At 46.1% G+C, this 115,343-nt stretch carries 105 protein-coding genes and 1 other annotated feature (2 of these 106 running past the window's edge); of the genes, 65 read left to right on the top strand and 40 right to left on the bottom strand.

Features of this window, described 5'->3' with window-relative positions; all coding sequences use genetic code 11:
• The 3 genes from V7R88_RS10860 to addA form a co-directional block, all read left to right on the top strand.
• Window positions 1–598 carry the 3' portion of a DMT family transporter gene (locus V7R88_RS10860; protein ID WP_057717320.1) on the top strand. 506 nt of this gene lie to the left of the window's left edge, so only the last 598 of its 1,104 coding nucleotides appear in the window; its start codon lies beyond the left edge, outside the window; the stop codon is at window positions 596–598.
• A 397-nt stretch (window positions 599–995) separates the two neighbouring features.
• On the top strand, window positions 996–4,598 hold the full coding sequence (locus V7R88_RS10855) for a PD-(D/E)XK nuclease family protein (RefSeq protein WP_063721321.1): 3,603 nt from the start codon (window positions 996–998) through the stop codon (window positions 4,596–4,598).
• Complete coding sequence (gene addA / locus V7R88_RS10850; protein ID WP_054397730.1) at window positions 4,591–8,340, top strand: helicase-exonuclease AddAB subunit AddA; 3,750 nt, start codon at window positions 4,591–4,593, stop codon at window positions 8,338–8,340. The genes V7R88_RS10855 and addA overlap by 8 nt, the downstream gene beginning before the upstream one ends.
• A 132-nt stretch (window positions 8,341–8,472) precedes the next feature.
• Here addA and V7R88_RS10845 read toward each other — a convergent pair whose 3' ends face one another.
• On the bottom strand, window positions 8,473–8,997 hold the full coding sequence (locus V7R88_RS10845) for a GNAT family N-acetyltransferase (protein WP_053566861.1): 525 nt from the start codon (window positions 8,995–8,997) through the stop codon (window positions 8,473–8,475).
• A gap of 136 nt (window positions 8,998–9,133) precedes the next feature.
• Here V7R88_RS10845 and V7R88_RS10840 point away from each other — a divergent pair, with 136 nt between their 5' ends.
• Window positions 9,134–9,775, top strand: coding sequence for an SDR family oxidoreductase (locus tag V7R88_RS10840; RefSeq protein WP_003642616.1), 642 nt, complete (start codon window positions 9,134–9,136; stop codon window positions 9,773–9,775).
• Between the two features lie 158 nt (window positions 9,776–9,933).
• Here V7R88_RS10840 and V7R88_RS10835 read toward each other — a convergent pair whose 3' ends face one another.
• Window positions 9,934–10,830, bottom strand: a complete 897-nt coding sequence (locus V7R88_RS10835; RefSeq protein WP_054397729.1) for a LysR family transcriptional regulator — start codon at window positions 10,828–10,830, stop codon at window positions 9,934–9,936.
• Window positions 10,831–10,956: 126 nt separating this feature from the next.
• Here V7R88_RS10835 and V7R88_RS10830 point away from each other — a divergent pair, with 126 nt between their 5' ends.
• Complete coding sequence (locus V7R88_RS10830; protein WP_003644715.1) at window positions 10,957–11,730, top strand: sulfite exporter TauE/SafE family protein; 774 nt, start codon at window positions 10,957–10,959, stop codon at window positions 11,728–11,730.
• Between the two features lie 449 nt (window positions 11,731–12,179).
• Here the strand turns inward: V7R88_RS10830 and dapA are convergent, their stop codons facing one another.
• A complete protein-coding gene (gene dapA, locus V7R88_RS10825) occupies window positions 12,180–13,049 on the bottom strand; it encodes a 4-hydroxy-tetrahydrodipicolinate synthase (protein WP_060599240.1) in 870 nt (289 codons plus the stop codon).
• Between the two features lie 4 nt (window positions 13,050–13,053).
• On the bottom strand, window positions 13,054–14,226 hold the full coding sequence (locus tag V7R88_RS10820; protein WP_072535381.1) for an aminotransferase class I/II-fold pyridoxal phosphate-dependent enzyme: 1,173 nt from the start codon (window positions 14,224–14,226) through the stop codon (window positions 13,054–13,056).
• A gap of 97 nt (window positions 14,227–14,323) precedes the next feature.
• On the opposite strand from V7R88_RS10820, the gene V7R88_RS10815 reads away from it, so the two are divergent.
• The gene (locus tag V7R88_RS10815; RefSeq protein ID WP_054397726.1) at window positions 14,324–15,688 is read left to right on the top strand and encodes a PLP-dependent aminotransferase family protein; all 1,365 of its coding nucleotides are present in this window, start codon (window positions 14,324–14,326) and stop codon (window positions 15,686–15,688) included.
• 223 nt (window positions 15,689–15,911) lie between these two features.
• Here V7R88_RS10815 and zwf read toward each other — a convergent pair whose 3' ends face one another.
• The 4 genes from zwf to V7R88_RS10795 all read right to left on the bottom strand — a co-directional run bounded on the left by zwf (window position 15,912) and on the right by V7R88_RS10795 (window position 19,691).
• Window positions 15,912–17,396: a glucose-6-phosphate dehydrogenase gene (gene zwf, locus V7R88_RS10810; protein ID WP_003644713.1), complete on the bottom strand. Its 1,485-nt coding sequence runs from the start codon at window positions 17,394–17,396 to the stop codon at window positions 15,912–15,914.
• 117 nt (window positions 17,397–17,513) lie between these two features.
• Window positions 17,514–17,861 (bottom strand): SdpI family protein, encoded by a 348-nt coding sequence (locus V7R88_RS10805; protein ID WP_054397723.1) that lies wholly within the window; start codon window positions 17,859–17,861, stop codon window positions 17,514–17,516.
• A 422-nt stretch (window positions 17,862–18,283) separates the two neighbouring features.
• On the bottom strand, window positions 18,284–19,228 hold the full coding sequence (locus tag V7R88_RS10800; protein ID WP_003642624.1) for an NADP-dependent oxidoreductase: 945 nt from the start codon (window positions 19,226–19,228) through the stop codon (window positions 18,284–18,286).
• An 85-nt stretch (window positions 19,229–19,313) separates the two neighbouring features.
• Complete coding sequence (locus tag V7R88_RS10795; RefSeq protein ID WP_003642625.1) at window positions 19,314–19,691, bottom strand: MerR family transcriptional regulator; 378 nt, start codon at window positions 19,689–19,691, stop codon at window positions 19,314–19,316.
• A 343-nt stretch (window positions 19,692–20,034) separates the two neighbouring features.
• Here V7R88_RS10795 and V7R88_RS10790 point away from each other — a divergent pair, with 343 nt between their 5' ends.
• Together V7R88_RS10790 and V7R88_RS10785 are read left to right on the top strand one after the other, a co-directional pair.
• Entirely contained in the window at window positions 20,035–21,198 is a 1,164-nt protein-coding gene (locus V7R88_RS10790) for an MDR family MFS transporter (RefSeq protein WP_054397956.1), read from the top strand.
• A 157-nt stretch (window positions 21,199–21,355) separates the two neighbouring features.
• A complete protein-coding gene (locus V7R88_RS10785) occupies window positions 21,356–22,948 on the top strand; it encodes a cation:proton antiporter (protein WP_003642627.1) in 1,593 nt (530 codons plus the stop codon).
• Window positions 22,949–23,055: 107 nt separating this feature from the next.
• Here V7R88_RS10785 and nrdI read toward each other — a convergent pair whose 3' ends face one another.
• Both nrdI and V7R88_RS10775 read right to left on the bottom strand, forming a co-directional pair.
• On the bottom strand, window positions 23,056–23,541 hold the full coding sequence (gene nrdI, locus V7R88_RS10780) for a class Ib ribonucleoside-diphosphate reductase assembly flavoprotein NrdI (RefSeq protein WP_054397954.1): 486 nt from the start codon (window positions 23,539–23,541) through the stop codon (window positions 23,056–23,058).
• Window positions 23,542–23,848: 307 nt separating this feature from the next.
• Window positions 23,849–25,216 (bottom strand): hemolysin family protein, encoded by a 1,368-nt coding sequence (locus V7R88_RS10775; RefSeq protein ID WP_003644710.1) that lies wholly within the window; start codon window positions 25,214–25,216, stop codon window positions 23,849–23,851.
• A 238-nt stretch (window positions 25,217–25,454) separates the two neighbouring features.
• Here V7R88_RS10775 and V7R88_RS10770 point away from each other — a divergent pair, with 238 nt between their 5' ends.
• A complete protein-coding gene (locus V7R88_RS10770) occupies window positions 25,455–25,796 on the top strand; it encodes a hypothetical protein (RefSeq protein ID WP_003642630.1) in 342 nt (113 codons plus the stop codon).
• A 28-nt stretch (window positions 25,797–25,824) separates the two neighbouring features.
• Window positions 25,825–26,244, top strand: a complete 420-nt coding sequence (locus tag V7R88_RS10765; RefSeq protein WP_003642631.1) for an Hsp20/alpha crystallin family protein — start codon at window positions 25,825–25,827, stop codon at window positions 26,242–26,244.
• Window positions 26,245–26,514: 270 nt separating this feature from the next.
• Here V7R88_RS10765 and V7R88_RS10760 read toward each other — a convergent pair whose 3' ends face one another.
• Window positions 26,515–26,877, bottom strand: coding sequence for a hypothetical protein (locus V7R88_RS10760; RefSeq protein WP_057717323.1), 363 nt, complete (start codon window positions 26,875–26,877; stop codon window positions 26,515–26,517).
• Window positions 26,878–27,027: 150 nt separating this feature from the next.
• Here V7R88_RS10760 and V7R88_RS10755 point away from each other — a divergent pair, with 150 nt between their 5' ends.
• The 3 genes from V7R88_RS10755 (at window position 27,028) to V7R88_RS10745 (ending at window position 29,144) form a co-directional block, all read left to right on the top strand.
• Window positions 27,028–27,552, top strand: coding sequence for a DUF1836 domain-containing protein (locus V7R88_RS10755; RefSeq protein ID WP_003642633.1), 525 nt, complete (start codon window positions 27,028–27,030; stop codon window positions 27,550–27,552).
• Window positions 27,553–27,728: 176 nt separating this feature from the next.
• Window positions 27,729–28,478 (top strand): LytR/AlgR family response regulator transcription factor, encoded by a 750-nt coding sequence (locus tag V7R88_RS10750; RefSeq protein WP_003642634.1) that lies wholly within the window; start codon window positions 27,729–27,731, stop codon window positions 28,476–28,478.
• Between the two features lie 9 nt (window positions 28,479–28,487).
• On the top strand, window positions 28,488–29,144 hold the full coding sequence (locus V7R88_RS10745; RefSeq protein WP_054397950.1) for an HD domain-containing protein: 657 nt from the start codon (window positions 28,488–28,490) through the stop codon (window positions 29,142–29,144).
• A gap of 172 nt (window positions 29,145–29,316) precedes the next feature.
• Here the strand turns inward: V7R88_RS10745 and V7R88_RS10740 are convergent, their stop codons facing one another.
• Window positions 29,317–30,096 carry a hypothetical protein gene (locus tag V7R88_RS10740; RefSeq protein WP_021356259.1) on the bottom strand — a complete coding sequence of 260 codons (780 nt, stop codon included), beginning with the start codon at window positions 30,094–30,096 and terminating at the stop codon, window positions 29,317–29,319.
• A 4-nt stretch (window positions 30,097–30,100) separates the two neighbouring features.
• Window positions 30,101–30,604: a Cys-tRNA(Pro) deacylase gene (ybaK, locus tag V7R88_RS10735; RefSeq protein ID WP_011101872.1), complete on the bottom strand. Its 504-nt coding sequence runs from the start codon at window positions 30,602–30,604 to the stop codon at window positions 30,101–30,103.
• Between the two features lie 124 nt (window positions 30,605–30,728).
• Between ybaK and V7R88_RS10730 the strand changes: the two genes are divergently transcribed.
• The 5 genes from V7R88_RS10730 to V7R88_RS10710 all read left to right on the top strand — a co-directional run bounded on the left by V7R88_RS10730 (window position 30,729) and on the right by V7R88_RS10710 (window position 36,935).
• Window positions 30,729–31,454 carry a GntR family transcriptional regulator gene (locus V7R88_RS10730; protein ID WP_003642638.1) on the top strand — a complete coding sequence of 242 codons (726 nt, stop codon included), beginning with the start codon at window positions 30,729–30,731 and terminating at the stop codon, window positions 31,452–31,454.
• A gap of 14 nt (window positions 31,455–31,468) precedes the next feature.
• On the top strand, window positions 31,469–32,317 hold the full coding sequence (locus V7R88_RS10725) for an alpha/beta hydrolase (RefSeq protein ID WP_057717324.1): 849 nt from the start codon (window positions 31,469–31,471) through the stop codon (window positions 32,315–32,317).
• Window positions 32,318–32,546: 229 nt separating this feature from the next.
• Window positions 32,547–34,913 (top strand): phosphoketolase family protein, encoded by a 2,367-nt coding sequence (locus V7R88_RS10720; RefSeq protein WP_057717325.1) that lies wholly within the window; start codon window positions 32,547–32,549, stop codon window positions 34,911–34,913.
• 466 nt (window positions 34,914–35,379) lie between these two features.
• Window positions 35,380–36,528, top strand: coding sequence for a glycosyltransferase (locus V7R88_RS10715; protein ID WP_044432928.1), 1,149 nt, complete (start codon window positions 35,380–35,382; stop codon window positions 36,526–36,528).
• Window positions 36,529–36,737: 209 nt separating this feature from the next.
• Entirely contained in the window at window positions 36,738–36,935 is a 198-nt protein-coding gene (locus V7R88_RS10710) for a DUF2929 family protein (RefSeq protein ID WP_003645904.1), read from the top strand.
• 162 nt (window positions 36,936–37,097) lie between these two features.
• Here the strand turns inward: V7R88_RS10710 and V7R88_RS10705 are convergent, their stop codons facing one another.
• The 3 genes from V7R88_RS10705 to V7R88_RS10695 form a co-directional block, all read right to left on the bottom strand.
• On the bottom strand, window positions 37,098–37,418 hold the full coding sequence (locus tag V7R88_RS10705) for a helix-turn-helix domain-containing protein (RefSeq protein ID WP_057717326.1): 321 nt from the start codon (window positions 37,416–37,418) through the stop codon (window positions 37,098–37,100).
• Window positions 37,419–37,495: 77 nt separating this feature from the next.
• The gene (locus tag V7R88_RS10700; RefSeq protein ID WP_054397940.1) at window positions 37,496–38,398 is read right to left on the bottom strand and encodes an RluA family pseudouridine synthase; all 903 of its coding nucleotides are present in this window, start codon (window positions 38,396–38,398) and stop codon (window positions 37,496–37,498) included.
• An 80-nt stretch (window positions 38,399–38,478) separates the two neighbouring features.
• Complete coding sequence (locus V7R88_RS10695) at window positions 38,479–38,940, bottom strand: universal stress protein (protein ID WP_054397938.1); 462 nt, start codon at window positions 38,938–38,940, stop codon at window positions 38,479–38,481.
• Window positions 38,941–39,441: 501 nt separating this feature from the next.
• Here V7R88_RS10695 and V7R88_RS10690 point away from each other — a divergent pair.
• The 4 genes from V7R88_RS10690 to V7R88_RS10675 all read left to right on the top strand — a co-directional run bounded on the left by V7R88_RS10690 (window position 39,442) and on the right by V7R88_RS10675 (window position 44,186).
• On the top strand, window positions 39,442–41,796 hold the full coding sequence (locus tag V7R88_RS10690) for an SH3 domain-containing protein (protein ID WP_054397936.1): 2,355 nt from the start codon (window positions 39,442–39,444) through the stop codon (window positions 41,794–41,796).
• Between the two features lie 499 nt (window positions 41,797–42,295).
• The gene (locus tag V7R88_RS10685; protein ID WP_054397934.1) at window positions 42,296–43,309 is read left to right on the top strand and encodes a lipoate--protein ligase; all 1,014 of its coding nucleotides are present in this window, start codon (window positions 42,296–42,298) and stop codon (window positions 43,307–43,309) included.
• A gap of 13 nt (window positions 43,310–43,322) precedes the next feature.
• A complete protein-coding gene (locus tag V7R88_RS10680) occupies window positions 43,323–43,703 on the top strand; it encodes a hypothetical protein (RefSeq protein ID WP_054397933.1) in 381 nt (126 codons plus the stop codon).
• A 33-nt stretch (window positions 43,704–43,736) separates the two neighbouring features.
• Entirely contained in the window at window positions 43,737–44,186 is a 450-nt protein-coding gene (locus V7R88_RS10675; RefSeq protein WP_054397931.1) for a hypothetical protein, read from the top strand.
• A gap of 583 nt (window positions 44,187–44,769) precedes the next feature.
• Here the strand turns inward: V7R88_RS10675 and V7R88_RS10670 are convergent.
• Window positions 44,770–45,276: a DUF2798 domain-containing protein gene (locus V7R88_RS10670; RefSeq protein WP_054397930.1), complete on the bottom strand. Its 507-nt coding sequence runs from the start codon at window positions 45,274–45,276 to the stop codon at window positions 44,770–44,772.
• Between the two features lie 427 nt (window positions 45,277–45,703).
• Between V7R88_RS10670 and V7R88_RS10665 the strand changes: the two genes are divergently transcribed.
• The 5 genes from V7R88_RS10665 (at window position 45,704) to V7R88_RS10645 (ending at window position 49,842) form a co-directional block, all read left to right on the top strand.
• Window positions 45,704–46,363, top strand: a complete 660-nt coding sequence (locus V7R88_RS10665; RefSeq protein ID WP_054397927.1) for a hypothetical protein — start codon at window positions 45,704–45,706, stop codon at window positions 46,361–46,363.
• 274 nt (window positions 46,364–46,637) lie between these two features.
• Window positions 46,638–46,937 carry a hypothetical protein gene (locus V7R88_RS10660; RefSeq protein WP_054397925.1) on the top strand — a complete coding sequence of 100 codons (300 nt, stop codon included), beginning with the start codon at window positions 46,638–46,640 and terminating at the stop codon, window positions 46,935–46,937.
• Window positions 46,938–47,379: 442 nt separating this feature from the next.
• Entirely contained in the window at window positions 47,380–48,501 is a 1,122-nt protein-coding gene (locus V7R88_RS10655; RefSeq protein ID WP_057717846.1) for a PLP-dependent transferase, read from the top strand.
• Window positions 48,502–48,572: 71 nt separating this feature from the next.
• A complete protein-coding gene (locus tag V7R88_RS10650; RefSeq protein WP_003642657.1) occupies window positions 48,573–48,893 on the top strand; it encodes a thioredoxin family protein in 321 nt (106 codons plus the stop codon).
• Between the two features lie 163 nt (window positions 48,894–49,056).
• Window positions 49,057–49,842, top strand: a complete 786-nt coding sequence (locus V7R88_RS10645) for an alpha/beta fold hydrolase (RefSeq protein ID WP_054397920.1) — start codon at window positions 49,057–49,059, stop codon at window positions 49,840–49,842.
• Window positions 49,843–49,900: 58 nt separating this feature from the next.
• Here V7R88_RS10645 and V7R88_RS10640 read toward each other — a convergent pair whose 3' ends face one another.
• On the bottom strand, window positions 49,901–50,296 hold the full coding sequence (locus tag V7R88_RS10640; RefSeq protein WP_054397919.1) for a hypothetical protein: 396 nt from the start codon (window positions 50,294–50,296) through the stop codon (window positions 49,901–49,903).
• Between the two features lie 223 nt (window positions 50,297–50,519).
• On the opposite strand from V7R88_RS10640, the gene spxB reads away from it, so the two are divergent.
• The 3 genes from spxB to V7R88_RS10625 all read left to right on the top strand — a co-directional run bounded on the left by spxB (window position 50,520) and on the right by V7R88_RS10625 (window position 53,852).
• Window positions 50,520–52,277 (top strand): pyruvate oxidase, encoded by a 1,758-nt coding sequence (gene spxB / locus V7R88_RS10635; protein WP_003645912.1) that lies wholly within the window; start codon window positions 50,520–50,522, stop codon window positions 52,275–52,277.
• A gap of 889 nt (window positions 52,278–53,166) precedes the next feature.
• The gene (locus V7R88_RS10630) at window positions 53,167–53,481 is read left to right on the top strand and encodes a LasU family protein (RefSeq protein ID WP_054397136.1); all 315 of its coding nucleotides are present in this window, start codon (window positions 53,167–53,169) and stop codon (window positions 53,479–53,481) included.
• 14 nt (window positions 53,482–53,495) lie between these two features.
• Window positions 53,496–53,852, top strand: coding sequence for a DUF6483 family protein (locus tag V7R88_RS10625; protein ID WP_054397134.1), 357 nt, complete (start codon window positions 53,496–53,498; stop codon window positions 53,850–53,852).
• Between the two features lie 127 nt (window positions 53,853–53,979).
• Here V7R88_RS10625 and V7R88_RS10620 read toward each other — a convergent pair whose 3' ends face one another.
• From V7R88_RS10620 to V7R88_RS10610, 3 genes are read right to left on the bottom strand one after another with little or no spacing between them, the layout of a single operon-like run.
• A complete protein-coding gene (locus V7R88_RS10620) occupies window positions 53,980–54,831 on the bottom strand; it encodes a hypothetical protein (protein WP_054397133.1) in 852 nt (283 codons plus the stop codon).
• Between the two features lie 9 nt (window positions 54,832–54,840).
• Window positions 54,841–55,257 carry a helix-turn-helix domain-containing protein gene (locus V7R88_RS10615; RefSeq protein ID WP_003642665.1) on the bottom strand — a complete coding sequence of 139 codons (417 nt, stop codon included), beginning with the start codon at window positions 55,255–55,257 and terminating at the stop codon, window positions 54,841–54,843.
• A 17-nt stretch (window positions 55,258–55,274) separates the two neighbouring features.
• Entirely contained in the window at window positions 55,275–57,074 is a 1,800-nt protein-coding gene (locus V7R88_RS10610) for a M3 family oligoendopeptidase (protein ID WP_338816241.1), read from the bottom strand.
• Between the two features lie 116 nt (window positions 57,075–57,190).
• Here V7R88_RS10610 and V7R88_RS10605 point away from each other — a divergent pair, with 116 nt between their 5' ends.
• Together V7R88_RS10605 and V7R88_RS10600 are read left to right on the top strand one after the other, a co-directional pair.
• Window positions 57,191–58,114 (top strand): alpha/beta hydrolase, encoded by a 924-nt coding sequence (locus V7R88_RS10605; protein ID WP_054397128.1) that lies wholly within the window; start codon window positions 57,191–57,193, stop codon window positions 58,112–58,114.
• Window positions 58,115–58,511: 397 nt separating this feature from the next.
• The gene (locus V7R88_RS10600; protein ID WP_260356009.1) at window positions 58,512–58,637 is read left to right on the top strand and encodes a hypothetical protein; all 126 of its coding nucleotides are present in this window, start codon (window positions 58,512–58,514) and stop codon (window positions 58,635–58,637) included.
• A gap of 436 nt (window positions 58,638–59,073) precedes the next feature.
• On the opposite strand, the gene V7R88_RS10595 is transcribed toward V7R88_RS10600, so the two are convergent.
• Window positions 59,074–59,355, bottom strand: a complete 282-nt coding sequence (locus V7R88_RS10595; protein ID WP_003642670.1) for a bacteriocin immunity protein — start codon at window positions 59,353–59,355, stop codon at window positions 59,074–59,076.
• A 186-nt stretch (window positions 59,356–59,541) separates the two neighbouring features.
• Between V7R88_RS10595 and V7R88_RS10590 the strand changes: the two genes are divergently transcribed.
• Genes V7R88_RS10590 through V7R88_RS10580 form a run of 3 tightly spaced genes read left to right on the top strand, consistent with a single transcriptional unit; the run spans window position 59,542 to window position 61,385 of the window.
• Window positions 59,542–59,931 carry a GntR family transcriptional regulator gene (locus tag V7R88_RS10590; protein WP_054397126.1) on the top strand — a complete coding sequence of 130 codons (390 nt, stop codon included), beginning with the start codon at window positions 59,542–59,544 and terminating at the stop codon, window positions 59,929–59,931.
• Window positions 59,912–60,622, top strand: a complete 711-nt coding sequence (locus V7R88_RS10585) for an ABC transporter ATP-binding protein (protein ID WP_054397124.1) — start codon at window positions 59,912–59,914, stop codon at window positions 60,620–60,622. The genes V7R88_RS10590 and V7R88_RS10585 overlap by 20 nt, the downstream gene beginning before the upstream one ends.
• Window positions 60,612–61,385: a hypothetical protein gene (locus V7R88_RS10580; RefSeq protein ID WP_057717448.1), complete on the top strand. Its 774-nt coding sequence runs from the start codon at window positions 60,612–60,614 to the stop codon at window positions 61,383–61,385. Before V7R88_RS10585 ends, V7R88_RS10580 begins: the two co-directional genes overlap by 11 nt.
• Window positions 61,386–61,444: 59 nt before the next feature.
• Here the strand turns inward: V7R88_RS10580 and V7R88_RS10575 are convergent, their stop codons facing one another.
• The 3 genes from V7R88_RS10575 to V7R88_RS10565 form a co-directional block, all read right to left on the bottom strand.
• Window positions 61,445–61,999: a cysteine hydrolase family protein gene (locus V7R88_RS10575; protein ID WP_054397120.1), complete on the bottom strand. Its 555-nt coding sequence runs from the start codon at window positions 61,997–61,999 to the stop codon at window positions 61,445–61,447.
• 424 nt (window positions 62,000–62,423) lie between these two features.
• A complete protein-coding gene (locus V7R88_RS10570) occupies window positions 62,424–64,175 on the bottom strand; it encodes a 1-deoxy-D-xylulose-5-phosphate synthase (RefSeq protein ID WP_054397118.1) in 1,752 nt (583 codons plus the stop codon).
• Between the two features lie 269 nt (window positions 64,176–64,444).
• Window positions 64,445–66,448: a Na+/H+ antiporter gene (locus tag V7R88_RS10565; protein ID WP_054397115.1), complete on the bottom strand. Its 2,004-nt coding sequence runs from the start codon at window positions 66,446–66,448 to the stop codon at window positions 64,445–64,447.
• A gap of 220 nt (window positions 66,449–66,668) precedes the next feature.
• On the opposite strand from V7R88_RS10565, the gene V7R88_RS10560 reads away from it, so the two are divergent.
• The 3 genes from V7R88_RS10560 to V7R88_RS10550 are packed head-to-tail and all read left to right on the top strand — an operon-like array spanning window position 66,669 to window position 68,891.
• Window positions 66,669–67,688 (top strand): Gfo/Idh/MocA family oxidoreductase, encoded by a 1,020-nt coding sequence (locus V7R88_RS10560; protein WP_054397918.1) that lies wholly within the window; start codon window positions 66,669–66,671, stop codon window positions 67,686–67,688.
• Between the two features lie 37 nt (window positions 67,689–67,725).
• The gene (locus V7R88_RS10555; protein ID WP_154815072.1) at window positions 67,726–67,890 is read left to right on the top strand and encodes a hypothetical protein; all 165 of its coding nucleotides are present in this window, start codon (window positions 67,726–67,728) and stop codon (window positions 67,888–67,890) included.
• 23 nt (window positions 67,891–67,913) lie between these two features.
• The gene (locus V7R88_RS10550) at window positions 67,914–68,891 is read left to right on the top strand and encodes a Gfo/Idh/MocA family protein (protein ID WP_054397916.1); all 978 of its coding nucleotides are present in this window, start codon (window positions 67,914–67,916) and stop codon (window positions 68,889–68,891) included.
• A 76-nt stretch (window positions 68,892–68,967) separates the two neighbouring features.
• Here V7R88_RS10550 and V7R88_RS10545 read toward each other — a convergent pair whose 3' ends face one another.
• Window positions 68,968–69,831, bottom strand: coding sequence for a MurR/RpiR family transcriptional regulator (locus V7R88_RS10545; RefSeq protein ID WP_054397914.1), 864 nt, complete (start codon window positions 69,829–69,831; stop codon window positions 68,968–68,970).
• 160 nt (window positions 69,832–69,991) lie between these two features.
• Here V7R88_RS10545 and V7R88_RS10540 point away from each other — a divergent pair, with 160 nt between their 5' ends.
• Together V7R88_RS10540 and V7R88_RS10535 are read left to right on the top strand one after the other, a co-directional pair.
• Window positions 69,992–70,930 (top strand): LacI family DNA-binding transcriptional regulator, encoded by a 939-nt coding sequence (locus tag V7R88_RS10540; protein WP_054397913.1) that lies wholly within the window; start codon window positions 69,992–69,994, stop codon window positions 70,928–70,930.
• Between the two features lie 18 nt (window positions 70,931–70,948).
• A complete protein-coding gene (locus V7R88_RS10535; protein ID WP_057717449.1) occupies window positions 70,949–71,719 on the top strand; it encodes a Cof-type HAD-IIB family hydrolase in 771 nt (256 codons plus the stop codon).
• Between the two features lie 86 nt (window positions 71,720–71,805).
• On the opposite strand, the gene V7R88_RS10530 is transcribed toward V7R88_RS10535, so the two are convergent.
• Complete coding sequence (locus V7R88_RS10530; protein ID WP_057717450.1) at window positions 71,806–72,702, bottom strand: ribonuclease H family protein; 897 nt, start codon at window positions 72,700–72,702, stop codon at window positions 71,806–71,808.
• A gap of 144 nt (window positions 72,703–72,846) precedes the next feature.
• Window positions 72,847–73,803: a nucleoside hydrolase gene (locus tag V7R88_RS10525; protein ID WP_054397907.1), complete on the bottom strand. Its 957-nt coding sequence runs from the start codon at window positions 73,801–73,803 to the stop codon at window positions 72,847–72,849.
• A gap of 199 nt (window positions 73,804–74,002) precedes the next feature.
• Here V7R88_RS10525 and V7R88_RS10520 point away from each other — a divergent pair, with 199 nt between their 5' ends.
• Together V7R88_RS10520 and V7R88_RS10515 are read left to right on the top strand one after the other, a co-directional pair.
• Window positions 74,003–74,563: a nitroreductase family protein gene (locus tag V7R88_RS10520; RefSeq protein WP_054397905.1), complete on the top strand. Its 561-nt coding sequence runs from the start codon at window positions 74,003–74,005 to the stop codon at window positions 74,561–74,563.
• A gap of 18 nt (window positions 74,564–74,581) precedes the next feature.
• A complete protein-coding gene (locus V7R88_RS10515; protein ID WP_003642687.1) occupies window positions 74,582–75,466 on the top strand; it encodes a polyphosphate kinase 2 family protein in 885 nt (294 codons plus the stop codon).
• Window positions 75,467–75,588: 122 nt separating this feature from the next.
• Here the strand turns inward: V7R88_RS10515 and V7R88_RS10510 are convergent, their stop codons facing one another.
• The gene (locus V7R88_RS10510; protein ID WP_057717451.1) at window positions 75,589–77,349 is read right to left on the bottom strand and encodes an Ig-like domain-containing protein; all 1,761 of its coding nucleotides are present in this window, start codon (window positions 77,347–77,349) and stop codon (window positions 75,589–75,591) included.
• Window positions 77,350–77,621: 272 nt separating this feature from the next.
• On the bottom strand, window positions 77,622–78,383 hold the full coding sequence (locus V7R88_RS10505; protein ID WP_054397902.1) for an alpha/beta hydrolase: 762 nt from the start codon (window positions 78,381–78,383) through the stop codon (window positions 77,622–77,624).
• A 123-nt stretch (window positions 78,384–78,506) separates the two neighbouring features.
• Here V7R88_RS10505 and V7R88_RS10500 point away from each other — a divergent pair, with 123 nt between their 5' ends.
• Window positions 78,507–79,502 (top strand): NAD(P)/FAD-dependent oxidoreductase, encoded by a 996-nt coding sequence (locus tag V7R88_RS10500; protein WP_003642692.1) that lies wholly within the window; start codon window positions 78,507–78,509, stop codon window positions 79,500–79,502.
• Window positions 79,503–80,615: 1,113 nt separating this feature from the next.
• On the opposite strand, the gene V7R88_RS10495 is transcribed toward V7R88_RS10500, so the two are convergent.
• Window positions 80,616–82,409 carry a glycerophosphodiester phosphodiesterase gene (locus V7R88_RS10495; RefSeq protein WP_054397901.1) on the bottom strand — a complete coding sequence of 598 codons (1,794 nt, stop codon included), beginning with the start codon at window positions 82,407–82,409 and terminating at the stop codon, window positions 80,616–80,618.
• Window positions 82,410–82,790: 381 nt separating this feature from the next.
• The gene (locus tag V7R88_RS10490) at window positions 82,791–84,944 is read right to left on the bottom strand and encodes an LTA synthase family protein (RefSeq protein ID WP_054397900.1); all 2,154 of its coding nucleotides are present in this window, start codon (window positions 84,942–84,944) and stop codon (window positions 82,791–82,793) included.
• 188 nt (window positions 84,945–85,132) lie between these two features.
• Here V7R88_RS10490 and V7R88_RS10485 point away from each other — a divergent pair, with 188 nt between their 5' ends.
• Together V7R88_RS10485 and V7R88_RS10480 are read left to right on the top strand one after the other, a co-directional pair.
• Window positions 85,133–85,570, top strand: a complete 438-nt coding sequence (locus V7R88_RS10485) for a GNAT family N-acetyltransferase (protein WP_054397899.1) — start codon at window positions 85,133–85,135, stop codon at window positions 85,568–85,570.
• 345 nt (window positions 85,571–85,915) lie between these two features.
• Window positions 85,916–87,943 (top strand): SpaA isopeptide-forming pilin-related protein, encoded by a 2,028-nt coding sequence (locus tag V7R88_RS10480; RefSeq protein WP_057717764.1) that lies wholly within the window; start codon window positions 85,916–85,918, stop codon window positions 87,941–87,943.
• A gap of 464 nt (window positions 87,944–88,407) precedes the next feature.
• Here the strand turns inward: V7R88_RS10480 and V7R88_RS10475 are convergent, their stop codons facing one another.
• A complete protein-coding gene (locus V7R88_RS10475; RefSeq protein ID WP_054397637.1) occupies window positions 88,408–91,092 on the bottom strand; it encodes an MMPL family transporter in 2,685 nt (894 codons plus the stop codon).
• A gap of 5 nt (window positions 91,093–91,097) precedes the next feature.
• Here V7R88_RS10475 and V7R88_RS10470 point away from each other — a divergent pair, with 5 nt between their 5' ends.
• Together V7R88_RS10470 and V7R88_RS10465 are read left to right on the top strand one after the other, a co-directional pair.
• Window positions 91,098–91,874, top strand: coding sequence for a TMEM175 family protein (locus tag V7R88_RS10470; RefSeq protein WP_173556618.1), 777 nt, complete (start codon window positions 91,098–91,100; stop codon window positions 91,872–91,874).
• Window positions 91,874–92,092: a hypothetical protein gene (locus tag V7R88_RS10465; RefSeq protein WP_003642701.1), complete on the top strand. Its 219-nt coding sequence runs from the start codon at window positions 91,874–91,876 to the stop codon at window positions 92,090–92,092. The genes V7R88_RS10470 and V7R88_RS10465 overlap by 1 nt, the downstream gene beginning before the upstream one ends.
• Window positions 92,093–92,140: 48 nt before the next feature.
• Here V7R88_RS10465 and V7R88_RS10460 read toward each other — a convergent pair whose 3' ends face one another.
• Window positions 92,141–93,094, bottom strand: coding sequence for a linear amide C-N hydrolase (locus tag V7R88_RS10460; protein ID WP_054397641.1), 954 nt, complete (start codon window positions 93,092–93,094; stop codon window positions 92,141–92,143).
• A gap of 231 nt (window positions 93,095–93,325) precedes the next feature.
• On the opposite strand from V7R88_RS10460, the gene V7R88_RS10455 reads away from it, so the two are divergent.
• From V7R88_RS10455 to V7R88_RS10440, 4 genes are all read left to right on the top strand, one after another.
• Entirely contained in the window at window positions 93,326–94,387 is a 1,062-nt protein-coding gene (locus tag V7R88_RS10455) for an aspartate-semialdehyde dehydrogenase (RefSeq protein WP_003642703.1), read from the top strand.
• Between the two features lie 317 nt (window positions 94,388–94,704).
• On the top strand, window positions 94,705–95,220 hold the full coding sequence (locus V7R88_RS10450; protein WP_054397643.1) for a polyketide cyclase: 516 nt from the start codon (window positions 94,705–94,707) through the stop codon (window positions 95,218–95,220).
• Between the two features lie 39 nt (window positions 95,221–95,259).
• Window positions 95,260–96,084, top strand: a complete 825-nt coding sequence (locus tag V7R88_RS10445; RefSeq protein ID WP_054397645.1) for an SDR family oxidoreductase — start codon at window positions 95,260–95,262, stop codon at window positions 96,082–96,084.
• Between the two features lie 48 nt (window positions 96,085–96,132).
• Window positions 96,133–96,642 (top strand): MerR family transcriptional regulator, encoded by a 510-nt coding sequence (locus V7R88_RS10440; RefSeq protein ID WP_003642706.1) that lies wholly within the window; start codon window positions 96,133–96,135, stop codon window positions 96,640–96,642.
• A gap of 150 nt (window positions 96,643–96,792) precedes the next feature.
• Here the strand turns inward: V7R88_RS10440 and V7R88_RS10435 are convergent, their stop codons facing one another.
• The 3 genes from V7R88_RS10435 to V7R88_RS10425 form a co-directional block, all read right to left on the bottom strand.
• The gene (locus V7R88_RS10435; RefSeq protein WP_054397647.1) at window positions 96,793–97,140 is read right to left on the bottom strand and encodes a DUF1801 domain-containing protein; all 348 of its coding nucleotides are present in this window, start codon (window positions 97,138–97,140) and stop codon (window positions 96,793–96,795) included.
• Window positions 97,141–97,154: 14 nt separating this feature from the next.
• Entirely contained in the window at window positions 97,155–98,063 is a 909-nt protein-coding gene (locus V7R88_RS10430) for a magnesium transporter CorA family protein (protein ID WP_054397649.1), read from the bottom strand.
• A gap of 83 nt (window positions 98,064–98,146) precedes the next feature.
• The gene (locus V7R88_RS10425) at window positions 98,147–99,310 is read right to left on the bottom strand and encodes a VanZ family protein (RefSeq protein WP_054397651.1); all 1,164 of its coding nucleotides are present in this window, start codon (window positions 99,308–99,310) and stop codon (window positions 98,147–98,149) included.
• 217 nt (window positions 99,311–99,527) lie between these two features.
• Here V7R88_RS10425 and hisJ point away from each other — a divergent pair, with 217 nt between their 5' ends.
• The 14 genes from hisJ (at window position 99,528) to V7R88_RS10355 (ending at window position 111,081) form a co-directional block, all read left to right on the top strand.
• Window positions 99,528–100,364, top strand: a complete 837-nt coding sequence (gene hisJ, locus V7R88_RS10420) for a histidinol-phosphatase HisJ (RefSeq protein ID WP_054397653.1) — start codon at window positions 99,528–99,530, stop codon at window positions 100,362–100,364.
• A 58-nt stretch (window positions 100,365–100,422) separates the two neighbouring features.
• Window positions 100,423–100,654 (top strand) — a binding site (T-box leader).
• A gap of 175 nt (window positions 100,655–100,829) precedes the next feature.
• Window positions 100,830–101,981: an ATP phosphoribosyltransferase regulatory subunit gene (gene hisZ / locus V7R88_RS10415; RefSeq protein WP_226319768.1), complete on the top strand. Its 1,152-nt coding sequence runs from the start codon at window positions 100,830–100,832 to the stop codon at window positions 101,979–101,981.
• Window positions 101,974–102,630, top strand: coding sequence for an ATP phosphoribosyltransferase (hisG, locus tag V7R88_RS10410; RefSeq protein WP_054397657.1), 657 nt, complete (start codon window positions 101,974–101,976; stop codon window positions 102,628–102,630). Before hisZ ends, hisG begins: the two co-directional genes overlap by 8 nt.
• Window positions 102,630–103,916, top strand: a complete 1,287-nt coding sequence (gene hisD / locus V7R88_RS10405) for a histidinol dehydrogenase (RefSeq protein ID WP_054397659.1) — start codon at window positions 102,630–102,632, stop codon at window positions 103,914–103,916. The genes hisG and hisD overlap by 1 nt, the downstream gene beginning before the upstream one ends.
• A 72-nt stretch (window positions 103,917–103,988) precedes the next feature.
• On the top strand, window positions 103,989–104,573 hold the full coding sequence (gene hisB / locus V7R88_RS10400; RefSeq protein WP_003644682.1) for an imidazoleglycerol-phosphate dehydratase HisB: 585 nt from the start codon (window positions 103,989–103,991) through the stop codon (window positions 104,571–104,573).
• Window positions 104,574–105,200, top strand: a complete 627-nt coding sequence (gene hisH, locus V7R88_RS10395) for an imidazole glycerol phosphate synthase subunit HisH (RefSeq protein WP_054397661.1) — start codon at window positions 104,574–104,576, stop codon at window positions 105,198–105,200.
• Window positions 105,181–105,900 carry a 1-(5-phosphoribosyl)-5-[(5-phosphoribosylamino)methylideneamino]imidazole-4-carboxamide isomerase gene (gene hisA, locus V7R88_RS10390; RefSeq protein ID WP_003642716.1) on the top strand — a complete coding sequence of 240 codons (720 nt, stop codon included), beginning with the start codon at window positions 105,181–105,183 and terminating at the stop codon, window positions 105,898–105,900. The genes hisH and hisA overlap by 20 nt, the downstream gene beginning before the upstream one ends.
• Window positions 105,894–106,652 carry an imidazole glycerol phosphate synthase subunit HisF gene (gene hisF / locus V7R88_RS10385; protein ID WP_054397663.1) on the top strand — a complete coding sequence of 253 codons (759 nt, stop codon included), beginning with the start codon at window positions 105,894–105,896 and terminating at the stop codon, window positions 106,650–106,652. Before hisA ends, hisF begins: the two co-directional genes overlap by 7 nt.
• On the top strand, window positions 106,649–106,972 hold the full coding sequence (gene hisI / locus V7R88_RS10380; RefSeq protein ID WP_054397664.1) for a phosphoribosyl-AMP cyclohydrolase: 324 nt from the start codon (window positions 106,649–106,651) through the stop codon (window positions 106,970–106,972). Before hisF ends, hisI begins: the two co-directional genes overlap by 4 nt.
• Window positions 106,973–107,132: 160 nt before the next feature.
• Entirely contained in the window at window positions 107,133–107,453 is a 321-nt protein-coding gene (hisE, locus tag V7R88_RS10375; RefSeq protein WP_003642719.1) for a phosphoribosyl-ATP diphosphatase, read from the top strand.
• A gap of 11 nt (window positions 107,454–107,464) precedes the next feature.
• Entirely contained in the window at window positions 107,465–108,535 is a 1,071-nt protein-coding gene (gene hisC, locus V7R88_RS10370) for a histidinol-phosphate transaminase (protein WP_054397666.1), read from the top strand.
• Window positions 108,536–108,720: 185 nt separating this feature from the next.
• On the top strand, window positions 108,721–109,275 hold the full coding sequence (locus V7R88_RS10365; protein ID WP_054397668.1) for a sugar O-acetyltransferase: 555 nt from the start codon (window positions 108,721–108,723) through the stop codon (window positions 109,273–109,275).
• A 175-nt stretch (window positions 109,276–109,450) separates the two neighbouring features.
• Window positions 109,451–110,224: a TerC family protein gene (locus V7R88_RS10360; RefSeq protein WP_054397670.1), complete on the top strand. Its 774-nt coding sequence runs from the start codon at window positions 109,451–109,453 to the stop codon at window positions 110,222–110,224.
• Window positions 110,221–111,081 (top strand): NAD(P)-dependent oxidoreductase, encoded by an 861-nt coding sequence (locus V7R88_RS10355; protein WP_057717761.1) that lies wholly within the window; start codon window positions 110,221–110,223, stop codon window positions 111,079–111,081. Before V7R88_RS10360 ends, V7R88_RS10355 begins: the two co-directional genes overlap by 4 nt.
• Before the next feature lie 1,197 nt (window positions 111,082–112,278).
• On the opposite strand, the gene V7R88_RS10350 is transcribed toward V7R88_RS10355, so the two are convergent.
• The 3 genes from V7R88_RS10350 to V7R88_RS10340 form a co-directional block, all read right to left on the bottom strand.
• Window positions 112,279–113,634, bottom strand: a complete 1,356-nt coding sequence (locus V7R88_RS10350) for an FAD-dependent oxidoreductase (RefSeq protein ID WP_054397678.1) — start codon at window positions 113,632–113,634, stop codon at window positions 112,279–112,281.
• A 273-nt stretch (window positions 113,635–113,907) separates the two neighbouring features.
• Complete coding sequence (locus tag V7R88_RS10345) at window positions 113,908–114,690, bottom strand: ABC transporter ATP-binding protein (protein ID WP_057717760.1); 783 nt, start codon at window positions 114,688–114,690, stop codon at window positions 113,908–113,910.
• A protein-coding gene (locus V7R88_RS10340; RefSeq protein ID WP_054397680.1) for an ABC transporter permease crosses the window boundary here: on the bottom strand, window positions 114,677–115,343 show its 3' portion. 242 nt of this gene lie beyond the right edge of the window; 667 of the gene's 909 nt are visible here — the last part of the coding sequence; its start codon lies beyond the right edge, outside the window — the gene reads right to left on this strand; it ends in the stop codon at window positions 114,677–114,679. Before V7R88_RS10340 ends, V7R88_RS10345 begins: the two co-directional genes overlap by 14 nt.

The following is a 115,343-nucleotide window of genomic DNA, read 5'->3' as shown; positions in this document are numbered from 1 at the left end:
AAGTACATTGACGATGACCCGATTTTTGGGTGCAATTTTAGTCTTGGCGGGAGTCATCATCACCGTTGCGGCTCAGGGGTGGCTCGAACAGCGGCATAATCGAATCACTGAAATAGCGGAAAAAGATACAGCTACTGACACTGACCAAAGTGGCCTTGGAATTTGGCGTGCACTAGGTGTGGTTGCTGGAATGCTCAGTGCGATGCAAACTGCGGTCAATGGGCACCTAGGTCGGGTGCTTGGCTCCACAGTGCACGCGGCATTTGTTTCTTTTTTAGTTGGTACTCTGGGGCTGATCGTCATCGTGTTAGTCTTGCGACCTCAATTCAAATTGATTAGGCCAACTAAGACGCCTAATCCTTGGTGGATGTGGATTGGTGGCATGATTGGCGCGCTGTATGTTTTGGGTAATGTTTACTTGGTTCCGGTCGTTGGCACTGGTTTAGCGGTCGTCATTGTTTTAGTCGGACTGATGGCCGGTAGTTTAATGATTGACCAATTTGGCTGGTTTGCTTCAAAAAAGAACCCAATTTCGGGGGTCCAGTTGATGGGCTTGCTCGTCATGATTGTGGGGGTTGTGCTAATTCGCGTCTTTTAAGCACTCTGAGGATTGGCGAGTGTCACCGGGTGATCGGTAAGGTGTTTTGAGGTCGAGACTTGCAGCCGGATGAATAAGCGGCCGTGCGAGTTGACCACATTAAGCCGTGACCACGTTCGTTAAAGCTTCTAAAATTTCAAATCAGGATGACAAAACGGTACTGGATGCCGGGCACGATAAGCCATTATAAATCCGACGCACATCTGGCAGCAGTGGCCGTCAACGTTGAGAATTAAGACGTGCAGCACACGGGTCACCTGGCTGAATAACGTGGTATTTAATGGACGCGATAATAAACATCTAACTTACGGGTTAGGTGTTTTTTTAGCCGGTTAAATATGCGATAATGAGACTAACTTAATGAGAACGTTTGTTCAGTTCAGAGGAGGAATTAGTGGTGAGCTTACAATTTGTATTGGGACCAGCCAAGATGGACCATCGCCGTACCATGGTGGCGCAGTTAGTGGCAACCTTGATGGCTAAGCCACAAGATCAGTTTTTTTATTTGGTACCGAACCATATTAAGTTCGATACTGAAGTTGACGTGTTGAACCGCTTGGCACAGGCATTTGGGCAACCAGATTTGTATGCCCAGACTCAGGTTCAGGTCTTTTCATTTACCCGTCTCGCTTGGTACTTGATGAAGAATGAAGCAGCTTATCAAGTGCCACGACTCTCCGCTGCTGGGATTGACATGCTATTATATCGCATTCTACAACGACATGCCGATGAGCTGCGATTGTTTGGTGGTGAAATCTCGCAAACGGGTTTTGTGACTCAACTAGCTCGTGAAATTAATGAGTTACAGACCGCTAATTTGCAACCAGAAGATGTGGTTCAATTGGCAGCGAATGCTCAGGTGGGTGACTTGCAGGCTAAGCTACATGATCTGGCGATCGTTTACAAAGACTTTGTGGCGGCGACTGCAGATAAGTATCTTAAGCCCGCTGATATTCTCGTTCAATTGAATGCTTACTTACGGCATCAAGACTTGCACGGAACGCACGTTTATGTGGAACTCGCTGGCTTTGCTCAATTACCGGCTCAGGAACAGGGAATCATCACGACTATGCTGGAACAGGGCGCGGACGTGACAATCAGTTTGATGCTCGATCACAAAGTCGTTGACCGGGCGCCAGAAAATGGCACGCTGTTTTATCAATCTGGTCGGCTTTATTATCGGCTTTATCAGTATGCCCGTATTCGCCGGATTCCGGTTAGCCAAGATATTTATGCTGACACGCCGCGCGTGGCTCCCGGCTTAGTGGCTCTCGATGATTTTTGGCGTGGTCAGCCCCAAGCGGCTACCGGTCACGAGGAGCCGAATACGAATGTGCATTTATTCCGGACCGATAGTCGACAGACCGAATTGGCACAAGTTGGCCGCATGATTCGGGCAATGGTCGCGAAAAAACATGCCAATCCCGCCGATGATTATCATTATCGGGACTTCTTGATCATGACACGGCACTTAGATGCCTACCAAACGATGTTAGCGCCGACTTTTCATGAATTAGAAATACCATACTTTGTTGATTTACAGCGTTCAATGGCCGACCATCCGTTAGTTGAGTTGATTAACGCGTTGTTTGATATCGACGCACAGCAGTATCAATATCGTGATGTTATGCGAGTGTTGAAAACCGAGCTGTTGATGCCAAATATCAATGGGCAACCGATGGATCGGCAAGCCTACCGCCAAGCAGTAGATCTGACCGAAAACTTTATCCTTAAAAGTGGTTATCACGGCCAGCGGTGGGTACAAAGGGAAGATTGGCAATACTTTCAATTAACCGAGGGTGATGCCGGGGTCGAGACGGATCAAAATGCTGAAATTTCGCGACAAATCAACTTGATTCATCACTTTGTTGCTGAAACGTTACCACCGTTTTTTAAAAAAATGCGGCAAGCACCGGATGGCAAAGCGGCCGTGACATTGCTGGTCAACTTTTTGACAAGCCAGGGCGTTACGGACCAGCTATTAGCTTGGCGTGATCAAGCCTTGGATCGCCAAGATGTCCGGGCAGCTGCCGAGCCTGAGCAGACCTGGCAAACTTTCTGTGGGATGCTAGATGAATACGTGACGATTTTAGGTGCAGAGCCATTTGAAATTACGGACTTTTTGGCACTATTACAAGCGGGCTTTGAAGGTGCTAGTTACTCGCAAATTCCGTCGACGTTGGACCAGGTGTTAATTTCAGAGAGCGGAATGGTTCAAAGTCAGGACCATAAAGTTGTCTTCATGGTTGGGGCAACCGATTTAGTGATGCCTGACCGGATTATGACGAACAACTTATTGAGTGATGTGGATAAAGAAAATTTGCAACCAACGCTCAGTTCGTTAGATGGTGATCACTATTTAAATGATTCAGCTGTCGTTCAGCTCGGTGATGAAAGTTGTCTGAATTATTTGGCCTTTTTAAGTGCCCGTCGACACTTGTTTTTCAGCGCCCCGTTAAAAGATGATCAAGAAACAGATTTAAATTGGTCCAACTATGTGCGGCGAATTCAACGCCAGTTCAATTTGCGAGAACATACTTATCTTGGGACGCCTGATCCGACTAATGCCGATGCGCGGCCATTTGTTGGGACTAAGCGCCGGACGATTAGTCATGTGATTCAGGTTTACCGCGATGTGTTAACGACGAATACTGACCGTAATCGTGTTGGCGCACCATTACAACCTGCTCCGGTGTGGGTGTGGTTACGGCAACAATTGACGCGTGACCCCAAATTCGGTGAGCTAGCACGTCAATTGATGGCTGGATTAAGCTATCGCAATCAACCTGTCAAGCTGACACCAGCCAGCGTTGAGGCTTTGTATGGGCATCAAATTTATACGTCAATTTCAAAACTAGAAGAATTTTATCGTAATCAGTACGCTTATTTCTTGAAATATGGGCTCAAACTGCGTGAGCGTGATGTGTTCGAGTTATCAGCTGCTAGTACTGGGGAGTTTTTCCACGCTGTCTTAGATGGGCTCATCAAGGCGTTACGGTCTGATCAAATCCCATTGGCCCAAGCCAGTGATCAGCAGTTAGGACAGTATTTAGAGACTGTGACCCGTCAAATCTTAGATCAACCACAGTTTACAATTTTGACGAGTTCTAACCGGATGGCTTACTTGCAACGGCAGTTAATCAACACCGTCCGGCAGATTGCATTTGCGATTCGCAATCAAAGTAAACTGTCAGCCGCTGAACCGAAGCAAACCGAGGTCTTATTTGGTAACGTTGGCAAGGAACACGGATTAAAAGCGCTCGATTTTCAAATTGATGCAACGCATAGTGTGCACGTGCGAGGGAAGATTGACCGTCTCGACCAAATTCAAGTGGCAGATCAAAGTTACCTGGGAATCGTCGATTATAAGTCATCCCAACATAAATTTGATTTTCAAGAGGCGTACTATGGTCTCGCAATGCAAATGTTAACTTATTTGGACGCTGTGCTGCATAACGAGCAAGCTTTAGTCGGTTCTGATCAAGCTGCGGTTAAATTAGCCGGCGCACTTTACATGCACATTCAAAATCCAACTCTGAAACCAAAAGATATTCAGGGCGGTTTTGAAGCAGCGCTCCTAAAGAAGAATAAGTATAAGGGAATTTTGCTCGATGATCCGCAGCTATTGGAACATTTAGATAGCGAACTACAACAAGGTAACGGGGCCTCGAAAGTTTACCCATTCGCACGTAAAAAGGATGGGTCGTATAGTGGGGGGCGTGCAGCTTCACTGGTGACGAATGACCAGTTAGAACGATTATTACAGCATAATAGTCAATTGATTATTGCAGCTGCTGAAGCGATTTTCGCTGGAGAAATTCAACTAAATCCAATTCGGCTGAACGATAAGACAACTGCTTTACAGTATTCGCCGTATCTATCAATTATGCAGTTTGATGCAATGTTGGCAGAAAATGCTTATCGGGATCTACCGCCATTATCAGCCAAACAGGTTCTTGATTTACTAAAGACACAGGAAGGTGGAGAAAACCATGAGTGAGGGCACAAACTATACGCCTAGTCAACAGGCCGTTATCGAGCAGCAGGGAAATAACTTGTTAGTTTCGGCTTCGGCTGGTTCTGGAAAGACGACCGTATTGATCGAACGTATTATGCGCAAGATCTTGGCCGGCACGAATATTGACCAGTTACTCGTGGTGACGTTTACGAATTTAGCCGCTAAGCATATGAAACAAAAACTGGAGTCACAGATCAATAAGCGAATCTCACAGTTAATGACGGACAATCCGGAGCAAACCACGGCGTCACCAGCGATTCGACAACTACGGCAGCAATTAAATCTGCTTGGGGTGGCCAACATTAGTACGCTGGATGCTTTTTGTCTCCGCGTGATTCAGCGCTATTACTACGTTATCGACTTGGACCCGGTCTTCCGCTTATTGACGGACAACACTGAGGGGTTACTCATTCGTGATCAGGTTTGGGACAGTGTTCGTGAACAATTATATGATGAAGATGGTACGTTATTTGACTTATTAACAGCGAATTTTTCTAATGATCGAAGTGATGATGGTCTCAGTCGATTGATTTTTCGGTTATTTGATTTTGCCCAGTCGACCCCGGATCCGGAAGGCTGGCTGAGCAAGTTACCGGAACCTTATCAGGTGGATGAGGAAGCGTTAACGGCCAGTGCCTTTTATCAACAACAATTATTACCATTGCTCATTAATGAAGTCGATGGGATGCAAATGAAATTACGACAGGCACAAAAAGTTGCGACGGATGCTGACTTAGTCCCGAAAACGCTTGAGGTACTCGCTACAGCACAAAAAACGCTGACGACGCTCCGTGAACAATTGGCAACGGCAAGTTGGAATGAGTTACGTACTCAAGTCGCTACTTTCAAGATTGGAGCTCTCAAAAAAACTTATAAGGACGAGCCGGAGAAGACTGCGCGGGCCAAAACTATGGGCACATTTGTGGACGGTGTCAAGAAACAAATGACCACCCTTAGCGAGACCTATTTTGCGGCCGATGAGCAGCAAGTCCTGGATATTATGGTGGGCGCAAAGTCGATTGTGACTGAGTTAGTGCGTGCGACCAAGCGGTTTAGGACGGCCTTTGCGGCTGAAAAGCGGCGGCGACACGTCTTGGACTTTTCGGATTTGGAACACTTAACATTGCAAATCTTAACGAGCGACAATGAAAGTGGTCAGGCTGCTTTGGCACAGTTACGGGCCCAATTTGAAGAAGTTATGGTTGATGAATATCAAGATATTAACTCTTTGCAAGAAAGTATTTTGCAGCTGTTGGCGCGCGACCAGCCAGGAAATATGTTCATGGTGGGAGACGTCAAACAGTCGATTTACCAGTTCCGATTAGCTGATCCGTTATTGTTTTTGCACAAGTATCACGATTTTGAGACGAATCCCGAACACGGGGAACGAATCGTATTAGCTGAAAACTTCCGGTCGGTGGCGAATGTCGATCATTTGACTAACCTAATCTTTAGTCAGCTGATGGACGCGCCGGTCGGGCAAATTGATTATGATGAAGCGGCTTACCTCAAGTATGGGCCCAAGGATTATCCGGCCGATATGCCACAAACGACGAATCTATTACTTTACCAGACGGAAACTGACAAGTCGACAGAAGATGTCTCCACGGATGAAACCAATTTTTCAATTGATGATCCTGCCGTTGGGAGTATCACGATGGTCGCCCAAAAGATTTTGGCACTTAAGGCCCAAGATAAGCCAATCTATGAACGTGCTAATGGGGAATACCGGCCGTTTCGTTACAGCGACGTGGCGTTACTAGTACCAACACGTAATCATAATTTAACAATTATTGATGTTTTCAAACGGTATCACATTCCCGTTGTGGTCAATGATGCCCAGAATTATTTTCAAACCACTGAGATTCGAATCATGATGGCACTACTCAGTATTATCGATAATCCATATCAAGATATTCCGTTAGTGGCGGTTCTACGCTCGCCAATTGTCGGATTAGACGAAAATCAATTAGTTTATTTGCGTATCCAGAATAAAACGAGTGATTATTTTCAAGCCGTCCAGGACTTTTATCATCATTATCCGACTGGTCCGGCGACTGAATATGGTGATCAAGTTTATGCTAAGATCGAGACCTTCTTGACACAATTGACTGAATTTCGAGATCTGGCACGACGTAATCAAATCGTAACCCTGATTTGGCAAATCTATGAACGAACTGGCTTTTTAGACTACGTTGGCGGCATGCCGGCTGGTAAACAGCGTCAGGCTAATCTCCACGCTTTATATGAACGTGCTTATACGTATGAACAGGGCAGTTTTAAGGGCTTATTTCAGTTCGTTCGTTTTATTCGCCGGATGCAGGAAAAGGATCAGGACTTGGCAGCTGCCGTGGCCGAGACTGATGCGGAAGCGGTCAACGTAATGACGATTCATGGTAGCAAGGGGCTTGAATACCCCGTGATTTTTGTGATGGATATGGATAAGCAGTTCAATCAGACTGATACGCGCTCAAGCGCGCTATTGGACCGAGAAGCGGGGATTGGGATTACTTATTTGGACCCAGAAACGCGTGTGAAGTACCCGACCTTGCCACAAGTTGTGACTAAGCAGGTAGTCAGCAAGAAGATGCGCGCTGAAGAGATGCGGAAACTATATGTCGCGATGACGCGAGCTCAGCAACAGCTCTATTTGGTTGGAACAATCAAGGATATTGATACCGCGACCGAAAAATGGCGGCAGGCCTTTGCTAGCGACGGGCGCGTCTTAAGTGCCCAAGCACGGATTGCGGCGACTAATCAATTAGATTGGGTCGGTATGGCCGTGATACGGCATCCGGCCATGAAGGCATATTGGGGAGATGAATGGCCCAATTACGAATTGACGGATGATCCGACCAAGCTAGCCGTTGAATTGGGAGATGCCACCACCGTCCTGGCGGAGCAAAGTGAAGCGGTAACGGATACTCAACCTGATGCGCTTGAACTAGTTGAACAGCAAGTCACCATCGATGTTGATCAAGTAACGCGTGATTATCTGACCACGTTACTGAATTTTCATTATCCACACCAGGCTTCCACGACGACGACGGCATATCAATCGGTATCAGAAGTGAAACGAATCTTTGAAGATCCGGATACTCCGCTGATGAATGCGAACCCGACTGTTAGTCAGCGGCGTTCACGACCGACATCCCGGTTTGTGACAGGGTCACTGGAGTTACCACAATTTTTACAAACTATGCAGGCGCCAACCAGTGCGGAAGTTGGGAGTGCGACCCACTTAGTTTTAGAACAACTTGATTTGACCAAACCGGTCAATGAAACGACGGTTCAAAGTACGATTGATGGGTTAGTGGCTAACCGGGTCTTAACGACCAATGTCGCGAAATTGATTGCAGTTGACACCATCGTGGCTTTTTACCAGAGTGCGCTGGGCAGTCAAATTTTGGATAATCCGGCGAAGGTGCACCGCGAAGTGCCATTCTCGTTACTGATTCCAGCACGTCAGATTTTCGATGTTGATGAACATGAGACGGGAAAAGTCCTGATTCATGGAATTATTGACGGCTATTTAGAAACGGCTGATGGGTTAACCTTGTTTGATTATAAGACGGACCACGTCAAGCGGCCTGAAGAATTGAAGACGCGCTACGCTGGTCAAGTTAAACTATATGCAGCAGCGCTAGCGTCGATGTATCCAGGAAAGGTGACTAAACAGTATTTGTACTCACTGCCACAACAGGTGTTTGTGCCAGTTAATTAAGTTTGGCTGTCAGGTGGTGTTTACAAAATTGGAAAAAGCACGTCAGAATAATCTGGCGTGCTTTTTGTTGAGTTTGGTCTTAATTAAAGCGTTTGTCATGTTTAAAGCCAAATGCCGCGTGGCTGACAAATATTAGGATAGTAGTAACTGATAAGCATTCCGTTGATCGTTGTTGTCATGATTCATGTAGACGATACCACGGTATTTGAAGCCAGCTTTGGTAATAATGTGTTGCATTCGCTTGTTTAACAAGTGCGTATCAATTCGGAGTTGACGAAAGCCGAGTTGGTAACTCATGGTAATGAGATTGCTAAAGTAAAAGTCAGTCAGATGTTGTCCGTGGTAACCATTGGCAATAGCAATACGGTGAATCGAGGCATAGCGGTGGTTCTCAGTAGGCGCCCAGCTGCCATCATAAATAATAGCGTAATTGGGGTCAGGTGTTGTTAGCAGTGCAGCCGTCCCAGCAATCTGATCATCGACAATGAGTACCCAGGCAATTCTAGCATCAATGTCAGCCTGAATATCAGCAGCTAACGGGTAACCATCTTGCCATTGGGGAATCTGATCGGCAGCCAAGGCGTGTTTGCCCTGTTCGATAATAGCCATCATGGCTGGTAAGTCAGCACTAGTAGCTTGACGAATATATTTTGACATGAATTATCACTACTCTCGTTTAGATGCTCATATTATAAGCCAATTTTGTAAACTGGACAAATCAGGAACAGAATGATACTTTTTTGTCCTGGTAAGCTTTATAATGAAACTTAACTAAAGGACAGGAGTGACCCAGATGAAAATCTTTGTGATTGGTGCCCATGGGCAGATTGGTAAGAAAATCGTTTCCAAGTTAGTTGCCCAAGGTGACCAAGTGTACGCGGGTATTCGCCAACCAGAACAGGCTGAGGCTTTCGAGGATGCTGGTGCGCAGCCAGTACAATTCAATTTGATGGCTCAGCCTGAAGATTTAGCGTTGGCTTTTAATGGTATGGATGCCATTGTTTTTGCAGCCGGATCAGGTGGTCAAACGGGTTATGATATGACTTTAATGATTGACTTGGATGGGGCTGTCAAATCAATGGTCGCAGCCAAAATTGCCGGCGTTAAACGCTACGTAATTATTAGTGCTGAATTTACACCGGATCGGAGTCGTTGGCCACGAGCATTACAACCGTACTACGTGGCAAAGTATTATGCTGACGAATGGTTAAAAAACAGAACCCAATTGGATTACACCATTTTACAACCAGGTACGCTGATCAATGATGCCGGTACTGGCAAAGTAACCGTTAACCCTGACGTTGGCGGTGAGATTACGCGTGATGATGTCGCAACTTTTACAGTTCAAACGCTACACACCCCTGCAACGGTCGGTAAAACCATTGCGTTGATCAATGGCGATACCCCAATCTCAAAGGCTGTTCAACAAGCTTAATCTGAGGTTGAGACGGGTTAGCGACCATGATAGGTTACTAAAACTTGTCTGTTTAATGACCTGCATTTGGCGACCTAACTTGACGTACAGTCGTTATAAAATCCACCGTGTGAGCTTATCATATTGATAAACTTACACGGTGGATTTTTAGGTGCTGGTTAGTATGCGTGCCAATCGACGGATTGAAAAGCAGCGGTCAGTCGTTGGATCAGGTCGGCTTGGGTTGGACTAAACGTCATTGAGTGGCGGTACGCAACGCCGACATTGAACGTGGGCGCTTGTGCGTCAGTTAGGGGGAGCCGCTGTAATCCCGCTGGTAATTGGACGGCGTTACTCAATAAGGCAATGCCCACATGCTGACGAACCATGTTTAAGATACTGCCGATTTCGTTGGATTCAAAGACAATCGTTGGCCGAACATGATTTTGATGACTGAGTTGACGAAATGCCTGGCGGTGGACAAAGTTATCTTTGAGCGCCACAAAATGCTGATGACGCAACGATCTGAATTGAAGTTGTGAGTAGGTTGCTAGCGGATCGTCAGTTGGTACAACAATACTGAATGACTGGGTGTCAAACGTCGTGAGTTGAATGGTCGTATCCGTGAATTCATTGAGGTAAGCAAGTACGGCTAAGTCTAATTGTCCGTTTTTTAATCCTTTGAGCGCCGCGAGTGAACCTTGACTGATAGGTTGAATCTGGCTGAATAAAGCTTGTGGTAATTGGCTTGCAATCCGGGGAAAGTAGTTGATTTCAATGATTGGCGGCATCCCGATGACAAGTTGATCGGTTGTGGTGTGGGCAACTTCTTGGCACATCAGTTGGTGCTCTAATAGGATCTGATTGGCGTGTCGTTGGACTTGGATCCCGGTCGTGGTGAGTGCCACGGGTAAGTGGGGATTAGCCCGAATTAGTAATTGTGTTTTCAGTTCGGTCTCCAATCGCCGAATAGCAGCCGAAATGGTCGGTTGACTAACGTGAAATTGGGCTGCAACTAATGAAAAATTTTTCAGCTGAGTTAACGAAACATAATATTGCAAATCTTTAATATTCATCTTAAAGTCCTTATTTAATTGATGCTTAATTGTTAGTATTATGATTTGTTATTATAACATGGTTATTTGACTATGGTAATCGTTGTGGCTATTGTAGGGCTATTAAGAGAGAAGGGAACGTTGTACATGTTTACGTTCGGAGAGTTAATCGTTATTTTAGTCGTTGTTGGGATTGTTGCGGGTATCGTTAGCACTGCAGCGGGGTTAGCGTCGCTGGTTTCGTACCCGGTCCTACTGGCGCTGGGACTGCCGCCCGTTACGGCTAATGTCACTAACACCGTGGGTTTAGTCTTTACTAGCTTTGGAGCCGTGCCGGCCTCACGCCGGGAACTACGGGGGCATGGTCAGGAATTGAAGACGCTCATCCCGCTGACTTTAGTTGGGAGTATTGTTGGGGCAATTCTGTTATTTATTATCCCGGCAGCGACCTTTGCGAAGGTCGTCCCATTTTTTATTTTGATTGCGGGAATTTTAGTGCTGATTCCTCGTCATATTCATATTAAACAGCCCGGTGAAATTGTTGTGACACCTAAATGGATGACGGCTTTAGCTTGGTTGGGCATCTTTTTAGTCGGAGCTTATACGGGGTATTTTGGTGCTGCGGGTGGTGTCTTGATGTTGTCGATCCTGTCTTTCACGAGTGCCGCACCGTTCGTCGTCTATAATGCTCAGAAAAATCTGGCGTTGGGTTTAGCCAATATTGTTTCAGCCGTTGTTTATGGCCTACAAACGCCAATTCAGTGGCGCTATGTATTACCTTTAGGCATTGGTTTTCTAATTGGTGGTAGCTTAGGACCACGAATTGTGCGCCACTTACCTGCCAGATTACTTAAAATTGTGATTGGAATCGGGGCATTGGGACTGGCAGCTAGTTTGTTTAAATCGGCTTATGGATTGTGAGTGAAAATGAAGTTAGTGGGGACAAACTCAATAGCAATGTTAAGGCTGGTAAACTTACTTACGCTACGATCTTGAAATTAAGTCATCGGGTCTAAATCAGTGTTTGGGCTGATACTATCAGGCAAAACTGCAGGTAACCTGAAATGGGGAGGGTTTGACCCGGTTGGCTGATCCCTGATGATGAAACAAAAAAGACTTTCAAGCCGTGCCTTGAAAGTCTTTTTTGATTATCCCAATGAGAACTTTAATCGTGATGGCGTGAACGTGTCCCTAAAAAGTAAGTACCAACGGCTAACAGAATCAGTAAGCTGATAATGCCCAAGCCGCCACCCATCCACATAAAGGGCATACCGCCAGTAAAAGCCCAACCGCACATCATGGTCACCACTTTCCTAATTATTTTAGTTTCAGTATACGCGCTTTTGCCAGGGACTACCAACCGTTCTGCATTATTTTAAGCTGTTGAGTAGTTGACTTTGTTCATTGGTGGTTAACGGTAAAATTGGTAGGCGCGTGCTTCCGACTAACCAGTGTTGGGCGTTCAGCGCCGCTTTGACGGGTGCCGGTGAGGGTTGTGTGAATAGTGCTGCCATCTTCGGCATTAAACGTCGTTGAATTTGCCCTGCTTGGGTGATATCGCCGTGGTTCAAGGCGCGGCGCATCGTCGCCATTTCATTTCCAAATAAATGACTCGCCACTGAAATCGTTCCCTGACCACCCAAGACGAGGGTGGTCAAGCTCTGAGCATCTTCGCCCGTGTAAACGAGAAAATCTTTAGGCGCCTTTTCAACAATTGCGGCCAGTTCTTCATCGGAACCACATTGTTTGATCCCAATAATGTTGGGGTTGTGGGCCAACGTGAGAATCGTCGTGACCGTCATCTTAACGCCTACGCGACCGGGAATATTATAAATTATAATGGGCAAGTCTGATTTTTCGGCAATGGCTGTAAAATGCGCCATCATCCCGGTTTGGTTGGGTTTGTTATAAGGCGGGACAACGACGAGGGCGGCGTCGATGCCCTCGATTTGACTGACAATGTGGGTGAAATGAATTGTGGCGGCAGTGTCATTGGTCCCCGTATTAGCGATGATTGGAACTCGCCCAGCAACGATCCTAGCTGTCTGCGTGTATAAATCTCGTTTCTCAGCGATGCTCAACGTGGGGCCTTCGCCAGTCGTGCCCCCGACTAATAAGCCGTCCGTGCCAGTTGCAAGTAAGTGTTCGATCAGTTGCTCTAAGCGGTGGAAATCAATGTGTTGTTGGTCATCAAATGGGGTGACCATGGCGGTAATCAGGTGTGCGGATGCTAATTTCATGTGGCTAATCCTCCTGTGTGGTAGTTTGGGCGCGCCATAAGGCTAAACGATTTAGCCCTTCGCGTAGTGCCGATTGACTGGCTGCATAACTTATCCGGAACCAACCCTCGCCACTCGTACCAAATGCTGAGCCAGGAACGACAGCAACTTGGGCCTCGTGTGCGAGTCGGGTCGCAAAGTCCCAGCTGGTGCCTTGGAAATCCTGCGGTAGTTGGACAAAGATATAGAAGGCGCCCGTCGGATAAATGTAATTGAATCCAATTTCACTCAGACGTTTGACGACGTAATCGCGGCGTGCTTGATAGATGTCACGCATTTTGGAGCCATCATCTAGACCGTTGGTAAGGGCCTCAATCCCCGCTGCTTGGGTGATCGAACTCGTTGAAGTAACGAGGTACTGGTGGGTCTTCTTCATCTCGGTAATCAAGTTACTTGGGGCCATGATGAATCCCAGTCGCCAACCAGTCATGGCATGCGATTTGGAGAGGCCATTGATTGTGATCGTTTTGCTTGGATATAGTGTGGCAAAAGCAGTATGGGGCTGTTCATAGGTTAGTTCACTGTAAATCTCATCGCTAATAACGTAGATTCCGGCGGTAGCAATGACGGCTTGCAAAGCCCGTAATTCATCATCAGTGTACGTGACGCCGGTGGGGTTGGTCGGGTAGTTTAGAATTAAGGCCTTGACGTGGTCGCGACGGTGATCATCTAGCGCAGCTTGTAACGCACTGGGTGTTAATTTATAACCCGTTGCGGTTGTGTCAATGGGAGCTAATTTTGCGTTTGCGATGTCAACGACGGGTTGATAGCTCGTGTAGGCCGGTGTTGGCAATAAGACGGTATCGCCAGGATTAAGTAAAGTGAGCAGGGTCGTTGCCACGGCCTCACTAGCTCCGACTGTTGCAATGATTTGCTCAGGTGCATAGATGAGTTGGTATTTCTGTTGAAAGTAGTGACTCGCAGCATCTTGCAAAGCGGCAAAGCCCATTAGTGGCGAGTAGTGTGTCCAATCATTATGAATAGCTTGAATTGCCGCTTTTTTTACGTGACTTGGGGTGGGTAAGTCAGGTTCGCCGACCGTTAATCTGATAATATCGGGAATTTGACTGATCGCTTCATCGAAGCGTCGGATGCCAGAGACTTGAATTTGTTGGATCCGAATATTTGTATTCATCATTAGGACCTTCCTCTCAACGTGATTACCGTTTATAATAAACAACAATCGTCCGGTTAGAAATAGACAATTTTGATAAAAATGAAAGGACAGTTGTGTGATGCCATTAAATCGTCAGTCAACGACACCGTTATATATTCAGTTATACCAGCAGATGCGTGATGACTATGATGCTACTCAAGCCAACCACCAGTTATGGTCAATTCGTAAAATGGCACAAAATTTGGGTGTTTCCAAGACCACTGTCGAACAAGCTTACGATCAGTTGCTAGCAGAGGGCTATGTTTATACCGTTCCCGGGAGTGGCTACTTTTATCGCGATCGGACACACTGGCCAGCAGCTAAACAGGCGCTGGAGACTGTGCCACAGCCCACTAAACCCAGGGCGTTCACTTATGATTTTCGGTATGGTGTGACTCAGTTGTTATCGCCAAGTTGGAACGCTTGGAAACGGGCTGTCCGACTAGCGTTGCGTCAGACTGAGCAGCAACCAACGGCCGTTTATCCGGATGCGCAGGGCTTACCGGCTTTACGTGAAAACTTGGTTCGATTTTTGAAAACGACTCGTGGTGTGCGGTGCACAGCGGACCAGATTGTCATCACGAGTGGGGCTAAGGCAGGTCTCAGTATTCTACTTAGTATCTTGCCACGCGGAACGGTCGGGATTGAGAATCCGGGCTACCGCGGTTTATCCGAATTGGCGGCTAGTTATGGACAGATGGCGGTCCCCATCAGAGTGACGGAAGATGGGCTCGATTTGACACAAGTTCGTGAGCGTAATCCTCAGATCATTTATACGACCCCCGGCCATCAATTTCCATTAGGAGTCGTCTTGCCCATCGAGAAACGATTAGCGTTGTTACAATGGGCGGGGACTCAGCATCTCATCATTGAGGATGATTATGATAGTGAATACCGCTACAGTGCGCACCCATTACCCGCGCTACAGTCACTAGCAACGGCCAACCAGGTGGCTTATTTGGGGACATTTTCGCGGGGCATTGATCCGACATTACGGATGGGATATTTGGTCTTACCACCACAACTGGTGGCAACTTATCATCAACAGTATCAATATCGGGCTGAAATGGTGGCCGGCCTGTTACAACAAGCAATGGCTAATTATTTTGAAGATGGGGCGTATTATCGGCACCTTAGTCGAAACCGAGCTGCTAATCGACAAAAGTATCGGGTACTTTGTCAACAGTTAGCGCAAACTAAGCGGATCCGGCCAATTGCAACCGGCGCGGGGGTACACTTAGTTGTTCAGATTCCAGGCATTGCACAGGCTAAATTATTAGAAGCCCTAGAACAGCAACAGGTTCGGATTTATCCGCTTAACTCCAATTGGCGCGACATGCCCACGACGGATTATTACTTGTTAGGGTTTGCCGGGCTGACACTGTCAGAGTTGACGACCGGTGTCAAACGGTTGGTTCAAGTTTGTGAACAACTGGTAGGGTAGGCGTTTATAAGCGGAACGGGTGGTGTTAGGGATTATTGCGGCGCTAGTCAAGCTAATCCGCAGGCGCAATCCCGAAGGTCAAAATAAACGTGTATTGCCGACGGGCAGCAACCCATTCAATTGTTAAAGCGATATAAAAAGGACCAGTTATCAACACGTTGTTAGGCAAGTGTTGGTAACTGGTCCTTTTTATTAAACCATTTAAGTGACTATGTTAGGACGGCTAGTTGCGGTAGACCCAGCGGTGACCATCTTGACGTAATAATTCATCGGCCGCATCTGGTCCCATTGTACCAGGGCGGTAGTTTGGAAATTCGGGTTGATGTTCATCCCAGTATTTTTGAATGACGTCAACAAATTTCCACGAATCGGCAACCTCTTGCCAGTGGGTAAAGTTGGTTGCGTCGCCATTTAAGGCATCGTGAAGCAAACGTTCGTAAGCTTCTGGGCTACCAGCCGTGGCTTCAGCATCGTGTGAATAATTCAACTTGACCGGGGTGGTTGCGAAGCCTTGGCCGATTGCTTTAGCATTCATGCGGAGCTCGAAGCCTTCAGTCGGTTCAACGTTGATTGTCAAGATGTTTGGATCGAGACTGGTTGCTGCGTCGTCATTAGCTCGGACGTCTTCATGATTGAAGATATTGACGACTGGCCGTTTGAACACCACGTCGATTCGCGTGAACTTATCGGCTAAGCGTTTCCCAGTCCGGATGTAAAACGGCACTCCGGACCACCGATAATTATCGATCATGACTTTACCAGCGACGAAAGTATCGGTGTTAGAATCTGATGAAATCTTATCTTCGTCGCGGTAAGCTTTAGCATCATCGCCGGCACCGTATTGACCACGGACAAAGTTGGTTGCGACTTCTTCTGGTTTAAGTGGTCGTAAGCTCCGTAAAGCCTTGACCTTTTCCACGTCGATATCATTTTCAGTGAATTCAACTGGTTGATCCATTGTTAACAGACTCAAAATTTGCAAAATGTGATTTTGGACCATATCCCGCAAGGCACCGCTGTTATCATAGTAAACGGCCCGTTCTTCGACACCCAGTTTTTCACTTAACGTAATTTGGACATTGTCGATGTAACGGTTGTTCCATAATGATTCCCAAATATTATTGCCAAAACGAATGGCCGTGATATTTTGAATCATTTCTTTACCAAGGTAGTGGTCAATTCGATAAATCTGATTTTCGTTAAAAGTAGCCGTTAATTGGTCGTTAAGTTCCTTGGCACTTTCATAATCATGACCAAAAGGCTTTTCGATAATGACGCGGTTAAAACCGTTATCTGTCAGAATATTTTCGGAACGTAAGTGTTGGGCAATCGTACCGAAGAAGTTTGGTGCCATTGCTAAGTAGAAGATCCGGTTGCCTTGTAAACCATATTGGGCGTCCAGCTTTTCTGATAATTTTTTCAAAGTTCGGTAATGTTCAGCATCAGTAACGTCATGCGATTGATAATAAAAATGGCTCGCAAATTGCGTCACCGTTTCCTGATCAGCATTCAGATCAGCTAGGGAGTCACTAATAACTTCATGATAGTGATCATCAGTCCAAGGACGCCGAGCCGTCCCAATAACGGCAAAGTGGTCCTTGAGATAGCCCTTTTGATAGAGCTTAAATAGTGACGGGTACAGTTTACGCTGTGCGAGGTCACCAGTACCGCCAAAGATGGTGAATAAGGCAATTTTTTCGTTACTCATCAATTTCACTTCTTTACTAAGAATATTTTAAACCAAGTACTTGTTCATAAGCATTAATTCAGATTAAACTACCGTATTAATATTAAACCATACGTGGTGATGGTCAATTATAAAGTACTAATGTTGCGGAGATTTTGGGAACTGGTGTTTCAGTTCACGCTCAGTTGCAACGTTTTGCATGATCAAACCAACCGCTAAGGCGATGGCTTGAAAATTAAAGCTTTGCAATAACGGAATCTTGAACAGACCACCAATAATCGCGCCGATTAACAAAATGGAAAAGATTTCGATGCCAAACATTGAATAGAAGCGTTGTGCGAACCGCCATGTTTCCTCATTTTTAATCGCGCGTCGCGACATGTAGCCGGCGAGTGAGCGCATCTTCGGCATTCGTACCCGTTGATAGATCCAGAGTAACAAAATCACTAGGAAGCCTAACGCTAGGCCAAAGCTATTATTCGCCATGTTGTCACCTCAATTGTTGAAAGATTACACCGGTTGGCAGTGTTTAGTTATATTATAACAATCATCGGGGGCGGTAGTCGACAATCAGGTTCAAAAACCAGACATTTCAATATTAATTTTTATGGATTATCGAATTAATTTTGGCAAGCTCGGTCGAGTCGGTCAAAATCGCCGGGGGAGTCGAAACAGTTGTGACTAGTCTTTAAGGAAATCTCGATGGGGACTTTGAAGATATCCAGGGGCTATCGGCTGGGGGTGGCTTGACGACCGCACACTAACCCTGGTTGTCACTGGTTTTTAGTTTAGCGGTCGCACGAAATGCAAATGAGCTTTCAGCATGCGAGCTGCATGCTAAAAGCTCATTTGTACCGCTGGACGAGTCCCCCGAAGATCCGCACATGGTTATCGAGTATCAGGATTGGTTAATCCGTCACGTGAATGACGATTTTACCCGTCGTATGGCGACTTTCGATGGATCGATGACCCTTAATGACATTGGCTACGGAGAACGGTAATGTCGCAACGGTTAGCTTCACTTGACCGCTGACAACTAATTGGGCTAAGTCGGCTAGGTCTTGTGATGAGCCTTGGGTGAACTGAAAGGCAACTTTTTTCTGTTGATCATGTTGCTGCTCGTCCGTCGGTTGGCCGGCAATGGTTGCGAGCTGGCCGTCAGCTTTTAGAACCTTGAGACCAGTATCAATATCACCAACGGTGTCAAAAACGGCATCATAGTCGTGCAAGACGGCGGCAGGATCGGTTTCGTGGTAATCAATGACTTCATCGGCCCCTAGGCGAGTTAACAAGTCACGGTGATTAGCACTAGCGGTGGTCGCGACGTAAGCGCCAAAGGCTTTAGCAATTTGAATTGCAAAGAGGCCAACACCACCAGCTCCACCCTGCACCAGAATCTTCTGTCCGGATTGCAGCTTAAGATTGTGCTTCATGCCGTAATAAGCGGTTAGTCCAGCGATTGGCAAAGCAGCAGCTTGATCAAATGATAAGCCTGCTGGGAGATGGGCTAATTCTTTAGTATTAACAGTAATAAATTCACCATAAGTGCCGTTATTAGCTGCGTGGGCAGGCGCGGCGGAACCAAACACAGCGTCACCGATGTTAAAACCAGTGATGGCCTTGCCCATTTTGGTAATGACACCAGCGAAATCCCAACCTAAGACCAATGGAAAGGCCCATAAGTCAGTAAAGGGTGAGGATAGGGCTCCCATCCGGCCAGCAATATCCATGGGATTGAGACTAAAGGCGTGAATCGCAACTTGAACTTCATCAGCTTGTGGTTCGGTCGTGGGCATGTCGACCATCGTAAATTCATCTGCGGAACCGTATTGGTTAATAGCAATTGTTTTCATAATATCGTAACCTTCTTTGATTAAGTGTGCCGTTAGTATAAACTATGGTGTCCACACGATAGCAAGTAAAAAGTAAAAAAGTTGGTTAATGATTTGGAGAAGCTTCAAAGTAAGCAATCTTATGTGCTAAAAACTGATCAGTTGCCTGTAATTGAGCGATTTGCTTTTTCACAGTAGCACGATATGAGCTCAGTTCTTGGATTCGCTGGGCCCGGTTTGGAATGTGGCCGTCACCGCTGAGTAGTTTTAGATCAAGGCCTAATTGCCGAAAAGTGGCAACGAATTGTAGACGCTCTAAATTTTGACGTGAATACTGTCGGTAGTTGTTGTGGTTGCGTGGTACGGGCCCAATCAACTGTTGTTGTTCATAATAACGGAGGGCGTCCTTGGTCATACCGGTGATGACGACAACCTCTTTGGTACTAAATGCCGTTTGTTCGGCTGGAATGGTGAAAAGTCTCATGTCAATTGCTCCTTTTTGACTTTAGTATACACGTGGTCAGTGCTTCTCGGAACAATACTAAAACGAATGAAACGGCTCCGCCGAGTGGGAGCCGCATTTAGAATGCACCAAATGGTCAAAACACGGGCCTAGGCTGCGACTACAGCGTTGCGATTGTGGACGGGACCACAAACAACATGCAGTGTAAGACTTGATGCTAAGCGCGGCTTAAGTAAAAATGATTTCGTAGACTACTCAGCACCTTTTGCGACCTGATTGGTAGGTAAAAACGGTCGGGCGGCGTATACTATTTAGGGTATTGTTTTCTCAATGAATAAACTTAAATCAGGAATGTGGTGAGGAGATGCAAAAAGAAGTTCGGTTACGGTGGCTGTTTCTAGCCAATTTGCTGAATAATGCGGGTGCCGCTTTTATGTGGCCATTAACAACGGTCTACATGCATAATTATCTCAAACAAAGCTTGACGTTTTCAGGAGTTATTCTTTTTTTAATGTCGTTGGCTATGATTGCTGGTAACTTTATTGGCGGGCGCTTGTTTGATCACTGGCGACCATATTATACAGCGCTACTTGGTGGTGGTATTTCGACCGCAATTTTAACAACGTTGATTTTCTGGCATAGTTTGTGGCCTTACGCGATTGGCTTGATCATTGTCGGCTTTGGTGATGGTATCAGCATGACAGTCGTCAATGCCTATGCCGCAACGGTAACGACTAGATCCAACCGGTATGTTTTTAACATGCTTTATTTAGCACTCAACGTTGGGGTCGTTATTGGGACATTATTGGTCGGTTACTTATTGGAACTAGGTATCAATGTGGTGTTTATGGTGGCAACAGTTTGCTACCTTGGCCTTATGACGATTACGCTAAGCACCTTTAACGTCACACCGACTGTTCGGACAGAGAAAGCTGCGCCGCAGAAGCGGGATGTGACGCCTAAAAATCACCGTCAATTAATCTGGATGATTTGTTTGATGATTTTCACCATTTATTTGAGTTATGCCTTATGGGAAAGTATTCTTTCCGTGCACATGACCAACTTGGGGATTCCGTTCCGCCGGTATAGTGAAGTTTGGACGATTAACGGGTTGTTGATTATTGTGAGTCAGCCGATCGTGGCGTTATTCAACGAACGATTTAAGATTGGCACTCAGATTGGCTTGGGCATTACGCTATTTGCCTTATCATTCTTGGGATTAGTATTTGCCCGGCAATACGTCGATTTTATTATTATCATGGTGGTGTTAACGATCGGGGAGGTCATTGGCTTACCGATTGCCCCCGCCTGGGTCGATGATATGGCGGCTGATGATCAGCGTGGAAAATATCAAGGCCGATACAACATGGCTTTGTCATTGGGGCGAGCCGTGGGGCCGTTGTTCGGTGGCATGATGGTGGCTCAGTTCTCCTACTCGTTATTGTTTATTACGGTGACTATCTTAATGTTAGGTAGTTTGGCGTTAGTCTTGTGGCGCGCCCGGCGAGAACACTTATTAAATGGTTAAGGAGCAGGTGGGCCCCGTGATACTAACAAAGCTTTTAAGGTCAAATGCCTTGAAAGCTTTTTTGATTCTGTGAAAGTGATGATGGAGACGATTGACGATACAATTTGCGCATTATCGGATAGAATAAATGAATTAATTAATAAAATGAGGTGAGTACGTGAATTTGATGGTTTCCAGCTTTATTCTGGTGTTGGCTGCGGTTGTTAGTATTTTTATTTCCCGGGTAATGCCGCAAATATCTGTGAACTACTTGAGTCTGATCGTCGGTATTGGCTTGTTTTTTATTCCAGTTTTGAGCAATCATATTGAAAACTTCAATTCTGAAATCTTTATTGGCCTGATTGTTGCGCCACTCCTGTTTTTTGAAGGACAAGCCACCCGACTGAATGCCGTTGGTAAGGAATTAAAGCACATTATCCAAACGACCGTTGGACTAGTCATTCTTGCCTTAATTGTCGCGGGATTTAGCTTGGCGGGGCTGGGATTAGTCGGCTTGCCGTTAGCTTTTATTCTAGCGGCCATCAGTACACCGACCGACGCCACGGCAATGGAATCGGTGACGAACGGTTTGGAGATGCCATCAACTGAGGGAACTTTTTTAAAAATGGAGTCGTTGTTTAATGATGCTTCTGGCATCATCTTATTGAACATGGCGGTTCTCTGGTATGCTAATGGCTATATTAACTATGGGCAAACGATTATTGATTTTATTATTTCAGCTGTGGGTGGGGTACTCTTTGGTTTTGTCAGTGCCTGGATCATGGTTCTGTTTCGGCAAGTATTGTTACGCTCTTCGTATAATTCGTTGAATGCGTCGCTGTTGATGTACGTGATTACGCCCTTTATTTTGTATTATGCTGCTGAGGCGATTCACGTTTCTGGAATCATTACGGTTGTGGTTGCGGGATTAGTGCATAATGCGGAAGCCCAACGAAGCCGGTTAATTAATGCACAACAAGTTCATTTTGCTTTTGACTTGGTGAGCATGATTACTGAAATCTTTAATAGCATGGTGTTTGTGGTTCTTGGATTCATGTTTATCAAAATTCTTGTTAACGAACAATTCGGGCATGGGTCCTTGAACTTTTTGTTGATTGGGCTTGTTCTGTATATTAGCAATGTGCTGGTGCGTTACAGCTACGGTCGGTTGCGGTTGAGCTTCAAGAATCGGCCCGCATGGATTTTTGCGCTAGGTGGCGTGCACGGTGCGGTAACGCTGGCCTTAGCCTATACGTTAACCGATACTGCGGTCGGACGTGGTGACTTTAACTTGGTTCTAATGGCTGCTAGTACGTTGATTATTCTGAGTATGGTCGTGCCGACGATTATTTTTCGCTGGTTGCTAAAGCCGGCGTTGACTGATGATGAGGCAACTAGTGAGATTGATCAGATTCGGGTGGCGATGGTTCACCACGCGATTGATACAGTTCAGAAAATGTATTTGCCGTCGAATGTGAAAGAATCCGTCATTTTTGATTTGATGACCCAGAAACAACGGACTAGGACTCGTGATTTTGCGCGTGCCTGGGTTGACGTTGTTCGGCGACCGGAATTTACTGGTGCAGAAAAAGAATTAGAGATGCGGGCATTTATGAATGCACTTGAACAAGAACGGCAATATTTGGATATGATTTCACAACGAGAGGTCAAGTATCAGAAGTACGTTTTTAAATTGTACAATGAAACCTTATTAGCGGAATCACTAGTCATCGGCCCCACGATATTTGATAAGGATAAGGCAACGGAATAGCGTGAAATCGTCGTTACTGAGGCGATTGGTCAACTTCGTGCTGTGAACACAATCAAGGTCCAAGTTAGCGAAAACTAACTTGGACCTTGATTGTTTGGTTAATTCGATTAAAAGGTTTGATTGTCTAAATAGGCGGCCAAACGGTCTTTCATCACGTTATAGACGCGTTCAGTATCAACGGCAGTCCCGCGAAGCTCATAATCCGCAATCATGTCCGTGTCAAGTTGTTCAGCATAACGCCGAGCGGTTAGACAGTACTGATCGTTAAAGTTACGGTTACCAGAACCAACAACTCCGAGACAGAACCGTGAGTTTTGATCGTAGTTAAGATATTCACCTAACACGTTGGTCATCAATTCCTTAACCCCATTGTCAATGCCGTTACCACCGTCAAGGTAGGTTGGGACAAAGGCGAAGTAGGGTTCAGTCTCAATGGCAAAGTCTGACTGTTCGGTGATTTCTTTTAAGGTAATTAATGGGTTGTTATCATCAGCTGCATGCTGGGTCTTGGCGTAATCCTGCATACCGGTGACAAATGAGCGGGTATTGCCTTCAATGGAGATATAAATGATATTGATTGTTGATTCACTCACAGCAGTTCCTCATTTCTGTTTTACATTAGTTTTAGTTTACGCTGGGCACTACTTAATTGCAAACGACTACGGCTCCGAATCGTCGCAGTTTGTTGTGATAACGGCCGGCTTAAGATAAACTTAATTTTTAGTAGGCTTTCCCTTAAATCAACCGCATCCAATTTATGTACAACGGGTTAGTGGCAATTCACACGACTTATCATATAAAAGTACCAAAGTTGACCAGTTGAAGTTCGCCGGATACAAAAAAATGGCCTCTAAGAAATCAACTTTCTTAAGGGCCATTTTAAGTAGTGCGTGTAAATATTTAGTCTTGTGTTTGATCGTCATTATGATCGTCAGGTGTGCTATCCGTCTGGGCGCTAACCTCAAACCAATTGATATAAGCATTTTCAAAATCAAGCGCTTTGAAATTGAAGTTACCGATTTGAATCGTATCACCGGCTTGGATTTTAGGAAAATTATCCAAAATATAACCGGTCAAAGTGACAACATCGGAATCTTCAAATTCTTGTAAGTCGGTCTTGAAGTAGCGTTCAAAGTCGTAGATGGTCATCTTACCACTGATGCGGTAAGTGCCATCGGCTTGCTTTTCGATGTATTCGTTAGAAACATTGTCGATTTCGTCATTGACGGTTCCAAAAAGTTCTTCGTAAATATCCTTATCAGTGACGATTCCACTGGTCCCACCATATTCATCAACCACGACGACGATCGGCGTTTGTTTGTCGATCATCTTTTGGAGAATGGCTTGAATCGGTGTAGTTTCAGGAATTGTAATGATATTACGCAATAACTTATTGACCCGAATATCATCGTCAACTTCACCTTGGCGAATTAAGTCATAGTTATAAACGTAACCCAGAATCTTGTCCTTATCATTGTTAGCTACGACGGGTAAGCGGCTAAAGCGTTTCTGTAAATAAACGCGAATGGCTTGCTTGACGGTATCGTTGATATCAATCACAACTAGCTGAGTACGGTCGATCATGATATCCTTAGCAATCTTGTCATTGAACTCAAATGCCCGCTCCATGTAAAGGTAATCGTTACGTTCAAGCTCACCGCCAGTTACGGCATTTCGTGATAGGTTAAGAATTTCGGCTTGTGAATAAACATCGTTATCTTCATTCGCAACTGGGATGCCTAACATTTTGACGACGCCAGCTGATGAGACATTCAACAACCATACGAAGGGGTAGAACATCACGTGGAACCACCGTAATGGTGTCGTAATAACCGCCATTACTTTGAGTGGCATGTCGATTGCGATATTTTTAGGCACGATTTCGGTTAAGACCACTTCTAAGTAGGTCAGTAGGAAAACCCCAATGACGATACTAATACCTCGTAATACCGCGGTTGAGACGGATAGGTTGAAGAGGGATAAGAAATCAAGCACAAAGTGTTCAGTTGTTTGTTCACCAATCCAACCTAAAATGATACCAGCTAACGAGACCCCCACTTGGGTGGTTGAAAGATACTCGTTAAGGTTGCGGACCATGTGCAAAGAAGTTGCGATCCGTTTTGACGGTTTATCACGTTTTTTTTGTTCTTCTTCGAGAGCGCTAGGGCGGGTCTGAACGAGTGCAAACTCACAGGCCACAAAGAAAGCCGCGACGAAGAACGTAATGACAATAATGACTAAATTTAAAATTATCTGGCCACTGTCCAAAGAAACATTCCTCATTTCATAAATATTAGTTACTTTAAGTATAACGCGAAGTAGCTAATATTATAAGGCCTATCACCCGTTTTGTCAGCCCCCGTGACGGTTAATTAATTGGTCTATCGTAGTCAGCGGGCCTACTGGCAATCTTTTAAGCGCCAATAATGCGATCGCGAGAAAGATGGTTAACGTTTCCAATGAATGGTGCTAAACTAAGGGTATACCAAGTAAAGGGAGATCTTTAATGATGCCAGTAGAAACGAAAACTAAGATTCATGAGGATTCGAAGAAATTGGTTTATCAAGATAGTGATGTCAAAAAAGCGATGGATTTAATTCGTGACCGTGGTTACGTGACCCGTGCAGATTTCAATCAGATGGACGATGCGGATTGGGCGGCCGGTTTTGATCAAAAGATTGAAGCCGCTTTCCTAAAAGTTGAAGGCGAAGACCCGTACATCTACTTCGAACAATTTGATTTCAAGGGTGGCGACATTGATTCAATCATCTTTGATATGGATCAAGTTGGCACGCGTGACCATGCCTTAGATTTACTTGCTGAAGCCATTCACCAACAGGCTTACTAAGAATTGATTTGATACGGAGGTTATTGACATGCGCCAGCAATTATTCGGTCATCATCTGGATGATCTACTAAAGCCCACCAAATTATTGAAGCGGGCTCACCGGGAAGCAGAGAACGTCTTAAACGCACACGTTGGGATGAAAACGGACGTGGTTGAACATGACGATGATTACACCGTAACGGCAGAATTACCCGGTTTTGATAAGGACGCTATTACGGTGAAGTATGCTGACGAATGGCTAACTATTCGGGCGCACCGGTCGCAAGACGATCGTAACGATGACGGGCGCGTACTCCATCGCGAACGGATGGACGCGGACTTTACCCGGAAGTTTCATCTAACGAATGTCGTGCGCGAAGAGATTCAAGCGCATTATCAAGCAGGACTGCTGACCGTGACGTTGCCAAAAACCGTTGCGGATAGCGAAGGTAAGATAGAAATACAATAAATAAAAGCATCGTCAGCGAATTCTGACGGTGCTTTTATTCGGTACATACACATTGATGGCAACGGATTTTTTTGCACACTTAGGGGTGTTGTTAGCAAGGTGCTGTCTCAACTAGTTGACAGAGCTAGCAATCAGTCGTGACAACCTAATGAGCACGAATCTGAAAGTCTGTAGCATAACCAGGTACCAATTCAGCGCGGGGTAGTCAGTGAATATCGGTCACCACCTGAGCAGCTTATTAGCAATCATGATGTGATTTAAAGTGCGAGCCTACTTTTGCTCATCAGTCGCATCGCCATTGGTGTCTTCAGCTTTATTAGCATCTGAGATGCTCATTTGAATCGTACGGGGACGGTCTTTGATAATAACAATCGTCCCATGGCCGAGGAAGTCTTTGGGCCCATCATAGGCCATTTCATATTCATTGGCGAATGAGCCGGATTTTTGAAGTGTCATGAAGAAAATTTTATTGTCTTCGTAGTCGTCACTGAACATGATGGCCATCGTGCTATCAATCAATAATTTCTCTTTGCGCATCGCTTTGAGACGGTCCCAAAGTCCGGCAATCACTGGTTGTGGAATCAATTCTTTAACATCATCACCGACACGGGGCTTTTTGGTCATTTCATACATACTGCATAACCTACTTTTCATTTGTATTTGCATTAACCCATAAATGATACCATATTCAGAAATTAATGTGATTTACAATGTCATCTAGTTTACAAGACTAGTTAATCTAGGTATAATTAATGTAACCTATTTATCAGAGGAGGACGCAGCATGGCAGCTAATGAGACTTATGCAGATTGGCAGGCCCGCATGGCAAAGGTGATTCTGCCGAAGTGGATCGAGTTACCGAACTTTGACTTATATATGGATCAGGTCCTATTATTAATTAATGAAACGTTGCAGCCATTAGGTGCTGATCCAGTTACTGCCGCAATGATCAATAATTATGTCAAACATAAAGTGATCTTGTCACCAGTCAAGAAGAAATATCAAATTATGCAATTGGCGGATATTATTGTCATTAGCTTACTAAAACCGAGTTATCCACTGGATAAAATTCGTCAGGGAATCGACCAAGTGACTGCGACTGGCTATCCCAAGCGAGCTTACGACAATTTTATTACGGTATTAACGAATCAACTTCATCATCCCGATGATCCAATTACGATTTCTGATCAGGATCTCAGTCACAGTTTAACAACCGCAGCGGCTCAACTGATTGTTAATAAATTGCGCACGGATGAATTATTGCGACTTAATCAAGTACAGACCAAGCCACAACAAATTGAAAAATAAGCCGAATGCGGTGGACCAAGTAATGTCAGTTATTTGGTCCATACGTGTTTTTTTGGTTGCTGGAATGGCGGGGCTTTAGTATCATATAAAATGATTGTAAGCAATTTAAATTGGGATAGAGTGGATCAACAGTGGTTTGTTTGTTAATCTGCTTTACATTGGGAAGAGTGATTGATATGAAGGTGTTTATCAGTGACGATCAAGAACAACAGCGTCTCTGGTTAAACGACATCATTACGGCACAGCTGGAGGCATTGCACTTTAATTATGAGTTAGTCTCAGTATGGCAGCCGACCGATGTGTTAGCGGCGGTAAAGGATGGCGGCGGACCAAATCTTTATTTTTTAGATATCGTTTTACAACGCGAAATCAATGGCATTCAATTGGCCTCTAAGATTCGTGATTATGATCCTGATGGGTTTATTGTCTATGTGACGGTGCGTGATGACATGATCCCGGATACGTTGAGTGCGATGACAACACCAACCGGGTTTATTTCAAAAACAAATATGTTCGATAAGGCAAAGTTTGTTCCAGAAGTACAAAGAGTCCTACAAGTCGTAAAAAAACGGTTAGGTATGTTACAGCAATCTGCTGAACCGACTTTAACGATTCGAAGTGGTGCGTTATTATTAACGCTGAAGCTTAAAGATATCATCTACTGTGAGAAGGAACATGGGCTGCGGACCACGCGAATCGTGACGACGACCCAGTCCTATGTCGTGCATAAGAATTTAAATACGATTAAGGAACAACTGACAGCGATGCATTTTTTTAATGAGTTTCAAAGTTATGCCCTCAACCTTGACCATGTGATTACGGTTGATTTTAATAAGGGCGTGATTAGTATGGACAATCATGATCACTTGACCTTTAGCCGGGGAACGATCAAGAAGTTACGGGCGTACTACCAGACCCAGGGATAGGATGAGTGTATGATAACTGAAACACAATTAACAGCAATTCAAACGTATGCTTTGCAAAAGCTTGCTCACGATCATAGTGGGCATGGTCGCGATCATTTGCAGCGGGTCAACCGGCTAGCACGCCGGCTGGCAAAAGCCGAAGGGGCGAATTTAAATCTGACTTTAGCGGCAGCTTGGCTTCATGATGTGATCGACGATAAATTGATGGCCGACTCAGCGAAGGCGCATCAAGATTTGATTGATCAATTGAACGCGCAAAATGTTACGGCTGCCGATCAAACGGCTATTTTTGCAATTATTGATCACATGTCATTCAGCAAATCCTTCAACGGCCCTCAAAAATTAAGTCTTGAAGGGCAAGTCGTTCAGGATGCGGATCGGTTAGACGCGATTGGCGCTATCGGGATCGCCCGGGCGTTGTATTATTCAGGTCATGTTGGTGAAAAAATTTATGACCCGGCAATTGCGCCACGTGAACATATGACGCGTGAACAATATCGACACCAGCCCGGCACGGCTATCAATCACTTCTATGAAAAGTTGTTCAAGTTAGCAGCTCTCATGAATACGGATACTGCCAAAGCACTGGCAGCCCACCGGACAGCGGTGATGCACGAGTTTGTTGACCAATTTAAGGCTGAGTGGACGGCGGATGATAAGGCGTAATGGCATCCCTACGTCTAGTTGAATCACTAGTTCTTTGAGCTGATATCATGTTATCAGATGATGCAATTACCATTTATATTGGCTAACGAAAAAGGCCATCACAAGAATGTATCGTGAATTCTTGTGATGGCCTTTTTAGCTCTTATTCTGGTTTTAAGGCTGGCAATCTAAATCAGGCACGGTTGGTCAGAAGATGGGTTACCAACATGACTAGTAGGGACACGAGTAGTGAGTAGCCCAAGATAATGGCGACCATTAGTCCCCAAGTAACTAACGTATGGATCCAACCGGTGATACCGATGAACGTCAGTAAGGTAGTCAGCACGATAATGATGACGATGGTGCTATACAACCCGATCGCACTATTCTGATAGTCAGCGGGACTTAGATCGAAGCCACCAATCACAATGACGAGGGTTAGAAAGAGCAACATTAATAGTTGCCACCAACTCGTTGGCGTACTGGTTAACGCGTGAAAACTTGCAGCCCATTGTGGTTGTTCGGGTGTATCAGCTAATTTGAAGATGGCTTGAAATAGGCCAGGAGCGAGTAGCCAGTCTAGTCCAAGGAGTGCCGCTGTGCATCCGAAGATGGGGGCGACACCAATGAACAGGTTACCAATGACTTGATACCGGCTGTGCCGATTCCAAGTATGGTTAACATAGCCTAGTGCCAGATCATCCGCCGACTCATCTTCAGGATGGAGGTGAGGGCGTTTGAGCAGCCGGACCGATTGGATGCCGTGGCGAAAAATCAGTGCGAGGATTAGATGGCTAAGCTCGTGGATGATGATGCCCAGAAAACCACAGTAGACCTGACTGTTAATACCGTAGTGGTTGACCAGATTTGCTTTGGTTTGTCGGTTGATAATCGTCAGTAACCAAGCGAATAGTCCTGGTAAACCAATGATGACCAGCAAGACGATGCCGTTATTCTTGATCAAGTTATCCACGAGGCTACTCCGTTATTGGACCAAAAGTGCCGTGCACGAGCTTGCGTAGATCATCAGCGTCGATTTCAATTGAACGCCCGATTTTACCCGAAGATACGAGAATCTTACCTTGCTGCTTAGCGGTCTCGTCTAAGTAGATGGGAAACTTCTTAGTTTCCCAAATACCAACTGGTGTGTTGGCGCCGTGTTGGTATCCGGTAGTTCGTTCCAAGTCCTTTAATGGAATCATGCCAACTTTTTTGTTGCCGGATAGCTTAGCCAATTTTTTATAGCTGAGGTGCTCATCTAACGGCAAGACACCGACGACGGGACCAGTCTTGTTACCAATCAGCGCTAAGGTCTTGTAGATATGATGTTCGTCAACACCGAGGTGGTCGACTTGTAATTGTTGAACGTCGCCTTCCGCTTCGGTTGGAAATTCATATTGTTGATAGCTGATATTTGCTTTATCCAAAATCTTTTCAACAAGTGTTTTACCTAATTGATCTTTTTTCTTCTTTTTTGACATTATTGTTAACCTCACATTTATTAAAAATACGGTCCAATTTTATAAATGGACCGGAACAATTCACCCAAACGCCATTAATTCTGCTATACTTGAGGTATGAAATAACCTCAAAGGAGGGATTACAATGGCTGACCTAGTTTATCAACAAGTCATCAATGATCTCAATAAACGGATCATGGCGAATGAATTTGTTGATAAGAAGCTTCCAGATGAACGTAGTCTTAGCGAACAGTATCAGGTAAGTCGTAGCTCGATTAAGCGCGCGCTTAACGTGCTAGCCAATAAGGGCCTGATTTTCAAGAAGCGGGGTTCGGGAACGTTCATTAATCCATTATATCTTAAAAATCAATCTTCGTTTAAGTATGAAGGAACTAACCTAGGAATTACGGACAGTTTAAATACTGAGGGTGCTAAGCCCAGTATTCAATTATTAGACTTTCGCGTCATTCCTGCAAGTCAAGAGTTGCAACAAGACTTATTTTTAACTGCTGACGAGTTTGTTTATGAAATCAAACGGCTGCGATTACTGGATGACCAGCCTTTCATGATTGAAAGTGGCTATATTCCAATCAAGCTTGTGCCCCAGTTGAACCGACAAGTGGTCAGTGGATCGATCTTTAATTACGTGCAAAAGACCTTGCACGCCGCAGTGACCAAATCATTCTTATCGATTGCGGCCGATGCGTCCAATACGACTGATCAAGAGTTGCTACATTTGCAGCCGAATGAACCGGTGGGCCTGATGAGTGGGATCTTCTTTTTAGATGATGGGACACCCTTTGAAGTGTCTAATATGCGATTACATTATCAATATATGAAGTATACAACGTTTGTGTCAACGAATAGTTAGGAGTCTGAGGTGTCATGGCACTGATTCGTATTAATTTTATGGCGGCTAGTTTACACCGGACCGTTCCCCTGATGGTGTGTTTACCAACGGATAAATTGGTCCCAGATGAGCAGGGCGTGCCGCGCCCGATTCAGGGTCCGTTTGCCACCCTGTACTTATTGCACGGTATCTTAGGTAGTGAAGTCGACTGGATTAGTGGCACACGAATCCAGCGCTGGGCCGACGAACGGAACCTGGCTGTCGTGATGCCAGCGGGCGAGAATAGTTTCTATACTGATCATCCTTGGTCTGGGGAGACGTATAGTCAATTTATTGGTCAGGAATTGATTGATTTTACACGCCGGACGTTTCCACTATCACACCAGCGTGACCAAACTTTTATTGGCGGATTATCAATGGGTGGTTACGGGGCGCTGTATAACGGACTAAAATTTCACGATACTTTTGGGGCCATTGTGAGTTTATCAGCCGGACTGAATGTGCGACCCGGAATGGAAAAGTTACCGGCAAAACCTCAGTGGTTTGCGGAAACGGCCGCATATCAGCATGGCGTTTTTGGCCCAGATCTAGCAGCTGCTGGTCATTCGGAATTAAACCCGCAAGTGCTCGTAACTAAATTACTGGCAGCTCACGTCGCTTTACCCGCGATTTTTATGGCGATTGGCGATCAGGACGGCTTAAAGCCAGCGAATGATGAATTTGATCATTTTCTAACGGCCAAAAAAGTTTCGCATGAATATGTAGTCGGTTCTGGAGCGCACGAGTGGGATTTCTGGGACCGCTATCTATTAAAAGCACTGAACTGGTTGCCACTAACTAATCAGGGCGCCGGTGTTAATTCTGGGCATATTAAAGCTAATTGATGGGCTGCTTCAATCATTCTGTGTACAAATTATTAAAAAATATATTAATCTAAAAGCAAGGTGTCCCAAGGGATGAGCCTTGTTTTTTTGTTTTAATTTATAAAATTGGACCGTTCCAATTAACAAAAAGGTTGATTTTTTGAAATGAGTTGTTAAAATAGAACTTGTAAACGAAAACATTTAAACAGTTAGCGTTCAAGTGAAAAGCAAATTAAGGAGTGTTTTTGAAATGACAACAGATTACTCATCACCAGCATATTTGCAAAAAGTTGATAAGTACTGGCGTGCTGCCAACTACTTATCAGTTGGTCAACTTTATTTAAAAGATAATCCACTATTACAACGGCCATTGAAGGCCAGTGACGTTAAGGTTCATCCAATTGGTCACTGGGGGACGATTGCCGGTCAAAACTTTATCTATGCTCATCTTAACCGGGTCATCAACAAGTACGGTTTGAAGATGTTCTACGTTGAAGGTCCAGGTCATGGTGGTCAAGTGATGGTTTCAAACTCTTACCTTGACGGTACTTACACCGATATTTATCCAGAAATTACGCAGGATGTTGAAGGAATGCAAAAGCTCTTCAAGCAATTCTCATTCCCAGGTGGGGTTGCTTCCCATGCGGCACCTGAAACACCCGGTTCAATCCATGAAGGTGGCGAACTTGGTTACTCAATTTCACACGGGGTTGGGGCAATTCTTGACAATCCTGACGAAATCGCCGCGGTTGTTGTTGGTGATGGGGAATCCGAAACGGGTCCATTAGCAACTTCATGGCAATCAACGAAGTTCATTAACCCAATCAACGACGGGGCTGTTTTACCAATCTTGAACTTAAATGGTTTTAAGATTTCTAACCCAACGATTTTTGGTCGGACTTCTGATGCTAAGATTAAGGAATACTTCGAAAGCATGAATTGGGAACCAATCTTCGTTGAAGGTGACGATCCTGAAAAGGTTCACCCAGCCTTAGCTAAGGCCATGGATGAAGCCGTTGAAAAGATCAAGGCAATCCAGAAGCATGCTCGCGAAAATGACGATGCGACATTGCCAGTATGGCCAATGATCGTCTTCCGCGCACCTAAGGGCTGGACTGGTCCGAAGTCATGGGACGGTGATAAGATCGAAGGTTCATTCCGTGCTCATCAAATTCCGATTCCTGTTGATCAAAATGACATGGAACATGCGGATGCTTTAGTTGATTGGCTCGAATCATATCAACCAAAAGAACTCTTCAATGAAGATGGCTCTTTGAAGGATGATATTAAAGAAATTATTCCTACTGGGGACAGTCGGATGGCTGCTAACCCAATCACCAATGGTGGGGTCGATCCGAAAGCCTTGAACTTACCAAACTTCCGTGATTATGCGGTTGATACGTCCAAAGAAGGCGCGAATGTTAAGCAAGATATGATCGTTTGGTCAGACTATTTGCGGGATGTCATCAAGAAGAATCCTGATAACTTCCGGTTGTTCGGACCTGATGAAACCATGTCTAACCGCTTATATGGTGTCTTCGAAACCACTAATCGTCAATGGATGGAAGACATTCATCCAGATAGTGACCAATATGAAGCACCAGCTGGCCGGGTCTTAGATGCTCAGTTATCTGAACACCAAGCTGAAGGTTGGTTAGAAGGTTACGTCTTAACTGGACGTCATGGGTTATTTGCCAGTTATGAAGCCTTCCTACGCGTTGTGGATTCAATGTTGACGCAACACTTCAAGTGGTTACGTAAAGCCAATGAACTTGATTGGCGTAAAAAGTACCCATCACTTAACATTATCGCGGCTTCAACTGTATTCCAACAAGACCATAATGGTTACACCCACCAAGATCCGGGTGCATTAACTCATTTGGCCGAAAAGAAACCAGAATACATTCGTGAATATTTACCAGCCGATGCCAACACGTTATTAGCTGTCGGTGACGTCATTTTCCGGAGCCAAGAAAAGATCAACTACGTGGTTACGTCAAAACACCCACGTCAACAATGGTTCAGCATTGAAGAAGCTAAGCAATTAGTTGACAATGGTCTTGGTATCATTGATTGGGCAAGTACGGACCAAGGTAGCGAACCAGACATTGTCTTTGCAGCTGCTGGGACGGAACCAACACTTGAAACGTTGGCTGCTATCCAATTACTACACGACAGTTTCCCAGAGATGAAGATTCGTTTCGTGAACGTGGTCGACATCTTGAAGTTACGTAGTCCTGAAAAGGATCCACGGGGCTTGTCGGATGCTGAGTTTGACCATTACTTTACTAAGGACAAACCAGTGGTCTTTGCTTTCCACGGTTACGAAGACTTAGTTCGTGACATCTTCTTTGATCGTCACAACCATAACTTATACGTCCACGGTTACCGTGAAAATGGTGATATTACCACACCATTCGACGTACGGGTCATGAACCAGATGGACCGCTTCGACTTAGCTAAGACGGCTATTGCGGCGCAACCAGCAATGGAAAACACTGGTGCGGCCTTCGTTCAATCCATGGATAATATGCTTGCTAAACACAATGCCTATATCCGGGATGCCGGAACTGACTTGCCAGAAGTTAATGATTGGCAATGGAAGGGTTTAAAATAAGCAGTTAAAATCTTAATTTGAAAATAGCGTTGCTACTGGCCTGTGCCTCCAGTAGCAACGCTATTTTTGTGCGCTATTAATTGTGTCGATTGGATACTGTCAACTCAGCATGGGCGACTTATTTCAGATTGCGTGTATATCAAGCAATACTAGTGGTATGTCAACAAGTACTGATTGGTGCTGGAATGTAGCCTATGACGTCTTAATCAGAACCTAGCTAACTGACGTTTAATCAAGAAGCAACTTGCAATGACTAGCATAATGTGAATTGTGAGCATATTTTAATTGGTTTTTAATTATTCCTGTTATAATAACGCTACCTAAGCTGATACTAGTGATGGTGATTAGTTAAGGATGAACGGGTCTGACGCAATCAGCTCAGCCTAACATCGTCGATTCCGGTTCCATGAACCGAGTTTATGTGGAAAGGAGCGACTGGTTGTTTAATCGCCAGTCAACGATGCTAATGAAAATTTTGATAACAGTCGAGAATTTAGTGATGGATGGTGTCAAACGAGCGGCGACGGTCCTCGGTAATGCGTTGACCTCGCAAGCCGAGGTTGCTTTTTACTCCTTGGCCCAACCCCGGTCTTTTTATGAACTGAGCGCACCGCTTATCACGGCGCGCCGGCCTGCAAGTGCGACGGTACTTAATTACTTTGGCGCTGATCCGTTGACCGTTTATGCGCCTCAAATAGATGATTTACTCACGACGATTGGGTCGGGAGCTTACGATGCCGTTATTCTCCCGGGAGGCTTACTGACGAGTTTTGCTCCGGCAATCAAACAGCGTTTTCCACGGGTCAATGTCATTGCGTGGATGCACAATAATGTTGATATCTACCTCAATCAGTATTACGTCCAAATGCAAGATGAACTGGTCGCAGGGCTCTTAGCGGCTGATACGGTCGTGACATTGACCGATTATGATTGGGAAGGCTACTCACGTTTTAACGCCCATACGGTCAAGTTTTATAATCCACCAACCATGCAAGCTCATGGTCAGCAGGCCGACTTGGCGCAACATATCATTGCCTACACTGGTCGTATTGACCTGCAACATAAGGGGCTCGATTATTTGTTGACAGTTGCGCGAGCCTTGCCCGATGATTGGCAAATTGCAGTCGCGGGGACTGGTCCCGAAGACCAATTAGCGACGTTCAATCGGTTGATGGCTGAACTCGATGTTCGTGACCGCATTATTTATCGGGGTGCGCTGAAAGATACTGAGTTACGGGCGCATTATCAACAGGCGAGTGTCTTCATGATGACTTCGCGTTGGGAAGGGATGCCATTAGTTATGGGGGAAGCGATGACGATGGGGTTACCGATCGTCTCAATGTGGAATACTGGCTCAGCCGAGTACTTGCAGGGTGGCCAGTACGGTGTGTTGACTCCGGCCCGCGATGTTAATGCTCTGATTACTGGCTTAATGCCACTGTTAACTGATTTTGACTGTCGCGCTGAATATGCCGCGCGCGCTCGGCAACGCAGTCATGACTTTACCTTGAGCAAGATTGTCCGGCAGTGGCTGGCACTATTGAATCGCCAATATGTTCCGCAAACGGTCGTCGAATCAAATTGGCCTGCGGATTTGAGTAGTGGGGGGCATTAGCCTGTCATAGCGGTCATGATAATCGCTCAGTACTTAGGACCTGAATGGTTGGTGCTGAGCTTTTTTGTCATTGATGGTGGGGATTTTCTTTTGATAGAACTATTATATAAAAGTTATGAATTCTATTAATCAATTTGCAAACGCGTGACGACTTTGATACACTCAATCAAAAGGTCAGCCCTGCCTGACCGCATTGGAGGAGCTTGCTATTGAAGACAACGTGGCTGGCTAGTTTACTAGTCACAATCTTTTGGGGCGCCGTATTGGGGCTCGTTGTAACGTATTTAGGTGGGGCGATGGTCGAGGCTTTGACCGCCACCCCCATCGTTCGTGAACCACTCAAAGCCATGGCGGTGGGTATCATATTGGCAGTGATGAGTGGGTTATTAGTGACAACGCACCATTAAGAACTGTATGCTGGCTTTAAGGGCGCTTAGCCGACCGTTATCAAGCTTGATAAATTAAAAATGATTCGCCTTCTTGTCAGAGGAAGGTGAATCATTTTTTAGTGTAGATGAATCACGGGGTTCAATGGTGAACTAACTGTCCGGAGTGCGTTGCGCAAATGCTCACGATTTGGATAGTCGGAGTAGTTTGAGTAACGTACCGGCAAGTTCTTCACGTTGATGGGCTGGCAGATCACTCAGGTAGTCGAGTAATGCAACAATATTAGGTGATTGGAGAAGCTCGTCGCGAAAGAAGTCCGCTATTTTTAAATTCAGAGTTTCAGCGATTGCGGTCAAACTTTGTAGTTTAATGTTATCGACCTTACCACGTTCGAGTCGAGAAATTAGCGAGATTGAAACATTCGATTGTTCGGCCAATTGCTCGATGGTGATGCCGTGTTGCTGTCGGCGTTGCCGAATGATTTTGCCTATCTCGGTTAACATGGGAATCCTCCTTAATCCATTAAGCGTCTTAGCATTAATTTTAGAGGTTTCGCTATGCTTGAAACAGATTCAAGCAATCAGTAGTTCTCGATTAAATGCGGCTTCTCAAATAAACTTGGCAATGGGGCCGGTACCGTCACCCGTGTGGTGCTAAATGGAAGTTGTAGATCCAACAATTGGGCATGTAACATCAGCCGAGGCGCCGACTCCGCTTGCGAGTCGTAAAGTGGATCACCGATAATCGGGTGGTCACTGGCGGCCAAGTGGACCCGTAGCTGATGGGTACGGCCAGTATGCAGGGTCAGTTTAACTAAACTCTGATGGGCGGTTGTTGCACATACTTCGTAGTCGGTGAGTGCTGGCTGGGCATCGGCCGTGTTGACCCAGCGTTTGCGTTTGTCGGTAGTATCGTGACCGATTGGCGCGTTGAAATACCCAGTTGGCGTGGCAAAGTGACCACGTACCCAGGCATAATAAGTTCGGCGAATTTGCTTGTCACTGATTAAGCGGTCCAGAATCGGGACGACGACCGGGTTCAATGCGACTAGCATCGCACCAGAAGTCATCTGGTCGAGCCGGTGAACCATGTATGGCGCCTGATGAGTTGGCTGGAGTGCGGCTGCTAGGTCATTTAAAATTGATCCGGTTTCACCCGGTTGATTAGGATGCGATTTCACGCCAGCGGGTTTATCAACGACTAACAGATCGCTATTTTGATATAAAATCGTGGCTGGGGCCGTGGCGGCCGCAATATAGTTCGAGGTCGGGGTTCGAAAGTCACTGGGGATAAACGTCAGCGTCAGGCAATCACCAGTATTGACGAGTTGTGCAATCGACGTTGGTGCACCGTTCAGCTGAATCCGCCGCGTTTGGCGTAACTGGCCCTGAATCCGCTTTGGAATCAGCCAAGTCCGAAGGCAAGCCCGAATCGACTGTTGATTCAAACTAGACGGGATAGTGAGTTGATAAGTCCAGGTCATGAATAAAGCTCCTTTATAACGGGGAAGGCGGGGCACACGAAGGCCACTAAAAAAGTCTGGAACGCATCCAGACTTTTTGGTTAGTCTTCTTTTTTAGCGGCCGGCTTAACGATCAAAACGTCACAAATTGCGTTGCGACTGACGTAGGTGGTTACGGAACCGACCATCAAACGTTCAACGGCGGATAAGCCGGTTGAACCAATCATGATTAATTCATTATGGTGGTCAGCAGGGAATTCACGCGCGATAACTGTTTTAGGATTACCAAAGCGAACGTGAATATCAACGTCGGTCACCCCAGCGTCAATCGTTTGTTGCTTAAGTTCTTCCAAGCGCTTCTGGACGTCTTCTGATAGCTTATAGATGACATCGCCACTGACCGCACCGCCATACGTGTCACTGAATTGATTGACTTCCAACACGTTTAAAATGTCGAGATGGGTCTTGTTACGCTTTGCGACTTCGATGCCCCGACGAAGGACTTCGTCGGTAGCCTTGGAGCCATCAACTGGTACCAAGATATTTTGATATTGTTGTAACATAATGGTTACCCCCGTTTGATATGGCTAGTTAATATCTACATTTTAGCATTAATTTTCAGCAATGTAAGCAATTAAAATCGATTGATTTATTTGCTAACTTGAGTTTGTAAGGATAATTATTTTAATGGACTGAAAAATGACTGATTTTTTTCACACGAACTTTGTGATGGAAAAATAATATTCTTTAAGGTCGTTAATCGATCAATCAGGCACATTTAATGTCAATGAGGTTATTCAGTGACACCCTAATTTCGCAAAAGTCCCTGGTCACAACGTTTGGTAGCGATCGTCAATCTAGTCAACGATAACGAATTGTTAACTAATCAATCAGTTAAAATGATAACGGTGTCAATCGACTGATATTAATAAAATAATTCGAAGCAATCTCGATTGAATGTCCCCCTTCGACATGCTACTATTATTCTGTAATAGCAGGTGCTACAGGGGAATTAAATCGGTTGTGTTAACAGCTAACTCACGGAAAGTTTGGGGATTTTAAAATTGAAAATTGGAATGACGAAAAAAGTAGTAACTTCATTATTGCTAAGTACCGCTTTACTGCCAATGTTGAGTGGTAAAGCTGACACGGCAAGTACGGATCAGAAACCAGCGGCTGCGACTAAGGGAAGCAGCGCTGCTTCGGCTGCCAGCCAACAGGTGACCTTAAGTGCTGGCAGTCAAACAGCAACAACGGCGAGCGATGCGGCTGACCAATCCGTTGCTAGCGACGGTGCAAAGACTGACGACCAGGCGAAGTCGGCCGGTACAACGACGTCTGATACCAGTGCGTCCAGCCGGGTGACGGTACGGGCGGCCAGTCAAGCAACTAAAGCTGACAGTACAGCACAGCAAAGCCAGTCATCGACTAGTGAAGCCGCTAAGGACAACGCCGCTGCCAGTGCTACGGCAGATTCCACGACTAGCGCCGTTGATCAGCTTGACAAGACTGCCAAAGCGAGTGCCGCCACGAGTCAAGATAGCCACAGTACGACTGATGAGACGGCTAAGGCCAGTGCAGCTGCCAGCCAGGCTAGTCACGGCACCACGGATCCAGCCGGCGCAACGGTTGCAAGTGAAGCGGCCAAATCAGCCGCATCGTCGGCCGCACCGAAGCAAGCGACCGAACAGGCGGTAGCTGCGAAGATTTCACCGAGAGTTGAAACAGTCGTGGCAGCTGATGCCGTCCAGCCATCAGCGATGATGGCACGCTCAACGCGGGCGATGACTAGTCAGGAAATCTTCCTGAGCCAAATCAAAGCAGGGGCCATCTCTGGTTGGAATAAGTATCAAGTCTTACCATCAGTCACGGCCGCACAGGCGATTCTGGAAAGTGGCTGGGGGCAGTCACAACTGGCAACTGATGGAAATAACTTATTCGGTATCAAGGGAAGTTATCAAGGACAATCAATCTACTTCCCAACTAAGGAATGGAATGGCTCAAACTACATTGTTATTCAAGACGCTTTTCGGAAGTACCCAAATTGGTCGGCCAGTGTTGAAGATCATGGGGCCTTTTTGGTTGTCAATCCGCGTTACAGCAATTTAATTGGGGTTACCGATTATCGGCGCGTTGCCGGTCTCTTGCAACAAGATGGCTATGCGACCGCGCCAACGTACGCGAGTTCACTGATCAGCATCATTGAATATAACAAGCTACATGAGTGGGATCAAGAGGCGCTCAGTGGTCAAGCAACTGGCGGAAATGATAATAACCAAGTTCAACCTGATCAAGACGTCACCCTCACTAGTGGCACACATAAGTTTACTAAGACAACGACAATTCACAACGCGCCGGACGCTGCGAGTGCCGTAGTGGGCACTTACAATACTGGCGAAACCGTCAATTACAATGGTAAGTTAACGGTCGGTAATGCAACTTGGTTACGTTATCAGTCCTATTCTGGCGTATCACGGTATGTGATGATCAGCCAGGCAACGACGAATAACGACAACAATCAGGCGACCGTAACACCGGAAAGTGGCGCTTACAAGTTTACTGCCAAGACCAACATTCGGTCTGCCGCCAGCAAAACAGCCCAAGTCGTCGGTACGTATAATACTGGTGATACGGTTTACTATAATGGCAAGATTACCACGGGTGGGACAACTTGGTTGCGGTATCTGTCCTATTCAGGAGCTCAGCATTACGTGGCCATGAGTGGTGATGAAGTCGCTAGTGTGGCCAAGCCAGATGTCGTCGCAACGAGTGGGGCCTACCGGTTTACGCAAGCAACGGCTATCAAGAATGCACCCGCAGGTAACGCGACCACGGTCGGCACTTATAATGCCGGTGACACGGTCTATTACAATGGTAAGGTGACGACGAATGGGCAAACCTGGTTACGGTACCTTTCTTATTCAGGTGCGCAACACTATGTCGCGATTAGTGGCGAAAGCACGCCAACCAATGTGGATAAGCCACAAGTTACACCACAAAGCGGGAGTTATCGCTTCACACAAACGACGACAATCAAGAATGCACCAGCTGGTAATGCCGGCAGTGTTGGGACCTACTACGCGGGTGATACCGTATACTACAATGCTAAGGTTACTGCTAACGGTCAGACTTGGTTACGGTACCTTTCTTACTCAGGTGCGCAACATTATGTTGCCATCAGTGGCAATGCCGCAACAGGGACGACAGCTAAACCTGTGACGAACACGCAGGGGGCGTTCCGCTTCGTGACGACAACTAATATTCGCACGGCACCAAGTACACACTCAAGCATTGTCGGTGAATATAACCCAGGTGAAACCGTCTATTATAACGGGACGGTCCAGGCTGAGGGGTACACGTGGTTACGTTATCTGAGTCGCTCTGGCGCCACCCACTATGTTGCTAAGCTTGAGGGCTAAGCATATTAGTTGTGCCTACGCTTAACGCGTTTTATACTAACGATAAGGAAATGAAATAGCGATTACGACCGCTATTAATGTTTCGGCAACCTAGTTGGCTTCGGCTGGCTAGGTTGTTTTTTGATCAGTTTGCAATCGCTTACATTATATGCTATATTGGGTTTATCGGAAGAGTCACAGGTCAGTATCAACCGTTACCCAATTGTTGTAACAAACCCGTCAAGTGATAGCTAGTGCAGTATAGCAGCGTTTCCGCTAATTTCGGATAACTGACTGGCCCAACCTCCATCTATTGATGGCACGGTTATGTCCACGGAGAACGGATTGCCGCCAATCAAACGTTCACGGATGTGGATAGTGAATCAGTCATCTTGTGGTGTGAAGAATGCCACGCCAAACTTTTTGTATGATTCTTCCAAAAAATGGGCTCACATTGTGGGTCCTTTTTTCATCTTGCTGTATGATTAAAGTAACCTAAAGCTGAAGGAGATTTTAAAACATGTATTATGTCGCAATGAAAGATCATGAGATTGGCCGCAACTTGGCAACCGAACAATATTTAATGAATAACGTGGATTTTGATGAACCATTAGTTTTGTTCTACTATGAAGAACCGTGCATCATTGTTGGTCGGAACCAGAACACGCTTGAAGAAATTAATGCCGATTATGTCCGTGAACACCACATCACCGTCACTCGGCGTCTCTCTGGCGGTGGGGCCGTATATCAAGATCTTGGCAACCTCTGCTTCAGCTTCGTGGTGGATAGTGACAGTCAGGAGTTTGGCGATTTTAAGACGTTTACCAAGCCAATTATTGACGCACTCCACGATATGGGGGCGACGACAGCGACGGTCAGTGGTCGTAATGACCTGCTCGTCGATGGTAAGAAGTTCTCTGGTAACGCCATGTATTCACGGAATGGTAAGACATTCTCCCATGGCACTTTGATGTTGAATGTTGATTTAAACGTTGTCCCACAGGCGCTAACAGTCCCGACCGACAAGATTGCATCCAAAGGTATTAAGTCCGTTCGGAGTCGGGTCACGAACTTACGGCCTTATTTAGCGCCAGAATATCAGAATATCACGGTGCCAGAATTTCAGGATGCCCTGTTAAAAGAGTTGTTCCATGTTGATTCGTTGGATCAGATTGCGGATAAGGAATATCACGTGACACCTGAACAACAAAAAGCTATTGATAAAATTTACGAAGACTATTATGCTAATTGGGATTGGGTTTACGGTAAATCACCGGAATTCTCGGTCAAGCGGCGTCAACACTTTGATATGGGAACCATTGATGCGCGCATCTCGGTCGATGACGGCTTGATCAATAATATTAAATTTTATGGTGATTTCTTTGGTAGTGGCAACGTTCAAGATATTGAAGCCGCCCTTAAAGGGGTGCGGTATGACCATGAGGCCATCGCTAAAGCGCTGGCAGATATTGATTTAAATCAGTACTTCACGGGAATTGAACGGTCGGCCATTATTGACTTAATTGCCCAGTAATAGGAGTGATTTGTTGAAACTGACTCGCCTAGTTGCATTTGCGTTTGTGTCCTTTTTTTGTTACGGTATCGTCAATTGGATGATGTCGACCAGCCATTTTCACCTGCAAGCAAAACACATTTCGGTAGCGGAAATGTGGCAGGGCCTATTGATTGCCCTAGTCTTATATTTTCTAGGCATTCTGGCGGTGTATATTAATCGTATGCTGGGTTTTTACGTCCTAGGGCTAGTTGTGTTGATTTATAGCTTAGGACTCGTTAGCGCCTTGATGTCGGGCTACCAGAGTACGGCTGGCATGGAAATTAAGCTAGCGTTAGAAGTTATGGGTGTGATCGGGTTAGGAATCAACTTTTATACGTTGGTGTTACTGACTCGCTGGCGACGTGCAAATTAACGAAATTGAATAATGAATGAGGGATAGTGTTTTATGCAACGAAACGTACAAGCTTTTATTGATGATGTTACGGCTGACAAGGTTACGCAGGATAGCTTGACTGGTACCTATACCAAATTAGCGACTAAGGTTAAGCCTTGGCTAGCGAAATTGGTAGTGGCACTCAATGCCGACCAGCTTGCCCAAGTGACACTGACGGCTAAGCATGAGCCAGCTATCAGCTTTCGGTTGGAGACGAGTGTCATTAACCTGCCACTGGCTAATTTGACCGAAATTGGAAAGGTTACGGCGGCAGAGGATACGCTGCCAATCAACGTTTACATGATTGCAGAATCCGATGCGTTACCGTCAGGATTGCGAATTGATGAGCTGGGAAGCGTTGCCGACGTGCTGGCTGATCAAACCAATGCTGAAAAGTTACTAACCGATTGGCTGACAGCCCAGACTGATCGCTTAGACCAGATTACGGCAGCGGAAGCTTAAACGTAATCTTTACGAGTTAATTACTGTATCTTTACATGACTATGGTAAGGTAAGAATTGATATTGGAGCCAAGCCAAAATCAAAATACCAATGGAATTGAGTGTGCCGTTCATTAAATCGAACGGGATACTCAATTTTTTTGATTGCGAAAAGTTAAGTGCTACGGCCGATTTGGGGAGCGGCTGCTGCAAGTTTTGTAGCAGCGTGACTTGCAATTTAACAATGAAGATGATAAGGTAGTCCATGCGATGAGTCGATAGAGTCAGATCGTTAGTAATAACGGTTCCGCGCGAGCGGCTAGTGACTAATATTGATAGCGGGGCACGTTTCTCTGACGTATTTCAGAGTGCTTGGGTCACTGACATTGTGGAGTGTCACTCCCGCTGGTTTTACCAGTGCCGCGATGAACGCGTGTTAACCATTTTCGGATGGCTGACACGCGTTTTTTTGCGTGCCGGCACAAACAATAGGTTTCCATGAGAAGGCCCTTCAGACGTGTTGGTCGACGAAATCGTCGTAAAATAAAACGGCCGGTCATCAGGATAAGATTATCCTGATGACCGGCCGTCAATGGACTGAAAGATTAGTCCTCTTCGTTCATTGCAGCTGCTGACTCGGTGTTAGCAGTTGCCCGTTGCATTTTTCCAAGCACACCGCGGGCGATTGGGCCGACGATGATGAGTTGGAGTGGTAATGCAACAATCAAGTTAAAGATCCAAGTGTGACCGTAAGTCGCTAATACGTGACTCCCGGACAATTCACCTTCCACTGCGATCCCGAAGAGGGACATGCAAGTTACCATGCCAAGGACCATCAAGACGGAGATGGTAATCCCGATCAAGACGACCCGTTTGCGCATGTAATCATTAATGATATATTTGAAAGCTAATCGTTTGGCAATTGGTCCCACGACCAATAAGTCTAAAATGATGGCAACGAATAAACCGAGTGGGTAGCCACTGAGGATTGCCATTACTAACCCGCTACTGAAACCTTGAGCAAGGGTAACGTTATAGGCGGTCATCACAAAGACCATTAGACCAGCCATAATGGCGGTAAAGACAACTTCTTCTTTTAAATTACGTGGCATTCTATTCACACACTCCTAGTTTTTTTGTATCGGTTGATTACTATAGCATGTGAAGGGGGCCTCACATAAGTAACAATTTGATGATAAATTATGAAACGGTTACATTGTTAGCCTATTTTGGGCCGTAGTCGGGGTGTGATTGACGATATCCTGATAGAGCGGCAGTAGGTTGGCGAAGTGAGATTGAAAGAAATAAGGTTGCAGAAATAGTTTCCCGGTTAGCAAAATTCACTTCTGTTATGTTGACGAGGCGTAGTCAAGAAAAGAATGTCACAATGAATCTTAGGTGCCAAAAAAAGGACCAACTGAGCCAAATATAATTTAAAGTTAAATTTCAATCCAGAACAGGTAAACGTTGGTAAAGTGAGACAACATAGCGTATGCTGTAGTTAGTATCAGACAATTAATCTTTGGGGAGTTGATTATCTTGAAAAAAATGTTAGTTAGTTCAGCCGTGATTGCTGGGATCATTGCGCTGGGAGGCGGTTATTACTTAGAAGCCGACCATCAATCTAGCCAGTCGCGGGTTAGTGAAACACAATCAGTTGTGTCAAAGACTAAGGCTAAAAAAGACGCGTCGTCTTCAGCAAAGTCGACGAAGCAATCGACAGCTACCAAATCGTCGTCAATTAAAGCATCGTCAGTTTCGACGACTTCAGCTAATGAGTCACAATCCGAAGCTAGCGCAACGACTAGTCAGGATAGTAAGACAACTACTGCAGCTAGCTCACAGGGACGTTCAAATACCACTGCAACAAGTCAAGCAACTACCGGGCAGTCTGCGCCCGCGACTTCATCAACTAGCGGCCAGCAGACGACCAATCCACAGCAGTTGACGGCTAGTCAGATCAATGATTGGGCTTGGCAACAAGTGGCTAAGGACTATCAACAAACAACGGCCAATAAACAGAATTTTGCGTTTAATCAGTATCAGAGCGGTGGCTTAGTTTACGTGGAAGTTTATGAAAATACCAACGCCGATGTCGCGCACTTAGCGGGGCGTTTTCGGATTAATTCCCAAGGTCAATTGGAACAACAACAGTTGGCTAAGGGAAACGTATGGCAAGTCGTTGCGACACAGCCATAATGGCGTCGTTTAACTAAGTATTATTGAAAATATCGATTACCAAGTGGGTGTTCAGCGGGTGCCAATATTGAACACCCACTTTTTTGTGCCATGACCAGGGTGCCGGTATGCCGGACCTGCAATAACGGGTGAGCGTAGCAGTGCTTACGATTCTAGCGAGTGGCAAGCCACTACTCAGTAAATATTAAAGCTGGAACATTGTAACCGCCTTCTTGCTCATTGTGACCAAATACGGCATACTTAAAGTAGTTCATAAGGATTGGTGGCTGGTTTGATGGCAAAAGAGAAACATGAAATTTATGACGAAAAGGATAAGCGACTGGGCCGCTTGATTCTGAAAGTACTGGGGATCGTCGCGATTGTCAGCGGCTTAGTGGGACCGTTCATTTACTTGTTGAATGCGGACTGGGGCCGTGAGCTAGGAACCTTGGCCGTGATTTGTGGCGGTGTTGCGATTTGTCTGGGCCCTAAAGGTCGAACGGCGGGAGGACAGTGGTTGGCACTCCTGAAGACGCTGGGACTAAGTATTCTGATTTTGGGATACTTTGTGCTTGTATTGAAATTATTAGGCTAGGCAATATATGATGAGTTGCTGTAAAAATGGTGGTCAGGATCATGCTGGCACCATTTTTTTATCGTACTGAAATAAGATTCGGGCTTGCACTCCTATTATTATGAGAGTAAGATGAAAATATCATTAAATAACATGTTGATGAGAAGAGTAGTCAGGTCATACCTTTGACAGGGAGCCGCGGGGAGTGCAAAGCGGCAAGGTGGCGCCTGATGAAGATGAACTCGGAATGCCCAGTTGCGGTCGCAAGGCTGTGCTGGCGGGACTGGCCGATACTCCAGTGAGTCAATAATGACTTGATGAGTTTAACGGGGTGACCCGTAATTGAACTTGGGTGGTAACACGCGACCGGCGTCCCTTGAAGATGGCGGCTTTTTTTGTGGCCATTTCTGAAGGATACTTTTGCCAACTACTCGGTATAACTAGATTGGATGGGATTGAGATTATGACAAAGCAAACTGATAAATTACACATTGAAACACGGTTGGCGCAAGCTGGTAATCGGAGCGATGATGAGAAGACTGGCGCAATTTCGGCGCCTATCTATTTGTCGACAGCGTATCGACATGCTGGTTTGGGACAATCTACCGGATTTGACTATCCGCGTGAGGCCCAACCGACCCGCTGTATTTTGGAACAAGTGTTGGCAGAGATGGAACACGGCATCGCTGCGTATGCGTTGACTTCTGGCATGGCGGCGATTCAGCTCGTTTTCACGTTGTTCAATAGTGGTGACAAGATTATTGTGTCTGATGACTTATATGGTGGATCGTACCGCTTCTTTGACCTCTTACACGACCATTATCATTTGGATTTTGCTGTCTGGGATGGGCAGGATCAAGCGGCCTTGGCAGCACTGGCAGACGATCAAACCGTGGCCCTGTGGTTGGAAACGCCATCGAATCCAACCATGAAGGTCATAGATATTACGGCCACAGCGGCTACCGCACACGCCCATGGCCTCAAGTTAATCGTTGATAATACTTTCTATACGCCGTTGATTCAAAAGCCGCTGGATCTAGGCGCAGACATCGTCGTTCATTCCGCAACCAAGTATTTAGCCGGTCATAATGACGTTTTAGCCGGTGCGGTGGTGGTCAAGTCGCAGGCGGATGCTGATGCGCTTGAATTTAATCTGGTGACGACTGGTGCGGTCCTTGACCCGTTCGACGTTTGGCTACTCTTACGGAGCTTGAAGACTTTGCCATTACGTTTGCATCAGCAGGAGGCTAATGCGCAGGAACTCGTGACGGTCCTTGAGGCAGATGAACACGTTGAACGCGTCTTATATCCAGGACGTGGTGGAATGATTAGTTTTTATCTTGCTACGGGTACCGACGTCGATACCTTTTTACGAGCATTGAACGTAATCTCGTTTGCGGAAAGTCTTGGCGGTGTCGAGAGCCTGTTAACAGTTCCGGCAGTTCAGACGCACGCAGATTTAACAGAAGAACAACGACAGGCAAAGGGGATCACCGCTAACTTGTTGCGGCTATCCGTTGGGATCGAAAATAGTGCCGATTTAGCAGCGGATCTCAAGCAAGCGCTGATCCGAGCGACAAAATAAAGCAAAAGGCTTTACTTACTTTTAGTATGTGGTAAACTATAGTTATTATAAAGATATTGGAGGCATTTTTCATGGCAACTGCAACTTTAAGCGACGAAGAAATTCGCGAACGTATCAAGACGGGTAAACACATGTTATTCTTTACGGCGGACTGGTGCCCGGATTGCGCTTTCATTAAACCAGTAATGCCCCAAATCGAAGCGAAGTACGACCAATATGACTGGATCACGGTTGATCGTGACGCCAACATTGAAATTGCCCAAGACATGGGTGTGATGGGGATTCCTAGTTTCGTTGGGATTGAAGATGGTCAAGAAATCGGTCGTTATGTCGACAAATTCCGTAAGACCCAAAAGCAAGTTGAAGATTTCTTAGATACACTTGAAAAGTAGTTTTGAATGGCACGTCGTTAGCTGATAACTAACCGTGTTAAAACGAGCCAACCCGAGTGCGTCCATGATGGTTAAGCTTTAACCACGATGGGCGCGTTTGGGTTGGTTTTCGTTTGGGCTTCTGCTACACTATTAACTATTAATTTTGGAAACGGTGATAAACATGACAACAAATTTATTTGAAGATGTGGTGGTGCGGACGACCAAGCTTGGTGACTTGCCCGTACTACATGTGTTTGCAGCGAGTCAAGCACAAACTAAATTACCAACGATCATCGACTACCATGGCTGGACAAACCAAACAGCGACCGAACTGAGCGCGGCCTATCAGTTGGTACGTGCAGGTTTTCGGGTCATCCTTCCGACAGCATATTTACATGGCAGTCGAAATGATGGGACTGATCTCGATCGGCATCCCGAACATTTTTGGTCGATTGTTGGCCATTCAGTTGCGGAATTTCCACAATTAGTCGCGGCCCTAGTAGCTGCTGGAATTAGTGATCCTAATAAAATCGGTGTCATGGGAACTTCGATGGGCGGTATTACCGCGGCCGGCATCATGGCAACACAGCCCACGGTCGTTGCTGGTGTCTCGTTGATTGGTTCACCGGAACCAGTGGCCTTTGCAACCGATCAAGTGGCCCAATTACCAGCGGCATTACAAGCTAAGCTCCCCGCAGAACTAATTGAACAAACTTATCAACAACTGGCGAAGTTTGACTTATCTGAACACCCAGAAGCGCTGGCAGGACGACCAATGTTCTTTTTCAATGGGACGGCCGATCAAATGGTACCTTATCAGTATATTCGTGATTTTAAGCACCGTTTTAAAGATGAGCCAGCCCTGAAGGCAACTGTCTTTAAGCGCGCTGAGGGTGGCGTTCACCACGTCCCTCACAAGATTCAAGAAGCTGCTGTCGCCTTCTTGGAGACCAACATTCTTAAATAATGCACACAGCACCCATATTGTTCATAAAACTGAACAGCATGGGTGCTTTTTATTGCCATCAATACCATAACCGTCGAACACTATGATAGCCTAAATCGCCTAAAAGTAGTGGCTCTGACAGTAACATTAGACAGCCGCGTTCCAGTAAGAAAATCGCGAGATTCATCTCATCATCCCACCGGGCAGCCCGCTCATTGAGCCGACAGTCGTACCTTGAGCTCGCCTTTAGAGCAAGTGAATTCATTTTGAGGGGGTTGTGGCGCAAGCCGGGAACCCGGGTGAGGAGCCAGGGGTAGGCCAGCAGGTAGGAACTGATCAGCCAATAAACAGGGAGATTAAAGGTCAGCTGCCACTGTCCGGTCGGTTTCGCGGTAAGCGCATAGTACGTCATTATTAAAACGGGGAGGGCTGACAGTTCGGCAGTCAGAATATTAATTGCTTTATCTTTCATCATTATTTCACCTTGCCGATTGGTTAGATCAAGCCGATGTATAAGCGGTCAATGTTTTCCAGAACAAACACGATTTCGGGCCAATGTCAGGTCATCGAATTTGGTTAGTTAAGCCAATATTTACAAAATAATGATTGTTTACAATTGAATTTTGAACAATTTGGATGTATCCTAATAATCGTAAATGAAAACGTATACAACAATATTAAAAAAGAAGGCATTTACTATGGCAAAGATGATTGAAGCGTCCGTTGCAATGTTAAAGGTTATTGAAGCTTGGGATGTTAAACAGATTTACGGCTATGCTGGTGGGTCGTTTAACTCAACCATGCACGCGTTGGATGTCGAACAGGAACGACTCCAATATGTGCAAGTCCGTCACGAACAAGTGGGGGCCCTCGCCGCAGCTGCGGATGCTAAGTTGACTGGTAAGATCGGGGTCGCCTTTGGTTCAGCCGGCCCTGGTGCCGTTAACTTACTCAACGGGTTATATGATGCTAAGGAAGATCACGTGCCCGTACTTGCCTTGGTGGGCCAAGTTGCTCACACCAATATGAACTATGATTATTTCCAAGAATTTGCTGAAGAACCAATTTTCAGTGACGTTGCCGTCTTTAATCGGACCGTTATGACCCCAGAAAGTCTACCATACGTTGTTGATAAAGCGATTCGGACGGCTTACCGTGAAAACGGGGTTGCGGTGGTGACGATTCCAAATGATTTCGGCTACGTTGAAATTCCTGATCTTAATTACGATTCAGCCAGTGTCCCTGCTAAACTAACTGGCATTCCTACTATCGATGATGAACAAGTTAAGACGGTGTTAACGATGATCAAGAACGCCAAGTACCCCGTCTTCCACGTTGGTCAGGGGACGCGTGGTGCAACCGAGGACATGATGGCGTTAGCAGAACGGTTGCAAGTACCGATTATTATCACAGGGCTAGCCAAGGGTGTTATTCCTGATAGCTTTGATGGCAACATGGGAAGTGCTTATCGGGCCGCTTCGAAAGCGGCGGATGAACTGATGGGCATTACCGATTTGGTCGTCTCAGTCGGCGCAGATTATTCGTTCGCACAGATTATGTACACGACTCACGACTTCAAATATGTGCAAATTGAACTGGATCCTGGCAAGTTTGGTCGGCACCATCATTTGGATTTCGGCGTCAACGGTGATGCTAAGGTCTTCATCAAACGGGCCTTGGCATTAAGTGAACCGGCGTCACCGTCACCATACTACCAAGCAGCTAAAGCAGACATGGCCGACTGGAAACAGTATTTGAAGAAACTGAGTGAACGAACAACTGATCCACTTGAATACGAACAAGTCTACCAAGAAATCAACCGGGTCGCTGCCGATGATGCGGTCTTCTCAATGGATGTTGGTGACAACACGATTAACAGTTTCCGTTTCCTAAAGATGAATCCCAAGCAAAAATTATTGACCTCAGCACTATTTGCCACGATGGGTGCCGGCGTTCCCGGTGCGATTGCGGCGAAGATGAGTTATCCTGACCGTCAAGCCTTCAACATTGCTGGTGATGGCGCCTTCTCAATGGTCATGCAAGACTTATTGACCGAAGTTAAGTATCACTTGCCAATTTTTAATATTGTCACGTCTAACCAAACGTTGAACTTTATTAAATCAGAACAAGAAGATGTGCCGCAACCATACTATGGTATCGACTTGATTGATGCTGATTTTGCTAAGATAGCTGAAGGAATGGGCGTCAAAGGTATCCGTGTTGAACATTTTGATCAACTGCACGCAGCCTTCGAAACTGCGATGACCGAATTAAAGGCCGGCCGTCCGGTCTTAATTGATGCCAAGATTACTGACAAACGGGGGTTACCAGTTGAAATCCTTGATGTTGATCCAGCCAAGACCTCGGATGCTTCTGTCAGTGCCTTCAAAGAAAAATATGACGCAAACGAATTGAAACCACTAACCAGTTATTTCAAGGAGTTCAACGTCGAATAGTCAGTATGAACGAGCCTGCAATCAATCGATTGCAGGCTTTTTTGTCATGAATCATTGTTTAAAAGATTCCAGTTGGCTAAAATCAAAAGCAGCCAGCTTAGGCCCGCTGGAAACAGGTGCGAGTTAGCGTAAACTTTTTTAGTTGGTTCGTCCTACACCGACCTCCAGGCATTTCTGCCAATTGCCGGAACGTGGTGGGCACAGATTTAAGCCGAAGCCCACGTCTTAAATACTGGCCTTTCACTAACCAAGCAAAGAACGCTTGCTAAGTGAAATTTCACCACTGGGCATTGTCAGAAACGCCTTCCAGTCGGGACAGTATTCGAATGGCAGACATGTGCGTACCCAACTTTTCGCGAATTCGTCATTGTTTTTCATAAACCATAATTTTGTCAATCAACTGTCAGACTGAAAATTATATTGAGATAGCTCACCAATCCTGAATTGGTGTAGTAAGATTTAAGCTCTTGACAGAGTGCTTAATACACCTAACGCTTTGTTTAAAGTTCCAGTATCAAAATAGCGAACGACAAATTGTACCGAGTTCGGCGGTCGTTCATCAGCCATTCGAGCGGGTTCCCGACTGGAGGGGCTGGGTGACAATGCTCAGTAGCCAAATTATTCTTAGTCGGAAGTGAATTTCTTCCGGCTTAGAATAAGACTCGTATTTGAGACCGGGCGGGTTGTGCACGGGCTCAAATCGACGTCGGCTTACGTTCCAGCAATTGTCACCCAGCCCCGGAGGTCGGAATAGGACGAGCACTGGCTGACGAACAGCAATCGAGCCAACTGGAACCTTTTAACAATATTTCGTGCGGAAAAGATTTGGTATTATGCGGATATAATTTGGGGGGCATTTTGCTTGGGCTCGGGGGGGTAAAAGCGGATAATGAAGCTAATTCTAGGGGGAGTGATGAGGATGAAGCGACGGTTGATTGCAGCGCCGACGGGTCTTTTATTGGTGGGATGTCTGATTGGCTGGAGGTTGCAAGCAATGCACCAGCCGATGGGGACGGCTTGGACGGCCTACGCGTTTACGTTATTGATCTTATATACAATTTTGGCGACGTTTATCACTAGTATGGCGGATGCCTATCAGGGAAGGCATGGTCGAACAGTACCGGAAAAACAATTTTACTGGTATATGTGTACGTTATCAGTCATTTTGACAATTTTAGCGATTTATTGGATGGCACATAATTAGGGGGATTAATGCTAATGCAAGATGAAAGTGATTGGTTAATGCGGCAGTTACATGCGTTCGCAACGGGGCTAGGGTACACGCTTAGTCGTCATAAGGGAGGCACAACTGAGGTGGTGTTTCCGCAAGATCAAGCTCAGCCGTTGCCACATCAAATCGAATTGGCACAACTGATTGACAAAAAGGCTTATGCTCAAGCCGCTCAGCGGTTGTTAGCGTTGCAGTTCGCAATGACGGAAGCTGAATTCTTAAAACTTGGGATTTGGTTTTACGCGACGCTTAATCAATTTGACGACCAAAGTCTCGCTGCCGGGGGGATTTCACGAGCATCATTGGTGGCGGGATTAGAACAACTGCAACGATTGAAAATGTGATGCGAAGATTTAGGCAAATTACGAATGAATTTGGCAAAAAGGGGTTTCAGCTATGACGAAAAGGTTAAAAGTCGTGCTCGCAGAATTTAATTCTGAAAGCACGACTTTTAATTTAACGCGTGTTCAATTATCGGACCACATAGACTTGGTCGTGAATCAGGTCGAATGGTCGGAAATGAGCATTTAACTTGGTAACGGCCTCGTTCTCTTGATAATTAGCGTGGTCCCAAAATTGTTTGGAACCCGTGGCGCCGTATTTTTCGCCAATGACAATCAATGGGATATCGTAAGGACTTTGCCGCATAGCTTGTAACAAGTCCCAATCAATAGTCAATTTGTCCGGTGACCAGGCCATAATGACGTATTTAATAGTTGCGGCGTACTTATTGAAGGCACTGACGGCATCCAACGCTTCAATCGTCGTGACTGGGTGGCGTCCCGTCTGATTGCCAGTTTCGTGTGTCCAGTCCTTTGAATCCGTGGTATAAATTGGCTGACCAGGATGGAGACGTTTGAGGCCCTTGGAAATATAGCCGTTACCGGCCATGACTTCCAGAACTGGCGCGCTGCCGGTGAAGTCAGCTAGGTCTTTCAGGAATGGTGCACTGATGTAGGCCCACATCCCGTACTGATCTTCGATATAGTCTCGAAAGTTGCGTAGAAGTTGGTCAACTTTTGGGAGAGCGGCTGATAGTTGGTTCCAAGCTGCATCACCAGCAGGATCACCCATGGCATATTGCTGATTGATGCGCTCAAAGAGATGGTCCTGAAAATCATCAGGGACTTCTAAGACTGGCAATTGTTGGGGAGCTAAGCCGGCTGCCAGCAAGCGGTCACTTTCCAAGACATTATTGATCAGTACTAGAATTTGGGGATCATCCTTAAATAAGTCGCGGTACTTCATTAACTGTTGAATATACGGGGCACCGGCTTGCTTTTTGACCCGCTTTTTTAATTGTTTTAACTTCTTGGGATTCATAAAAAACTCCTAGTCATCAAAGTGTAAGTCTAATTCTTCTTGGCCGGTCGCATCCGTTGAAACTCGATGCTGGCGACCATGTAAGTAACCATCCATCAACTGAAACAGTTCATAGCGGTCTTCACTGGATAATTGTTCTTGATTAAACGTCAACGGCTTGCCCGATAAAAAGATGCGACCGAGGTCATACTCTTCTTGGTCTGATTTACCTGACAAGTAATCGGTCGTGACGTTGAAAAATTCGGCTAATTTACGAACTTCTAGGTAGGACGGGGTCCGTAAGTCCCGCTCCCAGTTACCGATTTGAGCCGCGGTATTTTGACGAGTCGTCTTGTCTGCGGTCGGCATTTGATTGAGGGCCGCCGCGAGTTGAGCGAGGGTCATTTTTTGCCCCCGACGTAGTGCTCTTAAACGTTCTGGAAACATGTGCTCACTTCCATTCCTTAGATTAACGGTGCGGATAACGCCATGAATTCATCGATATCCCGCTTGATCAAAGCCACACCAGCTTGCCAGAAGGCCGGCTTGGTCAAATCAACACCGAGGTGCTTGGCAGCTAGGGCTTCGGTCGACATGTTGGCGGTGTCTCGCAATAGGGCAATGTAGCGGTCTTCAAAGTCCGATTGTGTTTTAGCCTGAGCATAGATACCGAGACTGAAAAGATAGCCAAATGTGTATGGGAAGTTATAAAACGGGACGTCGTCAATGTAAAAGTGCAACTTGCTAGCCCAAAACATCGGGTGGTAAGTATTTAAGGCATTACCATAGGCTTCTTTTTGGGCGGTTAGCATCAAGTCTGACAAAGTGTCAGGGGTGACGATCCCGTGCTGACGGGCGGTATAGAAGCGCGTCTCAAACAGGAAGCGAGCTCGAATATCCAGAAACATGGCTAACGGATTTTGCATTTTAGCATCCAATAAAGTTAATTTGGTTTTGGCATCATCGGCCGCTTTGACACTGGCGTCAGCGACAATCAGTTCGGCGAATGTTGAGGCGGTTTCGGCCACGTTCATCGCGTAATCCTGACGCCAAAGTGGTAGATCTTGAATGACGCTGCCATGAAAGGCGTGCCCTAACTCGTGAGCGAGGGTGGCGGTGTCGTTAGGTGAACCCGTAAACATCATGAAAATTCGGGATTCGTGGGTCTCTGGTAGATTTTCCATATAGCCACCAGGCCGCTTATTAGGGCGATTCTCAGCTTCAACCCAACGATGTTCAAGGGCGTGTTGGGCTAAAGCGCCCATCTTTGGACTAAATTGGCGAAAGTTGTTAATGACAAAATCGGCAGCTTGGTCGTAAGTTTGGCTAGGAAGTTGTCCCAAGGTTAGTGGGGCTTCAATATCTTGCCAATCTAGTTGATCTTTACCGAGTAACTGGGCCTTACGCTTCAGGTAACTTAGTAAAATGTCCTTGCTGTCAGCGACAACTTGGTACATTGTGTCTAGTGTCGCTTGACTCATGCGGTTGAGTTCTAGTGGTTTCTGCAGGAAGTTCGTCGTACCATGCGCACGATAATTGGCAAGTCGGAAGCCCGCCAAGTGGTTCAACGTATCAGCAAAGGGAGCGGCGTGAGTTTGCCAAGCGTGCTCCCAGTTGCGCATTAATTCGGCGCGTTGGGCGTTCGGCATGGCGGCTGCTAACATGTTTTGAGCTTGACCCGCGGATAGTTGCTGGGTTATCCCGTTTTCATCGGTATAGGGCACTTGAATTTGGCTAACTAACGTGTCGTAGTGGTCACTCCAACCCTGAAAACCGTCGAGTGCTAAGTCATTGATTAGGGCTTCAGTGTCGTCATCTAGGAGCGCTAAGCCTTGCTGGCGCATTTCGGTTAAGTTAAAGGCGATGGCTTGTAGTGCCGGTTGTTGCACGAGCGAGTCAAAGGTGTCTTGATCTAACTTAACGAGTTGCTTCTTGAAGCGGGTTAATAGATTGCTTAACTGATTGTCAAGTTGATAAATTTGGTTCAGTAGTGGGGCGGCTTTGGTGTCGTCCGCATGTGCGGATTGATAAGCAACCACGAAAACGGTAGCTTGGTCAATACCGGCTTGAATGGCTTGCAGACTGTTGACGAGTTGGGTAAACCAGTCGGCGTCTGGTGTGTCAGCGGCAGCACGCCAGTGAACTAAGGTGTCTGCTGTCGCGGTCAACTGCTGTTTAATCGTGGACATTTTTGCAGTTAGTGCTGGGGAATCAATGCCGCCAGCAAAGATACTGTCCAAATCCCACGTTTCGGAATAGTGCATAAAAAGAAGCCTCCTCAGTCTGGTCTAGTTATCTTTAATTATAACGGTTATTATGAAGTAGTGGCGAAATTTTCCCGCTCAAAACAGATTTTTGTCTCATCAAGGAGTGAATTTTAATGAAAAAATGGTGGATCACACTGGGGGTACTCGTTGTTCTGTTAGCGGGAGCTGTGATTGGTGCTGGTAGTTATTTTTATCACGTCGCAATTGCCCGTGGCGATAAGTCATTTGTTACGCAGAGTACAAAGCTATCGAAAAAAAGTTCGGTTTATCACCAAAAGTATTGGTATTTACATGCACGTAAGCAAACTTGGACTATTGAGTCATCGGATCATTTACGGTTGGTTGCTTGGTATATTCCAGTTAAAAATTCTAAGAAGACCGTTGTTTTGGCACACGGATTTGCTGGGAATAAGGGTTTGATGGGTGCGTGGGCGGGGATGTATCATGAACTCGGCTACAACGTGCTGGTTCCTGATTCCCGAGCAAGTGGTGCGAGCCAGGGAAAAGCGGTTGGCTACGGCTGGCTGGAGCGCCGCGACGACTTGCAGTGGGCTAAAACCGTCGTACATAGAACGGCCACAACTCAAATCGTGATGAGCGGTATCAGTATGGGGGCAGCCGGGATGACGATGGCCAGTGGTGAACGGCAGTTGCCGCAGATCAAAGCATACGTCGTCGATAGTCCGTTTACGAGTGCTGATGCGATTATCAGCTATCAAGCGGGGCAACTCTATCACCTCCCCGCATTTCCGTTGGTCAACGTAACCAGTCTGATTACTAAATTGCGTGCAGGTTATAGTTTCAAAGAGGCGGATGCCGTCGCCCAGATTCGCAAAAACCGCTTGCCAATCATGATTATCAGCGGCACCCGGGATGATTTTGTCCCGACGAGCATGGGCAAGACGCTGTACCGCAACGCCCACCAGCCCAAATCCTTGTGGTTAGTGAAGGGAGCCGGCCACACCACGGCCATCAACCAGAATTACCAACGCTACAAACAGCACGTCGCCGCATTCTTGTCACAATATGTACAGTAACGCCAGCTTGCTTGAACTAGCGCTGATTTGTCATGAATCATGATATTAAGAGGACGTTTGTCTGATCCCTGTTCGTCAGCAATGATCGTCCTATTCCGACCTCCGGGGCTGGGTGACAATTGCTGGAACGTAAGCCGACATCGATTTGAGCTAACGCACAATCCGCGTCATCTCAAATACGAGTCTTATTCTAAGCCGGAAGAAAATCACTTCCGACTAAGAATAATTTGGCTACTGAGCATTGTCACCCAGCCCCTCCAGTCTCTAGAGTGTGAGGGGCCACGGGTTGAAGCTGAGCATTGCTACGCCAACGGATTAATGCGGTCTTGGCATTCGTCCGTTGGCGTAGCAAGCACAGGCTTCAGTGGCACCGAGCACGTTTCGGTAAGCCGCTCGAATGGCAGATGAACGGCCACTTAACTTGGTGCAATTGGTCGTTGGCTATTTTAACACGGGAACTTTAAGTACAATATCAGGATGTATTCTCTACTTTGTCGAAACGTTCAATTATTATGACTGGTGATTCCGAAATAGTGAGCTATCACAATATCACTTTCAGTCTGACAGTTGATTGACAAATTACTGTTTGTAAAAAAATGACAAGTCCACCAAATGTTGAGTACGCACGTGTCTGCCATTCGAATACCATCCCGACTGGAAGGCGTTTCTGACAATGCCCAGTGGTGAAATTTCACTTAGCAAGCGTTTTTTGCTTGGTTAGTGAAAGGCCAGTATTTAAGACGTGGGCTTCGGCTTAAATCTGTGCCCACCACGTTCCGGCAATTGGCAGAAATGCCTGGAAGTCGGCGTAGGACGAACCAAGCAAAAAAGTTTACGCTAACTCGAACCTTTTTCCAGCGGGCCTAAGCTGGCTGCATTTGACCTCGAAGGTTAGCCTCTTAATATCACAAAAGCTCCCAAACCAATTCGATTTGGGAGCTTTTGTGATATTAAGATAATTATGCCCGGTATGGGACCTGGCAAGGTACGTCGACGCCATCTTTGAGTGTGATCAGGTATAACTGGTCAAGCACGGCGGGACCCTGTGAATGGCGAGCTCCCCAAGTGGTTAGCAATTGGTTGAGGCGGCTAGCGACTTGATGGTGGTCGGCAACACAGTCTAGGTCTTGTGCGGCCTTAGCTAAGGCTTGTTGTAATTCGGGAATTGCGCGTACTTCGGGGTCACTATAAGCAACATCGATGGCGCGAATTAACGCAATGGCGTTTTCGTTTTTTAACATGCTACCATCCCTCTCCTGTGATGTGGCAAACTAGGCCACGTCCTAACTCAAGTATAGCGCTCCTGAATTGAGATTCAAGCCACAAATGTAACCGCTGTCATAAGTGACGGTGGGTCAGCATTGTACTTTTGGTATGAGTTGTGTTACATTGTAATAGCGAAATAGGACACTAAGGAGGCCGTTAAATTGAAATTTGATGACAAGGTTCCGATTTATTATCAAATCAAACAGTATATTTATCATAAAATGATTGACGGAACGTTACCACCAGGGACTAAGTTGCCCGCGGTGCGGCAGCTTGCATTGGACTTGACTGTCAATGTCAATACGGTTCAACGAGCACTCAGTGAGATGATTACGGAAGGCACTCTGACGTCCCAACGAGGTAAGGGGAATTTCGTAACGGAAGATCAGGCGCATATTATGCAATTGAGAACTACACTGGTGAACGAGCAGCTAACTTTGACGTATGATCAGTTGCACGCACTAAATTTAAGTGACGCCGAGATCGTGGCGAGCCTGCAACGCTACATTGCCCAACGAGAGGAGCACAATCATGACAGCATTGACGATTAAGGATTTACGATATAAGCATAACCAGCGGTTGATTTTACAAAATGTTCAACTCACCCTGGCACCCGGTAAGATTGTCGGGTTATTAGGTGAAAATGGGGCGGGTAAAACGACCTTGATGCGACTCATTACGGGAAGTGCTAAGGGTCAGGGCAGTATTGTGATCAATGACGCGACAACTGCCGTAGCCCGTAAGCAGCAGGTGAGTTTCACGGATCATTTAGCAGGCTTTAGTGCCGGCATGAAATTGCAACAAATCGCGCAATTCTATCAGTTGGTATATCCTGATTTTGATGCCGAGCGTTATCAAGAATTGGTCGATTTTCTAGAACTCAACCAACAACAAAAGCTGGGCGAGTTGTCTAAAGGGACCCGTGAGAAATTAATCATTGCGTTGACCCTGAGTCGCAAGGTGGCCTTGTACTTATTAGATGAGCCGTTTAGCGGGATCGACAGTATGAGCCGTAAAAAAATTATTAACAGTATTATCAAGTGGACGCCCGCCGAAGCGACATTATTGATTAGTGATCACTATGTCACTGAAATTGCGCCGATTCTTGATGAAATCGTGGTCGTTAAGGACCAAACAATTATTGTTCATCAGGGTGCGGATGAGATTCGCGATGAACACGGCATGGAACTTGAAGATTATTATGAGAGTTTATATATGGGAGGTGTGACGGATGACAAGTAGTTGGTCACTATTTAAGGCCCTCAGTTGGCCACGCTTTAAACAAATGAATTTAGTGATTGGTATCGAAGCTTTAGCGGTGATTGTTACTAGTCTGTGGACGGCTATCAAAGGGAATTTCACGTCTGCGACATTATTCTACAATTTATGTGCGTGGATGGCGTTACCTTTAATCGTTGGGTTTATCTTATTAGCAGTTTCAAATGAAAAATTCTTCCGGGCGGGGACGTTCTGGTTATTGCCAATTAGCGATTGGCGGCGCTATACGATTAATTTAGTTGTTTCGTTGGTCAATATTGTTTATGTCTGGCTGGTTCAAGTTATTTTGTTCAGTTTAACACTGTGGATTGGTTGGAATGAGCTGATGGGGGGCTTGACGTCAGCGTCGATGTTCTTTAGTCAGTTTGATGTGGGTGGTGCCGTGCGATTCGCTCTCGGGACGCTACTGGTCTTAGTTCTTGTGACGGTTCTGATTTGGAGCACGATAACGCTTTGCCATTTTGTTACGAATGCGACCAAGGGCTTTTTACCACGATTTCGGCAACAGTTCGTCAATGTGATTATCACGGTGGTGGTCATTTACGTGGCTTTCCGCTTAGCTAATTTGTTGATTGGCATGGTCAGCTTTCTCTCCAGTCAGCTAGTCAACCAGGGACAAATCGATTCTTTATGGGTCGGTAGTCTCGTCATGTTGGCAGTTATCTTAGTTGAAGGTGTGTTGAATACCTTGATATTGCAAAAATGGGTTGAGCCAACCTTGAATTAATTTAGTAATCCTAAAAAATCACTCATTCGTATTGAATGAGTGATTTTTATTGCGCATTTTTAAATGATAGTTGCGCCTAAACTGTTTTTGAAGTGACGTAACGCCCATTCGTGGCCGGCGGCGTCAAAGCTGGCGACAGCGTCCTGATGAATGACCAGCTGATAACCCAAATTATAGGCGTCAACGGCCGTGTGGAGAACACAAATATCGGTGCAGACCCCGACCAAGTGCAGGGTGTCAACATGGCGTTCACGCAGACGTAAATCCAGATCAGTGCCCGCAAATGAACTGTAACGCGTCTTGTCGAATGCCCAAACATTATCGGCGGCTTGATGATCAGCGTACCAATCCTTCAGCGGCCCATAGAGTTCTCGCCCCCAGGTATCCCGAACGTTATGGGGTGGAAACAACTTGCTTTCGGGATGATAAGGATCGTGGGGGGTGTGAACATCAGTTGGCAATAAGACCCAGTCGCCTGCCGCAGTCATTTGATCGGCGAGTTGGACAATCGTTGGTGCGAGCGCTTGGCCGGGTTGCCCACAAGTGAGTGCCCCGTCGTCAGCGACGAAATCATTCGTGTAGTCAATAATTAGTAAGGCTTGGTGACTTGCCATAATAAAGGCCTCCAATATTAGGTTTAAGATTGATTTTACTGTAAACAACTCTGATGGGACTGTCAATTGTTTAGCTAGCGTCGAACCAACGGAATAATTATATTAATGAGATTTGGGACTGTGATGACAGTCGCTCGCCGCAAGTTACTGTCGCATAATAAAATATTACTAATATTTGGTCACGATGGCACTGTCAGGTGGCATAAAGCATTGGTCCACTAGTAAATTGCGGTCGCTTGGTCACTCGTTGATTCAAGCCGAAGCTGCCCGTTTGGTTTGCTTGGCGAATGTGCTGATAATGAATGGTCGCTTGGATTATTCGTTTATCCAATACCAAAGGACCGGCCAGCATACTGTCGATTAAGACAAGCAGTTGGCCGGTCCTTTTTATGAGTTGATGACAGCTGAAGTGCTGAGTGGCTGGTTATTCTGCCAACTGGTCAGTAATTGCCGTGACAATTTGGTCAGGAGTCAGTTTAAATTCATGCCGTAGTTCATCAGTTGTTTCGCGGTCGTTAAAGCGCTTGGCAGCACCAAAGTTCAGAACGCGCATGGCACTGTTGCCGTAGTAGCGACTGACTTTCTCACCAAAACCACCGCTGAGACTGGCTTCCTCAACCGTGACAACTAACTGATGGTTGGCCTTTAAGTTAGCCAAAGTTGTCGTATCAGGGTCAGAAATGTCCCGAGGGTCAATGAGGGTCGCGTCAATGTGTTGCTCAGTTAATTGGTGTTGCACGGCTGTTGCTAAGGGGAGGAGACTGCCGACACCGAGTAAGGCAACTTGCTGACCAGCGTGTAAAGTGTGCATCTTAGTTGCGTCAAAATCAGACGCTAGCGGTGCTGACTGGACGTCATTACTTGGTACCCGGATGGCCACCGGACCGTTATTTTGATGGAGGGCCCAGTGCATCATGGCCTGAAGTTCTTCCTTGGTCGTTGGTGCTAAGTAAGTTAAGTTAGGAATATTACTGAGCATGGCAACGTCAAAGATACCTTGATGAGTTGGATCGCCTGCGTTAATGCGGCCACCGGCAACCATGATCGTAACGGGCAATTTATTGATGCCAAGATCATGGGATAATTGATCATAGGCCCGTTGCAAGAAGGTACCAGAATGGAAGACGATTGGCCGTAAGCCTTGTTGGGCCTGTCCGGCAGCAAATGTAATCGATTCTTGTTCGGCAATGCCGACATCAAAGTACCGGTCTGGATATTGGCGAGCAAAACGTTTGAGGTCATAAGTTCCTGGAACAGCCGCTGTAATTGCCGTGATAGGCGTCTTGGCTGCTAACTCATCGGCTAGCGTGGCATGAATGACATCCGTATACTTTTCCTTAGTGTTGGGGTGCAACGTCTGACCGGTCGTGAGGTCAAACGGGACGTGCCAGTGGAAAGCTTCTTTATTAGTGATTGCGGGTTGATAACCGTGGCCCTTCTCGGTATGGACGTGTAACACGATCGGGTGGTCGATATCCTTAATTTCCTTAAAAGTCGTGAGCATGGTCTCAAGGTCGTCGCCATTATCAACGTAGCGGTAATCGAGGCCAAAATCTTTGAACAAGTTATGGGAACTCGTGCCGTTAGTTTCACGAAGTTCACGGAGATTTTGGTAAATGCCACCATGGTCTTCTGCAATCGCCATACCATTATCGTTAACCAGAATAATGAGGTTAGACTTTAAGGTGGCCGCGATGTTTAGACCTTCTAAGGCTAAACCACCGGATAATGAGCCGTCACCAATCACTGCCATGACATTGCCGGATTTGCCCTCAAGGTCACGAGCAACGGCCATGCCAGTTGCCAAGGCGATCGAGGTTGAAGTATGACCGATATTGAAATAATCGTGGGGGCTTTCTTCTGGGGCTGTGTAGCCGCTGACATCGTCATAATGGGCGGGATCAAGCCAAGCTTGCTTGCGGCCTGTCAGAATTTTGTGCGTGTAGGATTGGTGTGAAACATCCCATACAACCTTATCAACCGGTGAATTAAAGATGGTATGAAAGGCAATGGTTAATTCGACTACGCCCAAGTTAGGGCCAACGTGACCACCAGTTTGACTAACTTTATTGAGTAAGACGTGGCGTAATTCGCTCGCGAGTTGGGTTAATTCCGGCAAGGATAATTGTTTCAGATCAGCCGGCTGATCAATACGTGCTAAAATCGGTGTTTCCATTATCTATCGCTCACTTTCTCATTCGTGAATACTTTTATAGATTAGCACCTTAGAGCCACTCTAAGACAAGTGTTTTGTTTTAAAAATATCATAAAAAATGACGCCGACAAGTTGTCAGGCGTCATTAGGTTACCATGGTCACGAGATTGGGGGCTAGTTGCGATGCATCGTCGGCAGTTCGACCAATGGTATAGCTTTATTGTAACCGAATTTGGTGTCCAAATGGGGGTAAGGACAGTTGGTCACGTTATTGACATTACTAAACCGCTTTAGTCGGTATTGATCGATTGCAAGTAGACTAACTGGTCCGTTGAAATTTGTTCATAGAGTTGGTTTCCAAGTTCGGAACTGAACGTTTGATTGGCCAATTGTGTTTGTATAAAGTTATATTCCAACTGGAACGCTTCGATCAGAAGCTCATTTTGAGTGTCTTGGAAATCCCGTTCGCCAGATAGACGGCGATGACGCTCATCATAGGCACGGCGGACGATCCCGATAGCTTGCTGATTGTCAGCAGTAATCGTGTCGGCTAAATAGGCTAACACGGCCTCATACGGTTTTTGTTCGATTTGGCGCATTTGTTGCCACATTTGCCGATTACGAGTCAAGAGTTCAGCACGACTCTGACCACCATGGGGCCGGTATTGTCGAAACATTTTGCGGCGGGCGCGAGCTTTTTTGCTGAGCGACCACTTGCTGATTGTGAACCGGAAGATCAATCTAAAGCGTTCGAAAAAGGTTTGTTGGTTCTGCAGACGTGTTTGACTAGCCACCCGCATGTATTTCTCGGCGGCATGGGGCGTGATCTCATTGTCGGCCACCATTTGGTCAATCGTCGCTTGCTCAATTTCAAACGTGTCGTTGAATAGACTTGCCAGTTGCGAACGCTTCGGCCGGCCGTCCAGCACTCGCTGGCCCGAAAGAATGGCAACAACTTTGCTTGTGTTAGCGTTGTTGCCATGACGGGCTTGCATGATGTCAATCGCGTGGGTCACCATGTCAGCTTTGGCGGTAGCCAATTCGTCTTCAGTAACCTTAATGGCTTGTTTAGGTAACATCAGTGGCAGCAAGATGGTCGGTACCAACAAACTTGTGAGAATCACCACCGCGGCAACGAAGATAATGTCATTGCGGTAGGGAAAAGTACTGCCATTGAGTGTTAGTGGTAATGAGAAGGCCATCGCCAATGTAATCGTGCCGTGGACGCCGCTCAAGCCCATGACAAATGCGTTACGGGTCTTTTCATGCTCATCCCACGCGCGAATGCGGGCTAAGTCGAAACGCGTCCAGAGAAAACGCGCGAACGTCATGATGAGGTAGAGTAAGATCCCCAGGCCAATTAATACCGCCACTGACCCCGTATCACGTTGTTGTAAATGATTGATGACGCTTGGCAACGAAACGCCGAGCAATACAAAGACGATTCCGTTCAAAATACTCGCAACAATTGACCAGGTCGTCGTCATGACGATTTGTAAGCGCGACGTGGTCAGGCGTAATTGATTGGATTGGACACCATGGATGAGCCCGGTGGCAACAACGGCTAGAATGCCGGAAACCCCTAATGATTCAGCTAAGAAGTAGACGACGAACGGTGTCAGCAATGTATAAGGAACAATCACAGACGGGGCGTCGACCCGCATGCGAATGAGCATAATCCTGACCGCGACAATGACGTATCCGATAATTAGACCGACGATAATCCCACCAACAAAGACGTATAAAAAGTTGGTGATGCCATGCCAGACTGAAAATTTACCGGTAATAATCGCAGCAATCGCTAAGTTAAAGGCCACGATTCCGGAAGCGTCATTGAACAGTGATTCATTTTCAAGGGTCGTCATGACCTCACCTGGAATCGCAACTTTAGTCGTAATCGATGAGACCGCGACGGCATCGGTCGGCGTAATGATCGCGCCAAGAGCAAAAGCGAGTGCCAGCGAAAACTCGGGAATCAGTAAGTGAGTGACCGTACCAACAATTAGGATGGTCACGATGGCTAACACTACCGCAAGTGACAGGGTCGTGCCAAACTGGTGACTGAGCTTGCGAATATTGGTGTTCTGGCCATCGTTAAACATTAAAATCGAAATAATAACGAATAGGAAAATTTCAGGCTCCAATTCAAAATTTCGATACAACGGAACCAGAGACAGGATTAATCCAGCCCCAATTTGTAAAAAGGCGACTGGAATTTGATTAAAACGTGCGTAGACGGCGTTAGCGAGAACGACTGCCGCCACGAGTAGTAAGACTAAGAAAACGGTTTGCACACCAAATTTCCTCCTAGATTTAGTAAAGTAGTTTAATTTTAACGCAATCATGTGAATAAAAGAATTATCTGCGATGATTAATTTGGGTTGGACCTAATGTTTAAAAATAGACTGATTAGGGGTTAATTATTGAACGTTTTGACCTAAAGTTTGTCATTTGCTTGGCGTGGCATTCTAAGTCAGTATAATGAAATTATCAACTTAACTGGAGGACATCACGATGTTAACAATTGCTTATATCGGCAATGGAAAAAGCGCTAACCGCTACCACTTGCCATTCGCACTGAAGCTTAAAGATCAAATCAAGGTGAAGACTATCTATTCACGCTCAGGACGCCAGAATTGGCAACCAATTGCGGGCGTTCATTATACGACCACGTTAGCAGACATTTATGAGGACCCTGAGATTCAGCTCGTGGTTGTTTCGACGCCTAGCCATACCCACTATTCGGTAGCTAAGGATGTCTTGAATCATGGTAAGAATGTCTTGGTGGAGAAACCATTTACGGAGACCTCGGCAGAAGCCCAAGAACTTTTTGAACTCGCCAAGCAAAAACAGTTGTTTATTCAGTGTTATCAGAATCGGCGCTTTGATTCGGACTATTTGACGACACAAAAGGTCATTGAAAGCGGGGTCCTTGGTGACTTGCTGGAAGTCGAAATGCACTTTGATTATTTCCGGCCAGAGGTGCCAACCAATGTTGATCATTTTTCATTAGATACGAGTTATTTATATGGTCATGCTTGCCATACTTTGGACCAAGTGATTGCATACTTCGGGGAGCCGGATGACGTGCACTATGATGTTCGGCAACTATTGGGAAGTGACCGGATGAATGATTATTTTGATATCGACCTGTATTACGGTGCCTTGAAAGTCTCTGTAAAATCTAGCTATTTCCGCATTAAATCACGGCCAAGCTTCGTGGTTTATGGCAAAAAGGGCATGTTCGTCAAAGCTGACAAGGACCGTCAAGAATACGATCTGAAACATTTTTACATGCCGAATCACGCTGACTTTGGTATTGATCAACCTGAAAACTATGGCACGTTAACTTATATCGACGATGCAGGCCAGTACCATGAAGAAGCCGTCGTCTCGGAAGTCGGTGACTACAGTCGGGTATACGCCGGCGTCTACGACAGTATCATCAATGGACAACCTAAGCTCGTCAAAGATGAAGAAACGTTGCTGCAAGTAAAAATGTTAGAAACTGGCATTCAACAATGCCGCCATTAGTATCGCTTGGGTGTTGCACTAGCCCAGCTACTAGTACGTGTCAGTTTTAAATGGTTGTTCGTCGGCCGGTGCGCGTCTTCGGGGGCGGATGCCAATTGTTGGCGGTCGGCGCAAGCCGACGCTGGCTAAGCATGTTTACGCAAACTTGAGCTTTTTTCAGTGGGCCTTAGCTGGTTTCATTTGGCCGGTATTAATTCGTTAATATAAATTATGAGGAGGATTATGATGCGATTAGGAATTTTAGGAACAGGCAAGATTGTTCAGGACTTCTTGCCAATGGTGAAGCGCATTCCCGCGATTGAATTGGTGGGGTTGCTGTCAACGCCGCGGAGTGTGGCGCGAGCCCGCGAGCTGCAAGCCACGTATCGTATTGGAACGGTCTACACAGATTATGCAGCTTTGCTAGCCGATACGACAATTGATACAGTGTACGTCGCTTTGCCGAATTCGTTACATTATGACTATGCGAAGCGGGCATTGCAAGCGGGGAAGAACGTCATTTGTGAGAAGCCGTTTACGTTAGTGGCATCTCAGTTAACGGAACTAATCGAATTGGCAGGTCGCCAAGACTTAGTGTTAATCGAAGCAATTACGAATCAGTATTTGGAAAACTATCAGGCAATCAAACGTGATTTGACCAAGTTGGGCGACTTGAAAATTATCGAATGCAACTATTCGCAGTATTCATCACGTTATGATCAGTTTAAAGCCGGAACGATCTTACCAGCTTTTAATCCTAAGCTTGGTGGGGGCGCCCTGATGGACTTGAATATTTATAATATTCATTTTGTGGTTGGCTTGTTAGGCGCACCAACGCACGTGCAGTATTTAGCTAATGTTGAACGAAATATTGATACATCAGGCATCTTAGTGTTGACCTATCCGAATGTTAAAGTCGTTTGTATCGGTGCCAAGGATTCGACTTCACCAGTACGTTCCACGATTCAGGGGACGACTGGTTCGATCATTGTCAACGGGCCTACTAATACGGTCGAAAGTATCACTGAAATTGCACATGATGGAACGACAACTGATTTAGCGCTTAATCAAGCTGAGCATCGGATGTATGCTGAGTTTGTGGCGTTTGAACGTCTTATTGCTAATCACGATATGGTAACCGTTAAGCGGCAATTAGATCATTCCCAAGCTGTCATGGAAGTTGTTGACCAAGCGTTAGCGAGCGCGGGATTGCAATTGGGCTAATGCGGCGTTGCTAACGTCGCCACACAACGAAGCAAAAAAAGCGTGTCCTGGAAACTGCAGGACGCGTTTTTTGCGGTTATTTTGTGGTAAGCGGGCCGTCCTGGATTAGGTGCTGTTTTTGTCGCAGGTCTTGTAAATGGTGATGAAAATCATGTGCATACATGACTGCGAAAAGACTGTCTAAGACGTATTCAAACGCCGCTTGGGATGCAAAAGTACCGATTTTGGCAAAATTATATTCACTCTGAACGGTGAGCAAGTGCTGGGTCGCTTGACTGATGAGTGGTGATTGTGGATTACCTGTTAGGACAATCATGGGAATTTGATGAGCGTGAAAATAGGTGGCAACTTGCTGATGGATTTTAGTAGTACCAGCATATGAAATAATCAGAGCACAATCATCAGCTGTTAAGTTGGCTGCGTTCCAGGATTCGTCAGCATATTCTTCGGCGATTATAGCAAAACGATTGATTTTGACGAGTTTATTTTGAAAACTACGGGCCCGTAGTTGTGAGTCACCTTGCGAGAAGATAAAGATTCGTCTTGATCGCGTCAATAAGTCAGCAGCTTGGGCCAATTGGTTCGTATCAAGTTGCTGCTGAGCTGTTTGAATGGCTCGAATATTCAGGGCGGCCATCTTTTGGCTGATTGTGGCGACCGAATCTGTTGCTGAGAACGGGAAATTGGCATCTACAGTGGCGGCTTGATGTGCCTGGGCAATGCTTTCAGCAGTCAATTCCCGTTGAAAATCGCGAAAGCCCCGGTAATTCAATTTTTGGGCCAATCTGATGATTGCTGAATGGGATGTGTACGTCTTAGCGGCTAGGTCCTTGATCAGAATAGTTGGCATTTGATCTAGATGTGCCAGAATATAACTACTGATCCGTTGTTCAGTACTAGTAAAGTCTGACTGTTGTTGCAAGGCAATTAAGATTGACATGTCATCGACCTCCATAGTTATTATCATACGGTTAATATTGGGAAAAAGCGACGATTATCAGAAAACTGAGCAAAATCAGCTTGACCTGGTACCGGTTTCATAAATTATGGTAATTATATGAAACAACGTGGTATCATCAACTGAGAGAGGAAGTTCTGTGATGACGAATATTCATGATATTGCGCGACTATCGGGTTATTCTGTCTCGACAGTCTCGCGGGTAATTAACCATCAGAAGTATGTTGCGGATGACAAACGGGCCAAAGTTGAGGCTATTATGCAAGAACTGGATTACGTGCCTAACCGGGTCGCTCGTGATTTAAGTCGGGGGCGGACGAAGACGATTGGTGTGGTACTACCATATGCGAATCACCCGTATTTTGCACGGGTAGTTGATGGTATCGTCAGTGCAGGCTTTGCGGCGGGTTATAAAATCATGTTGCTACCGACTAATTATGATATGACGATTGAACGCCATTATTTAGAAGACCTGCGAAGTAAAGCCTATGATGCGCTGATTTTCACGTCACGTAGTAGTTCACTGGATACACTGGAACGTTATCGGAAGTATGGTCAAATCGTCTGCTGTGAAGATCCAGGCGATGGCCGGGAATTGGCCGCAGCTTATACCGACCGCATGGCTTCATATGTTACGGCATTACGGTGGGCGAAGCAACAAGGTTATGCGACGATGGGCGTTATTTTGAGCCGTAATAACGTCATTAGTGCGAGTACACGGGTGACGCGGCGAGCCTACCACGAAGTATATGGTCAGTTGGATGACGAGCGACTCTATACCGGTGCTGCCACCTATGAAGACGGTTACCACGCCGGTGAGTACTTTGCCAATCAAGCGTCTCGCGTGGCCGCGATTTTTGCAAATGGCGATGATATTGGGGCGGGCGCCTATCAATATTTTATGGATCACGGGTTAGCCCCCATTCCAGTGATTGGACAGGAGAACTTGCTGACGAGTCGACTCTTGAAGTTTTCGACGATCGACCATCATCTAGAATCATTGGGTCAGTCAGCATTTCGATTGGCAATCGGCAAGACCCGCACCCATGAATTAATTAAATCAGAATTTATACCGCGATAACTTGGAGGAGCAATTAATATGGTAGCAAGATTAGCAGTTTTTGACATTGATGACACACTATTGGCTCGCAATAAGCAGTTATTACCGAGCACTATTGAAAGTATTCAAGCACTTAGAGATAACGGGATTCATGTAGCCATCGCCACGGGTCGCAATTTAGCGATGGCCCGGCCAGTTATTGATGCCTTACAATTACAAGATTATGTACTGTGCAATGGTTCAGCAGCGTTTGCCGGTCGCCAACAAATTCATCAACACACCTTATCTAAAGACAATGTTGGCAAATTGGTTGCGGCGGCGGATGAACAGAATATTGACATTGTGGTCGAATCACTGGATGGGCTACATATCCACACACATCCGTCAACCACGACGCGCCAGGTGTTGAACACGTTTCGGGCACCTGAGTTGGATTATGCCCCTGATTACTATCAGCACCATGATGTGTATCAGGCCATGATGTTTTACCCGGATGTCCAAAATCGATTGTTGCCGCATCCAGATGAGTTTTCCTTTGTTCGTTTTCATGAACGCGGGGTTGATATCATTCCCAAAGCGGGATCTAAGGCGCAAGGAATTGCAAAGCTGGCAGCGGCACTTAATGTCAATTCGAGTAACGTTGCGGCCTTTGGTGATAATGATAATGACCGAGAGATGATTCAGAGCGCCGGTATTGGGGTTGCTATGGGTAACGCGAAAGCTGAGATTAAAGCATTAGCAGACGTTACGACGACCGATTGTGATCACGATGGCATCGCCAATGGACTAAAAAAAATTGGTTGGCTATAAATTTTAATGAAATAAAACTGTGATCCAAACAGCTGACTTGCGGAATTCAGTTCCAGCAATCAGTATGTTGGGGTCACAGCTTTTGATTAGTTATCGCGTAGCAGCTTCTTAATCGCCGCTACTGAACGGGCGACTTGTTCGGGATCAACTGGCTTTTTTTCAGCTGGTGTCGGGCGCACAGTGGCCGACTGATTAGACTTAGTTGGTGTTGGGCTCGACATAGTCGGCTGCGGCACATTAGTTTTAGTTGGCTGTGGACTAATTTTAGCACCAGTCGAGGCTTGAGCCGGCTGACCAGCGTGCATCTGATCCATAGTCTGATTCAACAAATGGTCGACAAAGACATTGCCCTGATTGGTAGCATGGCCCTTAGTCCAGCGGTAATTGAGTGCAGTGAATGCTGGAAGCAACCGGTCGACTTCACGCCATAACTCGGCGTTAACTAACGGACCATTACTGCGTTTCCAGCCGCGTCGTTTCCAACCAGCCAGCCAGCCCTTAGTGACTGCGTTGAGGACATACTGTGAATCAAGTACGAACAGAATCCCAGTCTTAGTTTGACCAAGCTGTTGCAATTGTTCAAGAGCTCGTAAGAAGGCCATGATTTCCATGCGATTATTGGTGGCACCCCATTCGCCGGCAGAGTCAGTGACGAGTTGGTCGGGCATTTCAATCCGATAAGCCCAGGCAGCCTTATCATCTTGGTGCACGTGCTGACCGGCAACGTTTCCGGTATTTCGCGAACCGCCATCAGTATAAACAGTAATGGTTGCGTTGACCGGCGCTTGATTAGATATTGATTTTGAGTGAGCTGGTCGGGTTGGACTGGCCTTACCAGCCATAAAATCCTGAGCGTCTTTCTCGCTTGTGAAGCTCTTGTACTGTGCTTGTGGATAACCGCTAACTTGCTTTTGAGTTTCGGGCCAGGTGCGGTAAATACCAGGTTGGCGTCCCTTACGAACAGCGTAATATTTTTGTGCCATGACGATACCTACTTTCTGAATGGTGATACTGCTAATTTAACATAAATTGCCGTGGGAAAAATGAAAAATTAGCAGACTTGTAAATAATAACAACCGGATCACGGAAGCGAACTTCTGTGATCCGGTTGCCATGATGAAATATAATTAATGGGCTTTAAATAATGTCGTCAGGTAATTCATGAAGGTCTTCAAATAACGATCCTTGTCGACCGTTAACGCAACCGTCACGTTAGTTGGGTCATTGAGTCGTGCAGGGTCACCAATTGTCCGGCCGTAATCTTCACCACTCGCTTGGACGTACATGTTTAGATCCAACGTTGTGACAAAACTTGGATCGAGTGAAACGCCGACTGCCAGTGGATCGTGTAAAGCACAACCGTGTAAGTCAGGACTCGTAATATCGTAAGCCGCAATGTAATAGTCAACAATGTCAGCAAACTTTGCGCCCGCAGTTGTCTTTAAGTCCCGCCATTGTTGTGTTTCAGTCTTGGTTAATAATGTCCGTAACGTTACGTCGAGTCCGACCATCGTAAGAGGCATCGCACTGGTGAAGACGGCGTTGGCCGCTTCGGCATCTTGATTAATATTGGCTTCAGCGTAGTGACTGACATTACCTGGAACAGTCAGTGCACCACCCATTAAGGTCACATTACCAATGGTGCTGGCAATGTCTGGTGCTTTTTCGAGTGCTTCGGCCAAGTTGGTTAAGGGACCGGTTGGCACTAGGGTCAGATCGGCGCCATATTGGTGAACGGCATCAATTAAGAAGTCGACACCGGACTGCTTTTCCACGGCGCGTTTCGGTTCAGGAAGGTTCACGTCGCCGATACCGTTCATGCCATGAATCTGCTGTGAAATCGGCATAACGTCAAAGTGTTCCGTCGTACTGGAGTGGGGTTCACCTAGAAAGACGGGTACGTCAGTGGCACCTAGTAGTTCTAGAATTTGTAAACTGTTAATCGCCGCCTGATCCACTAGGCAGTTCCCATAAGAACTGATAATCCCAATTAAATCAACGTCGGGTGCACCGACTGCGTAGGCAATGGCCATTGCGTCGTCAATCCCGGTGTCTAAGTCTAAAATCATTTTACGTTTTGCCATGTAAAACATCCTCCCTGATTAGGTCTGAAGCGCTATAAAGCTATGTTTTAATTGTAAACGTTTCAGCTGATGCTGACAACGGCTAGCGGCGAATTAAATTGACTTTAGCTAGAAAAATGTTCGGATATATTTTACGATAACGCTTACTGGCGAAATGGCCCGGGCTGTTTTATACTGACAATTAAGGAAGGTGAAGCTGATGACGACGAATAGTCCATTAGAAGCAATCATGAATGCGCGCCATTCGGTTCGGCAATATGACGGCCAAACTAAAATTGGGCGTGAAGAAATGGCCGCGATGTTACAGACCGCATTTTTGGCACCAACCGCGTTGAATCAACAACCGATTCGGGCGTTGGTGATTGAGGATGCAGCCTTGCGACAACGGTTGTGTGCCGCGACTGGTAATACCAGTCAGTTAACTACGGCCAGTGCCGTCGTCTTATTTGTGCTGGATTGTGAAAATCAACACCAAGTGCCAGCGTTTCAGGCCAGTCAGGGGCAACAATTTGATACTGGTGACGAGACCATTGGCGCCCTAGATGCTGGCCTGATTGCGATGCAATTTATGTTAGTGGCTAAAGATCATGGCTTTGATACGAATCCGATGACCGGGTTTGATGCTGCCGGATTCACGTCTATTTTGGAACTGGACGCCCAGCGGTATCGGCCACTATTGCTCGTTTCAATTGGCAAAGCGGCCGTTGCTGGCAAGCCAGCAGATCATCAACCATTAGCGACATTAGTTGACTATCGATAATTGAGGGGAAGCTAGAACGTGAATTTTGAAAAGCACTATCGATATACTGGAAAGCAAAAATTAGGATTAACTAAATTAGCAACGGCGGTTGATCCAGAATTTGAAGATGAAAAGGTCATCAAGGCGCAAATCGCCAAGAATATTAAGCAACTGACTGAGCTGCAAGGTAAGTTATATGCACAAGACCGATTTGGTGTTTTAGTCATTTTTCAGGCGATGGATGCGGCGGGTAAGGACAGTATGATTCGCCATATCATGAGTGGGGTCAACCCCCAAGGCTGTGAAGTCACATCGTTCAAGCAACCAACTACTAAAGAAATTGCGCATGATTATTTATGGCGAATTCATGATCGGGTTCCCAAACGCGGCATGATTGGGATCTTCAATCGGTCGTATTATGAAGACGTACTTGTTAGTCGAGTCCATCCGGAAATTATTGTGAATGAGCATGTTGGTGAGATTAACGATAAGAAACAAGTGGATGATGCTTTTTTTGAACGTCGTTTTAACGATCTTCGGTACTTTGAAGATTACTTGCAACACAATGGCTACTTAGTGCTCAAGTTCTTCTTACACATGTCAAAGGCGGAACAGAAGCAACGTTTTATTCGCCGTATTGAAATTCCAAGTCACAACTGGAAATTCTCAGCTGCCGATATTCAGGAACGGCAGTATTGGGATGATTATCAGCGTGCTTATGATGATGCTATCACCAAGACGGCTACTAAAGCGACACCGTGGTACGTCATTCCGTCGGATAGTAAGTGGTATTCGCGGCTCTGTGTTTCGGAAATCATCAATCAACGCCTGTCGGAATTGCCATTAGCGTACCCCTCACTAGATGCGAGTGCGCAAGCACAATTAAAAACGGCGCTGGAGCAACTAGATCGTGAGACCGACTAACAAAGTATCGCGCAGTGTTACTAGCAGCAAGTTGAAATTATAAAAAATGAGCTACTCACACCGTTGATCGTCAGTTCAACGCGACGTGAGTAGCTCATTTTTTTGACGGTGTGACAAGCTAATTATGAATGCCGATGCTTAGTTCGGCGTGTCAGGACAAAAGCGCTACCGAGTAATCCAATCAATAAAGCGAGACCGATAGCTATTGACCAACTTGCCGAGTGTTCGTTAGTTTGTGGCAACGACTTATTTATCGGTGCTGAGCCTGCAAAAGCTGTAGCCGCCGATGCTGGTAAGGGATTAGTTGCCGGAACCGTTGTGGCGGTCGTGTTAGTCGAATTTGTCGCTGGATTGGCAGGTGCTGACAGATTACCACTGACGCTTGGTGCGGGGGTCGATGGAGACGACTCATTTGGAACGGCTGGAGTGACGGCCGTTGGTTTTTCAGGTGTTACGGTTCCTGGATTGGTGGGCTTAGGACCACTCGGCTGTTCTGGTGAGACGGTACCCGACTTTTCTGGTTCAGTGATTCCGGGTTTCTCCGGTTCAGTGATCCCGGGTTTCTCCGGTTCAGTAGTCCCAGGTTTTTCTGGTTCAGTGATTCCGGGTTTCTCCGGTTCAGTAGTCCCAGGCTTTTCAGGTTCGGTGACTCCGGGTTTCTCCGGTTCAGTAGTTCCAGGTTTTTCAGGTTCGGTGACTCCGGGTTTCTCCGGTTCAGTAACGTTAGGTTCCTCAGGTTCGGTAGTACCCGGTTTTTCTGGTTCAGTGACGTTAGGTTCCTCAGGTTCGGTAGTACCCGGTTTTTCTGGCTCAGTGATTCCGGGTTTCTCGGGTTCAGTAGTCCCAGGTTTTTCTGGTTCAGTGACCCCGGGTTTTTCCGGTTCAGTAGTCCCAGGTTTTTCTGGTTCGGTGATTCCGGGTTTCTCGGGTTCGGTAGTCCCAGGTTTTTCCGGTTCAGTAACTCCTGGCTCTTCATCTTCATCGGGATCTGTTGGTTCCGAAATACCTGGATTTTCGGGAACGTCCGGTTCGGTGACTGGCCGTGAAATCGTGGCTGTCGCGGATCCCTTGTTGCCGTTCTTGTCAGTATAGGTGACATTATTTTCAAAAGTTGCATCGCCAGTGGGTTCGTTAGTCTTAGTTTGGTAGGTCAAAGCTAACTCTGACGTAAACGACCCCGTGGTACTAAACGTCAATTGATTACCATTCACACTCGTATTGACGGAAATAATATTACCTGTCTCATCGCGTAGGACGGCGCTGCCATTGACATACGTTTGGTTCGGACTCAACGTATCAACAAAGGTGGGATCAACGAGCTGATTGTTATTAGGCAAGACACGAATCGTCCAGTTGATCCGCCGTGGATTAGCTTCGTCAGCCCATTCAGCTGATTTCTCTAATAAAATCGGGGCTAAGTTACCAGGATGACTAGGAACGGTTCCGAAGGCGTCCAATTGAACAAACCCTTTCCGATTACGTGGTCTAGTTTGATAGGCCTGATTAAATGTGACGAGACCTGTATGTGCACCAGCAGCAATGAAGAAGGTTCCGATAGTACCTGCAGTGGTTCCTTTCATTGGAAAAGCCTCGTCATGTGGAATACGAACGTTTTCGGGGACTTGGAAAGCCATCGTGTCGCCCGCTTTGATCTTGAGGTTATCAGGGATGCGCCAGTTGTAATTGATCGTGTACGCTTGGTCTTCTGGCAATTGTGCATCGTGAGCCATTACCTTGCCCTTACTATCTTTGATAACCGCACTATTAACATCGTTGCCCGTTGCTTCGATTACGTTGCGGGCCTGACTGACTAAGGGGGGCCCGAACATCAAAAAGAAAATTCCAGTAAGTGCTAATAATAACCATCGCCATTTTTTGCGCATGGTAATCGCCTCCATTAAGATATACCCATACATTACCACCGTTGTACATGGAAATCGCTGACAAAACACCGTTTGCTAGCTTAACTAACGGTATGCGGCCAGATTTAGCAGACTTTTTTGTGATTGCGTTATTAACTGATATGTGATGTTTTAGGATACCAGAAAAGACACCATTTGCCATCCCATCCAAGGGACGTAAGGGTGTCCGAATCCTGTTAAATTAGAAGTGTGGCGTGCTTCAGGTTGATTGGCAGCACACCTCGATGAATTGATCAGTTGCCGTACAAGAACTGGATGATGAGTAAGTCGACCTGTGGATTGATATGCAGCATTGAGTGGCTGGCGGTCAGGGGACTGCCGTGAATGATTTTGGTTTTGGGTGACCAACCAGCTGCCAATAATTGATGGCTGAATTTAAGTACGGCTTGTAAATTGACGCCGCCATCACCACTTGTATGCCAAACATGGCCGGCAATATTCAATATCGGCAAGGACCGTGGTAACCAGCCTAACTGCCGAGTGGTCAAGCCCGGATAGGTCGAGCCAATGGTCACAAACTTATTGATTTGTGCGTGTTGAGGAACTTGCGCTGTCAGATAATCAAAGATGATATTACCTCCAGATGAGTGACCGACAGCATTGTAGTGGGTCACATGGTAGCGTTTTGCGAGCACTTGCATGACAGTAGCAAACTGCCGAGCTTGACGTTTCGCATGATGATTATCGGCAAAGATAACCTGAATCGTTGGGTTGTTTTTTAGTGGTCCGAACTGTTGGACGGTCACGTGGCCGGCGTGACTGACATGGACGACCAATCCTTTTGTCATCAGGTGTGCCGCGGTTAAGCGGTGCACAAAGCCGTCGGTAGAAAATGCGCGCGCGTAATCGCCACCGACGAAGATGGTCGGAATACTCGTTTGGGCGACCCGCGTTTTTCGTAATGGGGTCAAGCGATGTTGCCAATAGGATCCAATCCCTACGACCAGGGTCGCACTAATAATGGCCATGATTTTAATAATTTTAATTCGTCGCATCACTGATCCACCTCGCCTTTGAATCCTATTATAGTCGAATTAGTAAAAATTGCTTTTGCAAACCTTCGCCGAATCCACTAGAATGAGAAGCAATAAGTCTACATAGAAGAGAGCTGGGAAACGATGAGTGCAGAATATGATTTAACAATTATTGGTGGTGGCCCGGTCGGCATGTTTGCAGCCTTCTATGCTGGTATGCGTAATGCGCGGGTTCAGTTATTAGAAAGTCTCCCCGAATTAGGGGGTCAGGTTCAGGCTTTGTATCCTGAGAAGATCATTCATGACGTTGCGGGATATCCGGCAATCAAGGGCCGTGAACTGGTGGCACAACTTGAAAAGCAACTCACACAATTTCCAATTGACATTCAATTGGCGAGCCCGGTGACGGATGTCACGGGAGCGATGGGTGATTTCACGATTACCACGGCGAGTGGACAGCAGTCACATTCCAAAGCGATTATCGTAGCGACTGGGAGTGGGGCTTTTGAACCCCGGCGCTTAGCAGTCGATAATGCGGCTGAATTTGAGAATAAGCAATTATTCTACCACATTCCAAGTGTCAAGCAATTTGCGGATCGAACGGTACTAGTTGCGGGTGGTGGCGACTCAGCCATCGATATGGCCTTGATGCTTGAACCCGTTGCTAAGCACGTTTATATCATGCATCGGCGTGATCGGTTCCGTGGGATGGAACACAATGTGGACTTGTTAAAAGCGTCTTCCGTTGAAATCAAGACGCCATTTTTGATTAAGCAACTTGCAGAGACGGCTACCGGACAGTTACAGCTGACGATGAAAGAGGTTCGCGGCACAACTGAAGAAACATTGGCCGTTGATGATTTGATTGTTAACTATGGCTTTATCGCGGATAATAAAGTCATCCGAAACTGGCACGTGACCCCAACCATGGCCCACCGACTCATCACCGTTGATACGGAGATGAATACCGACGTACCTGGGATTGCGGCTATTGGTGATACGGTGACTTACGCGGGCAAGTTAGGCTTGATTGCCAGTGGCTTCGGGGAAGCTCCTAACGCGGTCAATCAGTTAATGATGACCTTGTATCCCGAACGACGGAGTCCACTGCATAGTACGACCGTGTTTGAAAAAATGTAAGTTTAAAAGAGCTGCGATATAACTGGCGCTATACAAGCAAATAGGACGAGAAACCGAATCTTGGCTTCTCGTCCTATTTGCTTGTTCCTTTAAGAACCCGCTTTATTGGCGGCCTGTTGTACCATGAAGTGGTAGAAAGGCAAATGTTTTTTTAATCTAGATAGCTTTGGTGTGTCTTAAAATAAAAAAACAACCGGTCGCTCCGGCTAAACTTTTACAATGTATAAGTTTGTACAAAAAAATACACAAAATTTACTGAAAATTGATAACGATAAAGAAACGCTGTTGTTAAGATAAATTCGTAACATACTGCCTGTTGTTAACGTAGAATTTGAGAGGATGATTCTGTTTATGGCAAAAGGTTCCATTATTGATGGTGTGTTAGTTTAGATGATTAGATTTTATATGTCACTAAGTGTTGTGAAGCATACGATACTTTATTTGTGTTTTATTTTTCTATTACTGTATTTAAAAAAGCGTTATCCAGACAATGTAATTATCGGTTTTTTTAAAAAATACGGTGGTGTTTTATTAATAGTATGCTTCATTTACATTCTATCGCAATTTGGATTGCCGGTTACCGCAATCGATGTTCCAATAGTTCTTGGAATTTTGGGTATTTCGGTTGTTGTGTTGAGACACAAGCAAAAGTAGGACGAACTGCTACCAATCTGTTGCTTACGGAGTCATGATAACTCATGGCTCTTTCTGGTTTTTATCTAATATTGACGTCCCTGATAACGTACTGTCATCAAAGGACTTCATGGTTCAGACCCTGTTTCTGGGTCATTCCATATGAGCACCTAATTGGCGGTAAAAGTATTAAAAATCAGTGGCTGATCAACTATCGGCATTCGTGCGTTTTAGAAATTAAAATGGCAGATAACCCGGAGCGCTGCGCGCTTTAATACAGTTTTTTACCAACATCTCAATCACCGCGACGGCTAATCAGATCAAAAAAAGCGCTATCCAAATGTACTTATGCATTCAGATGGCGCTTACGATTCGTCATCAGCTGGAAGTCACTTTTTCAGCAACGACATCATTCAGAATTTTCGTGGTTGCTGAATGATTTATGCACTCGCTGTGACAGCAACTTTGAAATAATGTGGATTACTCGTTGCTAGTTAGACTTAATTCATTCATAAAAGTCAATAAGAGTTTGGCATAGCTGGGATGGTCGGTGTTGCTCTTAACTTCTTGCTGCATTTCCGTTAGATTATCAGTGACTACGCCGGTGACGCCCATGAACATCATTTGATCCATTTGGTCCGTATTATCAATGTCCCAGGCGTAAACCGTCTTGTGATTGCGGTCAGCCTTGTCAACGAATTGGTCGTTTAATGTGGTGACCTCCATGGTGTAGCCGTTCGCGACTGTATGCGGGAACGTGAGATTATAAGGCAAGATGTAACTAACGAATTGTTTTTGATCTAAGCGTTTCAAGTCACGCATGACTTTGAAACTAAGCGTATGGACTTGGTCATGATGAGCCAGTAGGGTCGCACCATAACGATCGATGAACCGTTTAGTATCGGCGGCGGTGTAAGCCGAGCTGGTCTTGATTTCGACTAATAGTTTTTGATGATGCTTGTGAGCCGCTTTCAGGTAAGCATCGAAACTTGGAATCTTTGCCTGATAGCCATTTTCACGAACAGTAATTTTTTCTAGTTGTTTTAATGTTAATTGAGATGGCTTTTTCTTAACGCCAGCTAAGGCTTTTAAGGTTGGATCATGCATGACAACGAATTGATGGTCCTTGGTGACTTGGATGTCCATCTCAACGTAATCCGGATGTTCCTTGCTGGTCTTGATCAGTGCAGGAATTGTGTTTTGCACGCCGTTACCGTTATCGACGCCGCGGTGGGAAATCATGATTGGCTTGGTAATCACTAGTCCATTTAAGTAGACTAAATTAACGGCAACTAGCAAACTTGTCGCTAACAGCAAGCCAATTGCAACACTCGCCCGGGTCAATTTGCGCAACCGTGGTGCCTCGTTAAAGTATTGCGGTTGTTGGCGGAGGAGTGTAAAGTCTTGACGATAGCAAACAATAATTAACATCATGAAGATGGCCGTGGTATAACAAATAATAATTTCGGTGATTGCTTCCATGATAAAGAGATTAACAGTGGCAGCGGCCATGGCAAAACTTGTTTTATCGAATTGAAGCTGGGCGACGTAAATCAACGTATAAATGGTCGTGACGATCAGAAAAATCATAAATAAGGTCACAATCATGGTCCATAAGTAGCGCCAAAGATGGTGGCGCGTTTGTTGCCAACTACGAGTAACGGCCGTTTTCCATGGAAGCCGATCGACAATCATTAGCGGTAATAGGCTAATTAGGCGAATTCCAAGGTAACCAGCCAGCAAGTAGAAGCACCCCAAGCCGAGCGTCATCCACGAGTTTTCCATGAGATAGCTGACAATGAAGGCTGGAATTTTGGCCTTGTTGAGTAATGGTGTTGTAAAGATGAAACTTCCAAATGGCAAAATCACAATAAAGTAGCCGATAAAGAATAAGAAAGTGCTGGGTGAGGTGCCAGTCAGACTAGTGACCGTTGACCGCAAGACCGCGCGTACAGTTTGTGGTCGGCCACGAAAGATATTCATAATACCCAGTAGCAGAAACGCAAATTGCCAATAAACTAAAATAATAATGGCTAATAAGATCGCCACCATACCGAGTGCGGCCAGTGGTTGGTGAATAATAATACTACCGATATTCGTGTACGAGACATAACTGACCCGTTGCCACTTGAGTAACATTTCTAGCACCCAATTAAAAAAAGGAATTGCTAGGTAACTAATGACCAAATTGGTACTAAATATCAGGGCAACGTAACTGCCCCAGTTCTTATAAAAACGGCGGGTACTATCCCACCAAAAACGCCAAGCGCCCATGCGTGGTGCCTCCTCCCTTGATCCGGCATTGACGAATCAAGTCATTATTAATTTTATTGTAACACGCATTGTGTTAGTTATTTTTATCTAAATAATTGCTTAGATTAGTCACTCTAGGAAACCACTTTCAACTAAGCATAATGGGGCTACCGAGCACGTTTCGGTAATCCGCGCGAATGGCTGATGAACGGCACTGAACTTAAGAGATGGCACGTGTTAATCATCGTAATGCGCAAGCATGAGACAAACCACAATTAGTATTTTATCATGCAACCGATGCCAGATGGATGAGGGCAGCGTCATATTTAAAGGAGATCATAAAAAGGCGCGATGGCAAATAAATTGCCGTCGCGCCTTGCATTGTAAATGGAATGCTTGTTGCTATTTGGAACTGCTAGAGCTAGTCGTGGTACTATCCGTATCATCAGGGTTGGTAATCTTGATACGAGTAGAATCAGTCTTCTTATGCGAAGCTTCCGGTGCGTCGGTCGTATACAACGAGTCCGTTGACTTATTACCATTCTTCGAGTAGAGACTGGTTGACTTGCCAGCTAATTTATTTTGAATCTGAATTTCTTTTTCAAGGCCATCGGCGTAATTGTAATTAGAAGCGTCGACTTTCTTGAAGCCCTTAGGGGTGTAGAAACGTAACAAATTTTTATTGTTAAGTGAATCAGAGAGGCTTAATTCTTTGTCGACTTTCTTCTGATCTTTATCAACAGTCTTCTGAACTGCCTCATCATCATCAATCGTTTCGCCAGTTGCGTTGTCATAAATTTTGCCGCTAAGGACGGTGTATTTAGACGTGACGAAATCGCGATTTCTAAACGCAACGGTACTATCGTGTTGTTTAGAGAAGAGGTCGGTCCCAAACTGAATATAACGTTTGCTTGAAATCCCTAGTAAGTGCAGAATCGTTGGTAGGACGTCAATTTCACCGCCATAAGTCGATTCGACTTTACCACTCTTGATTCCTGGAATATTGATCATGAATGGCACACGTTGAAGCTGGGCGCTATCAAAGGAAGTCCAGTCGTCCGCAGATTTACCAAGAATGGGTGCCAAGGTCGAGTTTTCACTGTTGGACAAGCCGTAGTGGTCACCATAAAGTACGATCATCGAATTCTTTAATAAACCAGCCTTTTGCAAGTAGGTATAGAATTCTTTGACGGATTGATCGAGGTAGTGGGCGGTCTGGAAGTAACCGTTAATGGCGGAATCACTAGTATCCGTTGTCTTAAACGTCGTATCTTCCTTATCAAGTGTGAATGGGAAGTGGTTCGTTACGGTGATGTATTTGACGTAGAACGGTTGTTGTAGCCGTTCGAGATACTGAACGGAATTCTTGAATAGCAACTTATCCTTTAGACCATACCCGGTTGATTTGTCACCAGTCGTATCGAAATAACTGGCATCAAAGAAATATTGGTACCCCATATTCTTATACGTGTTATTACGATTCCAGAAACTGGCCACGTTACCGTGAAAGACAGCGGAGGAATAATTGGCTCGTTGGTTTAGAATCGCGGGAGCGGCCTGGAACGTATTATCTGAGCCTAATTGGGAGAACAATGATCCAGTTGAAAGCCCGTAAGTACTAGTTTCAAGCATGTTTTCCGCGTCAGAAGTCTTCCCTTGACCAACTTGGTGGAAGAAGTTCTTAAAGCTGTAAGTTGAGTTGCTATGGTACAGCTTGTTCAGGAACGGCGTCACTTCTTTGCCGTTGACCTTTTGATCAATAAGAAACTGTTGAAAACTTTCCAAATGAATCACGATAACGTTGCGACCCTTAGCAATGCCGTACATCTTAGCATTCGGTGCAGCGTAGTGCGACTGTGTATAATCCTTTACGGTGTCTAGTTCGGACTTCTTCGCGCTGGCCCGTTGGTGGTTGGTTTGCTCGTCTTTGATACCGTCATAGACAGTAAAAGCATCCAGCCCGAGATATTTGACGATATAAGTGCGGTCAAAGGTTCTGGTCAACAGTTGTGGTCGGTTAGATTCAGCTAAGGTCAAGTTGAGACCGAAGCCCGCAATTGCAGCCGAAGTGTACGCAAAGGCCGTGTGTTTTGCAATTGGTTGCGAGTCTTGCTTGATACGGTGAAGAATAACCAGGGCCAGGATAATAACAATATCAGCCCAGTAAAGCACATCGCCCCAACTCGCTAGGGCTAACGATGAGCCGGTGAGCCCTTGACTGACTTTGGAAACTCCCGTCATGGTACTGACAGTCATGAAATCCGTGAATTCACGATGGTAGATAACGTTGGCATACAGTAAAATGGTGTCGAGTGCATCAATGAATAGCAAAATATAGTAATATACACCGGTTTTACGAATGTAGAACGCCAGACTAAACAGAAAGACTGTCGTTGCAATCGGGTTCACGAGCATCAGGAATGCCTGGAGTGGATCGGCAATGCCTAGTGAAAATTCGGTTAAATACGCATAAATCGTTTTGGCCCAGAATAAGAAGACTAGTAGCCAAAAAAATCCAATTCGCGTGTTAACGTGTTGGCGAAATTTGGTAAACATCGATAAAGACCTCATTTTTAACAAATTTGGATATGACTCGATAACCAGTCATCAAATCATTTTAACATAACATCGGAACTCGTAATCGCTAACAATTTTAAGAATGCGTTAATTTCGGGTCAAGCTAATTTGACGGTGGCAGCTGAAACGCGTATTCTCAAAGTATTTGAGAGATAGGTGATAGCAGGATGCAGATAAAAACGAGTAACCAGGTTGATTCAGCAGTTTATGCGGATGCCATTGCAATTCGTCGGGCAGTCTTTGTGCAGGAACAACATATCGATGAAGCTTTGGAAATTGATACGGTCACTCTAGCGACGTGGCACTATGTCCTGTATGATGATCAAAAGCAGGCGGTGGCCACAGCGCGAGTGACACCTAGCGATCAGTGGACGGGGCATGTTCAACGAGTTGCTACGTTGAAAGCGGCGCGAGGGCAGGGCTATGCACGGCAATTGCTTCAACGTATTGCAGCGGATGGGCTGAGCCGTGGTTGGCGGCAGTTGATACTAGGCGCTCAAGTCACTGCACAAGGGTTTTATACACAATTAGGGTACCAGCCACAAGGGCGACCGTTTATGGAGGCAGGTTTGCGACATCAGACGATGATATTGGCATTGTCGTAAGCATATTGGTGTAACTTTCAGTTGGTGATTCGAGTCAAATTCCAGAATAAAGGTGCCTTCAACTTAGGGCTTAGCTTTGTGGTTATTTTTAGCGAGACAATGTAAATGGAATTTCCAGTAGACTTCTAGGCATAGTCCTAGGGGTCTTTTTTGTCTAAACGATTAGTTCGGATAGTTCGCAAATAAAAGTTTTAATTCGTAACTAGCTAGCGAGTTGCAGTATTGTACATATGGAACCGATTAGCATGAATCACTAACCGGCAACCAACCCTACAATCATACGCGACTGTGGGGGGTGTTGGATTGTGAGAATGACAAAGCTTTTTTTGAATGGGGGAGGAGCGTATGCGAAGAAAGCTAGTTGGGTATATGCTAAGCATGTTGACGGTAATATTAGCGCTATTTATGCTGGGGAGTACTGCACATGCTAAAGAAATCAGTGTTACGGGTTTAACGGCTGGCAATGCCATCGTGCTTGATGCGAATGGCAAACCCGTTACTGACACAAGTACGTTGAATGATAAGGCTGGCTACCAATTAACGTATCATTGGAGTATTCCAGATTCTGAAGTGATTAAAGCCGGCGATACAGCAATCGTTGAGATTCCAACGTATGTCAGTATCGATCATGATGTTGTGATGCCGTTAACAGATTCTGCCGGGCAAACCTTGGGCACGTTTACGTATACGAAAGGTGCCAGTACCGGGACGATCACGTTTACGGATGCGTTGGGCACACTCAATAGTCGGACTGGGACACTGAGCATGAATGCGAAGGGCAATGCGACGGCGACGGAAGGATCAGCCGAAATTACTAAAAGTGGCTTGGTTGTTTCGTCGGGGAGTGATGGTGCGCCAACGGTATTGGGGTGGCACATTACCGTGACACCGGGCAATAACTCGACGGTTGTGGTTACAGATACGCTAGGGCCCAATCAGACATTCATTCCAGATTCGGTTGCGGCACAGGCCGTGCAAATTATCAATGGTATCCAAGTTCCACAGCAACCGTTAACACCGACTGTTGCAACTAATGGTAACGTGATTACTTTTACGTTTAACAACATTCATTCGCCGTTTGTGATTACTTATAACACTAAGGTTGAGAATTTTAATCCGGCTGACACAGCTAAATGGCATAATACGGCTGCACTGGACGGACTAGGCGTTGATGCGACGGCCGATATTACCTATGGTGGCAATGGAGTATCAGGTATGACCTATACTATTGAATTAACGAAGCATGATGCGGCAACCAAGGCCGTGTTGGCCGGAGCCGTTTATGAGTTGCAAGATAGTACGGGTAAGGTAATCCAAACTGGGTTGACGACTGATTCGCAGGGGCAATTGATTGTCAAAGATCTACATGCCGGTGATTATCAGTTTGTTGAAACCAAGGCCCCGCTTGGGTATGAACTTAATACCACCCCAGTAAAATTTACTCTCGGCGGTATTAAGCCAGAGGTTGCTTTTCAGGTAAGTCAGGATGATGTCAAGCAACCAGTTGTGCCGACAACTGGTGATGTCACGTTAACCAAGACTGATGCCACGACCAAGGCGGCATTGGCTGGGGCCGTTTATGAATTGCAAGATGCCACTGGCAAAGTGCTCAAGATAGGATTAACGACGGATACCACTGGTCAACTTACCGTATCTGGTCTGACCGCGGGCAATTATCAATTTGTTGAAACTAAAGCGCCTAGTGGTTATCAGCTTAATGCGGCACCGTTACCATTTACAATCAAGCCGAATCAAACGGCAGTGGTAACGGTAGCAGCAACTGATGAACCGGTCACTGAACCAGGAACAACTGAACCGGGCAAACCAGGTGAACCAGGAATAACTGAGCCAAGCAAACCGGGTGAACCAGGAACAACTGAGCCAAGCAAACCGGGTGAACCAGGAACAACTGAACCAAGCAAACCAGGTGAACCAGGAACAACTGAACCAAGCAAACCGGGTGAACCAGGAACAACTGAACCAAGTAAACCGGGTGAACCAGGAGTAACTGAACCAAGTAAACCGGGTGAACCAGGGACGACCGAGCCAAGCCAACCAAGTTTACCCGGTCCAAGCCAACCCGCTGCACCTAACCCGGGACAATCTGGATTAGGTCAACCGGCATTACCAGGACTAATCAAGCAACCAAGCACGGGTGTCAATGGTGCTGGTGGCACTGTGGGTAATGGTGTGACAACTGGTATGAACGGCTTTGGAACGCCAACTGGTAGTGACCAAAGCACATCAGCTGGCTATAGCCACGGAACTTTGCCGCAAACTAGCGAGAAGCAGACGCCGCTTTGGGTGATTTTGGCCGGGATTTTGGGCTTGTTAATTGCCGCGGTGGGGATCGGTTATCGCCGTCGGGCTTGAGGACGTATGAATTGATTTATTAAAGTGTCATGTAGGGATTGCTGATACCCCAGAAATTTTATGGTTTCTGGGGTATTGTTTTGGTTATGTGTAGAACTAACATTGTTTACGGATTCAGTTCAGAATTTCAATCAATAAATTTGAATTATCGTGTGAGTTACGATTAAGCAGCATGGCCTAGCTAGCTGATGCGGAGATTGTTGGCCGTGTGGTGGCATACGCAAAATCATTGGCACCGTGAATGACGGAACCTGGCGATGACCCTATTAGTTGTTGTCGTTGCTAGTCTGACGATACTGAGTCAGTCAGCGGTGACTATCAGATTCTCGGTGCTCACAAAATCATTCAGTATAAGCGGTTGGCCATTTGCGACGATTCAATTTAGTATCGTAAAAAAGTTGCGTTTCCAGATTTGACGTCTGGAAACGCAACTTTTTTTACTCAAAGATTAGGCTAACTAATTGCTAGCGTTTGGTAGATGATGGGCGCAAGTGCTGCCAAAGTGTGGCTATAGCTGGTGGTTCATTAGCCCAACGTGCCCACCCTGAAAATCCCACTGGAACGATGAGGTTACTTATCGTAATCCCAATGAGACTCATGAGTGCAAGCCCCTTTAAGATTGGTGCGGTCGTCAAAAGTAGTGGCAGTAAGTAGGTCAATTCAATCATTGTTACAGGGCAAACAAATCGTCCACTAGTATAAAAGTGTTGCTGCAGTTGAGTGGGTTCCAAGTGTCGTAACCAACTTTGACGGTAACTGGTTGCGGTGGTAATCATTAGCCAGTGCAGTGACAACAACACCAAGCTACCAAGCAAAACACTGCTACTGAGCGGCCCGGTTTGCAACCAGCGTGTTAATATTAACTGGGTCCAACCCCAACTAGTTAACGTCACGCCAGTTAAGCACGCGGTCATTAACAGACTGAAGGTCAACGAACGCAGGCCGAACCATAAAACAACTATGCCGATGATTAATCCGAGTGTGAGCCATCTCAGTGCGTGGGTCGCAATCAGGGTATGCTGATAGTGCTGTTGCTGTGTTACCCCGGTTGTTAGGATTTTGGCGTGCGCTAAGGGCGTGGCGAGTAGGCTGTCGTGGGTGACTGCCTGAAGTCGTTGCAGGGTCCTGCGACTAGCCGCACTAGCCGGCGCTGATTTCAAAGTGACCGTTAGCTGTGTCATGCTTAAATCACTACTAATATTAGTAAAAAGACTGTTTTGATAGGCCTGATTAGTAGCCGCGTTAGCAGGCAGGTAAAAACTCCGGCCAACTTGACTAGCGGCTAAATCATGTAGATAGGTCTTCGTATTTTTCAGTGAAGCGAGTAAGGTGGTTAAGGGTTGAACGGTCTGCTTCAATGATTGGTTGACGTGGTGAACACGCTGATCAACGTGTCCAGCTTCGGTTGCGACCGTAGTTTGGGCCGTTACCACGTGATTTAGTGCGGTCGTCATGCGGTCAGTCAGGTGATCTAACTTGGTGACCTGCTGATTAACTTTGGTTAAATCGGGTTCAGCCTCAGCTGATGTCGTTAGCGTCGTGTCAATAGCCTGTAATTGCCGTTGCACCTGATCATTCAGTTCAGCCAAATCATTGATGCGGTCGGACAACTGGTCGACCGACTTGGTATGGCGACTAGTCGCTGCTTGTTCCAGACTTTGTTGGTCAGTCGTGAGTTGGCTCTTGAGTTTCGCCATACTCGTCAGTTTACCAGCCAAATCAATGTTGATAGTTGCAAGTTGCTGGTTAACGTAGAAAGTACTTAGTGGTTGGCCGGTGGGCTGGGTCACTGAGATGACTTGAGCCACATTTGGTACGGCCCGCAGTTTAGTCGTCAGGTGATCGATTGTTTGTAATGATTGCTGCTGCGTTAAATTCTGCGGTGCTCGTAGTGTAATTGTGATTGGCGCCGTGGCACCGGTACCGAAGTGAGCTTGGACTAATTGCTGACCTACTTCAGCATTACTAAGCTGATTTTGGCGCCAGGGTCGTAAGTTGTCATCGGCAAACTGGCCGTTAGCAAGAATTAGGCCGGGGAGTAGTAACAGTGCGACGGCCAAGCTCCCAAGCGCTGGCTGCCAGTAGCCGAACTTGCTCAATTGGCCCCATAGATTGCGTGGACGGGTCGGCCAAGCCGTTGTTCCTGGCCAAAATAAATTATCACCGAGCCAAGCGGTAAAGGCGTAATTGAGCGGCGGTACCGCCAGTAAGGTGATTCCAAGCGCTACAGTAATGGCCCAAGCAGCGGCTAATGAGATGAAGGCAGTCCAGTGTAAAGTGATGGTTATGAGTATTAATGGGATAAAAACAAGTGCCCACTGTTGATATTGAAGTGTCAGAATTTTGAGACTGACAGTGGTCGGTGCGGTTGTTGCGCTCGATTGCCAATACGCGTACATAAAGTGCCATGTCAATAGACTAGTCAGTATTAAACTGATTAGACTAGCAAGGCTCAGCGCATTAGCAGTCAGTGGCCAATGCCAAGCTAAACGCGCGTTAGTGATAAAGCTAATCGTTGTGATCAGAGTGACCGCTTGACACAGTAAGTTCAGTAATGGCACTAACAGTGAGCGGAAGATGAGGCCGAGAATGATTAAACTGAGCAGACTACCGACAAGCATGCTAATCAGTAAGTTGCGACGTTGTTGTTGCACGTGTTGTTGGTAGATCAAATCCGTACTGGTGACACTCGTATTGAGGTCGGCGATTGCAATCGCATTATTAAGTTGATTTGCAATCACAGATAGGTCAGCCCGGGATGCCTGAACGGCGACAAGGGCTAATTCGGTGGAACCATCATTGGAACGTAATAAGTGCCGGTCATTAGTCATACCGGTTGGTGTTCGAAGCTGGTTAATGCTGTAATCATCGGCTCGGCGATTAAGTTTGGCTAAGGTCGTGGAGATTTGTTGGCGTTGCTGTTTAGATAATTTACCATTTGAATTGTTGAAGACCAACGTTAAGGACTGGCTGTTGATTAACCCGTGGCCCCATTGTTGTTGATATTTAGGACTCGTTGTTGCATCTTGTGGCATTGCGGTTTGTTCATTCACAAACGTGGTAATGTTCGGTAAAATCAGAATACTTGCAAACACCACGATTCCCCAGAAAAATAAGAACAACCACTTTGGTTTTAATAATTTTCGCATTCGTCTTGACGCCCCCACATCAATTACTTTATTTTGACTTAATCTTACCATATCAGGTGTTAGAGAAGCAGTTTGGTCGTCAGTTTGAAAAGTTAATTACAGTAATTACTTGTGAGTTATGGTATCCTAAAACGCTGTGGGAGGTGCTGATTTTGAAAACAGATCGATTTCAGGCGTTCAGTGATGGTATTTTTGCCATTTTAATTACAATTTTAGTCTTAGAATTTCACATTCCTGATTACCAACCGGGACATTTACTGGCGGCACTATTAGCGCAATGGCCGTTGATCTTGTCGTATGTCTTTTCGTATTTCTACGTTGGCACGCTGTGGTTATTTCATCATGATTATTTCAACATGCTACAACGAATTGATCGCAACGTTAATATGCTAAACTTATTAATGCTCTTTAGTATCACCTTATTGGATTACCCGATGTCATTAGTGGCAGATGCGTTGACAACTGGTAATCGACAGGATATGCAAACGGCATTTATCGTTTATGATTTGGTTGCCCTGTTTATTTCGGCGACATTTTATTTCATGTACGCTTATCTGCATCATCACCAGGACCTAAAGAAGCCGGGAATCTCAATGGCTTTTTACGCCGCAATTAAGTTTGATCCGGTTCGAAGTGTCACGATTTATGGCTTAGCCATCGTGGCAACGTTTTGGTCGGTATGGTTAGGTGCAATCTTACTAGCAGGTGGCATCATTTTTCACTTTTTGGCCTACTTACAGATGAGTCGCCAGCTAGAACAGGCGAAGGGAGGGACGGCATAATGGATTATTCAAGTTTATTAGGACCTGATCGTTATGATCTCGCCGTGACGTTAGCCAAGCAGTATCATCTTGACCCCAGCCAGGTCTTGTTCGGCTATTTGCAAGTGGTTAGTCAAGTTACGGGTGGTCCGAATGCAGCGCAAGCTGATTTACATGAGCCCCAAGTACGAGCAGCAATCAATCAGGAATTTGATCATTTTTTGAAGCAGCGTCATTAATTAAAAATCACGATGTGAGTTCAGTCTCAACATCGTGATTTTTTAGTTTCAATCGGCAGGGAAGAGGTACGGTGTTCGCCAGGTTGCTGCCATTTCAGGTGTTAGTGTCAGTCGTTGTTCGTGACCAGTCGTGCGTGGAATAAAGCGGTAAGTACGAGTCGCTAACGTGATCAAACAACGATAGTGTGTGTAGTTGTGGCTGATGAGATGGCGACGGTCGGCGTGGTATGGCAAGCTTACTTCTTGTAACCAGCGGAATAAAGTGGTCGGCACTTGTTGCGGTGCTAACTGCGGTGTTCCCAGTCGTCGAAGTGCCATGTGAATGAAACGATCAGTGGGAATCGGCCCGCTCGGTAATGGTTGCTTAGTCTGAATCACGTGCTGAGCAGCCTGACGAGTGGCAGTTGTAATCTGGTTGCCAGATATTGCTAAATAAAGATTTAGTCGGCGCTGATGGTCGCTTAGGACTGGTGTATTGGTCAGGACGCCGGCTGGATTCGGTTGCGCAGTCAGTGGGCCACCAGTGGGTTCGATGACGACACTGGTGTGTGCATCACTGAGATACCAGTGAAAGGGATAGACTTCACCAGTGTCATCACCCCAGGACGCACCGACCAGGTTAACACTTGGCAGATCGGCGATCACGGCTGCGACTGATTGGTGTTCACCTAAAGCCCAGTTGATGAAGGCTTGAGGTGTTAAATTAATTTGGTTGACTTGTGGTTGAGTGGCGTATTCAACGGCGTGGGGCAAGTACAGTTCAGCACACACCAAACCAGCTTCGTTAATGCCGTCAGCCATCAAACAAGCCTTAAAGTGGTCAGGTAGCCGACCACCACCGAGAATGGCATACTGCGTCATACGCGTCGTCGCTAACCCAGTTGGCCACGGATAACGGCGCGGCAAAAAAATTGGCCGCCAAGGTGTCGTTGTTGGAAAGTCCATGGTGCGGGCGAAGTAGCGGTGATTGTCAGTATCAAGATAAGTTAAGCTGGTACACATGGCGCGGCCTCCTTTGAATTAGGTTCATTATACGTCAAAATAGGCGACAGCTAAATGACTGTTTAATTAACGATGGTAACGGTTACTTTTTTTGATGATCTGCGTGTGCAAAACAGCTGGCAGTGCAATCAGTGACAGATTAATTTATGGTCGGATGGAACTCATTATTTTCTAATCTTTACAAACGTGCTATAATGAGGTTTCAATAACTATCAAAGCGAGGTCTTCATAGTGAGTGGATATAACGTCGCGATTGTCGGTGCAACTGGTGCAGTTGGCGCGCGGATGATCAAAATGGTGGAACAGACGAGTTTACCTGTCAACTCAGTTAAACTTTTGGCATCAAGCCGTTCAGCCGGTAAACAATTACAGTTCAATGGTCAAGCCTTAACTGTTGAAGAGACCGTTCCTGAATCATTCGAAGGAATTGATTTAGCCCTCTTCTCAGCGGGTGGCTCAGTATCTAAGAAGTTCGCCCCTGAAGCAGTCAAACGGGGTGCCGTAGTTGTTGATAATACAAGTGCTTTCCGGATGGACCCAAAGATTCCGTTAGTTGTTCCTGAAGTTAACCCTGAAGCATTGAAGCTTCATCATGGAATCGTGGCTAACCCGAACTGCTCAACCATCCAAATGGTCGTTGCTTTGGAACCAGTGCGCAAGGCATTTGGTTTGAAGCGGGTCATTGTTTCAACCTATCAAGCCGTTGGTGGTGCTGGTAACCGGGCCTTGAAGGAATTGCATGATGAGACGGAAGCCTACTTAAAAGGTGAAGAGATGGAAGCTCATATCTTACCTGTTGCGGGCGACAAGAAGCATTATCCAATTGCCTTCAATGCGTTACCACAAATTGACGTGTTTGAAGAAGATGGCTACACCCATGAAGAATGGAAGATGATCCATGAAACCAAAAAGATTATGTGTGGCGGCGACATGGACAGTAAGGATATCAAAGTAACGGCAACTTGTGTGCGGATTCCGGTGCCAGTGAGTCACTCCGAATCAGTTTACTTTGAAGTTGAAGATCCTAAGGCAACCGTCAAGGGCATTCAAGATGCTTTGGCAGCTGCACCAGGCGTGGTCTTACAAGACGACCCTGATAACCAAATTTATCCGCAAGCGCATAATGCGGAAGGTTCTAAAGACACGTTCGTTGGTCGGGTTCGTCCTGACCAAGAAACGCCACAAGCCTTCCACATGTGGAACGTTTCCGACAACCTCTTAAAGGGTGCTGCTTGGAACTCAGTTCAGATTGCGGAAACCATGGACAAGATGGGTTTATTGCACATGCAATAAAACTAATTTGTTAAGGGTAATGAAAAGCTGATCGCTAGAATCAATATTCTGGCGACCAGCTTTTTTTGATGTCGAATTATTCGAGCGTTAGAGTCAGATAAAATATAATAAGCGTCATGTTGAAATTAGGTTCGTTTTAGAAAGCAATATTAAGAATTTGTTAAGCTAAAACTGATGAGTGTCCTTTATCCTTGTCCTGGAGTCAGCTCCAGCATATAAGCTAAGTTTATTCAAAGTTAGTGAATGGTCAATGAGATGTCATGATGTTAATTTGCTAGCTAGAATAAAATTTTAACGCGAATGTGGAGGAATTAATAATGAAATCAATTAATTGGTCAACGGACTATTTACCAGGGCATACTGATAATTTCGTGTCAAACGAGGTCATTACAGACGGTGTGACTTTAGCGGCTGTTTGGAGAAATTTAGTCGATACATCGAAGTGGACGACGTATTATGACAATGCGACTAACATTATTTTGGATGATCAAACGAATACTGAACTAAAGTTTGCGGAACATTTCCGATTTGATACATTTGGTTTTCCTATCGATGCCCAGGTCATGGAACTCGTTGAACCGACGGATGGTGAAACAGCACGACTAGCATGGCATGGCTGGCAAAATGGTGATGCAGATACTCAATTTGATGTCTATCACGCTTTCTTAATTGAAAAATTGACAGATGGCCGGATTCGATTATTAACACAAGAATCGCAAGTTGGACAGCCTGCTAAAGACTTAGCTAATCAAACACCCAATCCGATGCTAAATGGTCACCAAAGCTGGTTAGATGGGTTAGTCAAGGCTGCTAAAAGGACTATGACTGAGTAAAGTAGTAGCTCAGCCAAGATTAATAGGAGTGATTAAAAGATGAAAACATGGTTCATTACAGGAACTTCAAGTGGTTTTGGAAAGGAACTCGCGACCATTGTTGCACGGCAGTCTGACACTCAGCTGATTGCGGCTGCCCGCCACACCGATGATTTAGCCTACCTCGATGTTTTTGACGCGACGCGTATTGAGAAAGTCAGCATTGATGTGACAAATGAATCACAAATTAAAACTGGGGTCGCTCAAGCGATTCAACGTTTTGGAACTATTGATGCTTTAGTGAACAATGCTGGCTTAGGCTATTTTTCAACAATTGAAGAAAGTGATATGGCGAAAGTTCGCTACATGTTTGAAGTTAACGTTATGGGACTCGCTAACGTGACTAGGGCCGTTTTACCGACCATGCGGGCACACCATGCTGGGGTAATTATTAATTTATCATCGGCGTTGGCATTAACGACACTACCAACCATGGTTTCTTACAGTGCGACAAAGTATGCAGTTGAGGGGTATAGTGATACCTTGCGGCAAGAAGTAAAAGACTTGGGGATTCAAATTATGACGGTTGAACCAAGTGGCGCTCGAACGCAGTGGTCAGGGCGGTCATCCCAAAAGATGGTACCGACAATTGCAGATTACGCCGCGTTTAGTGACGCGATTACGACGGTATCGGACTCGGTTACTCAGGCACCGGGCAATCCGCACCGAATTGCTCAGGTTATGTTTGATCAGGCCAATTTGGCAGAAGTACCGGCACACTTGCCATTAGGTGAATTTGCCTATCAAGGTGGACTCGCTAATTTACAAAGCATTGTTAGTGAAATTAAGTCACGTGAGGACCTTTCATTATCGACAGACGATTAGCTGCGTTAAGATAGTGGTTAAACGACAATCGAGGAGGTTCAGTTCAGTATGAGTTATTCAATCGGACAAGTAGCTGATAAGTTAGGAGTGACGATTGATACCATTCGTTACTATGATAAGTCGGGATTACTGCCATTCGTGAAGCGTAATTCAATTGGCCGGCGTGAATTTACTGATAATGATCTACATTTGATGAGGACCATTGTATGTCTCAAAAATGCGGGTGTGTCAGTAGCTGACATTGCTACTTTTATTGCGCTCAGACTCGAAGGTGATACGACATTAAACGATCGTTACCAATTACTCAAAACGCATGAGCAGGAATTACAACAGCGGATTACCGACTTACAGGATACGATGAGTTATTTGAAGTTTAAGGAGTGGTATTATGAGACCGCTACGGCTGCCGGACATGAGGATATTCATTTTGTACCGGGTACTAATGAAGTTCTTCCCGGTCTTGACCAGGAATATGATGCGTATTTGAAGGCGACCGGTCAACTGGTTGAGCTGTCTCGATTTGCTAATGTAAAGGATTATCGGTTGCGCAAGCGATAGTCCTTAGCAGTTTCAGTTTAATCGATGAAACTGTACAGAAAAACTGGTTTTGATAGCTTGGATATTGGATAAGAATAACCAAAATAAAAGGTTCTGAATTGTCAGTTGTTTGACAGTTCGGAACCTTTTGAAATTAAAAGCAGCGTATATTTAAGCAATTAGTTGTAAGACTTGTCTAACTAGCGCCACTGGTACGGGTTGATCCAGGCCAATGTTCAGCCGCTTTTGACCGGTTGCGTAACCAGCAGTTTTAGCAGCAGTGAGGGTCGCATCGTCAAGGTCGGCTGAAATACTTAGACTGACATGGGCCTGATAAGCAGCTATGCTCACGTATTGTTTGTTATGTTCATAGAACGGCAAATTCCACTTGATTTTAGCAGTAAAGTCAGGCAATTCCGATGTAATCAGTTGGGCAAGGGTGCTCAAGATTGGTTGTGCAGCGATTGCAGTCTTATTGATGTAATCATTGGTATCCGTGACTTTAACTCGACTAGGCATTGTTAAAACTTCCTTTACTTTCGAAATGAATTTCTACGTAGCAACCAAATGGTTAGGGCACATAGTGCAACGGCGATGAATACCGTAATCTCCCAACCGAATGGATTCTTCATGAACGGTAAATCGACGTTTTGCCCGAAAAAACCGAAGACAATGTTGGGCATTGTCAGGACGATGGAGAAAATCGTCAGCACCCACATCGTGTTGTTCAAACTGTTGTCTAGAATGTTCGAGTAGGCGTTCGACACCCGGCCGATGATGTCTGAGGCAATGTTGGCCATTTCCAATCCTTGTTGTGCCTCGACAATAATATCATCGAGCCGTTCTAATTGGGCCGCCGAGAATTTGACCGGTACAAACCGTTTGAGTGACTGCAACATGTCGTTATTACTTTTAAGGGACGTGAGGAAATAGACTAGCGTTGTTTCTAAGTCCATCAATTGAATAATGACCGAGCGCTGAATTTGCTTTTTCATCTTCATCTGAATGTCTTGGCGTTGTTTGTTGATCTTGTTGATGGCTGAAAAATATTGCCGCGAGAGCTTGTACAAGACGTTAAAGATATGGTCGTACGGATGCAGGACGTCTTCCCAATCGGCATCGATTTCGTCTGCCAACATATCCTCAACGAACATCGTGTTATCAGTCGTGAAAGTCAGTAGGGTGTGGTCGATCAACATGAAACTGACCTGGGCGGTATAAGTACCTTCCTCAACGTCTTCTGTGACCACGTCAAAAATAATGGTCGTGATGGCACTTTTGGCGTCATATTCCAACCGGCCTCGTTCGTGTTGATCGGTCGCATAGCCTAACATTTCGTCGGTGACGTGTTCCTCACTGACGAGTTGGTGATAATCATTTTCAGTATAATTATTAACAGCGACCCAGCGAAAATCGTCGCTTAGTTCATGGACTTTTATCATTGTTTTTACTTCCAGCGTTTTGAGATATCTTCAATTTAACATGAGTTGCGAGACAACGCAAAGGAAGTTTTAAGGCCACCTAATTATTTAACAGTTGTCCGGCTTAACTTTTCACACCATAACTGGTGACTGCGACTGAAAAGTGCTAACAATAAATCATAACTGATAATCAGTAAAATGACTGAAACGACGACGAGGTAGACATCCAGGCGGTTAAGGGTGGCACTAGGAACGTTGCCGAGTCGATTGAATAACCATAAATCCAAAAATAGGAGTGGTAAGCCAATTAAGTAGAGCCCGCCATAGTGAATGAGCAGTTGCCAGAGATTGGCCCGTTTACCATTGACGGCCACAATCTGGCTATTGAGCAAGCGACCACCAATGGTTTTACCTTGCCAACACCAGGCAGGTCCTATGAAGAATAGCAGGATGTCGACCAGGTATAGCCAGCGAAAATCATGTGGTAATGGCCAATTAAAGTGTTTGACTAAGACAAAGTAGACGGTGTCAAAAGCGGCAATTGCAAGCCAATCGATGACCAACGCCCCAATGCGGCGCCAATTGATGGGGTGTTCCTGCCAATTCAACCGAGTACTGTGGTCGCGATTGCGCCACTGATTAGGAATCAGATGTAGACACCAAGCGCCGACAATTCCGCCCAACGTATTCATCATTAAATCGTCGACATCGAACATCCGGTAGGCCCGTGAATAGTAGCCGTATAATCCGGTCAACTGTGTGGTCTCGAAGAACAATGAAATCGAGAAACTGGTCAGGGTGATCAACCAGAGTGGCCAGCGGTGCCGCCACTTCAAATAAGCGCCAATCGGCATGAATAATAGAACGTTGAAGAACGGCTGGAAGAACGTGTCAGATTTGAAGGCGGCTAACCAAGTACTGGGGTCCCCAAGTTCAAACGGCGTGAGTGCCTTCAACTGGGTGAGAAAGTAGAAGGGTTGTAAATTATACTCGGCGGTTGTGAGGCTAGCCACGGATGAGCGAGTCGGGAGTGGCAGAATAATTAGTAAGTAGGCTGCTGCCAAGTACCAAATAAACGAATAGGTACTGATCAAGTTACGCTCACTCAGTGTTTGACGTGTTCGGAGTTGGATAGTCAGGATAATCATGGCGAGTAGTAAGGTCATGATTGGTAAAGCTAAGATAACGATGTGCACGGGTTCCAGCAACGTACTGACAATGTGACTGGAAAGTGCGAGTTGATAAAGTTTGGTAATGAGTTCGTGCATGGCTGGTCCCCCCTTTTGGAATAGCACTATTCTTTAACTAATGTTGACTATATCATGGTATAAAGAAATTGTGACGATTAATATAAATAAATAAGTAAATTGTTAGACTTTCGCCGTGACTGCGAGTGTACTGTCTCGAATGACCGTTTCGGCCATGCTTGCTTATCTAAAAAAAATATGGTTGAATAAGCATAAATTATGAGAGGGTGATGAGGACATGCTAATGGATGGGCATACCCACACGGAACTATGTCCGCATGGGAGTGGTGAAGCAACGGAAAAAATGATTCAACGGGCAATCCAGCTCGGCTTTCAGCGGTATTGTATTACGGAGCACGCGCCGTTACCACCAGCATTTCGTGACCAGTATGAAGGGACGCTGGCCGGTTATACTGAGGCGTCGTTGCGGGAGGACCAAGTGGCCGATTATTTGGCACTGGCTAACGGACTGAAGACCAAATATGCAGGGCAAATCGAGATCTCAGTGGGTTTTGAAGTTGATTTCTTACCAGAGCATGTTGCTTGGACGCGTGATTTTCTGAATACCTATGGTCCTCGGACGCAGGAAAGTATTTTGTCAGTCCATTTCATGCGGGGGTTACGGCAGCATTTCTGGTGTGTTGACATGTCAACGGATGATTTTGCAGCCGGTTTTGGGCAGTGGCTTAAGACGCCCCAACGTGTTTTTGAACAGTATTATCAGACGGTCTTGGCATCAGTACAAGCAGATCTGGGCCCTTACGCACCACAACGGATCGGCCACATGAGTCTCGTCCGCAAATATCAGGATTACTTTGGCTTGACTGAACCCTTGGATGTCCATAATCTTCAATTAGTAGATCAGACGTTGGCGTTAGTGAAGCAGCAACGGCGGCAGTTAGATTTGAATTTGGCTGGTCTCTACAAACCGTATTGTAATGATTTTTATCCCGGTGAACAGATTCTACAACGCGCTCAAAAGCTTGACATTCCGCTGGTTTATGGCTCTGATGCCCACGACATAGCCAGTGTGGGGCGTGGCTATCATCTTATAAAAAAATTAATTGAGGGTTGACAGCCGTCAGTTTAGTGATTACAATGAATTATAAATTAAACGACTAATCAAATTTTAATAAATGGTTGTGATTAGAACAAGTAATTAAGTCTTCCTCATCCAGAGAGCCCGGGTAGCTGAGAACCGGACAGACAGGCTTAACGAACACACATCTATGAACTGCTAAGGTGAACCAGTCTCATTAGCCTTAGCCGAATTGGTTTCGTTATCCAAGTTGACTTGATCAACATGAGGTCTGCCGTGCGAACGGTAGATGAAATAAGGTGGAACCACGCGTAAACGTCCTTTTAGCAAATTGCTAAGGGGGCGTTTTTTAGTTTCACCGATCCATGCGGTAAGTTTGCGTGACGGAATCGCAAGTCGCTCCGGTTAGCATGTAAGCAATTGATTAAGCACGTTGATAAGTAACGATATGAATTAAACTGATTAGTTTTAAAAATAACGACGTTTTAGGAGGCGTAAATTATGTTGAAACACTTATTACCACTAGGAACCCGGGATGAATTTGGTCGGCGGGCACGTACCAAGCAACACTTGATCGCGGTGATCCAAGCCCATTTTAAACAACGCGGGCTCGCGCCAATTGCAACGCCGTTATTAGAAAACGAAGCGGTGTTTGATCCATATCAGATGGGTAACTACCAACTATACCGCTTATTTGGCAACGATGGTCGCACCTTGGCCTTACGGCCGGACATGACCTTACCAGTTGCTCGCTTCATTAGCGCGACGAATGTCCCCTTACCGCAAAAGTTTGGTTATGTCGGCGATATCTTTCGAGTAAGCCGTCAATTATCAGGTTCATATAACCAAATCACACAAGCGGGAGTCGAATTAGTCGGTTACGCATCGCTGAAAGCCGAATTTGAATGTTTAACGATTGCCAACCAGCTTTCAAGTGAGCTGATTGCCGATGCTGTTGAAATCGAATTAGGAGATGCCCAATTTGCACAACGTGTCGTGGCCAGCTTGACTGGTGACGAAGGCGAGCAACAAGCCATTTTAACCGCACTGTTCGATAAGCAAGTGCCACGCTACACGAATTTGATTGCCAAGTATCGTGCGCAACCTTTATATGATTTTCTCAAAGCATGGCCGCGTTTGTTCGGGTGCCCAGAACGCATCTTCAAAGAATTGGCGGCAGCACCACTACCTGAAACGGTCCAACCAAGTCTGAAACGGCTGCAAACGGTCGTTGCCTGGATGCAACAAACGATGCCGGAGCAGGTCATCTCGGTGGATTTGAGTAGCCAAGCGCCCCAAAAATACTATACCGGCCTTACTTTTCGGGGTTATTCACAAGCCGGCGCGGGTTATTTGTTCAGCGGAGGACGTTATGACAAATTACTAACGAACTTTCAAGCCGAGGCTGAACCAGCCGTGGGGATGGGACTTAATGTTGACTTGCTCACGACCTTAGCCACGAATCAACAAACTGCCTACGCGGAACAGCTGATTTACTTTGAACCTGAACAGTGGCCAGAAGCAGAGGCCTACTTGGCAAAACAGCCGAACGCCATTTTGAGCCTGGCCGACGATATTCAGGGGGCCCGCGTTGAAGCGCAACGCCTGAATGCCCAACTAATCGATTTAACTGGAGGTGTGACCAATGACTGAACCACGATTGAAGATTGCTTTGACGAAGGGACGCGTGGAACAACAAGTGCTCCCATTACTAGAACAAGCGGGGCTGGATTGCTCACAAGTTCGTAACAAGCAGCGCCGTTTGATCTTTGATTCTGAGACGCAACCCTATGAATTCATTCTAGCCAAGGGGCCGGACGTGACGACCTTTCTCGAACGGGGTGCTGCTGATATCGGCATCGTTGGGAGTGACATCTTGACGGAACACGAGAGTACTCAGTACGAGTTACTGGACTTGGGCGTTGGCAAGTGCCAATTCGTACTGGCATCTACCGCAGACTTTGACCCGGTCGCCCCACGCCGCAAAATTATTGGCACCAAGTATCCACTCATTACCCAACGGTATTTTGATCGTTTGGGCCAGGATGTTGAAATTATTAAAATCGAAGGCTCAGTTGAGCTGGCCCCACTGACTGGCTTAGCCGACGCCATCGTCGATATTACCGAGACGGGAACCACAATTCGTGAAAACCATCTACAGATTTATGACTATTTACAACCCGTTTCGACGCGCCTAGTCGTCAACCGGTTGGCCTTAAAACAACAACAAACTGCCATCTTCGATCTCGTCGATCGGTTGGCCGCAGTCGTCAATACGAATAATTCAAAGGAGTTTGCCTAATGAAAATTATTAATGAAGATTTAGCCAGTTTAAAACGCTTAGTTCAAACGAAGACCCAACAATTGACTGACTTAAAGGTTGAATCAGCGGTTCGCGAAATTATTGCCAATGTGATTAAAAACGGGGATGCCGCCGTCAAGGATTACGAAACCCAATTCGATAAGGTCAACTTGACCGACTTTAAGTTGTCACAAACTGTTATTGATGATGCTTATAACAATCTGGACCCGCAAGTGAAGGACGCCTTGTTGTTAGCTAAACGCAATATCACGAGTTTTCACGAAAAGGAAAAGGCGACTGGCTTTATTGATGCTGAACAGCCTGGCGTTCTAAGAGGGCAGAAGTTAATGCCGCTTAATCGGGTTGGCTTATACGTTCCAGGTGGCACGGCAGCCTATCCATCGACTTTACTGATGAGTGCCTTGCCCGCTAAGATTGCCGGCGTTAATGAAGTCATTATGGTGACGCCACCACAAGTCGATGGCATCAATCCAGCCGTCCTTGCTGCAGCCAAAATCGCTGGCGTCGACGCCATCTATCAAGTGGGAGGCGCTCAAGCAATTGCTGCGTTAGCTTATGGGACTGAGTCGATTCCAGCGGTCGACAAGATTATTGGTCCTGGGAACATTTTTGTGGCGACTGCTAAGAAGCAGGTCTTTGGTCAGGTGGCGATCGACATGGTGGCCGGCCCGTCAGAAATTGGTATTTTAGCGGATGATTCAGCTGATCCTCGGCAATTAGCGGCTGACTTATTGAGTCAAGCAGAACATGACCGTCGAGCCCGGCCAATCCTAATTACGGATAGTGCCGACTTAGCGCAGGCCGTCAGTGACAACGTGACGTCACAGTTGAAAGTTTTGCCACGAGAAGCGATCGCTACCGACGCTGTTAACGAAAAAGGCTTCATTGCCGTTGTCGCAAAGGTTGAAGAAATGTTTGACTTGATGAATACGGTGGCACCAGAACACTTGGAAGTGCAATTGAAGAATCCAACTCAGTACTTGAATTTAATCAAAAATGCCGGGTCGGTCTTCTTAGGACGCTACGCCTCTGAACCACTCGGTGACTACGTTGCTGGTCCGAACCACATCTTACCAACGAGTGGCACGGCCCGTTTCTCATCACCACTTGGCGTCTATGATTTCGTTAAGCGAACGTCCTTTATCCAATACACTAAGGACGCTTTGGCTAAGGAAGCTCCGGCGATTACCACGTTGGCACGGGTCGAAGGTCTGGAAGGCCATGCTCGTGCGATTGAGAGTCGTTTTGACACCTATTACGATTAGGGCGTAATTAGTAGTTGATACTGATTGTGATTACAGCTGGTAGTCGTTTTAGCAGATGAGGAGGAAATGAACATGCGACAAGCAACGATTAAACGTGAAACGAAAGAAACCCAGATTGAAATCAGTTTGAATTTAGACGAACAGAGCGGTATCGAAATCGATACTGGAATTGGTTTTTTAAATCATATGTTGAACTTATTCGCGAAGCACGGGCGCTTCGGGTTGGTCGTGAAGTGTCACGGCGACCTTGACGTTGACCCGCACCACACGACTGAAGACACGGGAATCGTGCTCGGTGAATGCTTTAAGCAGGCGTTGGGTGATAAGCAGGGAATTGAACGGTACGGGACGGAATTTGTGCCAATGGATGAGACTTTAGGTCAGGTCAGTGTCGACCTAAGTGGACGGTCATACTTAGTTTTTGATGCCGAGCTCACGAATCCGCGGCTCGGTGGCTTAGATACGGAGACAGTCGAAGATTTCTTCCAAGCCGTGGCCTTTGCTGCTGAAATGAATTTGCACGCACGCATCCTGTACGGCCGTAACACTCACCACAAAGTTGAAAGTTTGTTCAAAGCGTTTGGGCGGGCAATGCGCGCGGCTGTCACGATTAATCCAGATATTCAGGGGGTCAACTCTACGAAAGGCGTGATTTAAATGTTTGCAATCGTCGATTATGATACGGGTAATACCCGTAATTTGAAAAAAGCCTTTGACTACCTCCAAGTGCCGACCGTTTTAACGGCCGACCCGCAACAACTGAAAGCTGCTGACGCTATTATTCTACCCGGTGTGGGGGCCTTTGCAGCCGCAATGGCCGCTTTGAAAGAACGGCAACTAGTCGGCGTGTTACAAGCATTAGCGCGGAGCGGCAAGCCGGTTCTTGGGATTTGCTTGGGCATGCAGCTCTTGTTTGAAAGTAGTTCCGAGTACGGCGAGCATGCTGGGCTAGGCTTGTTAAGCGGCCGGGTTAGCGCTTTGCCAACGGACTTGAATGTCAAAGTCCCACAGATGGGGTGGAATCAGAACGAGCTTCGGCGTCCTGATAGTCCCTTTGCCAGTATTGACGCGGCCTATACTTACTTCGTTCATTCGTACTATGCGGTATGTCCGGCAACTGAAATCGTGGCGACAGTTCAACACGGCGTCCAGGTTCCAAGTATTGTTCAGCATCAAAATGTGATTGGGATGCAGTTTCACCCGGAGAAGAGTGGTCGAGTCGGATTACAACAACTAGCAGCTTTTAAGGAAATGGTGAGTGCAAATGATTTTTCCAGCAATTGATTTACGAGCCGGTCAGAGTGTCCGGCTCTACCAAGGTGATTTTAAACAGGCGACATTGATTAATCCTGATCCTGTCGTTCAAGCCCAACAAATTAACGCAGCGGGCTTGCAGCAATTACACATGGTCGATTTGGACGGTGCCAAGTCAGGGCGCCCAGAAAACTTCGCGACAATCACGGCGATCCGGCAAGCATTTACCGGGACGATCGAGCTCGGTGGGGGTATTCGAACCTACGAGCTGGCGACCCGCTATCTCGAATTAGGAATCGATCGCTTAATCTTGGGGTCAGTTGCGTTGACTGATCCACGACTGGTCAAACGACTGTTAAGTGAGTTTGGTGGTGAGCGAATTGTGATTGGGTTAGACGGAACCAATGGTTATGTGGCAATTAAAGGCTGGTTGGAGCAGTCACAGACCAAGATGAGCACATTAATGAAGACAATGACTACGAGTGGTGCTAAGCACTTTATCGTGACCGATGTCGCCCGTGATGGCACGATGCAAGGCCCTAACCTTGCGTTATACCAAGAACTACAAGCACAGGTGCCCACGGCCAACCTGATTGCCAGCGGTGGCGTTCGGAATTTGACCGATGTTCAAGTGTTACAAGCCAGTGGGTTCAAGGATGTTATTATTGGCAAGGCGTTAGCTGAAGGCGGTGTGACACTGGCCGAATTAGCGGGGGTGACTGAATGTTAGCAAAGCGGATTATTCCGTGCTTGGATGTGGCGGATGGTCGGGTCAAGAAGGGCGTTAATTTCGTCAACTTGACGGATGTCGGAGATCCGGTGGCGATTGCAGCTGCCTATCAGCAACAGGGCGCGGATGAACTTGTCTTTTTAGATATTGCAGCCACCAATGAGCACCGCGAGACGATGGCCGCCATGGTCGAACAAGTCTCAGCTCAGGTCTTCATGCCACTGACGATTGGTGGCGGAATTACAAGCGTTGCTGATATGCAACGAATCTTACGTGCGGGTGCTGATAAGACGGCTATTAATTCAGCTGCAGTTGCCAATCCTGAACTGATTCGCGCCGGGGCTGAAAAATTTGGCAACCAGTGCATCGTTGTTGCAATTGATGCGGCGTGGGATGCAGCGGCCGGTCAGTATCGGGTCTATACACACGGTGGGCAACAAGCCACCGACCTCGACGCAGTAGCGTGGGCCAAACAAGCCGTCGCCTTAGGGGCTGGTGAGCTACTGGTCACTAGCATGGACCGTGATGGCACGAAGGCGGGCTTTGATACCAAGTTGTACCAGGCATTAGGAGCGGCGGTCAACGTACCGATCATTGCTAGCGGTGGTGCTGGTGACCTACAAGACTTCGTGGATGTTTTTGAGAAAACCCCAGTTGACGGTGCTTTGGCCGCCTCCGTCTTTCACTTTGGTGAGTTAACGATTGCGGATGTCAAAGCAGCATTACGAAAGCAAGGAGTGGTCGTAAGATGAAACCAGACTTTGAAAAGGGTGACGGTTTACTGACAACGGTTATCACCGATGCGGATACGAAGGACGTCTTGATGGTCGCGTGGATGAACGCGGAAAGCTATCAACGGACATTGGCGTCGGGCCAGACGTGGTTCTGGTCACGTTCCCGGCAAGAGCTCTGGCACAAAGGCGCCACGAGCGGCAATTTGCAAGATGTCGTTAGCATGACGTTGGATTGTGATCAAGATACGTTATTGGTCGCGGTTCATCCCCACGGTCCCGCTTGTCATACGGGGCATACGAGTTGTTTTTTCAACCCGGTTGAATTAGAACAGGACTGATGATGTTGGATTGCCACGATGACCGTATAATTTGCGGGTTCAGTGGCTCATCAGTTGGAAAGGCTCAGTCACAATAGCTTATTGGCCAATTGCATCGGAAGGATTATGTTTAGTCCTCATTGAATTAACGAATATATTATAGAAGAAAGTGGTGTCGAATATGCAAAACATGGAAGAATTATACGAACTGATCAAACAACGGAAGGCAACGCCTAAGAAGGGGTCTTACACGGATTATTTATTCACGAAGGGGCTCGATAAGATTTTAAAAAAGGTCGGCGAGGAATCGACTGAGGTCATCGTGGCGGCTAAAAACCCTGGTGACGACGAATTGACTTATGAAACGGCGGACTTGTTGTATCACGTTTTAGTGTTGTTGGTCGAACGTGGCGTCAGCTTTGACCAGATTAAGCAAGAATTGGCTAAACGTGAAGGTAAGATGAGTGACTATAAGGATCGGCCCGAAATTAAGAACCTATAGGAGGTAGCCGAATGAAAGCTAGTATTGAACAGTTAGAACCCTATGTGCCCGAAAAGCCGTTGGCGACCCTCCAAGCTGAGTTAGGATTGACAGAATTAGTCCGGTTATCAGCTAACGAGAACCCGTATGGCACCTCGCCAAAAGTGGCGACCGCTGTGAAGAATTGGGACTTCACCCAGAGTAATCGTTATCCTGATGCCGATGCACAGGAGTTACGACAAGCAGTGGCCCAGCAACAGGGAATCGACCCGAATAGCATCGTTTTTAGTGTAGGTCTTGATGAGATGATCGTGATGTTATCACGGACGTTCTTAGCCACCAACGACCAGGTGCTAGTGTCCGCACCGACGTTTTCAGAATATGGACTACATGCTGAGATCGAGGGGGGGCAATTAATCAGTGTGCCAACGTTGCCTAATGACCATGTGAACTTCGAAGGCTTAATGAAGGCCATTACGCCCCGCGTGAAGATGGTTTGGCTGTGCAATCCGAACAATCCGACGGGCACCGTGGAATCATTAGCGGCAATTGAAGCGTTCGTCCAGCAAGTACCCACGGAGACGATGGTCCTGATTGATGAAGCCTACATTGATTTTACACCGGGCGCGGCTCAAGTAACGGCCATGCAGTTACCAGCCAAGTACCCGAATGTAGTGGTCATGCGGACATTCTCCAAAGCATATGGGTTAGCTAACTTTCGAATCGGGTATGCCGTTTTTAATACCAAATATGCCGCAACGATGCAAACTATTCGGCTTCCATACAATGTGAATTCCTTGGCTCAAGTGGCAGCCCTGGCGGCAATCGATGATCCTAATTTTGTGAAACAAACGGTCCAAAAAAATGCGACGGAACGTGCTAAGTGGATGGCATTCTTTGATGATCAGGGTGTCACTTACGATCAATCTGGCGCGAACTTCATTTTCTTTAAGTATCCGAGTGCCACGCAACTGGCTGACTATTTAGTGCACCATGGGTATCTGATTCGCACTGGCTTACGGCCAGGGTGGTTACGACTAACGGTCGGAACGGCTAACGATAATCAGCAACTCCAACAATTAATTCGTGAGTTTAAGGCCTAGAATTGGCGCAAAGAAACCTGAGTAATCGGTTTCTTTTTTTGTTGCCCTAACTGCTGAATAAATTCGAGGCAGCTGGTCCGCAAGGATAGTTGTCAATAACACCTGCTAAACCATTAACTCAAGTGTTGACTTCGACGCCACTCTAAGCAGTAAAATTAGGGTGATAAAATACAGGAGGGACAACAATGCCAGAATTAGATAAATTAGCAGCTGGGGAATGGTATCAATTTAAAGATGCTGAGGTGGCCGCTCAAAAAGCGCGGGCTGCCAAGTTATGCCAAGAGTTCAATCAGATCGATGCAACAAATCCAGATGCGCAAACTGCCAAGATTCAAGAGATTCTTGGTAGTTACGGTCGCAATCTTTCCGTTCAAGCAGACTTTAATTGTGATAATGGTCGTAATATTCATGTTGGTGATAATTTTCTTAGTAATTATAACTTAACTATTTTGGATATCGCGCCAGTTCATATAGGGGATAACGTGATGATTGGCCCCAATGTTGATATTTATACGGTTAATCACCCGTTGACGGCTAGTGGTCGACGCGCTAACTTGGCCCAGGGTCATCCAGTCACGATTGGTCATGATGTTTGGATTGGAGGGAGAGCGGTGATTACGCCCGGCGTGACGATCGGTAATAATGTTGTGATTGCGGCTGGAGCAGTCGTTACTCATGACATGCCTGATAATACGTTGGTGGCCGGGGTACCAGCCAAAGTTATTCGACAATTAGAATAAGAAAGGTCGCAATTGGCTAGCTTTTTGGGCACTTATTTTACTCATTGGCATGATGAGTCGTAAATACGACGAAAATAAGGTTTATTTTTGAAAATTAGTCCACGTAAGCTGCACCAATTATTTTTACAGGTATACTTAGATTAACAAACTAATATTAAGAGAAAGAGGATGCCGTTTGTTACATTTAATCGAACAGTTGTATGGACCCTTCTTCAGTGCGACTAACTGGGGTAACGTCATCACATCTGCTAATGACTGGTTAATCATTTTATCGTTAGCAATTATCGAATGTTTACTTTCAGTTGATAACGCCGTTGTCTTAGCTGCTCAGACCCAGAGTTTAGATAATTTACAAGAGCGGGAAAAATCGTTATTCTATGGCTTGTGGGGGGCCTATATCTTTCGGTTTTTAATCATTGGGATTGGCACGTATTTGATCAGTTTTTGGGAAATCAAGGTGTTAGGCGCGGCTTACCTTGGGTACTTGGTGTATCGGTACTTTAGCCAGCCCCAAAATGGCGCCACGGTGGCACAAAAGCCCAAAAAACAACGTCGCTTCTTTGGCTTAAGCAACTTCTGGTCGGTCGTGATTCAGATCGAAATGATGGATATTATTTTCTCAATTGATTCCGTCTTGGCTTCACTGGCAATTTCGGATAATCCGGTAATCGTTTTAATTGGTGGGATGATTGGGATTGCCTGCATGCGGGGTATTGCCGAGGTCATTATGCGCTTAATGCGCAAGATTCCCGAGTTGGAAACCATGGCGTATTGCTTGATTGTCTTGATTGCCATTAAATTATTTATTTCAATTCCTGCCATTGGTTGGGATATTCCCGCAACGGCGTTTGGTGGTATTGTATTAGTAGCATTTATTATTACGTTGCTGATTCATTTTTGGCGTCGGCGCCGCAATGAACAGTGCGTGGAAGGAAAGGTGCGTAAATGATGAAATTAGGTTGGATTGGTACCGGCGTCATGGGGGCAGCGATTGTCCGTAACCTGATGATGGCCGGCTATGACGTGACGGTTTATAATCGAACAAAAAGTAAGGCGGATGCGCTAGTTGCGGCGGGGGCCACTTGGGCTGATACACCGGCTGCCGCGGCAGAAACGAGTGACGTGATTTTCACCATGGTTGGGTTCCCACGGGATGTCGAACAAGTTTATTTTGGTGATCACGGGATTTTCAGTGGATTGGCCGCTGGAAAAACGGTAATTGACATGACGACGAGCCAACCCAAGTTAGCCGTTAAAATTGCGACGTACGCGCGTGAACATGACATGCACGCTTTGGATGCGCCCGTGTCCGGCGGTGATATTGGCGCCAAAAACGCCACTTTGACGGTGATGGTCGGTGGCGATGCTGATACGTACGAGGCGATGTTACCATTGTTTGACGTGCTTGGTCACAAGGTCAACCATTTCGGCGCTGCTGGTACTGGTCAACATGCCAAGATGGCCAATCAGATCATGATTGCAGGGACGATGACTGGGTTAACTGAAATGCTATTGTATACCAAGGCAGCCGGTCTTGATCCGGAAAAAGTCCTGGCCACGTTGTCCAGCGGTGGTGCTGACAACTGGAGCATGGATAATTACGTGCCGCGGATTCTGAAGGACGACTACACGCCGGGCTTTTTTGCCCGCCATTTCCTGAAGGATTTACGGATTGCTTTGAGTGAAGCAGACGCAATGGGCCTTGATCTCGTTGCAACGGCGCAGGCCAAACGACTGTACGAAGTAATGGTCGATGTCAAAGGCTTGGGCGACCAAGGCACCCAGGGACTGATTAATATTTATTAGCACATGGCCAACTTGATGAAGGTCACTCAAACATCATATGTTTATTGAGACAATAGTTATCAAGGCGGGGATTCAGTGAGTTAACCTTTCTGAATCCCCGCCTTTTATTAATATGAGACGCATTATGCGAGTTCATTTGTCATGAATCGTGATTAAAACGTGCCAGTTAGATTCCTGTTCGTCAGCCGGTGCGCGTCCTATTCCGACCTCCGGGGCTGGGTGACAATTGCTGGAACGCAGCCGACGTCGATTTGAGCCCGCGCACAACCCGCCCGGTCTCAAATACGAGTCTTATTCTAAGCCGGAAGCAACCCACTTCCAGCTAAGAATAATTTGGCTACTGAGCATTGTCACCCAGCCCCTCCGGTCGGTAAGCCGCTCGAATGGCAGATGAACGGCCACTTAACTTGGTACAATTTGTCGTTGGCTATATTTTTTTCTGGAACTTTAAACATAACGTTAGGTTGGCGTTAACCACTTTGTCGAGACGTTTAATTATTACTATGGTGATTTGGGAATAGTAAACTATCACAATATCATTTTCTGTCTGACAGTTGCTTGACAAAGTTATCGTTTATAAAAAGCAATGACAAGTCCATCAATGGTTGGGTACATCCATGTCCGCCATTCGAACGCTGTCCCGACTGGAAGGCGTTTCGGCCAATGCTCAGCACTGCCGAGAGTGTGAGGTTCAGACGGGTGAGACTGAGGATTAGCCTAGCTAGGGCGTTAAGCGGTGAATTTCCGCTTGACGTCATAGCGTAGCTAACCGGAAGTCTCAGTCTGACCCGAGCACGTTTCACCAATATGGCATTAAAGCGTGGAAGACCAGTATTTAAGACATGGTCTTCGGCTTAAATCTGTGTCCACCGCGTTCCAGCAATTGGCAGAAATGCCTGGAAGTCGGCGTAGGACGCGCCAACTAAGTGATTTTACGCTAACTCGAACTTTTTCCAGCGGGCCTAAGCTGGCAGCTTTTGAACTTACACAACTGGCACGTTTTAATCACGATTCATGCTAAGTAATAACTAGTACAACGCTAAGCATGGTATCTTATGAAACGATATCTGAAAATAAACTGGGTATACTGTCAATCTTGATGACTAGCATTTTGATGCATTAAAAAAACCGGACCCTTCAGCGAAGTGGCTGAGGGGTCCGATTGATGTTGTATGGTCTAATTAGTGACCAATTGATTTAGTTTAAGGTTGCGGCTGCTTTTTGGGCAGCGACGTTGATGATGTTCCAAGGACGGTCGAAGCCTGGTTGGAAGAAGAAGTCCGTGTAGGCTAGGTCAGCAACCGTCAGTTTAGCTTGAATAGCTACTGAGATGGCATTGATGTTAGCAGTAACATCGTACTTCGACATGATTTGCGCACCAAGCACACGACCATCAGTTGGGTCAAAGGTTAGTTTGAACCAAACCTTGGTGTTGCCAGCGTCTTCGGAGACAAATTTAGGACGAATGGTGTCAGTTACTAATACGGATGCCGTCTTGACACCCAGTTTATCAGCTGTGCCTTCTTTAACACCGGTGGAAGCAAAGTGGTAGTCAAAGACGGATAGTGCGGATGAGCCAGAAACGGCAGGCATTGGCACGTTTTCGCCAAGCAGATTCTTAGCGGCGATCCGGCCTTGCCGACGAGCGTTAGTGGCTAACGCAATGCGGTTATCCTTGCCAGTTGGGGCGAATGGTACTAAGGTTGCATCCCCAACGGCGTAAATGTCGGAGTCACTCGTTTGAAGACGGTCATTGATTTTGATCAAACCGTGATCATCTAAGTCGATAACGTTCTTCAAGAAGCCAGTTGCGGGCCGAATCCCGGCAGCAGTGACGACTAGGTCAGCTGGATATTCGCCTTGGTCGGTGACAACTTTGGTGACGTGGCCGTCAACGCCTTCATACGCTTTAATACCTTGGCCAACTGCAGCATAGATGCCGTGATTAGCCATCGTCTTAGTTAAGATATCCGTGAATTCTTGATCAAGGTATAGGCTGAGTAAGCGAGGTAATAGGTCGATAACCGTGACGTGCATGCCAGCTTTGGCAAAGACTTCAGCCGCTTCGATACCAATATAACCAGAGCCGATGATAACGACATTCTTAACACTAGGGTCAACAGTCTTGGCCTTTAGTTTGATGGCCCAGTCGCGGCCACGCATTGCGTAGATGTTGGCTAAGTCATGGCCAGGTACTGGCAGGTCAAATGGCACCGCGCCAACACTTAGGACTAATTTGTCATAAGTTTCATCACGTTCGTCACCAGTGGCGTGGTCAATGACGTGCACACTGTGACTAGCTGGGTCGACCTTGCTAATTTCACTATTTACGAAGACGTGGACGCCTTGGGCTTGCATGCCAGCAGGAGTGGCATAGCTGACGGTGTTAACATCTTTAACGGCACCTTCGAGGTATAACTGCATCCCACATGAGAGGAATGACAGAAAATCACCTTTTTCGTACCATTGAATTTCAGTATCTGGTTGAGCGGCTAAAATACCGCGAACCGTTTCATAACCACCATGAGAAGAACCAACGACAATAACTTTCATAATTGTAAAGCCTCCAAATTTTAGTTTAGAACTGTTCTAAATAGAATATACCACGAACTAAGTTTGTCGACAAGGGCAGTTGATAATTATTCTAAATTACGGCTGAAAATGGCTGTGCACGTCGACACCATTTAGTTTAGAAATATTCTAGTTAAAATATAGCACTAAAATAAATTGTTCACAACTAAAACGGTTACAATTAACTGCAAAAAACACCCAATCATCAAAAAATCGATGACTGGGTGTCAGTATTAACAGGGCTAGACTTCATAATTATTCAATAATATCGAAGAAGCTTAACAGTTTTTCTTTGGTCAGTTGGGCTTTTTCGTCATCACGAACATCGTACTTGATCTGACCTTGATCAAGGACAATCAGGCGATTGCCGTAGCGTAGTGCATCGTCTAAGTGGTGGGTAATCATCAGACAAGTTAGCTTTTCTTCAGTGACCCGTTGATTTGTTTGGGTCATCAGTTGAGCACTGGTCTTAGGATCGAGTGCGGCCGTGTGTTCATCTAGTAACAAGAGGTCGGGGCGTTGTTCAGTAGCCATTAAAAAGCTCAGGGCCTGGCGTTGACCACCGGATAAGTTTTCGGTTGCCGTGTTGAGCCGGGATGAAAGACCATTGCCGTCCATCGTTTCCGTTAGGGCTTGAAAGTGGGGCAGGTGTTTTTTTAACTGGCGTAATTTTAACGTGCGCCGCTGACCACGTTGACTGGCGAGCAGTAAGTTTTCGGCTACGGTCATCCGGGGCGCGGTCCCCATCTTGGGGTCTTGGAACACGCGTGCCAAGAAGGCGGTCCGCTTTTCAACGGAGAGGTGGGTGATATCCTGGTCACGTAGCTGGATGGAACCACTATCAACCGGCAACTCGCCACTGATCGTATTGAAGAGGGTCGACTTACCTGCACCATTGGAACCGAGTACAGTAATAAAATCACCATCATAAACGTCTAAGTTCAGGCCCCGCAAAATTTTGACCTCATTCGGGGTTCCCGGATTAACCTTGGTCACGATATTTTTTAATGATAACAATGGGGCGCTACTGTTCGTCATAACGGGCCACTCCCTTCTTCAAAACGTGATTGAGATGTAAGACTTTACTGAATTGCGGTAACATCAAGCAGATTGCCAGAATTAATGCGGATAACAGATTCATGTCGTTGGTGTTGAATCCTAGTTGGAGGACTAATAAGCGTACGAACTGGTAGAGAATGCTGCCGAGGGTAACCGCAACGAGGCGTTGATTCAAGGTCAATTCACCAAAGACAACTTCACCGATGATGATCGAGGCGAGCGCAATTACGATGATTCCGATTCCCATGCTGACATCAGCGTAACCGTTATTTTGCGCAATTAATGCGCCGCCCAGGCCAATGATGCCGTTAGAGACCATCAATCCCATGATGGTCATGTTATCGGTGTTGATACCGATTGAACGTGCCATTTCACGATTGTCACCAGTGACGATGAAGGCTTGACCGAGGTTAGTCTGCAAGAAGACAATCAGAAGCACGGTAATGATACTGATTACTACGAGGCCAACAAAGACGCTGTCAAAGTACTTAGGTAGTGATTCCAAAAAGTGATTAGAAAAGATGGTTTGTTTGCCAAGCAGCGAAACGTTGGAGCTGCCGCCCATAATGCGCAAATTAATGGATAAGCACGCGGTCATCACCAGAATTCCGGCTAAGAGGATCGGCACTTTA

This window comes from Lactiplantibacillus argentoratensis (assembly GCF_037290055.1).
GTDB classification, from domain to species: Bacteria; Bacillota; Bacilli; order Lactobacillales; family Lactobacillaceae; genus Lactiplantibacillus; species Lactiplantibacillus plantarum.
Note: the sequence above shows the minus strand (reverse complement) of the source record. Positions and strands in the feature narration are given on the sequence as shown.

Excerpts from the sequence above, each read along its gene's own strand:
- V7R88_RS10745 (WP_054397950.1), top strand. The coding sequence starts at position 28,488 with ATGATAACTGAAACACAATTAACAGCAATTCAAACGTATGCTTTGCAA.
- V7R88_RS10820 (WP_072535381.1), bottom strand. The coding sequence starts at position 14,226 with ATGATGAATACAAATATTCGGATCCAACAAATTCAAGTCTCTGGCATC.
- addA (WP_054397730.1), top strand. The coding sequence starts at position 4,591 with ATGAGTGAGGGCACAAACTATACGCCTAGTCAACAGGCCGTTATCGAG.
- V7R88_RS10500 (WP_003642692.1), top strand. The coding sequence starts at position 78,507 with ATGAGTGCAGAATATGATTTAACAATTATTGGTGGTGGCCCGGTCGGC.
- V7R88_RS10545 (WP_054397914.1), bottom strand. The coding sequence starts at position 69,831 with ATGTCAATCTTAATTGCCTTGCAACAACAGTCAGACTTTACTAGTACT.
- V7R88_RS10550 (WP_054397916.1), top strand. The coding sequence starts at position 67,914 with ATGCGATTAGGAATTTTAGGAACAGGCAAGATTGTTCAGGACTTCTTG.
- V7R88_RS10435 (WP_054397647.1), bottom strand. The coding sequence starts at position 97,140 with ATGCCTAGTCGAGTTAAAGTCACGGATACCAATGATTACATCAATAAG.
- V7R88_RS10660 (WP_054397925.1), top strand. The coding sequence starts at position 46,638 with ATGGCAAAAGAGAAACATGAAATTTATGACGAAAAGGATAAGCGACTG.
- V7R88_RS10350 (WP_054397678.1), bottom strand. The coding sequence starts at position 113,634 with ATGAAAGTTATTGTCGTTGGTTCTTCTCATGGTGGTTATGAAACGGTT.
- V7R88_RS10795 (WP_003642625.1), bottom strand. The coding sequence starts at position 19,691 with ATGAGACTTTTCACCATTCCAGCCGAACAAACGGCATTTAGTACCAAA.
- V7R88_RS10485 (WP_054397899.1), top strand. The coding sequence starts at position 85,133 with ATGCAGATAAAAACGAGTAACCAGGTTGATTCAGCAGTTTATGCGGAT.
- V7R88_RS10670 (WP_054397930.1), bottom strand. The coding sequence starts at position 45,276 with ATGCCACGTAATTTAAAAGAAGAAGTTGTCTTTACCGCCATTATGGCT.
- V7R88_RS10640 (WP_054397919.1), bottom strand. The coding sequence starts at position 50,296 with ATGATGAAAGATAAAGCAATTAATATTCTGACTGCCGAACTGTCAGCC.
- V7R88_RS10630 (WP_054397136.1), top strand. The coding sequence starts at position 53,167 with ATGAAGCTAATTCTAGGGGGAGTGATGAGGATGAAGCGACGGTTGATT.
- V7R88_RS10445 (WP_054397645.1), top strand. The coding sequence starts at position 95,260 with ATGAAAACATGGTTCATTACAGGAACTTCAAGTGGTTTTGGAAAGGAA.
- V7R88_RS10450 (WP_054397643.1), top strand. The coding sequence starts at position 94,705 with ATGAAATCAATTAATTGGTCAACGGACTATTTACCAGGGCATACTGAT.
- V7R88_RS10675 (WP_054397931.1), top strand. The coding sequence starts at position 43,737 with ATGCAACGAAACGTACAAGCTTTTATTGATGATGTTACGGCTGACAAG.
- hisF (WP_054397663.1), top strand. The coding sequence starts at position 105,894 with ATGTTAGCAAAGCGGATTATTCCGTGCTTGGATGTGGCGGATGGTCGG.
- V7R88_RS10830 (WP_003644715.1), top strand. The coding sequence starts at position 10,957 with ATGTTTACGTTCGGAGAGTTAATCGTTATTTTAGTCGTTGTTGGGATT.
- ybaK (WP_011101872.1), bottom strand. The coding sequence starts at position 30,604 with ATGTCAAAAAAGAAGAAAAAAGATCAATTAGGTAAAACACTTGTTGAA.
- V7R88_RS10490 (WP_054397900.1), bottom strand. The coding sequence starts at position 84,944 with ATGTTTACCAAATTTCGCCAACACGTTAACACGCGAATTGGATTTTTT.
- V7R88_RS10440 (WP_003642706.1), top strand. The coding sequence starts at position 96,133 with ATGAGTTATTCAATCGGACAAGTAGCTGATAAGTTAGGAGTGACGATT.
- hisG (WP_054397657.1), top strand. The coding sequence starts at position 101,974 with ATGACTGAACCACGATTGAAGATTGCTTTGACGAAGGGACGCGTGGAA.
- hisB (WP_003644682.1), top strand. The coding sequence starts at position 103,989 with ATGCGACAAGCAACGATTAAACGTGAAACGAAAGAAACCCAGATTGAA.
- V7R88_RS10725 (WP_057717324.1), top strand. The coding sequence starts at position 31,469 with ATGGCACTGATTCGTATTAATTTTATGGCGGCTAGTTTACACCGGACC.
- V7R88_RS10570 (WP_054397118.1), bottom strand. The coding sequence starts at position 64,175 with ATGGAAACACCGATTTTAGCACGTATTGATCAGCCGGCTGATCTGAAA.
- V7R88_RS10765 (WP_003642631.1), top strand. The coding sequence starts at position 25,825 with ATGCGCCAGCAATTATTCGGTCATCATCTGGATGATCTACTAAAGCCC.
- V7R88_RS10495 (WP_054397901.1), bottom strand. The coding sequence starts at position 82,409 with ATGGGCGCTTGGCGTTTTTGGTGGGATAGTACCCGCCGTTTTTATAAG.
- V7R88_RS10730 (WP_003642638.1), top strand. The coding sequence starts at position 30,729 with ATGGCTGACCTAGTTTATCAACAAGTCATCAATGATCTCAATAAACGG.
- V7R88_RS10840 (WP_003642616.1), top strand. The coding sequence starts at position 9,134 with ATGAAAATCTTTGTGATTGGTGCCCATGGGCAGATTGGTAAGAAAATC.
- hisH (WP_054397661.1), top strand. The coding sequence starts at position 104,574 with ATGTTTGCAATCGTCGATTATGATACGGGTAATACCCGTAATTTGAAA.
- V7R88_RS10505 (WP_054397902.1), bottom strand. The coding sequence starts at position 78,383 with ATGCGACGAATTAAAATTATTAAAATCATGGCCATTATTAGTGCGACC.
- hisC (WP_054397666.1), top strand. The coding sequence starts at position 107,465 with ATGAAAGCTAGTATTGAACAGTTAGAACCCTATGTGCCCGAAAAGCCG.
- V7R88_RS10755 (WP_003642633.1), top strand. The coding sequence starts at position 27,028 with ATGGCAGCTAATGAGACTTATGCAGATTGGCAGGCCCGCATGGCAAAG.
- V7R88_RS10480 (WP_057717764.1), top strand. The coding sequence starts at position 85,916 with ATGCGAAGAAAGCTAGTTGGGTATATGCTAAGCATGTTGACGGTAATA.
- hisD (WP_054397659.1), top strand. The coding sequence starts at position 102,630 with ATGAAAATTATTAATGAAGATTTAGCCAGTTTAAAACGCTTAGTTCAA.
- V7R88_RS10705 (WP_057717326.1), bottom strand. The coding sequence starts at position 37,418 with ATGTTAACCGAGATAGGCAAAATCATTCGGCAACGCCGACAGCAACAC.
- V7R88_RS10535 (WP_057717449.1), top strand. The coding sequence starts at position 70,949 with ATGGTAGCAAGATTAGCAGTTTTTGACATTGATGACACACTATTGGCT.
- V7R88_RS10560 (WP_054397918.1), top strand. The coding sequence starts at position 66,669 with ATGTTAACAATTGCTTATATCGGCAATGGAAAAAGCGCTAACCGCTAC.
- V7R88_RS10800 (WP_003642624.1), bottom strand. The coding sequence starts at position 19,228 with ATGAAAACAATTGCTATTAACCAATACGGTTCCGCAGATGAATTTACG.
- hisJ (WP_054397653.1), top strand. The coding sequence starts at position 99,528 with ATGCTAATGGATGGGCATACCCACACGGAACTATGTCCGCATGGGAGT.
- V7R88_RS10815 (WP_054397726.1), top strand. The coding sequence starts at position 14,324 with ATGCCATTAAATCGTCAGTCAACGACACCGTTATATATTCAGTTATAC.
- V7R88_RS10770 (WP_003642630.1), top strand. The coding sequence starts at position 25,455 with ATGATGCCAGTAGAAACGAAAACTAAGATTCATGAGGATTCGAAGAAA.
- V7R88_RS10620 (WP_054397133.1), bottom strand. The coding sequence starts at position 54,831 with ATGAATCCCAAGAAGTTAAAACAATTAAAAAAGCGGGTCAAAAAGCAA.
- V7R88_RS10345 (WP_057717760.1), bottom strand. The coding sequence starts at position 114,690 with ATGACGAACAGTAGCGCCCCATTGTTATCATTAAAAAATATCGTGACC.
- hisE (WP_003642719.1), top strand. The coding sequence starts at position 107,133 with ATGCAAAACATGGAAGAATTATACGAACTGATCAAACAACGGAAGGCA.
- V7R88_RS10460 (WP_054397641.1), bottom strand. The coding sequence starts at position 93,094 with ATGTGTACCAGCTTAACTTATCTTGATACTGACAATCACCGCTACTTC.
- V7R88_RS10695 (WP_054397938.1), bottom strand. The coding sequence starts at position 38,940 with ATGTTACAACAATATCAAAATATCTTGGTACCAGTTGATGGCTCCAAG.
- V7R88_RS10540 (WP_054397913.1), top strand. The coding sequence starts at position 69,992 with ATGACGAATATTCATGATATTGCGCGACTATCGGGTTATTCTGTCTCG.
- V7R88_RS10530 (WP_057717450.1), bottom strand. The coding sequence starts at position 72,702 with ATGGCACAAAAATATTACGCTGTTCGTAAGGGACGCCAACCTGGTATT.
- V7R88_RS10790 (WP_054397956.1), top strand. The coding sequence starts at position 20,035 with ATGCAAAAAGAAGTTCGGTTACGGTGGCTGTTTCTAGCCAATTTGCTG.
- V7R88_RS10685 (WP_054397934.1), top strand. The coding sequence starts at position 42,296 with ATGTATTATGTCGCAATGAAAGATCATGAGATTGGCCGCAACTTGGCA.
- hisA (WP_003642716.1), top strand. The coding sequence starts at position 105,181 with ATGATTTTTCCAGCAATTGATTTACGAGCCGGTCAGAGTGTCCGGCTC.
- V7R88_RS10595 (WP_003642670.1), bottom strand. The coding sequence starts at position 59,355 with ATGTTAAAAAACGAAAACGCCATTGCGTTAATTCGCGCCATCGATGTT.
- V7R88_RS10645 (WP_054397920.1), top strand. The coding sequence starts at position 49,057 with ATGACAACAAATTTATTTGAAGATGTGGTGGTGCGGACGACCAAGCTT.
- hisI (WP_054397664.1), top strand. The coding sequence starts at position 106,649 with ATGAAACCAGACTTTGAAAAGGGTGACGGTTTACTGACAACGGTTATC.
- V7R88_RS10700 (WP_054397940.1), bottom strand. The coding sequence starts at position 38,398 with ATGACCTGGACTTATCAACTCACTATCCCGTCTAGTTTGAATCAACAG.
- V7R88_RS10465 (WP_003642701.1), top strand. The coding sequence starts at position 91,874 with ATGGATTATTCAAGTTTATTAGGACCTGATCGTTATGATCTCGCCGTG.
- dapA (WP_060599240.1), bottom strand. The coding sequence starts at position 13,049 with ATGAAATTAGCATCCGCACACCTGATTACCGCCATGGTCACCCCATTT.
- hisZ (WP_226319768.1), top strand. The coding sequence starts at position 100,830 with ATGTTGAAACACTTATTACCACTAGGAACCCGGGATGAATTTGGTCGG.
- V7R88_RS10835 (WP_054397729.1), bottom strand. The coding sequence starts at position 10,830 with ATGAATATTAAAGATTTGCAATATTATGTTTCGTTAACTCAGCTGAAA.
- zwf (WP_003644713.1), bottom strand. The coding sequence starts at position 17,396 with ATGAGTAACGAAAAAATTGCCTTATTCACCATCTTTGGCGGTACTGGT.
- V7R88_RS10605 (WP_054397128.1), top strand. The coding sequence starts at position 57,191 with ATGAAAAAATGGTGGATCACACTGGGGGTACTCGTTGTTCTGTTAGCG.
- V7R88_RS10425 (WP_054397651.1), bottom strand. The coding sequence starts at position 99,310 with ATGCACGAACTCATTACCAAACTTTATCAACTCGCACTTTCCAGTCAC.
- V7R88_RS10475 (WP_054397637.1), bottom strand. The coding sequence starts at position 91,092 with ATGCGAAAATTATTAAAACCAAAGTGGTTGTTCTTATTTTTCTGGGGA.
- spxB (WP_003645912.1), top strand. The coding sequence starts at position 50,520 with ATGGCAAAGATGATTGAAGCGTCCGTTGCAATGTTAAAGGTTATTGAA.
- V7R88_RS10510 (WP_057717451.1), bottom strand. The coding sequence starts at position 77,349 with ATGCGCAAAAAATGGCGATGGTTATTATTAGCACTTACTGGAATTTTC.
- V7R88_RS10655 (WP_057717846.1), top strand. The coding sequence starts at position 47,380 with ATGACAAAGCAAACTGATAAATTACACATTGAAACACGGTTGGCGCAA.
- V7R88_RS10600 (WP_260356009.1), top strand. The coding sequence starts at position 58,512 with ATGGCAGATGAACGGCCACTTAACTTGGTGCAATTGGTCGTTGGCTAT.
- V7R88_RS10805 (WP_054397723.1), bottom strand. The coding sequence starts at position 17,861 with ATGGCGAATAATAGCTTTGGCCTAGCGTTAGGCTTCCTAGTGATTTTG.
- V7R88_RS10760 (WP_057717323.1), bottom strand. The coding sequence starts at position 26,877 with ATGTATGAAATGACCAAAAAGCCCCGTGTCGGTGATGATGTTAAAGAA.
- V7R88_RS10845 (WP_053566861.1), bottom strand. The coding sequence starts at position 8,997 with ATGTCAAAATATATTCGTCAAGCTACTAGTGCTGACTTACCAGCCATG.
- V7R88_RS10355 (WP_057717761.1), top strand. The coding sequence starts at position 110,221 with ATGATGAAATTAGGTTGGATTGGTACCGGCGTCATGGGGGCAGCGATT.
- V7R88_RS10650 (WP_003642657.1), top strand. The coding sequence starts at position 48,573 with ATGGCAACTGCAACTTTAAGCGACGAAGAAATTCGCGAACGTATCAAG.
- V7R88_RS10580 (WP_057717448.1), top strand. The coding sequence starts at position 60,612 with ATGACAAGTAGTTGGTCACTATTTAAGGCCCTCAGTTGGCCACGCTTT.
- V7R88_RS10720 (WP_057717325.1), top strand. The coding sequence starts at position 32,547 with ATGACAACAGATTACTCATCACCAGCATATTTGCAAAAAGTTGATAAG.
- V7R88_RS10715 (WP_044432928.1), top strand. The coding sequence starts at position 35,380 with ATGAAAATTTTGATAACAGTCGAGAATTTAGTGATGGATGGTGTCAAA.
- V7R88_RS10615 (WP_003642665.1), bottom strand. The coding sequence starts at position 55,257 with ATGTTTCCAGAACGTTTAAGAGCACTACGTCGGGGGCAAAAAATGACC.
- V7R88_RS10610 (WP_338816241.1), bottom strand. The coding sequence starts at position 57,074 with ATGCACTATTCCGAAACGTGGGATTTGGACAGTATCTTTGCTGGCGGC.
- V7R88_RS10575 (WP_054397120.1), bottom strand. The coding sequence starts at position 61,999 with ATGGCAAGTCACCAAGCCTTACTAATTATTGACTACACGAATGATTTC.
- V7R88_RS10750 (WP_003642634.1), top strand. The coding sequence starts at position 27,729 with ATGAAGGTGTTTATCAGTGACGATCAAGAACAACAGCGTCTCTGGTTA.
- V7R88_RS10520 (WP_054397905.1), top strand. The coding sequence starts at position 74,003 with ATGACGACGAATAGTCCATTAGAAGCAATCATGAATGCGCGCCATTCG.
- V7R88_RS10625 (WP_054397134.1), top strand. The coding sequence starts at position 53,496 with ATGCAAGATGAAAGTGATTGGTTAATGCGGCAGTTACATGCGTTCGCA.
- V7R88_RS10365 (WP_054397668.1), top strand. The coding sequence starts at position 108,721 with ATGCCAGAATTAGATAAATTAGCAGCTGGGGAATGGTATCAATTTAAA.
- V7R88_RS10585 (WP_054397124.1), top strand. The coding sequence starts at position 59,912 with ATGACAGCATTGACGATTAAGGATTTACGATATAAGCATAACCAGCGG.
- V7R88_RS10430 (WP_054397649.1), bottom strand. The coding sequence starts at position 98,063 with ATGATAAAAGTCCATGAACTAAGCGACGATTTTCGCTGGGTCGCTGTT.
- V7R88_RS10525 (WP_054397907.1), bottom strand. The coding sequence starts at position 73,803 with ATGGCAAAACGTAAAATGATTTTAGACTTAGACACCGGGATTGACGAC.